Here is a 114,343-nt window from a genome sequence, read left to right as displayed (position 1 = left end):
TACATGGACAATAGATCCGGCATTGATCGAGGCTGCGATCACGCCGAGAACAAAGGCACTCCTGCCGGTTCATCTTCACGGGCTCATGGCGGACATGGATCCGATCATGTCAATCGCTCGCCGGCATGGCCTCGTTGTCATCGAGGACGCCGCGCAAGCGCATGGCGCGGAATACAAGGGACGGCGCGCAGGCTCGATCGGCGATCTGGGATGTTTCAGCTTCTATCCCGGAAAAAATCTCGGCGCGTTCGGCGAAGGCGGGGCTGTCGTGACGGCGCAGCCGGAGCTGGCGCGTCGAGTCTCGCTGCTGCGGGACTGGGGCCAGGAGACCAAGTACAATCATGTTATCCCTGGATACAACTATCGCATGGACGGGATTCAGGGAGCGGTACTGAATGTCAAGATGAACTATATCGAAGCTTGGACAGAAGCACGCCGATCAATAGCTGCGGAATACGCTCAGTTACTGTCCGCCTGTTCATTCGGTCGGCCTCAGCCACCCTGGCATAGTCGCCATGTCTACCATGTTTATGCGGTCACGCTGTCGCACCGTGGTGACGCGCAGAGCGCATTGCAAGACGTCGGCATCGGCACCGCGATTCATTACCCTATTCCGGTTCATTTGCAGAAGGCATACGCGGAACTCGGCTACGGTCCCGGCGATCTTCCCGTGACCGAGAAACTTGCAAAGGAGTTCCTCTCGCTCCCTATCTATCCGGAGTTGTTGCCTGAGCAGGTGGTCGACGTCATTTCCAAGCTCAAGCAGGTAAAGCCGCTGGCATTCGCGGAACTGACTGACGGGAACGAGGTGCACATTCGGGCAAGGCCCAGCAACAGGAGGGCGTCTTGATCGATCTCAAGGGCAAACGCATTCTGGTCACTGGCGGAGCCGGCTTTATCGGCTCCCATATCACAGACCTGCTGTGCGACGAAGGTTGTATCGAAATCGTCGCGCTCGATAACATGGTGCGAGGACGACCAGAAAATCTTCGGCGAGCATTGAAACGGGGTCCGGTGCGGCTGGTTCATGGCGACATTCGCGATTCCAAGTTGATGGGAGCGTTGGTCAAAGCTGCCGATATAGTGTTTCACCAGGCCGCGCTGCGCATTACGCACTGCGCCGCCGAGCCCCGCTCGGCCAAGGAAGTCATGGTGGATGCAGTGTTCGACCTGCTTGAGCTCTGCGTCAAACACGATGTTGAGAAGGTGATCGCCGCGTCTTCCGCATCTGTGTACGGCATGGCGGAGGAGTTTCCGACGACCGAGCGGCAAAACCCCTATGAAAACCGGACCCTTTATGGTGCCGCAAAGGCCTTCAATGAAGGCCTGCTTCGCTGTTACAACGACATGTACGGCCTTGATTACGTGGCATTACGGTACTTCAACGTCTATGGCAGCCGGATGGACATCCACGGACGCTACACCGAGGTGTTGATCCGCTGGATGGAGCGGATGGAAGCCGGTCTGCCACCGATCATCTTTGGCGATGGGCAGCAGACGATGGACTTCGTGCACGTGTCCGACGTGGCCCGTGCGAATATATTGGCGGCTCGGGCTAAAGTGACCGACGAAGTGTTCAACATCGGTAGCGGATCCGAAACCAGCCTTGAACAGCTCGCGCGAGCCCTCGCTTCTGTCATGGGCCACCACGAAATGGCGCCAGAGTTCGTGCCGGAACGCTCGATCAATCCGGTGCCGCGAAGGCTCGCCTCGACAGGGAAAGCGGAACGTCTGTTAGGTTTCCGCTCCAACATCTCGCTCGAGCGGGGACTGATGGACCTTGTGAAATGGTGGCGCGCCGAACGCGAACTCACTGCCGTCGGCCAAGGACAAGCGGCTGCGTCATGATTCCGATCGCGATGCCGCTGCTCGCCGATGAAGAGGCCGATGCGGCACGGGCAGCCGTCCTGTCCGGCTGGATCTCGCAAGGCTCTGAGGTGGCCGCCTTCGAGCAGGAATTCGCTGCCCTCGTGGATGCTCCCTTTGCATGTGCTGTATCAAGTTGCACGACAGCATTGCAGGTTGCGCTGGCGGCGCTGGGCATCGGACCCGGCGACGAGGTCATCACTGCAAGCCATTCGTTCATTGCAACGGCAAACTCCATTAAGTACCAGGGCGCGACACCTGTCTTTGTGGACATAGATCCTGACACCTACAACATCGATCCTGATCGGGTCCTGGAAGCGATTACGCCGCGAACGCGAGCGATCATCGCAGTTCATCAAATGGGTATGCCCTGCAATCTGGCGGCGCTAGTCGCGTTGGCGGATCGTCACGGAGTCGCGCTGATCGAGGACGCTGCCTGCGCCGCCGGCAGCCGGATCCAGGTCAATGGGACCTGGGAGCGGATCGGCAAACCGCACGGACGCGTGGCATGTTTTTCGTTTCATCCTCGCAAGGTGATTACGACCGGCGAAGGCGGGATGATCACCACTGCTGATCCAGAGCTGGACCGCAAGTTCCGGCTACTTCGCCAACACGGCATGAGTGTTCCCGACACGGTTCGGCATGGCTCGCCGCGGGTCATTTTCGAGGACTATCTCGTCGTCGGATACAATTACCGGATGACCGACATCCAGGCTGCGGTCGGGCGCAAGCAGCTCGAGCGCCTTCCGGAACTAGTGGCGCGGCGTCGCGCCGTTGCTGCTAGATACGCTGAGTTGCTCGGGAATCTGGAAGGACTACGCCTGCCAGCGGAGCCCGAGTGGGCCAGGTCCAATTGGCAGAGCTATTGCGTGTGCCTCCCGGATCGCGTCGACCAGCGCTCGGTCATGCAAAATCTGCTCGACATAGAGATCGCGACTCGCCGCGGCATCATGTGCTCCCATCGCGAGCCGCCGTACGTCAAGATGAGGCATCGCCACGAGCTTCGCCATTCCGAACTCGCGCAGGATCATTCAATCCTGCTGCCGATTTACGCGCAAATGTCTCAAGAGAACGTTGCGTTCGTGGCTAACGCGGTTCGCAATGAAATCAACCGATGAGAGACACTTCTTTCAGCGTTGTGGTCCCCTGCTACAACTATGCGCGCTATCTCCAAGGGTGCGTTGAAAGTATTCTTCGCCAGGGGGTCACAGTACAGGTGATCGTCATCGACGATGGCTCGACCGACGACACCCCCACGGTGGGCGGCTGGCTGGCCGAGGATCCGCGAGTGACATTTCTTCGCCACGAAAGCAATCAAGGTCACATCAAGACGTATAATGAGGGGCTAGCGCTTGCTGCCGGCGACTACACCGCTCTGGTATCCGCCGACGATCTGCTCACGCCTGGCGCCTTGAAGCGAGCCCAGGCGGTCTTCGACAGTCGTCCAGAAGTCGGCATGGTCTATGGACACGCGCTGTACTTCCAATCAAATGACAAATTGCCGAAGGCCCGGATCGGTGAACCGCGTGTCGATATTTGGGATGGCATGGATTGGATTGCGCAACGTTGCAAGACCGCGACTTCATCCATCTCCTCGCCCGAGGTAGTGGTCCGTACAGCTCTACAAAGGCAGCTCGGGGGTTATTGCGCCGATCTTCCTCATACAGGTGATCTGGAGATGTGGCTGCGCTTTGCCGCACATTCCCGCATCGCCTATTTGGCCCGGGTGGACCAAGCCTACTACCGCAGACACACTGGCAGTATGCAGGAAACCAGGTTCAAGTCCCTGCTTGCCGATCTTGTGCAGCGCAGAGCCGCGTTTGAAACGTTCTTTCATGCGCATGGACATAAGCTCGAAGACGCAGAGCGGCTTCTAGAAATGACCCGACGAGCTCTCGCCAAAGAGGCGCTGTGGGCCGCGTGCTGGTCCTATGATCGCCGCCGCATCGATCGAATTTGCGTCGATGATCTTGCGAACTTCGCCAATGAAACGTATTCAGCCGCTCGTTCTCTGCCCGAGTACCGCGGGCTACGATGGCGTCGACGTTTGGGTCCTCGCTGGCCACCGATCCTGCAGCCGATCCTACCCGGCGGCTATATTCACTGGATACGACGAAAGATATGGTGGCGACGTCAGCGCTTACGAGGCGTGTAGCACTGGAGCTTGCTTTTGTTTCCATGCTACTCGCGCGGAAGCGCTAGCGCGGGGGCTTCTCGTTCGGTGAAAGTCAAATCATCGTAAAGTTTCCTTCCGACCGGCGCTTCTGCCTGTCTCGGATCGCCACTTCCTAGCTAACCGCGGCAATTGCCATACGATCGGGGGAACAAACGGTTTCACGACATCAAGGACGCGTCGTCGACGGATTTCATTCGGACGCATCTTGAAGATTGTGGTATGTTCAGCCGATTTCTCTTCTTCGGGACGACCATTCGTATAGTAATATAAGGCTATAGAACGTCGGTATTTTCCCTTGGGACTTGTCAACGGATCAGGATGGCCGTGAAACGCCGTGTCTGTGGTTGTAAAGATGACAACGCGGTTCGCGATCGGCAGATATGCTTTCTCCTTTGTCTTGACATCCTTGTCCCAGAGTTCGAGGGCCCCGCCCCAGTCTTCCTGCCAATCGTGGTTTAAGTACAGCAGCAGGTTAAGTCGACGATCCAGTCTGAGCTTCTTGTGCGTGTTGAAATCCGCGTGGATCGCAAGACGGCCTCCTCGCGGAATCATATGCAAACCGCCTCCCGAGAGATACGGATCTGGTATCAGGCCGTCGATCCCCGTGAGATGTTCAAGAAACTCGACGAAGATGCGCGAATTCAGGGCATTTATGAATTGCTGGATGTAGGGAGGGAAATCCTCCAGGCGATCGAGACCAAGCTTTTGCTCCTCATAGGTTCCTGCATCGAGAAACCTCCGGTCCCAAGATGCGTCAAATTCGCCGGGATAGCTCGCGACTATCTTCTTAATGATATGGTCGTCGAAGAAATCGTCGATACCGATGTGTGGGAAAGGTCGATTGCTGGAGTATTGCCGGGCCCATATTGCCCGATGCTGCGCCATCTTGCTCAGGGGGAGAAACTCTCTGACGCCGAAATGCTCCGTGCCGATGGATACGCGTTGGGGCGAATCGAACATTGCCTTGCTCCTCGCACTGCTTCGTTTCGGATAATCCGCCAAACCAGCATTGAATTATCCAGAGAACAATTAAATCTGCACGGTTTCCTTATGTCCCCGCGGCGCCGAGCTTGCCGATTGTTGCAGCGAATGCCGAATGCTCCTTTCGACGGTGCGACCGGCTTCCTCCCAGGAAACTGAGGACACGCTGTCGGACGCAGAAGCCGCGAGCCCTGCCAAATCCGGCGTTGCTACGATGGCGCCCAACGCATCGGCCAGGGCGTGTGGCGTTGGGCGCGCATACGATACAAAGCGGTTGTCGAGGACGATACGGTTATGCTCGGCGTCGTTAACCACCGGGATGCACCCTGCCGAGAGCATCTCGTGAGGGACAAGCGAAACATTGGTCATCGACAGGCTCAATCCTGCCAGGCAATGATTATAAATCCTGTTGAGTTCGTTCGGTCGCAACAGCCCGTGATCCACGAAGGCGAAGGGAAGCCTTCCGATGCGCTTGCCATAGAGGTGGATCGTGATGTGCGGATGGCGCTCGGCGAAGAGTTGGAGTGCCATAACCCCGAGTTCGAATGCCCGCCGCGGTGCTTCAGGTCTAGCATAGAATACGATACCGTCTCTCTTACCCTCCCCCTTCAGAAGGTGGTAGGCACGGTCGCAGCCGAAATCAAACGCATCCGCGGTCATCCCATATTCAGCGCTTAGCTTCGCGGCAAGGAAGCGCCCTGCAGTGATCGCATGGAATCCCATCCGGTAAGTTTGCTCAGCAAGTTCGCTCCGCGCACTCAAGGGATGAAACCACGGCTCGAAATCCTGCACGAGATAAAAGCGCTTCCCGACACACGGATCGCGGTAGGCAGGATATGCAGTCGGCCAGGCCGTTGCGACCACAGCGTGAGCATCGGCCATGCCACGAATGGCGTCATTGATTTCTCCGGCGAACCCAGGAAACAGTTTCCTTGTACGCGCGCCGTAGTAGTCAGCGTCTCCCCCGTAAACATCGTAGAGATAAACACGACAAATATGTCCAGAACGTTCGAGATGCTCGATCAGGCGGAACATGGTCGTATGGCCGCCGGAGCCTGCGGAAGGCGGCACAATGATCCAGTTTATCACCATCTGACCTTTTCCGCTCAAGGGCAGCGATGACCAGCATCGGGGCACCCTTGTATCAACAGCTAGGACATCAGCCGGCCGCACATCCAGAGGCTCGACGAAAGGTGCTAGCCGACTAGCAAGAGCGCGGCGCAACCAGTTTCCAACTCCTTGACGTCCATGCTCTGCAAAGAGACGTCGAGCTTGGCGATACCGACGGGTCACCTCTACACGCGGTTGTTCGAACGCGTTAGACATTAGACTGCGAAAGTCTGTATCGGAATGTTGCATGGTCGATCCAATTGCCTGCTAGGTTTTGGCTTCCTGGCAAACGCGTCGGCTTGCCATTTCGACCGATAGTTCTCGGAGCGACGCTCGAATCCCGATGCACAGTCCCCAGAACGTCAACATGTAATTCCAAAAATGAACCGTAAGCCCGGTGAACATGAACATCAGGATTACAAGAGTAAATGCGTGGCGCATTCGATCCATGTAGATGTCATCGGCATTGTTGCCCGGCCGCCGTTTGCTTGGAAGCAACGCCGCCATATTGGTCAAAAAGAACAGAACGAGCATCGGGATACCAAATCGCAACGAGTAAAGCAGCCATATCGCATCGACGCTTCCATCTATGATGTTGTTGTTGAACGTTTCATAGGCATAACCGGTTATCGGAGACAGAACGACATAACTCCACCCTACCTCCCAAATCAGCATGCGGAAGTATCCAGTCTGGGGATCCAGCGTGAGATGGGAAATGATCCAGCCTAATGGATTCTGCGCGACTACAAAGAATGCAGAGCCCAGCGCAGCGACAATGGCCCAAAGGATGCTCCATCGCCACGAATATCGCATCATCAGCCGATCATAGCTGAAAGCAGCGAGGACAACTGCAAAGGCCATCAACGCGGCCGAAGAACCCGACAACACGCATCCCAGAGAACAGAGAGCTGCGGCTAAGGTCCGCCCGAGCAGATCCTTCTCCCAATACAGAAACACCGGGGCGGTTAGAGCGCAAAACACACCAAATGCAATTGCGTGGTCAAATGTCGATGCGGCTCTCACCATGCCGTTTCTGTATCCTGCCGCAGGCCATTCCGCTGCGTGTACCATGGCAGCAACTGTTTCATGCACGATCAAGCGGCCGGAAATGCTGTCCACCACTGCCAGGACAATTGCGATAGTCGCAAAGATCTTCAGAACCCGAATGAAGACATCCAACGCGGGACGCCCGAAGATGTAGGCGCGCGCTATCAAATAGCCTCCGATAAAGTCGAGGGCATCCCCGCCGGCCGAAGACAAAGCGTTGGTGCCTACCGAGGCCAGACTCGCGAGGATCATCCAAGCGGCGGCCGCGACGGCGAGGAAATCGCACAGCAGAATACGGCGGTCTCTCTGGAGCAATGCGAATAGGGCCGGGATAAGGAGCAAGACTGCCGCTACCCGCCCTGCAGTAAATCTCGCCCCGGGCGCGAGGGTGATCTGCACCTCGGAGGGCAGCAGGATACCTGCCAGCGCGACAACGGCAACCAGAAGCCTGGCGCGTCGTATGGGTACTGGACCGGACCGTCCATTAGGGATCGCTCGAGCTCGGTGATGTATTTGTTGCCGAGTAGTCAGCTCCACACCGAACGTGTTACTCGCATCAACCATTGCAAATTACCTGACGCGCCCCTCACATCTCCGTCGATTATACCCGCAATTCGGTTGAATTAAATAATTTTTAATATATAAAAATAAATTCCTCTCAACCAACTGAGCGGTGAATTTGTCGAAACGTCCATTTTCCGGAAGCTCGCTCTCCCGCGAGGGCAAGGGCATTAGGGCTGGGGTGGCAATTCAGGCCAGTCTTGCCGGGCGGCAAACATCGCAGACGTGCGGCTGCAATATTCGTCGCAAGTCATCGCGCTTGGGGGAACCGGTAACGGCTCGAACAGAGCCGGCCCCGTTGTGCAGGGTTCGAGGCTCGAACCTGCAGGTCTTAATGACCTGAAACTTCGTGCCCAGTTTGAGCAGATGCTCCAGAGGTGTCAAATGTCGTGCTTTGGCGTTCGATTAGCCCGCCGGCAGAGCAGCGCTGGTGGCGGCGCAAAGGCCGCAGCCGCTGCGGCGACGATTTTCACGCTCACCTCCGCCGCGATCGGAGAAGCACCCGCCCCGTCGCACACCGTGGCATTCTTTCCCACTCCATCGACGACCGGCGTACCTCCCGGTTGGACTCCAGTGGCTACCTACACCGAGACTCTGCGCGTCACGGAGCGTGGCTCCGTAGTTGAGGATGTGCGCCTCGTCAACGCCGATCTCGTCATCGACGCAGACAACGTGACGGTCCGGAGGGTCGAGATCCAGGGCGGGCACATCTTGAACGATGCCACCGGCGGTCGGTGCCGCAACGGACTTCTGCTGGAGGACGTATCGATTGTACGAGCACCGGGTCAGATTACGACTGACAAGGACCCGCCCGCGATGGGTACGGGTGGATATACAGCGCGCCGAGTTAAGATCGAGGACCTGCCGGAAGGTTTTCGCGTCGGCGGACGGAGCCATGGCTGCACAGCCGTTAGAATCGAGGACAGCTACGCCAAAATCGTTTCTCCGGAGATATGTCGGGACTGGCACGGCGATGCGGTGCAGGGCTACGATGGGCCGCCGTTGATGATCCGCAATGTAACGCTCCATCTGGCGGAAGTTGATACCTGCGGTGGCACCGCTCCATTTTTCTACCCGCACTCGCAGGGCAATGAATCCGTCGATATTGATAAACTGCTTGTTCGAGGTGGCGGGTTCCCCTTTCGCCTGGGGATGCCCGGCTCGGTGCTCGGCCTGCGCATTGTTCATGGCTCATGGGGATATGGCCCGATTGATGTGAAGTGCTCGGTCGTTCGCGGATGGGAAGCAATGATCGTGACCATCGACTCCGCTAATCAGCCGACAAGGGACGTGCGTGCGCAGCCCTGTAACACCGAAGGAGGCAAGTGAGACCGGTTGCCCCGGCGGCTTTTGCGCCGCAGCATAATTCTGATGACTCTCCTAGAGCCGCACATTTTGCCCGCATTCATCTGTCTGCTCCGCCCACATCAAACGTGCTCGGGGCTTCCTAAAGAAGGCCCACGTCGCCTCACCCAACGAATACGAAAATGCGTTGATCTAAACCATTTTAATATGTAGATTTAAATCGTCGCGATTTAATATGCATGATGACATTCAATTGAAATCAATGGATCAGCGTTGAGCGACGGGATTCCCGTTTGGGTGAGCGGCATCAGCCCGGCACCCCGCGAAGCTCGGTAGTTAGGTGAGGAGACGGCGCTAGTGAGGAGTGGAAATACACACATCAAACGGTCTGCAAAAATTGCAGTTAGCCTGCTCTACTTCATAGGGCTCCAGATAGTGCGTTTTGCATCGCGGGCGGTAGGCCGTTCACTCCCTCAGCGATTGGTCGTACTATATTACCACGGCATTCCTAATCGATCGAACTTCGTACGCCAACTGGAAGCGATCCGACGCGGGGCCCGCGTATCGCCAGCTTCTCACCGCGGGAGTCTGCCGGCCGGCATACCGAGCGTGGCGATCACGTTTGATGATGCATATGTCAGCGTTGCCGAGAATGCGCTCCCGGAGCTAGTTGCGCGCAGTTTTCATTCCACGATCTTCGTGCCCGTGGGGGCATTGGGTGCCCACCCAACTTGGCCGATCGAACATGGCAGTCCCGACGCCAACGAAAAAGTAATGTCGGCCGAACAGATCGCGAAGTTGCCTTCCTTACTCGTCACGCTTGGATCGCACTCCAAAACGCATCCCAGGCTCTCTCGTTTGTCCGCCGGTGATGCTCGGGAGGAGATCGCAGGCTCACGCGCCAAGCTGGGAGACCTGACGACCCAAGACATTCGACTATTCGCGTTTCCCTATGGTGACCACGACGCCGCCACCATCGAAATGTGCGAGACCGCGGGTTACGAATTCGCCTTCAGCACGACTCCAACCCCTGTTGACACAACAGTCTCTGAGTTCGTCAGAGGACGCGTGAAAGTTGATCCCTCTGACAGTTCCCTGGAATTCTTCCTGAAGTACCACGGGGCGTATGCGTGGCTCGCGTACGTGTCATTATTGAAAAGGAAGCTGAGGGACCACAATCGACCTCTTATGAATTGTATCGCCGTACAGGTGAAGCGTTGAGCAAATCATCGGACGTCGTGGAGATCAAACCCATCACATCCGCCCATGTGAACGAAGTCGCGGAGTTTCTCCACATCCGATTGAACGCGCGAATCGCGGCTGCGGAGTGGGCAGCCGCGATCACTCCATCATGGGCCGTCGCTCAGCCTAACCACGGATTTCTCCTGCGCGCGGATGGACGGGTGGTCGGCGCCTATCTGGCATTCTATTCCGAGCGAGAGATCGGTGGGCAGCCCGAGCGATTCTGCAACCTCGCCGCATGGTGCGTTCTTGACGAATACCGAGCACTGGGCTTGAGGCTGCTTAATGCGCTTTTGGAGCAGAAGGGTTACCATTTCACGGATCTATCACCTAGTGGAAACGTGATAGCACTCAACGCCAGGCTTAAATTCTCCCATCTCGATGTGACAACAGCCCTCGTGCCAAATCTGCCATGGCCGCTCTGGTCGCGCCAGGTTCGGGTTATTTCCGAGCCGCAGAAGATCGCCGACACGTTACGTGGTCATGATCTGGCGATCTACAGAGATCACGCGTGCGCGGCCGCAGCACGCCACGTTGTCGTAGTTGATAGTGGCCGGCCGTGTTACGTCATTTTCCGCAGGGTCAGACGAAAGAACCTACCGCTGTTCGCTTCGATCTTGTACGTCAGCGACAGAGAGTTGTTTGGTCGTGTCGCCAAGTACGTTTTCCGGCATCTGCTGCTTCGCCATCGTATTCCAATAACGCTTGCGGAACTGCGTGTGGTCGGCGCCCGCCCCACACCGTCGATCATGCTGAAATCGCCAAGACCGAAGATGTATCGGAGCGCGAGCCTGCGCCCTGATCAAATCGACTATCTGTACAGCGAACTCACCTGCGTGGCTTGGTGACGAGGAGCAGACACGTTGTAAGCAACCGGATCGTCATGAGAACAAACTTGCATCACCTGCTCGAACATGGCGTCGCCTCGCATGGGACGGCACCGGCGGTGACATACAAGCACACCTCGTTGAGCTACACCGAATTGTGGCGAGAGGTTTGCGCCGTGGCCGCCAAACTTGCCTCGCTCGGCGTTCAGCGAGAGCAACGCGTGGCAGTCTATCTCGAGAAGCGCACCGAAGCGGTCGCGGCGATCTTCGGAATCTCTGCAGCCGGCGGCGTCTTCGTGCCGATCAATCCACTTTTGCGACCGCCCCAGGTTGCACACATTCTGGCCGACTGCAAAGCGCGCCTGCTGATCACCTCGCAGGAACGACTCGAACTGCTACTCCCGGTGTTGAATGACGGTCCTGAGCTTGCACACATCCTTCTGGTTGACGCCGGAGCGGCAAGTGAAACGCCGGGGGATGCTTGCTCGGTTCATGCTTGGCCAGATTCGCTCTCCTCCGAAGAGCCAGCTCCGCTCCGGAGCGACACCATCGACCTAGATATGGCTGCAATCTTCTATACCTCCGGTAGCACGGGCAAGCCGAAGGGGGTCGTACTTAGTCACCGCAACCTTATCGTGGGCGCGGAGAGCGTGAGCCAATATTTGGAGAACACTGCTAACGATGTCATCCTGGCGGCATTGCCCCTAAGTTTCGACGCAGGATTTAGCCAGTTGACCACCGCGTTCAGCGTTGGTGCGCATGTGGTCCTGATGAACTACCTGTTACCAGGCGATGTCGTGCGCCTCTGCGTCCGCCATGGAGTCACTGGTCTGACCTGCGTACCGCCGCTGTGGATCCAGATCGCCGACCATGAATGGCCGCCAGAGGCCGCACGCCCGATGCGCTACTTCGCCAACACCGGCGGTAAATTGCCCAAAGCCGTCCTCGACAAACTGCGCGTCCGCTTCCCGCAAGCCAAGCCATTCCTCATGTACGGTCTGACTGAAGCATTTCGATCCACCTATCTCGACCCCACCGAGATTGATCGCCGACCAGGTTCTATCGGCAAAGCGATTCCGAACGCCGAGATTCTTGTGGTCCGGCCGGACGGGAGCAGGTGCGGTCCAGGCGAGGAAGGGGAATTGGTGCACCGTGGAGCACTAGTTGCGATGGGCTACTGGAATGACCCGGAGCGCACGGCCGCGCGCTTCCGGCCGGTGCCGGGCCGAGATGCCAGTTGGCGAACGCCGGAGATCGCAGTGTGGTCCGGCGACACTGTGGTCGCCGACGAGGAGGGCTTCTTGTACTTCGTCGGACGTAAAGACGATATGATCAAAACATCGGGTTACCGGGTGAGCCCGACAGAAATCGAGGAAGAAGCTTACGCGACCGGTATGGTTCGCGATGCCGTTGCGCTTGGCGTAGATGATTCGACGCTCGGTCAGCGCGTTCTGCTCGTCGCCAGTCCCGCCGGGCCGAGCGCGCTCGACCCGGCTGCACTCGTCAAGGCATTGAAACGCAGGCTGCCGCACTACATGGTGCCGTCTTCTATCGTCATCCGGAACGAGGTTCCACGATCGCCCAACGGCAAGTTCGATCGCTCGACGCTACGGAAGGAACTCGCTTCTTGGCTATCCGACCAACCATAGCCGCCTTTGGCCAGATCGATGGCCAGCTTGCCGTCGGAGGCATTCCGATCGAGAGGCTGGCCGCGCAGGTGGGCTCCACCCCGTTTTTCGCCTACGACCGCATGCTGCTCAGCGAGCGGGTAAAGCTGCTCAGGTCGATTTTGCCGCCGGGACTCCATTTGAGCTATGCAATCAAGGCCAATCCGATGCCGGCCGTCGTACAGCATCTTGCAGGGATGGTTGACTCCTTCGACGTTGCCTCGGCGTTCGAGATGCGAACGGCTTTGGACACCCCAATGCACGCGGGCAACGTCAGCTTCGCCGGTCCCGGCAAGATCGAACCGAGCATCGCACAAGCTGTCGCATCGGGAGTCATCATTGAAATCGAGTCGGCCACGGAGGCCGGCCGGATCGTGCAGGCTGGTGAGCGGCTCGGAATACGCCCGCGGGTCGCGATCCGAGTAAACCCGGATTTCGAGGTGAAAGGCTCCGGGATGCGCATGGGTGGCGGATCACAGCAGTTCGGCGTCGACGTGGAGAAGGTGCCGTCCGTTCTGGACGTGCTTGTGAGCGGGGGTGCAGAGTTTCTCGGCTTTCATGTTTTTGCGGGGTCCCAGAACTTGAGCGCAGAAATCCTCTGCGCGGCGCAGCGGCAGACCGTAGACCTCATTCTGAAGCTGGCCAAACATTCTCCGCCTGTCCGCTACGTCAATCTTGGCGGCGGCTTTGGGATTCCGTATTTCGACAAGGACCAGCCGCTGGACCTGCCTGCCATTGGAGCCAATCTCGCACACCTGCTCGCCACCGCATTGCAGCCAAACTTCCCCGACGCCCGCGTGGTGATCGAACTCGGTCGCTATATCGTCGGCGAATGTGGCGTTTACGTTACGCGTGTTGTTGACCGCAAGGAATCTCGGGATCGTCAGTATCTGGTGGTCGACGGTGGCCTACACCACCAGTTGGCCGCATCGGGCAACTTTGGGCAGGTGATCCGACGAAATTATCCAATCGCTGTTGGCAACCGAATTTGCGAACAAGTCGAAGAGGCTGTGACTGTGGTCGGTTGCCTGTGTACGCCGCTGGACTTGTTGGGCGATAATGTCAAGCTGCCGCGTGCCCAGATCGGCGATCTGATCGTCTTGTTTCACGCGGGTGCGTACGGACTCACGGCCAGCCCCACGGCATTTCTGGGACACCCGCCACCGGTCGAGGTACTCGTATGAGCTTGAGCAAATCGGGAGAAATTATGGATACCAACCTTGTCACCCTCGAAACCGTCAAGTCCATCATCGTAAGGACGCTTGGCATCGAAGATCGAGCCGAGACCCTCAGCGCGTCAACTCAGCTCTTCGGCGGCATCCCGGAACTGGACTCCTTTGCTGTTGTCGAACTGGCAGCCTCGCTCGAACAGCAGTTCGGGTTTCAGATCGACGGCAGCGAGTTCAATGCCGACATTTTTGAGACGGTGGGCAGCCTAGCGCAGTTCGTCGAGAAGAAAACCGGATCCCTGCAATGACCGGCGGCTATGGACGAACCGCGAACCGATCTACTCGGATGCGATTCAAGTTAGACACACCCTAGCGGACTTTGACATGGCTAGTCATATCTCCGCATTCGACACTTTGTGCGATTGCCTGCGCGGCACGCTTCCTGCACATGTCGACTGGGTATCTCTGATCGGACTAGCCAACAAGACGCTAACGACTCCTGCTCTGATCGACTTGGTCGACAAGTTTGAGCGACATATTCCCGAAGATGTGTGCACCTATGTTCGTCATATCTACCAGCGTAATTTAACTCGAAACAATCATCTGACAGCTCAATTGACTCAGGCTATCGTCGCGATGAATGAACAAGGCGTTACGCCGATAGTGTTCAAGGGAGCAGCAATGCTCGCGACAACACCTTACTCGCGACGCGGGACCAGGCTTATGGCCGACCTCGATCTTCTGGTAGCTCCTTGTCAAACTGAAGCAGCTCTCGCTGCCCTCGCCGGCATCGGCTACGTGGTCCATTTCCAAGCTCCGGCAGATTCCGAAAATTGGTACGCTGATCTCAAGCGCCCGCACGATGTCGGCATGATCGATTTGCACCGGGGGGCTCCGGGACCAGCGTATTTTTATCGCGCGTCGGGACCTGTGATAAGTCATTGTAAGCCTGTGTCGGTTGGTCCAGGATCGGCTTACATACCGACACCGACTTACCACGCACTGATACTCATGTTGCACGATCAATTTCAGGACTACGACTATTGGGTCGGACAGCTCGATCTGCGGCATTTGCTCGAGTTGCGCGATCTGGCGAATTCATCGGCAGGCATAGATTGGGATCGCCTCGCTTCGTTTGCTCCTGACAAATTGGCACAGAATGCAATCGAAACTCAGTTCGTCGCATTGGCTAAACTGTTTGGAGTCGAAGTTCCCCCCAACATGCGCAGCCGACTCATTCCACGCCTGCAATTCCTCAGGAAACTGATGCAAGCACGCTTTCCAATCACACGTTGGCCGCTGCTGCTGACCACAGTCCTCGATTATGGAAATTATCGTAGAGGACCTGGAGCCCAGTTTCGAGCGGCTGCCGGACTGCCAGGCGGATCATGGTCGCCGCCCAGATTGGGAACAGTACGATTTATATTGGACATAGCTGCGAAAGATCGGGCAGGTAAGGCTTAAATCCGTTGGTTGAATTCGATCAGCCCGCTTAATGCATCCCCTCGTTCCAGCCTGCAGCTCATTCAAGCACTCCACGCCGACTTAGTATTCCCGGATGCTTTCATCCAATCCGCGCAGGAGGGGATACAGGAAGTAGGAAATCACGCTTCGCCGCCCCACCTTCATTTCTGCGGTGATTGCCATGCCAGGGATTAACTGAAGGCGTTCGGGCGGCAGCCGAAGGTGCGTGTCCCGCAAATCGATCAGTACGCGGTAATAGGGAGCTGACGAGCGGCGCGCACCTTCGGCCTTCGCGTCTGGCGAAAACGAGTCCTGGCTGATGACGGCGACCTCGCCAGTAGCGGTGCCGTATTTCTGGAATGGAAATGCCTCGAACTTCACTCGTACAGCCTGCCCGACCGCCACCTGCCCGATATCCCTGCCCTCGACATTGACCTCCGCCCGCAGCGCCTCGTCCCGAGGAACCAGCACAAACAGCGTTTCGGCCTCGCGGACCACCGATCCCACCGTCCGGTTGGCAATTTCGAGCACCACCGCATCCGCGGGTGCGTTCAGCACGATCAATTGCCGGCGCAGCTCCGCCTTCTTGAGCTCCTCCGCCGTGCTGTTGCGCTTTGGCAGCGTTTCGACGAGTTCCTGATAGGCTGCGCGGCGAAACTCGGCGGCGAAAACCTTCTGGTCTGCTCGGGCCTTGTCCAAGCGATGCATGTTGTCGACAATGCTGCCACGAACCCGCGCCAGATTGCTTTCGACCTCCAGCCGCGCATCCCGGGACAGCAGGAAGTTCAACCTTGAGCCGACCTCCTTGGCCATCAACGCATTTCGCATGGCTTCGATGGACTGCATGGTGTCCAGCCGCTGGGTCAGAACCAATTCCTCGTCCTGGGCCGTCTTCAAGTTCGCCCGAGCGGACGCAATCTGGGCATCATAATTCTGGATCTGAAGATCGAAAGCTGTCTTCCTCTGGAGGAATACCTTCCGCTGCAGCGCCTGATCGGCACTCGCGGACTTCCCGATCCCGTACTCGGCACCGTCCAGCTCCGCCTGAAGCCGGTCAATGGAGGCGTCAAGAGCTGCCAAGCGGCTGCGCAGCTGATCGAGATCGGCTTGAGAAAATGTCGGGTCGAGGATCGCGAGTACGTCGCCATGATTGACGGAGTCGCCGGCCTTGACGCGAATCTCCCGAACGACCGACGTTTCCAACGGCTGTACCACGAGGTTGGGACGTGTCGTGATCAGCTTACCCTGTGCCGTCACGATCATATCGACACGCGACACAGATGCAAAAGTGATCGCGACCGCGATCAGGGCGGCGACACAATAGAGCGTGACCCGTCCCACACGCGGTGGCGTCAGCTGCTCGATCTCGGCCGCGTCTGATTGAAATTGTGCGACAACGCGAGAACCTGCTGGCGCGGGTCTCAAGAGCCGGCGTCTCGTGGGCGAAGCGGGCGAAACCCCGGCTCTGCCTGAGGCTGCCTCTGCCCGGGTCTTCTCAGCCGCGGTCATGCGACATGTCTCGTCTGTTGGTTCCAGAGATGCCTGTAGAAGGTGCACTTCGACAGCAGCGCGTCGTGACGATCGACGTCGACGATCCGCCCACGGTCGATCACCAGAATCTGGCTTGCATCCGACAGCATTGAAAGCCGGTGCGATACGATGATGACGGTCCGTCCCTCTGCGATACGTCGGAGATTGCGCCGAATGATCGCCTCACTCTCGGAATCCAGTGCGCTTGTCGCTTCATCGAGGATCAGGATCCGCGGGTTGACGATCAAGGCACGCGCGATCGCAAGCCGCTGCTTCTGCCCGCCTGACAGGTTCGATGCCTGCTCTTCGAGCATGGTATCGAATCCCCTCGGCAGCCGTTCAATGAACTCGTCCGCGCCGGCGAGCTGCGCCGCCAGGACAACCTCCGCGAAAGTGGCGTCCCGCCTCACACAGGCGATGTTTTCGCGCACTGTCCCCCTGAACAGGAAATTCTCCTGGAGCACGATCCCGAGATTCCGCCGCAGATGAGTAAGGTCGATCTCGCGCGAATCGTGGCCGTCGATCCGCAACAATCCCTGCTGCACCGGGTACATCCCCGCGATAAGCCGCGTCAGCGTCGTCTTGCCCGAGCCGCTCCGGCCAACAATGCCAAAGATCGAGCCGGGCGCGATTGAGAACGACACGTCGTCCAGGGCCGGCGCACCCTCGCCATAGCGGAACGTGACGTTTTCAAACTCGATCTGGCCGACAAAATCGGGCCGCAGGCCCTCGCGGTGACCGCCCCGTTCCAGCTCCGTATTCATGACCTCGCCGAGCATCTTAACGGAAAGCGCAACCTCCTGATATTCGTGGACCATGGTCACCATCTGCACCAGCGGCCCCGAAACCCGTCCCGCCAACATGTTGAAGGCTACAAGGGCTCCGATCGTCATCTCGCCGGCGAAGACGTCGAGCGCGCCAAGGGCGACGATCCCGACCGTCATCATCTTCTCGAGGAAGCCGGTCAGCGCTTGAGCACCCGCCGAAATCTTTTCAACCCCAAACCGCATCGATACCGACTGCGCGCAGCGATCGTCCCACGTCCTGTTCTGACTGGGCTCCATGGCCAACGACTTCACGGTGCGCATCCCGTGCACGGTTTCGACCAAGAGAGCCTGCCGACCGGCCTCGGCCTGATACAGCTGGTAGAGGCGCCGCCGGAACGGCCCCATCAAGATGGCGATTACACTTGCGCTGACGGCCGTGAAGGCCAGCACAACACATGTCAGTTTGATGCTGTAGAGCGCGAGGACCGGCAGGACGACGAACAGCGACAACGCGTCCAAGACGGTCAAGAACAATCGGCCGGTCAGAAACTCACGTATTCTTCCGGCCTGCTGCATGTGCTTCACCAGCACACCCGACGAGATGCGCTCGAAGAAGGTCACCGGAAGTCCCAACAGATGCCGAAACGTCCTCGTCGCGACCCGGATGTCGATCTTGTTCGTCGCATAGAGAAGGAGATACCGCCGCAAGAAGCTGAATATTGCGTCGAAGCAGAGCGAAATGATCACGCCAGCGGAGAGCACGTAGAACGTCGTGAGACTCTCGTGCACGAGAACCTTGTCGATCACGAGTTGAAAGAAGATCGGAAGCGCGAGACCGAGTGCATACAGGAACACGGCGGCGATTGCGACGTCGGACAACAAACGCCATTCGCGGGCCATCTCGGGCACGAACCATCGTAATCCAAAGGCCCGACGATCCGCTGCGGGGCGACTCTCGCGCTTGAACAGGATGGTATTTCCGATCCATCGGGCGCAAAACCGCTCCTTGTCAACAAGCAGCGGCTCGTCCTTCCGTTCTGCCAGCGGATCAAAGATTGATACCGCGTCGGATTGCGGATCGGTGCCGACCACGAGGACCCAGTTCTGGTTCGTGAGCTGAACAAGAGCCGGATAAGCTTCGCCGAGCCGACATATCGCTTTCCAGTCGAGTTGCACTGTGCGGGCACGAAGGCCCGCATCACGGGCCATGCGCAGCAAGAGGTCGGTCGAGATGCCGGTCTCGTCGACAGCATAGGCGTGCCGCAGTCGCTCCCACGGCAGATCGATGCCATGATGGCCAGCGATCCTTGACAGGCACTCGAGGGCGGTTTGAGTTGCCCGACGCGGCTCGTCCTCCGACGAAGGCGGTGCTGCTTCAAACCTCTCAATTTCAACGGAAGTTGGTTGAGACATTTGGAGATCGGGAGCTGTCCGAAACCGATGACGAAGACTCAACTCGTGCGGCTGCCTGTGGCGGTGTCATCGGCGGCCTTGGCCGATTGCGCTGGACGACGCCGGCGTCCACCAGACCCTGGAGCGCGTTTTGCATCACCTCGACCGAGTTCGCGAAGGATTCCGCCGAAAAGATCAGCCTCTGTCGGAACACCTTTTTGGGCGCATTGTTGGCGTCACGTTCCGTGGGCGAGAGACTGAACAAGTCCACCCGCACGATCGCCCCCCCTATTGTGACCTCATCCACCCCGTCGGTATAGATTTCGGCGTGCATTCCGGTTCTCCTATGCAGCGAGCTGCGGCCTGAAGAGGACGTCAACCGCGTAGCTGGTCGCGTTGAAGGTGTTGGTGGGGAAGAGGCTTCCGGATCCGTATGCATAGACGCCGTTCCCCCCGCTGGATGCGGATGACGGGGCGGTCAATGGTCCGTTGGTCACCGCACTGGCAAACAGGTTGGGATCTGCCGAGTAGCTTCCCGCGGTGTGGTAGGCCGCGATATAGGTCGTCCCTGCCGTGATCGTGACTGGCGTCGCGAAATTGACCTGTTGCCAGCCGCTCGCGGTCTCGTTGGTAAAGGTTGCCGTCGCCAGCAAGGTCCCCGTGCTGCTCCAGAGGTCCGCGACGTGCGTCCCGGTGTTCGATGGCCCCTTGTAGAAGCGCAGACCCGTGATGTCGCCCGAGGTGGATGCCTGGAACTTCATTCCGAGCTCCACGGAATTCGCATCATTGACCGAGACAACACTCGGCGTCGGATTCGAGCTGAAGAGGCTTACCGTCGTTGATGAGGGGGCATGAACGGTCAAGTTCACCGTTGCGCTGGCCGCCCCACCCCGACCATCCGAGATCGCGTAGACGAACGAAGCCGGTCCAGTGTAGTTGCTTGCCGCAGTGAACGTTACCGTGTTGCCCTGCGCATTGAAGCTGGCGGTGCCATTGACAGCCCCACTGACCCCCGTGATCGTCAGCGCATCGCCATCCGGATCGCTGTCATTGGCAAGTAGCGATGCTCCGGAGATACTCAGCGGAACGCCCTGGGTGGCGTTGAAGCCACTGTCATTATTGGCGATCGGCGACTGGTTCGTACCACCACTCGACGTACTGAACACCACATCCACCCAGTAATTCGTGGCGTTGAATGTGCTGGTCGGGAAAAGGTTTACGGTGCCATAGGTGTACACGCCATTATTGCCGGAGGGAGCCGTCAGCGGGCCGTTGGTAAACGCCGTGGTGAAGAAGTTAGTCGTGTCGGCATAGTGACCATTGCTGTGGAAGCTTGCGACATAGGTCGTGCCTGCAGAAATGGAAACGGGACTGCTGAATGTGACCGTTTGCCATCCACTGCTGGTCTCGTTGGTAAACGTGGCGCTTGCCAGTAGCGTGCCCGTGCTGCTCCACAACGAGCCGGTATGCGTACCGGTGTCATTGGCGCTCTTGTAATACTTGATTGCCGTGATCGTTCCGGCAGTCGAAGAGGTGAATCGCACGCCTAGATTGACCTGCGATGCATCCGAATCAGACAGGATTGCCGGCGTGCCCGAACTCGAGAAGAGACTCACCGTTGAGGGCGCTGTGGAGACGGCTATATTGAATGTCTCGCTGGCTGACAGGCCTCCGAGGTCGGTTGCCGATGTTTTGACGCTGAGAGTGCCGACATTACCGGAGGCTGGCGTTCCGCTGAAGGTCCGGGTCGAGGCGTTGAAGGTCAACCATGACGGAAGTGCCGTTCCGTCAGCGGACGTCGCCGTGTAGGCAAGCGAGTCGCCAGAATCGACGTCGGTGAACGTGCCGGCAGGCAACGTCAGCGAGAACGCCGAGCCGACCGTCGCGGTCTGATTGCCAGTTTGGATGGCGAGCACCGGCGCATCATTGGCGCCGTGGACCGTCACGGTGAGTGTAGTCGACGACGTCGCACCCGCGGTGTCGCGCATTGTATAATTGAAGACATCGGTCAGTGTATCGGTCGATAGTCTCAAGGCCTGCACGGCCGGATCCGTTTCATTGACCGTATACGTGAACGCGCCAGAGGCATTGAGGACGAGGCTGCCGTGCGCTCCATTGAGCGCCGAACCGACCGTACCCGAGGTTGAGCCGAAGCTGACGGCGGTGACGGTTTTCGTGTCTCCCGCATCGGGATCGGTATCGTTGGTCAGCACGTTGCCGGTGGCCGGCGAGCCACCCGTGCTGTTGTTCACTCCACCTTTCTCGGTGGTATCGCCCGTGTCGGCGACCGCGGTCGGCGGCGTGTTCGCAGTCGTCGTCACGTTGATGTTGAATGTCTCGCTTGCAGAGAGACTGCCCAGATCCGTCGCAGTCGTCCTCACGCTCAGCGTTCCGACGTCAGACGATGCCGGCGTGCCGCTGAAGGTCCGGGTCGACGCGTTGAAGGTTAACCACGAGGGAAGTGCCGTACCGTCGCCACGGGTCGCAGCATAGGTGAGCGAGTCGCCAGAATCGACGTCGGTGAACGTGCCGGCAGGCAACGTCAGCGAGAACGCCGAGCCGACCGTCGCGGTCTGATTGCCAGTTTGGATGGCGAGCACCGGCGCATCATTGGCGCCGTGGACCGTCACGGTGAGTGTAGTCGACGACGTCGCACCCGCGGTGTCGCGCATTGTATAATTGAAGACATCGGTCAGTGTATCGGTCGATAGTCTCAGGGCCTGCACGGCCGGATCCGTTTCATTGACCGTATACGTGAACGCGCCAGAGGCATTGAGGACGAGGCTGCCGTGCGCTCCATTGAGCGCCGAACCGACCGTACCCGAGGTCGAGCCGAAGCTGACGGCGGTGACGTTTTTCGTGTCTCCCGCATCGGGATCGGTATCGTTGGTCAGCACGTTGCCGGTGGCCGGCGAACCACCCGTGCTGTTGTTGACCCCGCCCTTCTCCGTGGCGCTGGCAGTGTCGGCGACGGCCGTTGGCGACGTGTTAGTGGTCGAGCTCACGAACACCACGTCGGCCCAGTAGTTGGAGGAAGCGAACGTGCTGCTTGGAAAAATGCCGGCGGTGCTGGTACCGCCATAGGAATAGACGCCGTTGCCGCCCGAAGAGCTGGACGAGGGCGCCGTCAAAGTGCCGCTCGTGAACGCATTGGCGAAGAAATTGCTCGTGGCAACGTAAGTACCACTGGTGTGATATGAGGCGATATAGGTTGTATTGGCGCTGATCGCGACGGGCGTCGCTAGGTTGACTGTCTGCCAACCGCTTGCCGTCGTGTTGCTAAAGCTTGCGCTGGCGAGTTTTGTACCGGTTGAGCTCCAAAGGTCGAGGAGATCGGAGCCCGTGTCGTTTGGACTTCGATAGAACTTCAGGGCGGTGATTTGACCGGCCACTGAGGAGGTGAACTTCACGCCCACCTCAATTGCCTTTCCGTCATTCAGATTGATCTGTGCCGGTACGTTGGATGCAGTGAAGAAGCTTCCTACGCCGCTAGTTCCTGTAACGTTGATGCTGACTGTGGCAGGGGTCGCCTGCAGATTGACACTGTCATCGCTTGCGCGCGCCTCGATAACATGTGTACCGGCACCGGAGGCGATCCAAGTGTAGGTCCAGTTCGTCGTTCCGCCCGCCGGATGCCACGTCGTGCCGCCGTCGGTCGACACTTCGATGCCGGCCACGCGTCCACTAACGTCCGATGCGGTGCCCGTAATCGTGACGGACTGGCCCTGACTGACGCTCGTCCCGCCCGCTGGGGAACTGATAACCGCGGACGGCGCAGTGTGATCGGTTGATGCCTGGGCGGCAACGAGGCCCGTCTGCAACGTCTGCGGCATCACTCCCATGTCGGCAAACAGGTTCACCATTGATTGCTGCACGGCGGTGCTGACTGGTGCAGTGAGGCCCTTGTACGGAGCGTATTGGTTCGACAGCCCCCAGGACCACATGACAGTGCCGGCGCCGAAAACCAACGCGCCGCTGCTCGGATCACGGTAGAGGGTTAGATTATGCGTAGCGGTTCCAGGACCAGTTGTCAGCCCATTATCTAGCAGCAGCGTGCCAACGTTTCTTGTTGTCGACGACATGTCGATCAGCCCGCTTGGCCGGACGCCGTTGTCGAGATCGCTGTCCCACTCGTAGCCGAGCAGCCGTGTCAGCGTTCCTCCGTTGCCGCTGGCGATGCTGGTGTCTCTCCAGAAGCGCAGCTGCGACATGCTGGCGGGAATCGTCACGTTGTCGAGCGTACCGAATTCGTCGACCGTGAAAATCGTACCGGAAAGGGAATTCTCCGGATTTCCAGGTCCATAGACAGGATCGCGAAAAATGCCGGCGCCGCCGTTGGCGGTGCCGTCCGGATCTAGTTGAGCCCCGCTCCAGATATCTTTGTACTCGATAACACTTCGGTTCGGTGTGTGGCTGGCATCGAAACTCGGTGCCAACTGGGTGTCCCAATAAATTTCGTTGCCGCTCAAGAAAGCGAGATTTACACCCGCATCGCGCGCCGCCTTGACATTGGCGAACTGCGATTGAGACCAGTATTCATCGTGGCCAACATCGATGTAGGCCTTGGTGTTGAGCAGCAGTCCGGCGTTGGTCGCGGCGTCGATACCGGAGATATAGTTGAGATTGTAGCCGTTCTGCTCCAGCCAGTAGATCGCAGCGTACTCTTCGCCGAAGAGGAAGTCCTGCGGGCCGGCTAGATTTGACGTGGAATTCATCGCGATTGGGCGATTGTAGCTCACCTCAAAGGCACGATCGCTGTTCGTTCCGCTCGGTCCCTGATACAGATTGTATCCGCCCCACGGATTGTATGCCTCCCAAGTCGTATCGCTGGTCTGGAACAAAATATCTGAGGCTATGCCGTCATTGCGGACAATGAACGGAATCATGTTCTGGTAATTCCCGGTATCCGACGTCAGCTTCGCGAAGTAGACGCCCGAAACCGCTGTGCTCGGGATGATCCATGAATCTGTCACAGACCAGTTGCCTGCATCGACAGTGTTGGTCGCAGAATTGAAGATCGGGCTCGGCTGATTGACCGTTCCGGTATGATGCATACTGGTGATCAGCCGCGCGCCATTGCCGCCATAGTAGCCAAGCCGGTAGATATCGAGGGTGTAGCCCTTCACTGCCGAAGCCGTGTCAATCTTGAAAGAGACAGTCTGTCCGGCATTGGTGCTGATCTGCGTTGCAAAGCCTTCAATCTGCGAGTCTCCCTGGCTCGCGATCGAGCCGTGGATTGCCCATGTGCTCTTCGGCGTACCCGGCAGTTGATTCTCCGTCACAATTCTGTTGCTCGCGTCGCTGAAGATCGCCGTGCCCGTTTGGGCGCCGGAGGTGGCGGTGAGTTGCAAGGTAGCGCCGGTCGCGCGGCCATCAGCCGGCACCTGCCATTGCGCGACGACCGTCCCATTGGCCAGCCCGTCCATGTCGCCGGTGCCGCCATCCTTGACGGTGAAGGGCGCATAGGCATCGGCAATGCCGTTAGCGCCGGGCGCGCTCTCCAGGTCGGCAATATTAAAAGTGACCGCCGCTCCCGACCGGGTTCCGGCTGCCGTAAACGTCGCCATACTGCCGGGCGCGTAGTCCGCACTGTCCGTCGTTACGGTCAGCGAACCTGTCGGGCAAGAACTGACAGCAGATGCAGCGCGTGTGCCGAAAGTCAGTGCAGCCTCGGCGGGGGACGGCAGGAACGAGGCCTGCCTGTTCAACGTCGCGGACGTTGACAACTGATCCACCAATCTCGAGTCAGGCGCCGGCTGACCTGCCATTCCCGCCATCGCACTGGGCAGGTGCTCCGACCCGCTGACTGGCTCCTCGTGCGATGTGGTCCAGAACCTCTCCAGCGCAGATGGACCGTAGCGATCGCTCGAATTGATCCAATGAGCGGCGCCGGCGCTCGATATTGACGATGACTGCACCACCTCACGATCGGGCATGGATGAGAGCGCCGGGCCCCCTGCATTGGATCGAGTGACCAGGATTGCTGAGCTCGAGAGCAGAGCGGCCAATTTCGACTGGAATGGCGAGGTACCGACGCGCAGCGTCCCACCCAAGCCGCTACGCGACAGCAATGCAGTTGCCGTCTGACCAGCCCCGATACCCGCAATTGCGCGGGACAGGAAATCCGGCCAGCCAGTCGGGCGGTCCGCATTCGGCGAGACCCAAAATCGATTCAATGCCCAGGCGCCGGTCGGGGGCCATGAGCCTCGGGCGATGACATCTGACCAGCCGCAGCCGCCTTCTTCCAGCAAGAGAGGCCAAGTTCCTCGATCAGGGATGCTCGCCATCTGATTCAGCATGACCGACCTCTCGAACCTGATTTTAAAAAAATATAATTTAAAAAGATTATGCCGGTCAATTCAATGGTACATCAATTTAATTTAATTTATATTTATTTGAGGTCAGCCCCGATGATAGTATCGGCAGTCGGGAGCCGCAGCATTTCATTGAGATACCTGCCGTATCCGCTCTTCTCCAGCGGCTGAATCAGAGCGAGAACCTGGTCTCGGTTGATGAAGCCCTGCCGGAAGGCGACCTCCTCGAGACAAGCCACCTTCATGCCCTGCCGCTTTTCAAGCGTTTGCACGAAGGTCCCCGCATCGATAAGCGATTCGACCGTGCCAGTATCCAACCAAGCGAACCCCCGCCCCATGCGCTCGACGTGGAGGGCGTTGACGGAAAGATAGCGCATTTGCAGATCGGTGATCTCGAGCTCTCCGCGGGGCGACGGCTCGACGCGACGCGCATAGCGCACAACTCGATTATCAAAGAAATAGAGACCGGTGATGGCCCAATTCGACGTCGGCTTGTTGGGCTTCTCCTCGATTCGGATCGGGCGATCCGCGTCATCAAACGAGACGACCCCGTATCGTTCCGGATCGCGCACGTGATAGGCGAAGACCGTTGCACCTTCCTCGCGGTTCGCGGCCCTGACGAGCAGTTCACGTAAGCCGCTGCCGAAAAAGATGTTGTCTCCGAGCACCATTGCCACGCGGTCGGATCCGATGAAGTCAGCACCTACGATGAATGCCTCCGCGAGCCCTCCCGGACGGGGCTGTTCCGCATACTGCAGCCGAATGCCCCATTGGCTGCCGTCACCGAGCAATCGTTCAAAGTGGCATCGATCTGCCGGGGTCGTGATGACCAGGATCTCGCGGATGCCTGCCAGCATCAGCGTCGAGAGGGGGTAGTAGATCATCGGCTTGTCATAGACGGGCAGCAACTGCTTGCTGACCGCTCGCGTGATCGGATAAAGACGCGTTCCGCTGCCGCCAGCCAGGATGATTCCCTTCAGCATCGGTATCTCCTCTTCCGACAAGTTGGTCGAGACAGGTTTCGAGAGACTGGCGCCAGGCCGGCAATCGAATTCCAAACACGCGTTCCGCCTTGGACGAGTCCAGGCGCGAGTTTACGGGCCTGCGCGCAGCGCTCGGATACTGCTCTGTCGTGATCGCTTCCAGCATCGGCGGCCGCACTCCCCGACGGGATAAACCATCGAAGATTGCCTCGGCAAAGCCGTGCCAGCTCGTTGTCCCCTGGCCAGCCACGTGAAAGATGCCGGCTGCGATGCGGCGGTCATCGGTGAGCGACCGTTCTGCAATTTGCAGGAGCGCTGCGGCCAGATCTGCCGCCGCGGTCGGGCTTCCGTGTTGGTCGGAAACAACCCTTACGATCGGGCGCGTTTCGGCCAGCCGCAGCATTGTCCGAACGAAGTTGCTGCCTGTTGAGCTGTAGATCCAGGATGACCTGACGACGGTCGCGAGGGGATGTGCCGCCAATACGGCCGCCTCGCCGGCCAGCTTCGATGCACCGTATGTGTTCAACGGCGCCGGCACGTCGGCCTCGTCGTAAGCCTCGTGCTTGGCGCCGTCAAAGACGTAATCGGTCGATACGTGTACAAATGGAATGTTTCTCTGCCATGCGACATCCGCCAACGCAGCCGCACCGTCGCGGTTGATGCTGAAGGCTTTTCTGACATCGGACTCCGCCTGATCCACAGCGGTATAGGCCGCGGCATTTATGATCATGCAGGGGGCGATCGAAGCGACCGTCCTGTCGATCCCGTCTCGGACCTCAAGATCGAGCTCCTCGCGTCCGAGGGCCACCGCGGACAGGCCGCGAAGAGCAGCGACATCACGAAGGCAGCTGCCCAATTGGCCATTTCGACCAGTAATCATAATCGGGCGTTCGATCATTGGCGGTCTCAGTGCTGGGTGGCTGGAAGGCCAAGACGCGAGCCGTCGTAGACCATGTTGCGAGCCCGCGCCCACCAAGCGCCGCTAGCCAGATACCATTCCACCGTCCCCGCGAGACCTTGTTCGAAGCTTCGGGTCGGCCGCCATCCCAACTCGCTGCGAGCTTTGGACGCATCGATCGCGTAACGTGCGTCGTGTCCCGGACGGTCCGGCACAAACGAGATCAACGATCGCCTCGTTGCCGCCCCTGGACGCATTCGATCAAGCGCGTCACAAATCTGGGTGACGACTTCCAGGTTTGAGCGTTCGCTGTCGCCGCCGAAGTTGTACTTCTCTCCGGCCCGGCCCTCGAACAGCAGCTTGATCAGGCCTGCTGCGTGGTCCTCGACATGAAGCCAATCGCGCACGTTGCTTCCATCGCCATAGACGGGCAAGGACTTGTACTCCAGCGCGTTGAGAATCGTCAGCGGAATGAGCTTTTCCGGGAATTGGAATGGCCCGTAATTGTTCGAACAGTTCGACACGATCACCGGCAAGCCATAAGTCTTGTACCAGGCCAGCGCGAGGTGGTCTGAGGCGGCTTTGCTCGCGGAATAGGGTGAACTCGGCCGATAAGGGGTATCTTCCCGGAAGCAGTCGACCGGTCCCAATGAACCGTAGACCTCGTCCGTCGAGACGTGAATGAACCTGAACTGTCTCTGCCTCTGGCTCGAAAGCCCGTCGAAATATCGCCTGGCTGCCTCCAGCAGAGTATAGGTGCCGACGATGTTCGTAGCGATGAACGTTGCCGAGCCGGTAATCGACCGATCGACATGGCTCTCCGCTGCCAAGTGGATGACCGCGCTCGGCTCCCATTTTTGGAATAGACGGGTGATCGCCTCCTGATCGCAGATGTCGTGCTGCTCAAATCGATAGCGGCTGGTGCCGTCGATGGATGCCAATGAGGCCAAATTGGCCGCGTAGGTCAACTTGTCGACATTGACGACCGAAGCCTCAGCTTCCAGGACCAATTGGCGACAGACCGCAGACCCGATAAATCCCGCCCCCCCAGTCACCAGGACACGCATGACACGTCCTCTATTCAAACACGGAAGCAAGCTGGCCGAATGCAGGAAGCGCACGATCTTTCGGGGAAAGTTGGGCCTCTGAGGTCTTCACCGGCCACTCGATCCCCAATTCGGGATCGGCCCAATGGACGCCGCCATCGTGGTCCGGCGAGTAGACCTCATCGACCTTATAAAAGACCGTGGTTTGAGGCTCGAGCGTACAGAAGCCGTGCGCGAACCCCTTTAGAACGAGCAACTGCTCGTCGCTCTCGCTATCCAGTTTGACGGAGACGTGCTTACCGAATGTCGGCGATCGGCGCCGAAGATCGAGCACCACATCAAGGATCGCCCCCCTTAACACCCGGACGAGCTTGGCCTGCGCGAAGGGAGGCCGCTGGAAGTGCAACCCGCGAACCGTCCCGACCCGCTCGGAGCACGACTGATTGTCCTGGATAAAATCGTGAGAAATTCCGTTTTCAGCAAAAGCAGAGCGGCGGAATGTCTCGCAGAAATAGCCCCGCGTATCGGAAACGCGCTTCGATCGGACCAGCTTCACATCCGCAATCGCCAAACTTCGCACTTCCAGCATGACCGCATGCTCCGATACGCAACGCCATCGCCCAGACGGTCAGTCTGATTCCCCCAATATCCCGCAGGCCGAAGCAGCCCGGCGACCAGTTCCGCTCCGCTTCTCGTTCGCGACAAATATCGGGGCCTAATCGGACGCCTGCCCTTCCCGTCGTTCGAATTTATTATCGTCAATTAATGCCCGAGCTCGATTTAATTGGCAATACAAAATTTATCTGATATATTATTTTAAATACGACCACCGGTTCAAATATCCGCCGGTGAGATGCTCCGCCGCGCTTGTCGACAACGAGAATTGTCCGATGCTTCAGACTAATACGCTCCAGAGCGATGGGGCACGTCTTCCCCCCACCCCACAGATGCAGTCGGATCGACAGAACACCGGGGGCATCGGCGAGCTCATTAAATTGGCGCTCGTGTTTTTGCGGCGGCAATACCTCGTCATCATTTTCACCACGATCCTCGCAGGTGCCGCCAGCCTCATATACCTTCGGCTGGTCTCGCCGGCCTATACAGCGCAGGCTCAGGTCCTGTTCGAAAATCCAAGGGCACAATTCCTCCAGAAACAATCCCTTCTCTCCGAGCCGATAGTCGACGTTACTCAGATCGAAACGCAGCTGCAGATCATCAAATCGCAGGCGACTGCTGCGGCTGTGATCAAGCAGTTGAAATTGGCCGATCACCCGGACTTCAGGGAGTCACGGCCGCTGCTGTCCTGGGCAATGGGCTGGCTTCGAGGATGGAGGTCAGATCCGTCGGAAGCTGCGCCACCTGCATCGCCAGAGCAGCCCTCGGAAATCACGATTGCGAACTTTCTGGATCGCCTGTCTGCAGGCCGAGTTGGCTTTAGTCACGTTATTGAAGTCGCGTTCACCTCGAGCGACCCAGCGCTGGCGGCGGACATCGCGAACGCAATTGCAAAAGCCTACATCAACGATCAGCTCGAGGCGAAATTCGAAGCCACCCGAACTGCAACCAGTTGGCTGCGGGAGCGGTTGCGCACCCTCGGAGAGGAGGCGCTGACCGCCGAACGTGCAGTCGAGGCTTACAAGTCTCAGAACAATATCGTTTCACCCGGCGGAAAACCGATCGACGAGCAGCAGATCACAGAGCTCAACACCCGGCTGGCTACCGCCCGCGCGCAGAGTTCAGAGGCCGCGGCCAAGCTGTCACGCTACGAAGCTCTCCTCGGCGCCGACCCGGCAAAACCATCCTCGATCAGCAATCTGGATGCCATCGGCTCCGACGCGATGAATAGTCCGATCATTACGCTGCTACGCCAGCAATATCTCGAACTCGCCAGGCGTGAGGCCGAATTGTCCGCCCGGGTCGGCCGCGATCACCTGGCGGTCGTCAACATCCGAAACAGGCTGCGTGAATTTCGCGCCTCCATTCTGGACGAGGTCAAGAGACTTTCTGAGATCAGCCGCAGCGAAGCCGAACTTGCAAAGCAGCGGCAGGAAGAGATCGAAAAACGGCTGTCTTTGGCCATTGCGCAGTCGCGCCTTACGAACTCGGCAGAGATGACGATAAGAGATTTGGAAAGTCGGGCGAAGAGCCTGCGGGGTCTCTACGACACCTTCCTTCAGCAGTACATGGGCTCGACGCAGCAGGAGAGCTTCCCGATCTCGCAAACCCGGGTCATCTTCCCCGCTTCTGCCGCTCAGACCAAGAGCAAACCGAAAGCGAAGGTCGTGCTGAGCTTCGGTCTTCTAGGGGGAATCGCGCTCGGATTGCTCCTCGGTTTCGTGCGCGACGTAATGGACCGCGTTTTCCGCACCTCCTCCCAACTCGAGGCGGCGTTGGAGCTGCCGTGCCTGTCACTCGTGCCGATCCTGAATTTGCCGAGACAGCAGAGGCCGGCGGCCCGGCGGCAACAGACGCAGGAAGACTCGAACCAACGAATACTTTCGACCGCCCCAGACATTCATCGCACCGTCGTGGGCATGCCCCTCTCTCGGTACACTGAGGCCATCCGAGCGATCAAGATTGCAATCGATCACAGTCCGGCGAAGACCGCCAACCAAGTGATTGGCGTGACTTCAGCCCTGCCAAATGAGGGCAAGACCACGATTGCCGCTTCCGTGGCGCAACTTATCGGACTCAGCGGGAAGAAGGTGATCATTGTCGACTGCGACCTCCGGAATCCATCGCTCTCGGCCCGTGTCGTCCCCAAAGCCGTGGATGGCATCATTGAGGTCATGAACGGAGATCGCTCACTCGATGAGGTGATATGGCGGGATCCGAAGACGAATCTTGCCGTTCTTCCGGCCGTTCCGCGCGGGCCCGTGCTTCACTCAAGCGAGCTCCTGTCCGACGGCTCGATATGCAAACTCTTCGATCGCCTGCGGCAAAGCTACGACTATGTGGTTGTCGATCTTCCGCCGCTCAGTCCGCTTGTCGACGTACGGGTCACGGCTCCCCTGATCGATTGTTACGTTCTCGTCGTCGAGTGGGGACGGACTAAGATTGACGTCGTACAGCATGCACTGCACACCGCTCCCACGATCTCGGACGCGCTGATCGGCGCAGTGCTGAACAAGACCGACATCAAGGCGATGGGGCGATACGACACCTACCGAAGCGATTATTACGATGACAGTCATTATGTCCGCTATGGCCTTTCGAGCTCTTGAGCGGGCTGTCGCCGTGCACCATCACTGTTTGTACGTGAAGAGCCCGTCGATCTGAGTCTTCGGAGAAACGCCAAGCCTGAGAGGTGACTTGTATGCTCGTCAGGTTCCTGATGCTGGCACTCTTGGTGTCCCTCGCCGCGGCTTTTGCAATGCCTGATACCCAGCAAGCGCGAGCTCTATGCTCTACCCTTCTGGCGATGGCGGTGCTGGCAATTGCAGTCTTCGCCTCCTCTTCGGCGATCGCCTGCCTGGTACGACGGTTGTCGCCATTTCTCCTCGTCATCCTTGTTGTACCGGCAATCTACATGGCTCTTCAACTCGCTCCGATTCCTATCCAGGGATCCGGCAATCCGATATGGGCAACCGCATCGGCCGCGTTGAATGTCTCCCTTGCTGAACGGCTCACGGTGGACACCGGCGCAACCGTGCGCGCATTCTTGCATTACGGTACTGCTGTCGCCCTCGCGCTGATCGCGACCGTCGTCGCGCTGGACAAGCAGCGTGCGTGGCAACTTCTCACCATGCTGGTCTCGGGTGCCGCGATCGTCAGTGCGTACGTGCTGATGCGGCGGACGATAGGAGCGGACGGTCTCTCACCCGGCGATACTCCTGTGCTGGTCGTGACCGGCGCAGCACCGGCGGTGCTGGGCCTGGTACTTTCTGTGGCGATGACGGCCCGTGCGTTCGAGGAACGCCGCCGGGTCAAGCAAGTCTCAATTCAGCTGGCGACAACCCTATCGTTCGCACTCCTGGCAACGCTTCTTTGCCTGTCGGCGGTCCTTGCCAGGGGAGACGGGACGGGAATTGCAATAGCTGCACTGCTCGGAGTGGGGATCGTTCTCGCCGCGTTCGTGATCCAGAACTGGTTCTATGGGATTTGGGGAATGGCGAGTGTGCTCGCCACGGCAGCAATTCTCCATCTGGCGGCGTTCACCGTGCTCCCGGTGAGGCAAAATGCCGATCTCGCGATCGCCCTGTCCACGCATCACGTCGCGGCGACTGAACGGATGTTGCAAGATACCGGCCAAGCGGGGTCCGGAGCGGGAACGTACGTGGCACTGCTGCCGATCCATCGCGATATCGGCGCGACGTTGTCGCAAGAGCGCCCGACGGCTGCCGCCGCCATCGCGATCGAAATGGGTCACGCCTTTCTGTATGGCCTTTTGATAGTTGCGGTACTTAGCGCGGCGGCTCTTCTCAGCTGTTCCCTGCGGCGAAGGCGTGACTACGTCTACGCGGCCATTGGGTCCGGCGCCGCGGCTGCACTAGCCATGCTAACCTTGGTCGAAGACGGTGTTCTCGAGTTCGGCGCATCGCTGTTGGCTGCCGCCGTGTTTGGACTGGCGATTGCTCAAAGCCAGCGTGATACCGCGACTGCGACCTTGCCGTCACGATCAACGCGTGAGCCGGATCGCCCAGGTCCGACATGTGCGCCAACACGCACTTTTGCGATTGGCAATGCATCGATGCGTATCGGATTGGGCTCCGTTGCCGTCGTCCTGATCGCGCAAACAATCTGGCTGTTCGCGAAACCGTCGTATCCGCGCGGTTTGCCGGTTGAAGCGCTTGCCGCCAGCCAGGCGGCCCGACAGGCCTTTCTAAGGCCGCCTTCGAGCTCACTGCGCGGTGACGGCGATTTGCGTCCAGGGAGGCTCGCTCCTGCGCAACAACCCACCGCCAACGAAGCCGCAGCGTCAAAGCCGGAGATCGGAGCCGATCCGGACGCGCCGGATGTGGCACGGGCACTGCAGCGCTCGCCACTACGAGGCGATCTTTGGCTTATGCTTGCGGCGCTCTCGAAGGAGCGGAGATCGGCGGAATACGACGTCCCGACCTTGCTGAAACTGTCGTACTACACAGCGCCAAACGATCTGGCCTTGCTGCCGCTAAGACTGACTGTCGCTCTCGGCGAGCTCTCAGTGGCAAGCGACCCCGAACTGCGTGAGCTGGTACAGCGTGACGTCAAGATTGCCCTGACTAAACAGTCCAGTCTCCGCCCTGCTCTTGTCGCCGCCTATCAATCGGCGTCGGCAGACGGGAGGGGCTTGGTGGATGATCTGATTGCGGAGTGGGATTCAGCCGCGCTTCAAAGCACGCGCAAGCGGGTTCCTCCGCCTGGAACTGACGTCCCTTCGCCGAACGGCACACGCGGGAGCGGCTTGGCGCGGTAGTTCCCGAGGTATTTCAATTCGATCCGCCAAATCCAAGAGAAAATATTTAAATCGCTATTTTCGCTTGAAACATCCAATAAATTAATAATAGATTAAATATTAATCCGAGTGCCCTGGCCATGAACTTCGTGAACCGACACTTCCTCGACCAAAAGGATGCGGCTCGTGTCAGTCTGGAGCCGTCAATATCTCGGCATAAATGGCCCCTGCGTTACGACTGGATCGAACACGTTGCACTCTGTGCCGATGTTGCGACGATTTTGTTCGCGAGCGTCGCCTCCACTTTACTGTACCGGTTCCAGAACGGGCAGCCGGAGGGAGATCATGGCAGCGCCCTTGGGTTAGCACTGGTCAGCGCAGCTTGTGTGGTCTCCGTGCTGAAGGCTCAGGGTCTCTATCGCCCGGTTGAGCTCTTCCTGCTCAAGAACCAGGTTCGGGCCGTCTGCATCACCTGGACGTCATTGTTGTTCTTGATTTGGGCCGCGTACGGCTTTGCGATTCGCCCGGACGCATCGCAGGAAGCAGGCCCGCTCTTCGCCATCCTCGGTTTGGCACTCCTTGTAGCCGAGCGATGGGGGATGCGGTTGCTGCTGATCAGAGGTCTGAGCGAAAGAAAATTCGCTAGCACCAATATCGTTCTGATCAGCGACCAGCCCCTTTCGAAAGACGCCGGCCTGCCGGAGGCCTTGGCTATGCACGGATATTGCGTCCGGGGGCGGTTCACCCTGCCGCCGATTGGCTTCGGGCCAGCCGGCCGAAAGCGATTTGCTTCTCGCGTGATTGACTATATTCGCAACGCTCCGCTAGACCAGGTGGTAGTCGAAGCCGGTCCGGAGCGATGGCCCGAGCTCCGAGCGCTTGTCGCCGATCTCCGGGTATTGCCGTTCCCAATTATGTTCGTGCCTGTCGGCACGACATCCGAATTGCTTCGACATCCGACACGGAGCCTGGGAAGTGCCGTTTGCGTCGAATTGCAGCGCGGTCCCCTTACCTCCCTCGAGTGCGCAACCAAGCGATTCATTGATGTTGTCGGCGCGGGGCTCGCGCTGGTGATATCTGCACCACTACTTGCGCTCGCCGCTATCGCAATCAAACTGGATTCTCCCGGCCCAGTGTTCTTCCGGCAGCAACGCTGTGGCTTCAATGGTCGGACATTCTTGATCCGCAAGTTTCGGACCATGCATGTTCTCGAGGACGGCCACGTGATCGCTCAGGCTACCCCTCTGGACCGACGCGTCACCCGCGTGGGAAAATTGCTGCGCCGGACGAGCTTCGATGAACTGCCGCAACTGCTAAATGTCCTCGAGGGCAGTATGTCGCTGGTAGGCCCGCGCCCTCACGCCTTGGCCCACGACGGACAGTTTGACAAGCTCGTGCGAAACTACGCCTTTCGCCGCAGGGTCAGACCGGGACTGACCGGATGGGCCCAAGTCCACGGCTGCCGCGGCGCAACGCCCACGGCGTCGCTGATCGAAGCCCGTGTCCAGTACGACCTCTGGTACATCGACAATTGGAGTATTCGGCTGGATCTCGCAATCCTGTTGCGAACTCCTATGGAAGTATTGCGAGGGCGCAACGCCTACTAGGCTTGATCTAGACACAAAGCGCCGAGCTGCGCCAGTTCGCTGGCGCAGCAAGTTCTCACGCCCGCTGCCGAAGCTTCGGAGCCGCCTCTCCGATGCGAAACTCCTCGATCCGACGGCCGGATTTCATGGCGGCAACCAACCAACGCGGCCGCTTGCCACGTCCCGACCAGGTTTCGGAAGTTTGCGGGTTACGATACTTCGGGAGTACACGCGGATATTTGCGCCTCTGTTTGCCGGTGGGAGAGACACCCAGCCCGCTTGTTTCGGCTAACGCAGCCATCCCACCGCCGAGGACCGCCAGACGCTTCTCAAGTTCCTGCTTTTCCGCCTTGATCCGATCCGACAAAATGCCGCTAATCTCCTCATGAAGCGACCATAGATCATCGAGGGACATCGCTTCTAGTTCGAGCTTCTTGGTCGACATGCTGGCATCCTGTGGTTGCGCCCATTTAATATAATCCCGACCTAGTAATCAAGGACCTAGGGTTGGGTCAGTCAAAAAAATACGTGGAACCGAACGGCAGGTTCGGTGCCCCACATAACTGCGTCGCCGGTTCCAATCAAGACAAAAAAAGGGATTATCCGCTCAATTTAATAGCGACCACAGTAACAACACGCGCCGTGCGAGCACCGAGGCACGATTCAAGCGAGAAGTGTTCTCATTAAAAACGGCGCGCGAGCGCACTCTGCTCCGCCGCGCCCTCGGCGAATACGACCGGCGCGCAAGGCCGCGTTTCTTCGTTGGCAACCCCCCTGAAATGCGGCCATCGGCCCGCCGCAATCGCGAGCTTATGACTGCGATTTCTGTCGGCGCCAGTTGCCGGAGCCGCATTTGTCACTCGAGCACCGATGTCGACCGGCGCGGCCGAAGGAGCGATAAACCGACTGATCGCCGCTTTAAGACGGACAGTCGACATCTCCAATGCTTCTCTTCGATCCTTCAGCAAGGTTTCCTCGCCCGCAATAAATAGATGAAAATAATCCTCGCTATATATATTAAATAATATATTATTTATTTATTGTTGCGGACACTTTGAAGACCAAGCCCTGCCCCGCCTATTGCTCGCCGCGATATTCGGCGTAGGTGACGGACAGGTCGGCAAGGCGCCGGTCGAACGGTGACGAGAATGCTATGCGCAGGCAGGATCTCGAAGCCATGGATTTTGAAGAACTTTGGCTCCTCCACGAGGAGCTGACAAAGATTCTTGCTGAAAAGATCACAGCCGAAAAGCGGGAATTGGAAAAGCGCCTGGCGCAACTCAATCAGCCGGAACAATTCGGCGGGGCGGAGGGCGGGGCGCCAGCGACCGGCTCAAGTCAGCCCCCTCGCCGCAAATACCCGAAGGTCGTTCCGAAATACTTCAATCCCCTCAAGCCCACGGAGACTTGGTCTGGGCGTGGCAAACAGCCACGCTGGTTGGTCGCAGCGCTCCAATCAGGACACACCTTGGAGGAGTTCAGGATTCGCGAGAACACCGAAGCGCCCAACCGGAATGCTGGTGGTCACGAGCATTGATGACCCCCCGCTCCCGCAAATACCATTAGGAGCGAATTGTTGGCTCCACTTGCTGCGCACGCAGTCGATTGAAGGTGCCCGCCGAGGGAATCTGCCGCCCGACCGAAGGCACTTGTGGTCTAGACCTTCCCTGCCCGCACCGCGACGGCCGCCTTCAACAGGAACTGCACGGTGGCCACCCTCGGCAAGGACCACAGTCCACGCGGATACGCGGCGGATTGCCGGGCGCCGCGTGCCGCTTTCCGGTAATTTCCGAGATCCGGCGCCGTCAATGCGAGGAAGGGAACGCGTGTGGCCGGAAAGCGTGCTTGCATCACCTGTCGCATGAACTGCAGGCGAGGAATTAGTCGGGAGCGCAACGCGCGCGGAACATCGACGCCGAGCAGCTCGGCAAGAGCGATCAGCTGGGTTTCGACCGCGTTCTTCATCAAGTCGCCCGAGACAAGAGAGGTAAGCTTCTCCCAATCTACGGGCTGGGCGGAATTGCTTAGGTCGCGCAATTCAACAAGGTGCCGCAGGTCGAGGTCGCCGAGCCAATAACCATAGTCTTGAAACTGATCATGGATGATCAACATGAGCGCTTGGAAGGTTGGCGTGGGGATATATACGCCTCGAGCTCGATGGCGGACGTCCACTCTACGTCGGCGGGCGGCATGCCCCGCAAGCAATTGCAGAGGCTCGTGAGCGCGCTGCTATGCCTTGCCATCGCACAAATCCATAAGCAGACGCCGAGCCTCTCCGGCCTCGCGGTACGTTAGTTGAAACGATTGCGCGCCCGCGACCATCCGCTTTAGAGCAAAAAAGCCAGTCTGCGACAGTCTACCATCGCCGGCAAATGCGTTCTCGATGAGCCGCTTCATCGAATCCAGACGATCTATTGCGGTCAGTTCGGCCGGCCCGCTCGTGACCCGGTTCAGGAACATGATCCAGCCTGCGGAGAAGCATTCGTTCTGCGCATCCGGAATGGGGACATACCGCACCCGAACGCCGTCAGAGCGGCAATGCGTCGCGTCGTACCGGTCGCCATGTAGTCGCGAGAGCAAGTCCCACGATCCTTCCTTGAGGGTGAGCGCAAACGGAACTCCGCAGATCGTTCCGTCGCCACCAACCAGCGCGACGTCATCGCCGGCGTACCGAAGTCCGGCGTCCACCAGCTGCAGCGTGAGGGTAGACTTTCCAGCTCCCGGATGGCCGCATAACAGCAGACCCATGCCGTCTTTCACGAGAGAAGCGGCATGAAGGGAGAAGACCCAACGGTTGCTTCGAATGAGCCGCTCGGTGACATGAGCTTTGATCGTGGGGGCGAGTGCATCGACTTCGCATCTGAAAATGCTGGAATCCTCTCCGCGCAAGAACGCTTGCTCATCCAGCATCATTGCCTCGATCGCGATGTCGCCATGGCCGCCGGCGCCCTGGTCCGAAACACAAAACGGCGACAGCAGCCGTCCCAAGAGGTCCCGATTTGCGGCCCGGACGGTTATTCTGTGTCCACCGAGTTTTGCTGCGAAGGCCCAATCGGTCGGCATCCGCCAATCGACTTCGAGCAATGCCCGATCGACCCAGGCATTTACGACCTCTTGCGTGAACTGGCGTGCCGTGTGCTCGTCAATGCCTTGCGCCCCAAGCCCCCGGTAAATGTCTCCCAGCGAGGCGCCTTCTCCTAACTTACACCAGATGAATGCCCCTACTCGGTCGAGTTCAAAGATCTTCTGCCCCGCTTCGCTGAAGATCATTGGTCGGCCATCCAACAGCGCGAATACTGCATCCGGAGCCGGTCTCAACACTATCTCTGCCGACGATCTTTCCAGCACGGCTTCCACCAATGTGAACCATTCTGCCTCGCCTGTACCGGCGAGGCGGCGAGAGCCTCCGGGATGCGATGTTGTCGCGGCACCCGACAAGCGGACCGCCGCCGCCTGCGACATTCAATCTAGGCCGGCCTGCGGCGCTGCGATTTCCATTAAACCGAACACACGCCACCCGGTCCGGCTCACTTCGACACGTCAATCCGGCCGGTCATGCCGCGAGCTGACCGTCCTTGCCCCCGTCTTGAGGAGAAATGTTCAAACCCTGCTCAAGGAGACTCGTTCTGGCGGCCAACCGATGAGCATCCAATAGGTACCGATAAGCTTCGCGATCGGCACTCCGTTGTCTCAGAATGCGCTCCTTCTCGCCAATGCTGACCAATTCTGCGCGCATCTGAGCCAACTGCAGCGTCTCGGAGGTGAGGTTGTACTCGTTAAGAATTAATTCCCACATCGTCTCCTCCAGCCGAAGAAACCTGGACGAGTTTAGCTTACGTGATCGGCAGCAATTAACAACGAGATTTACAGATCTTGGTTATAATCAAAATTTGTTTCACATTTGAACCTGGCGCGACCATCCAGCACCACGAGTAAAGCGCAGCATGCGCCGAACTGACTTGAGAATTAGGGCTAACCGAAGCCTGGGAGAACAGGACTGACGTTTTTCGCCAATGCATTCGCGCCGCGCAAAAAAATAAATCAGCCGAGAGTCGCAAATCGGACCGACAGCGCCAATTTTAATTTGCACATTAAATAAAAAATAGAATAGTAACGAACTGCACCTGAGGGAGTGACACCAGTGATCCGGTTGGCTGATCCGTCCGTCGAGAGGAAATGGATAGTTTCGTTGCAGGGGGAACGTTCCGCACGAAGTCGCGGGTATTTCGACGCGATTATTAGGCGCCTCCCAGAAGCTTTCGGTTGAGGTCGCACATCATTCAGTTTTGCGGCGAAAGCCCGCAATATCCCAAGAATTCGCCAAGCAGGAATCCGGCCGGTTGGAGAAGCGTCGTCACGAGCAAGCTGCCCTTTGCTCGAACAACGACCCCAGGTGCGATGCCCCCCAAGTCACCCCGCACCGACGAGAGCGCACTCCAGCCGGCCGGCCCTTTTACTCGACAAATACGTGTTTCAGGGAGGCTCGTATGGGCATGATCATGGTCAAGTGTCCGCAATCCGGCCGCGCGATTCCGACCGGCATTAAATCCGATCGTGAGACTTTCCTGCGAAGCATCGTGTTTTTCGGCAATACTCTTTGTCCGGACTGTCGGGCCAATCACAACTGGTTTGCCCGCGAGGCCTGGGTCGAGGAGCCAATCATCAAAACGGTAGCGGTCGCTCGTACGGCGCCAACGTGCTGATGCAAATGACGGGCGCGCTTCAGAGAGTGCGTCCAAAATTCCCCTTCCGATAGCGCGTTGCTGCTGCAACGCATTGCAACCCCTGAGAATATTTTCGCGCATTGTCGTAAAACGAACCGACGCCTCCGGTGGCCATCGCTTAGACGTTGTTGGCACGTCGCCACAAATCCGAGCTTCCGTCACGAATTCGGCAAGGGCCTGTTTGGGGGTGTTGTAGTGAGTAGTGGGGTTTGCAGTCTGGCTGTTCTGCGTGACACAAAGATCGAGCTCGTGAGCCTGCTCGCTCAAGTGAAGCGACTCCGCGAGAGAGTACGAAGTGCGGAAGCACGGCACTCGGGACAAAGACGACGATCAGCGTCGGTATCGCGCGCCCGAAGGCCCCGCGCGATGAAACGCTAAGAGTTATCTCCGTTCACTGGACGACACTTGAACGCCTTGATCGATCAGCGCGGCGCTCTCACCCGTGTCAATCCGCATTCGTGTTTGCGGTCGCAAGCGCGGATTTGCCGTCTCGATGAAGTGCCACCGCTGAATCCCCTCAACGCTAGTAGTAATTGGTGGCACCCACAGCCATCGCGAGCTTCCCCTGCGCTCAGGAGGCCGGCGCAGTGTCGACGAAGCTAGGGAAGCCACCATGAGACCGATATCATGTCCGACCATTGCAACCGGAGACGAGAGTTTCAGATGCTCGTACGGCAGCCGGTAAATATCCGATGCCATCGTGCGCTTGTCATAGCCGGAAGACGGTCTGGACGAGTTGCCGGCGCCGCGATAGTCGGGCGCGATGACGCGAAACCCTTCGTCGACCAGCCGCGGTATGACATGGCGCCAGGCTCGCCAGGTCTGTGGAAAGCCATGCAGAAGGACAACCGGCGGGCGCCGCTGCCGGCGTCGACATAATGAATGCTGACGCCGGGTTCGATCTCCGCGGTCGCATGCTGCAGCGATGCATCTTCAGCGGACGTAACGAACTCTTCCACCTGATTTTCCTCTCAAGTCTTTGAACGTGAATCGCGCCTAGAACATGCCGTTGGGATGAGCCGCGGCTTCCCCGAGCGGCTGACGCACGTCCCAGTGCTCGACGATCTTGCCGTCATCGAGCCGGAAGATGTCCACGATCGCCAATCCCAATTCGCCCGGCTGGCGCCTGGCGTGAACATGAAGGATGACGAAGTCTCCATCGGCAAAGACGCGCTTGATGTCGCTGCGCAGTTCAGGAAATTGCTGCTTGAGCTCATGGAGGAACGAGCGGAAACCGTCGATGCCGTCCTCGATCATCGGATTATGCTGGATGTAATGCGGCCCGAAGTGGACGGCGGCGGCGGTGAAATCCGACTGTCTTAACGCGGCATCATAGAATGCCAGCACCGTGCGTTTGTTGGCTTCCCGGATGTCCTCCCCGCTCGGAGCGGCTTGCACCGCGGTACCGCCGAAAGTTCGCTGATCCGTCATTTCATCGTTCCTTGACTGTGGTGAGAAGAGCTTGGCTGCAGGGCGTCATGCGGTTTCAACCGCCTTGCCCAGATCATTCGCAGGCGAAGCGCCGGCCGCCATTCCGACTGACGTCAACGCGCCGGCCTTGGACAACCGCAACGAGACCAGCGCAGCGACTGCCGACAGTGCTGCCGTCAACAGCAGCACCGCGGCATAGCCGGCCGCCATCGTGTTCGCGTTTGTGAGACTGCCTGCGCCGCCGAAGACCGCGACCGCCGCCGCAGCGCCCCAGGCCCATCCCAGCTGGCGCATGGTGTTGTAGACACCCGAGGCTTTCCCCATATCCGTCGGCGCGACGGAGCCGAGCACCGCACTCTGCACAGCCGGCATCGCCAACGCTATGCCGCCGCCTGCCAGCACCAGCGGCGCGATCCAGGCGCCGTAGCCATAGACGCTGCCGCAGAGGACCGACATCCACAGCAACGCCGCGCTCTGCAGCAGCAGGCCCGTCACCGCCGGGAGCTTCTCTCCGAATCGGCCGGCAGCGATCCCGCCGAGCGGCGCGACCGCGAACAGCGATAGCGTCCACGGCAGCATTCGTTCGCCTGCTCCCGACGCGCTCGCCTGCTGCACAATCGAGAAATACTGGGGCATGAAGATGAGCGTGCCTATCATGCTCATGAACATCAGCAGGCATGCGATGTTGCCTGCCCTAAACCGAGCCGAGGCCAGCAATCGGCTCGGCACGAGCGGAAACGTGCACAGACGCTGCCAGGCAAGGAAGGCGAGGGTCGCCGCCGCCCCTCCGGTCAGAGCGAGGAGCACGGCCGTGCCGGACCAGCCGGACGCATTGCCTTCCGAGAGGCCCCAAACGACGGCCGTCATTGCCGCGGTCAGCAGGGCCACGCCGGGCCAATCGATTGGAGCGGCGATGCGATCGTCGCGATCGAGGCGCAGCATCGCCAGCCCCGCCGTGCCGGCACAGAGCGGCAGATTGATCCAGAACACCCAGCGCCAACCGAGCGCATCCACCAGCAAGCCGCCGATAACCGGTCCGGACAACACGGCCAGACCCGTGAGCGCGCTGAACAGGCCCATCGCACGGGGGCGTTGAGCCGGAGTCACCGCTGCTCCGAGCAGGGTCATGGCGACCGGGACGAGCAACGCCGAGGCGGCACCTTGCAATGCGCGCGAGGCGATCAGCCATTCGATGCTGGTTGCCGCCGCGCAGCCCATCGACGACACCGCAAAAGCCGACAGGCCGAAGATGAAGATCGAGCGACGCCCGAAGCGATCGCCAAGGGCCGCGCCTGCCATCAGGAGCGCGGCGAAACTCAGGCTGTAGGCCGTCATCGTCCAGTGCAGCGCGGACAACGGTGCCGACAGGTCGCGACGGATTGCGCCCAGCGCCGTGGTCACGACCATGCCGTCCATGACGGCGATGAACGAGGCGGCGGCGGTCACGGCCAGCACCCAGCGCTGATGGCTCGTGAATCGTTCGATGGCCATTTTCCTCTCCTTGTTATGGACCTATCGGTCCACATTTTGTCAAAAAAAAATCAGCCCAAGGCATTCAGCGCCAGCGTGAGCGTTCTCTTGCGGATATCGGCTTCGAATCCGGCGCGCCCCAGCATCTGCAGTCCGTAAAGGTTCGCAACCAGAAAGGCCGAAAGTGCGTCTGGATCGGCGACGGAAGCGAATTCTCCTTCCGCCCTTCCTCGCAGGATTGCGTCACGGTAAGCCCTCTGCAGCTGCTCGAGTCCGCGACGAATGCGTGCGCGGACGGGTTGGTCGTGCCCCGCCAGTTCTGTCGCGCAAACTTGCAGGAAACAAAGCTTGGAGGATGGCGCAAGGCCCAGGATCTTCTCGAAGCTGCGAACGATCGCGGCACGTGCAGGCCCGCGCCGCAGGTCTTCGATATTCGCCTGCAGCACCGTGTCGATGTAGCGGTCGAGCGCGGCCAGCAGCATTTCATGTTTGCTGCCGAATGCCCCGTAAAGGCTGCTCTTGCTCAACCCCGTCTTTTCGAGCAGGTCGCCGAGCGACGTCGCTTCATACCCCGCGCGCCAGAACAGCTGGAGCCCGCTGTCGAGCACCTCGTCATAATCGAATTCTCTGAGCCGCGCCATTTTTTACGGACCGATTGGTCCGTAATTGATAGTCCCGAAAAACAAGACAGTCAAGCCACGCGAACGGCGGCAAGCCATGGAGCACGCGAGGCGCGAGAATGGAGCGCACCCAAGGTTAAGGTGCCTTGTGGCGCCCGCCGGCGCATTTAGCGGGCAATTTTGATGTGGCGGTCGTGCGCCACTCCCCCGAACTCTGCGCCGGAGTGGACTAACCACGGTATTGCATCGCCACGGCCCAAGCACCAGATGAACTTCGGGACGTAGGCACTCGTCACTCCGGGAGGGAGAGCGTGGCCAGCAGAAGGGCAAGCGAAGAGCTCCCCGTGATCGCGCGCTTCGACGTGCGCCGCCGCGACTATCTCGCGCCAGACGGCTCGGCAAAGCGGCCGCTCCCCGCCTTCACCACCGATTCCAAGCTGCTTGTCGCGCTGTATCGCGCCATGGTGCTGCTCCGGCACTTTGACCGAAAGGCTGTCGCATTGCAGCGCACCGGCCGGCTCGGGACCTATGCGGTCTCGCTCGGGCAGGAAGCAGTCTCGGTGGGGATTGCGAGTGCGATGCAAGATGAAGACGTGCTGGTCCCCTCGTATCGCGACAACGGTGCCCTGATTTGGCGTGGCGTCAAGTTGGAGGAAATTCTGTTGTTTTGGGGTGGGGACGAACGCGGCAATGACTTCTCGGGGCCGGTACATGATTTCCCGTTTTGCGTTCCTGTCGGATCTCAGGCGCCGCATGCCGCCGGCGTCGCGTATGCCTTCAAGCTTCGCAAAGAGCCGCGTGTCGCCGTCTGCATGTTCGGCGACGGCGCCACCTCGAAAGGCGATGTTTACGAGGCGATGAATTTCGCCGGCGTGCACAAATTGCCGATTGTATTCGTCGCCACCAACAATCAATGGGCCATATCGGTGCCGTTGCGGCTGCAGAGCGGGTCGGAAACGCTGGCGCAAAAAGCCATCGCCGCAGGCTTCACCGGCGAGCAGGTCGACGGGAACGACGTGGTGGCGCTACGCGCTGCGGCTGCAGAGGCCCTCGCCGCGGCCCGCGACGGCAGAGGCCCTCGCTTGATCGAGGCGGTCACCTATCGGCTCGGCGATCATACAACTTCCGACGATGCATCCCGCTATCGTTCGGCCGAAGACGTCCAGGTTCATTGGAAGCAGGAGCCGGTTGCGCGGCTCAGGTCTTATCTCGTTCGCCAAAAAATGTGGAGCAAGCGGGACGAGGAGCAACTGGCGGCCGAGTGCCATGAACGTATCGAGGCGGCGGTCGAGCGCTATTTGGCGACCGAGCCACGGCGTCCCGAGACTATGTTCGATCATCTTTATGCCGACCTGCCCGAGGCCTACGCCGCGCAACGTCGTGAACTCTCGGGAGAGAACGATGGCTGAGATAACGTTGGTCGAAGCCATCAACCTGGCGCTCGGACGCGCAATGGAGGATGACCCGAGCGTGGTCGTTCTCGGAGAGGATATCGGCGTCGACGGCGGCGTCTTCCGCGCCACCGTGGGCCTGCAGAAGCGCTTTGGAGCGGAGCGTGTTCTGGACACGCCGCTTGCCGAGCTTCTCATTAGCGGTCTTTGCGTCGGCATGGCGGCGCAGGGGCTCAAACCCGTCGGCGAGATCCAATTTATGGGATTTATCTATCCCTGCCTGGATCAACTGGTGAACCATGCATCGAGAATGCGCAATCGCACCCAGGGACGCCTCACCTGCCCGATGGTTCTGCGCACGCCACATGGAGCCGGCATTCGCGCGCCCGAGCATCATTCCGAAAGCACCGAGGCGATGCTCGCCCACATTCCGGGCTTACGAGTTGTCATGCCTTCGTCGCCGGAACGCGCATATGGTCTTCTCCTCGCAGCGATCCGCGATCCCGATCCGGTGGTGTTTCTGGAGCCAACACGGCTGTACCGCGCAGCGAAAGGCGAAGTGGAGGACAATGGCGAAGCCTTGCCGCTCGATCGTGCCTTTGTCCTGCGGGAAGGTCACGACGTCACGTTGATCAGTTGGGGCGCGGTTTTAAAGGAGACCATGGCCGCGGCCGATACGCTTTCCGCCGAGGGCATCGCTGCAGAGGTCATCGATCTTGCCACCCTGAAGCCATATGATGAAAGCACCGTGCTCGGTTCGGTCGCGAAGACCGGGCGCTGCGTGATTGTGCACGAGGCGGCACGCACCGGCGGATTTGGAGCAGAGATCGCCGCGACGATCGCGGAGCGTGGCCTGTCCTCGCTGCTTGCGCCGGTGACGCGTATCAGCGGTTACGACACCGTCATCCCTATGGCACGCCTCGAGCAACACTATATGCCTTCTGTCGAACGCATCACGACCGCGACACGCAAAGTGTGCCAATTCAGCTAAATCGGACGGACGTTGTCCCATGGGTCAGTTCGTGCTGCCGGACCTCGGCGAAGGGCTTGAAGAGGCGGAGATCGTCACCTGGCATGTCACGGAGGGCGATCACGTCGTCACCGATCAGCCGCTCCTCTCCGTGGAAACCGACAAGGCGGTCGTTGAGATACCATCGCCCTCGAGCGGACGCATCGCGCACCTGTTCGGCAACAAGGGCGATATCGTGAAGGTCGGCGCGCCGCTCGTCGAGTTTACCGAGGGCACCGAGCCGGATACTGGCACGATCGTCGGCGAACTCGGCAGGGAGGAACATCCGCCAGCCGCTGGAATTTCCCCCCAACCAGCGACCGGACAGCCTCGCGTGTTTCCAGCTGTGCGCGCACTCGCGCGCAAGCTCGATGTCGATCTTGAGACGGTGGAGGCAACGGGGCCCGGCGGCACGATCACGCGGGCCGATGTCGAACGGGCTGCGAAGAGCATGCCCGAATCCGGTTCCACTGAGCCCATGCGCGGCATGCGACGCGCGATGGCCCAACGCATGACGGCAGCCCACGCGCAAATCGTCCCCGCCACCGTGACGGATGAAGCCGATATCGACGACTGGCCGACAGGCGAGGACGTGACAATCCGCTTGGTGCGGGCCATCGCCATTGCATGCAAGGCAGAGCCCGCGCTCAATGCTTGGTATAATTCCACCACGGGAGAGCGTCGCCTGATTCCCCGCGTCGATCTCGGGATTGCCGTCGATACCGAAGGGGGACTAATCGTTCCCGTGTTGCGCAATGTCGCAGAGCGCAACGTCTCGGATTTGCGGGCCGGTCTCGACCGCCTGCGGACTGACGCAATCGCGCGCTCGATCCCGCCGGAAGAGCTGCGCGGCGCGACCATTACGCTGTCGAACTTTGGAATGATCGGAGGCCGGTTTGCCAATCTGATCATCGTGCCGCCGCAAGCGGCCATCATAGGAGCGGGGCGGATTTCCCCACGGGCGGTGGCGCATCGGGGCCAGCCTGCGGTGAGGCGCATGCTGCCCTTGTCGCTCACGTTTGACCATCGCATCGTGACCGGGGGCGAAGCCGCTCGCTTCCTGGTTGCACTCAAGTCGGATCTTGAGCTGATGTCGTGAAAGTCGATCACGGCATCGAGTTCCACCGTACCTGAGACGAGCGCTCCGCCAAGTGGTTTTGACGTCCCGGCGGTGGCGCGCCCCGTCAAAGGGCGTATAATTGCAATCGCCTGCGCGCAAAATGATCAACCTGCCGTGGAGGCGATCATGAAATATGTGCTGCTCGGAAATCTGAGCCCGGAGTGGGCAAGCAAGCAGTCGGAGCGAGTTGGCAAGGCCAAGGCGAAGCTCGACAAGCTTGGCATCAAAATCGAGTCGGTCCACTATACGCAGGGCTACTACGATTTCGTCGACGTCGTAGATGCCCCGAAGCCGGAGGCGGTCCTTGCGTTTTCGGTCTGGTACTCCAACCAGGGTCTGGGCCGGATCCAAAGCATGCCGGCCTTTGAGGCAAAAACCTTTGAAGCGGCGGTTAAGGACGCCGCGGGCTGATATCTGGGAAGTCGATCGTGCTCGGAGTTGAGCCACCCGTTGCACGGGTGGCGCTGAGGATCGAATTTTTGTCCGAGTGCCTCATCGCCGCGCCATGAGACGATCACGCACGGCGGCCACCCTCGCCATACCCGCTGTTCGGACCAGCTTGCGACAGGTGCTCCCAATCGAAAGGTCCGTTCTGGTGCGCAGTTTTGCAAGCTGTTGATTTGCTTGGTGCGCTCGGAGGGACTCGAACCCCCACGGTGTTACCCACTGCCACCTCAAGGCAGCGCGTCTACCAGTTCCGCCACGAGCGCTAGGAGATGCCGGCCTGAGGCTTGAAGGCTGGCCGGATCAGCGGCCGCCGATCTAACAAATCCATCAGAGGGATACAAGCCCGCAAAGGCCCCGAATTCCACAAGCTTGGCGGGAAATTCTCACCCGCCCGGATCGGCCCTATGGGTTACCCGCCGCCACTGCCGGCGCGGGCCGTTACCGTGTCCCCGGCGAGCGCGGCAGCATCTGCTTGACCTCGACCGCGATTCTGTTGCGGTCGACCAGCACGACGCCGGAGGCGACCGGCAGATTGTTGGCGAGCACCTTGACCTCGTCGGCCTCGGTTGCGTCCAGCTCGATGATGGCGCCGCGGGAAAGACGCAATACCTGATGGATCGGCATGGTGGTCGTCCCGAGGACGACCATGAGATCCACGGTGACTTTGTCGAGAGTGGGCACTGTCAGGACCGCCGCAACTTGAGACTTAGGACTTGGGACTCTTCATTTGCTCCCGAGATCATCACCACGTTATGGTTAGCCAATGGTTAATTCGCCTCCAAACCCCTGCCAAGACCAACGTCAGGACCTGCGTCAAGACCTCGATTTGACGTTGTTTTCCGCCGCAGGCGGCGAAGTCGTCGAATGGCGGATTTCGGACGCTCCGGTGCCCTATCCTGACGCTGTGGCCGCCATGGAGACGCGCGTTGCGGCGATTGCCGCCGGCGAGGCGCCGGAATTGGTCTGGCTGCTCGAGCATCCCCCGCTCTACACGTCGGGCACATCGGGCAAGGAGAGCGACCTGCTCGATGCCCGCTTCCCGACCTTCGCGACCGGGCGCGGCGGGCAGCTCACCTATCACGGGCCCGGCCAGCGCGTGGCCTACATCATGCTCGATCTCAAGCGACGCCGGCCGGACGTGCGAGCCTATGTCGCGAGCCTGGAGGAGCTGATCCTGCGCACGCTCGCCGCCTTCAATGTCCGCGGCGAGCGGCGCGAGGACCGGGTCGGCGTCTGGGTCAGGCGACCCGACAAGGGACCTGAGCACGAAGACAAGATCGCGGCGATCGGCGTCCGCCTGAAGCGCTGGGTCTCCTTTCACGGCATCGCCATCAATGTCGAGCCGGAGCTGTCGCATTTTGCCGGCATCGTGCCCTGCGGCGTCGTCGACCCCCGTTACGGCGTCACCTCGCTGGTCGATCTCGGCCAGCTCGTGACCATGGCCGACGTCGACATCGCGCTCAGGCAGGCGTTCGAAGAGCTGTTCGGACCGACCAAGGCGCTGGCGCCCGAAGCCTTGGCTTAGGCTGCCGCGCGATCGGGAGAAACCTCGAGCTTGCCAGCGATGTAGCGCCGCTCCTGGGTCAGGCCGCCAAAGCCGTAGGCGTCGCCCTTGACCTCGTCGACATGCAGATAAGTCTCGGGATGCAGCGGGCCCAGGATCTCGGCCATGCGCTTGAACATGGCGGCGAGATAGGCCGCTTTCTCGTCCTTGGTGTTGGTGCCCTCGGTGACGTGGATGTCGATCCAGTAGCTGGCGAGCTTCTGCTCGGCGAGCGACTTGCCGCCGGCGAACCAGTCGCCTGCCTCGACCGACTTCACGATGATGGCGGTGACCTTGGGGTCCTTGTGCAGGATTTTTGCAGTGAGCTCGGATACCGTGCTCGCGATATCGGCCTTCAGCGAGGGGGACTGGCGGGACGTGGTGTAGGACACGGTGATCAGGGGCATTGTCGTTCTCCTCGATATGCCGCGCAATGCGCGCGGCGTTGGTGAGAACCTAGACCTGCGGTCATCATTTTGGTATCTTATCTGTTCTGATATCAATGATAACGACTTGTAATGGCCGCCACACTCGACATCGCCACCGTCCAGGCCTTCCTGCTGGTCGCTGACCTTCAGAGCTTCACCCGCGCCGCCGAAGCGCTCGGCACGACGCAGGCCGCCGTCAGTCTCAAGCTGCAGCGGCTGGAGACCTTGCTGGACAAGCGCCTCGTCGAGCGCTCGCCGCGCGCAGTCCGCCTCACGGCCGATGGCGCCGCGTTCCTCGATCGCGCCCGCGCGCTGATGGAGGCGCATGATCGCGCGCTGTCGGGCGAGACTTCAGCCGCGCAGTCGCTTTCGCTCGGCATCTCCGATCACGCCGCTGGCCCCGAATTGGTGCCGCTACTCGAGCGCCTGAACGCCATGTCGTCCAACCTCACCCTCGCCGTCACCATCGGCTTCTCGCGCGAGATGCAGGATGCTTATGATGCAGGCGAGCTCGATGCGGTGATCGTGCGCCAGGAAGGCAGCCGCCGCGGCGGCGAGAAGCTGGCGGAGGACGGGTTCGGCTGGTTCGCGTCACGTCGCTTCACCGTGCCGAAGGGAGAGCCATTGCCGCTTGCAACCCTTGCCCCGCCCTGCGGCGTCCGCGCCGTCGCCGTGCGCGCGCTCGACAAGTCCGGCATTGCCTGGCGCGAACGCTTCGTCGGCGGCGGCGTCACCGCGGTGGTCGCGGCCGCGCTTGCCGGCCTTGCGATCGCGCCGCTGGCACGGCGGATCGCGCCGCCCGGCCTGGTCGACATCGGACCCGCGCAGAGGCTGCCGAAGCTCGGCAGCTCGAAAGTCATGCTGCATTCGAAGATCAGCGATCCCGCCAAGCTGGCGGCCTTGCGTGCCGTGGCGGCAACATTCCGGAGCGCACCTGCTTGACGATCACGCGTGGGCTTCAGCGGCCTTGGCCTGCATACGGGGCGGGAACATCTGTCCAAAAATGTCGCAACATCCGGGAACCAATCTCGCGCATGCCGCGTTTGCTCCCGTCGAGGCGGGGTCCCGGGAATGACCGAAAAGTTCAGTCAACAGAGAGACCTGTTCGAGAGCGAGCGCAGTTTTCGGCTGTTGGTTGAGGGGGTTGCCGACTACGCCCTCTACATGCTTGACCCCAACGGGATCATCACCAGCTGGAACATCGGCGGCGAACGCATCAAGGGTTACTCCCCCGAGGAAATCCTCGGCCAGCATTTTTCCCGTTTCTACACCGAGACCGACCGCGCCAATGGCAAGCCGGCGCGGGCGCTCGACATCGCGCGGGAAAAGGGCCGATACGAGGAGGAAGGCTGGCGCGTCCGCAAGGACGGCACGTTCTTCTGGGCGAGCGTCGTCATTGACCCGATCTACGAGGACGGCAGGCTGATCGGCTTCGCCAAGATCACACGCGACATCACAGAGCGCCGCAATGCCCAGCTCAAGCTCGAGGCGATGCAGAAGCAGCTGGCCGAGTCGCAGAAATTCGATGCGCTCGGACAGCTCACCGGCGGGGTCGCCCACGACTTCAACAATCTCTTGATGATCATCAGCGGCAGCCTTCACATCCTGAAGAAGGGCGCCGCCGACGACCCCAAGCTCGAGCGCGCCATTTCGGCGATCGAGACCGCGACCAAGCGCGGCGCAGCGCTGACCAACCAGCTTCTCACCTTCGCGCGGCGGCAAAGCGTCAACCCGCAGGCAATCGATTTTGCCGAACGCGTCGCGGACATCCGCGAGGTGCTCGACGCGGGCGTCGGCAGCTCCGTGCGTCTCGCTTTCGACATCCCCTCCGACATCTGGCCGATCAAGGCCGACGTCTCCGAGCTCGAGACCGCGCTGCTCAACCTCGTCATCAATGCCCGCGACGCGATGCCGGACGGCGGAACAGTGACGATCGGCGCGCGCAACGTCGTCCTGAACGAGGCGCCGCTCGTCGGCGATTTCGTCGCAATCGACGTCCGCGATACCGGGTTCGGAATTCCTTCCGACGTTCTCGACAAGATCTTCGAGCCGTTCTTCACGACCAAGCCGATCGGAAAGGGCACGGGCCTCGGCCTGTCGCAGGTCCACGGCTTCGCCCACCAGGCCGGCGGCACGGTGAAGGTCGCCAGCGAGCTCGGCAAGGGCACGACGTTCACCATTGTCCTGCCGCGCGGCACAGATGTGCCGTCGCGGGAGACGCCGGGAACGGCATTTCGCGGCAGCGGCACGGTGCTGCTGGTCGAGGACAATCCCGATGTCGCGCTGGTCAGCATCGGTCTTCTGGAGCAGCTCGGCTACCAGGTGCGCCGTGTCGCCGATGCCGAAGCGGCATTGCGCGAGATTGAGAGCGACGGCGTCGACTTCGTGTTCTCGGACATCGTCATGCCCGGCAAGATGGACGGCCTCAGCCTCGCCCATCACCTCCGCCAGATCCGTCCCGGCCTGCCGATCCTGCTCGCCACCGGCTACAGCGAGGTCGCCGCCGGCGTGCGCGGCGATTTCCCGATCCTGCGCAAGCCCTACGAGATCCACGAGCTGAGCGAGGCGATCGCCAAGCTGCCGCGGTGAGCACACCGACAGCACCTACACCGTCGGCAACACCGAAAACTTCTCCCCTGCCCTGCGCAAATTCAGCTCATCCACGCTTGCGGTCTCACTGGTGACATTGTCGACGCGTGAGGACGGCGGGCCGTGGCGGCACAGCGCGACCATGTCGGCAACGTGCGTCGGCGCGCCGGCGAACAGCGCTTCCACGCTGCCGTCACGGCGGTTGCGGACCCAGCCTTCGAGGCCACACGCGGTGGCCTGGGACTCCACCCAGGCCCGGTAACCGACGCCCTGCACACGGCCGCGGATCATGACCTGGAGAATTACCCGGCTCATGGCTTCGATCCGAGCAAATCGGCGCTGCGCGCCTTGACCGCGGCCTCGCGCGTAACGCGGGCCATCAGCTCCGACGACGCCAGGCCCTTGAGGCTTCTTGGCGCCATGCCCTCGCGCAACGCCTTCTGCGTCTCGTAGACGGCTTGCGTCGCGGCGGCGATCGGCGCATGGCCCTGCAGCGCGATGCGCACGCGCTGACCCTGGAGATAATCGAGCCCGCTCAAATCCTCCGACGCGCCGCCGAGCACGATCGGCAGGCGCGTGGCGAAGACGATGGCCTCGAGCTCGGCGCGCGACTTGATGCCGGTGAAAAACAGCGCATCGACGCCGGCCGCCTCATAGGCCTGGGCGCGGCGAACCGCATCATCGATCGAGGTGATCGCAGCTGCGCCCGTGCGGCCCATGATGACCAGCGAGGGATCGCTGCGGCCGCCAAGCGCCGCCTTCATCTTGCCGACGCCTTCCTCCAACGAGATCAGTTGCGCCTTCGTCTCACCGAATGCGGCGGGCAACAGCGTGTCCTCGATGGTGAGGCCGGCCGCGCCAGCCGTCTCCAGCTCCTGCACCGTGCGGCGCACGTTCAGTGCATTGCCATAGCCGTGATCGGCATCGACGAGCACCGGCAGCGCCGAGGCCCGCGACATCCGCCGCATCTGCTCGGCGAGCTCGGTGAGGGTGATCAGCGTGACATCGGGATCGCCGAGCACGGCGAGCGAAGCCACCGATCCGCCGAACATGCCGAGCGGAAAGCCGAGATCCTCGGCAATGCGGATCGAGATCGCGTCATAGACCGAGCCGGGATGGACGCAAATTGTGCCCGACAGGATGGAGCGCAGTTTTTCGCGGCGGGAACGAAAGGCCATGGTTGCCTCACTCTCAATTCCTCATCCTGAGGAGCGCGCTCTTGCGCGCGTCTCGAAGGATGAAGGCCCGGCGGTTGGCCTCGCCCTTCGAGACGCCGCGCAGGCGCGGCTCCTCAGGGTGAGGGTCTAATATTGCGCTTTGCCACGCTCACGCAAACTCCAGGATCAGCGCGTCCACCGCGAGTGTCGCGCCCGCGCTGGCGTGGATCTTCTTCACGGTGCCGTCCTGCTCGGCGCGCAGCACGTTCTGCATCTTCATGGCTTCGACCACAGCCAGCGTCTCGCCGGCCTTGACCTCCTGCCCCTCGTTCACCGCGATCGAGACCACGAGGCCCGGCATCGGGCAGAGCAGCTTCTTGCCGCTGTCGGAGGCCGTCGTCACCGGCATCAGCCGCGCCGAGGTCGCTTCCGCTTCAGTCCAGACATAGACCGGGACCTCGACGCCCTGATGCGCGAGGCGGATGCCGTTGGCGATCGGCCGCGCCTGCACGGCGACGAACTGCCCGTCGATCGTGCCCTGCCAGACCGGATCGCCCGGCTTCCACGCCGACTGCAGCAGATGCGTATTGCCGGCCTTGCCGTCGGCGTCGATGAAGCGGATCGCAATCGCCTCGCCTTCGCGCGCGACCTCGAGCAGGATCTCCTGGCGGTCGAGCCAGACCGCGCGACGCCGTTCGCGCTGCACGACGCGGCCGCCCATCTGGCCGGAGATCTGCCGCTTGCGCTGGCCCAGCACGTGATCGATCGCGGCGCCGACCGCGGCGATGCGACGCGCGACCTCGCCTTCGGGCACGTGCACCGCAAAGCCCTTGGGGAATTCCTCGGCGATGAAGCCGGTCGAGAGCCTTCCCTCGCGCCAGCGCGGATGATGCATCAATGCCGACAGAAACGGGATGTTGTGGCGGATGCCGTCGACATAGAACGAGTCGAGTGCAGTCGCCTGCGCCTCGATCGCAGCCGCGCGCGAGGGCGCATGCGTGACGAGCTTGGCGATCATCGGATCGTAATGGATCGAGATCTCGCCGCCCTCCTGCACGCCGGTATCGTTGCGGATGGTGATGCCGTCCTTGCTGGCCTCTGCGGGCGGACGATATTTCACGAGCCGTCCGATCGAGGGCAGGAAGTTGCGGAACGGATCTTCCGCGTAGAGGCGCGATTCCACCGCCCAGCCGGTCAGCGTGACGTCCTTCTGCGCGATGGCGAGCTTCTCGCCGCTCGCGACGCGGATCATCTGCTCGACGAGGTCGACGCCGGTGACGAGCTCGGTGACGGGATGCTCGACCTGAAGGCGCGTGTTCATCTCCAGGAAGTAGAAGCTCTTGTCCTGGCCTGCGACGAATTCGACCGTGCCGGCGGAATCGTAGTTCACGGCCTTGGCCAGCGCGACCGCCTGCTCGCCCATCTTGCGGCGGGTCGCCTCGTCCAATAGCGGCGACGGCGCTTCCTCGATGATCTTCTGGTTGCGGCGCTGGATCGAGCATTCGCGCTCGCCGAGATGGATCACGTTGCCGTGCTTGTCGCCCAGCACCTGGATCTCGATGTGGCGGGGATCGACGATGAACTTCTCGACGAAGACGCGGTCGTCGCCGAACGAGGCCTTGGCCTCTGCCTTGGCGAGGTTGAAGCCCTCGGCGACCTCGGCCTTGGAATGGGCGATGCGCATGCCCTTGCCGCCGCCGCCGGCGGAGGCCTTGATCATGACGGGGTAACCGATCTCGTCGGCGATGCGGACCGCGTGCTTGTCGTCCTCGATGACACCGAGATAGCCCGGCACAGTCGAAACTTTTGCTTTTGCGGCGGCCTTCTTGGACTCGATCTTGTCGCCCATCGCCGCAATGGCGGCCGGATTGGGGCCGATGAAGACAATGCCGGCGGCTTCCAGCGCGCGTGGAAACGCTTCGCGCTCGGACAAGAAGCCGTAGCCGGGATGCACGGCCTCGGCGCCCGTCTTGCGGCAGGCCTCAACGATCTTCTCGATCACCAGGTAACTCTCGGCCGCGGCCGGCGGGCCGATCAGCACCGCCTCATCGGCCATCTCGACATGGAGGGCATCGCGGTCGGCCTCGGAATAGACCGCGACCGTCTGAATTCCCATCTTGCGGGCAGTCTTCATGACCCGGCAGGCGATTTCGCCGCGATTGGCGATCAGAATGCGTTTGAACATGCTTTTCTTGAGTCTCGACCTTGGGCGGGACCCTTCCCTGGCCGTTCGGGCCTATGGGAGGGGCCGTGTGGCTCCCGTGGTACATCAAAATGGGCCGGAGGCAACGGTCTAAATCGGGCCGCCTTCGGCGTACCAGCGCAAGACCGAAATGGGCCCGGCGCGCCCGCCGTGCGGTATCCCTAGGGCTTTCCAGCCTTGGCCGCGTCCCGGACCAGGTCATGAATGAAGCCCAGTTTGCCGACCACCGCGGGCGACAGGATGAAGGGATAGAGATCGCGCAGGCCCATGGCGCGGTTGACGCTGTTCATGGCGAAGGTGAAGGGCAGCCATGCGTTCACCAGCGCCTCGACATCCCTGGCCTCGTACGGATTGAAGCGGATGCGCGCGGTCAACTCCCCGTCGCGGTCGACCTTGGGGCGCACCTCCATGCCGAACTCGGCGGCCATTTCCAGGGTATCGACGATGTGGAGGTAGTGCGCCCAGGTCTCGGCAAAATCCTCCCAAGGGTGGGTCGTGGCATAGGCAGAGACGTAGTTCTGCTGCCAGTCCGGCGGCGGTCCTTCCGCATAATGGCGCTGCAGGGCCTCGCCATAATCGGCGCTATCGTCGCCGAAGACGGCGCGGCACTGGTCAAGCTTGCCGCCATCGCGCACCAGCACGTCCCAGAAATAGTGGCCGACCTCATGGCGAAAGTGCCCGAGCAGCGTCCGATAGGGCTCACCCATCTCGAGCCGGCGCCGCTCGCGTTCGATGTCGTCGGCCTCGGTCAGCGCGATCGTGATCAGGCCGTTGTCGTGGCCGGTCATGACCTTCTCGCCGCTGTGCGGATCGTCGGCGAGGAAGTTGAAGATCAGGCCATGCTCGGGATTGTCCTGGCGGGTCTGGAGTGGCAGCTTCCAACGGATCAGGGAATAGAATAGACGGTGCTTGGCCACCTCCAGCTCGCGCCAGCCGGCGAGCTGCGCCGGATCCGAGAGGTTCGGCACCGTCCCGTTGTGGCAGCAGGCGCGGCAATAGCCGGTGCTATCGCCTGCGTCGGTCAGCCAGTTGCAGGCGTCGTGCTCGGCATTCCGGCACAGCATCCGGCTTTCGTCCTTGTCGGCGATGATCCTCCATGCCCCTCCGTCGGCCTCGATCGCTGACATCGTCTCCTTCTCGGGCAGGAAGGCGACCCGGCGGCCGCAGTGTTCGCAGGCGCGGTTCTCGAAATAGAGGACGTTGCCGCAGGCCTGGCAGACAAACAGCTTCAAGATTTAGCCTCATGGGAAGGGAAAGTTATGAGAGAGCTGGCGCCTGGCGACGACGCCTCAATCAGCGGATCGTTCCAGTATCCGGAACAAATTGCCAGACCGGACGTTGCCACCGCGCATTTCCCCGCGTTCAGACACGCGCCCCTGTTTCCCGGCACCACCTGCGCTCTAAACAATGGCCATCACGCTCCGTCTGTGTGAATATCGGTCCGGCACGTGCGCACCTGCATGACAACGGCCGATGCCTTGAACGATCCCTTGCCCGAGACCATCGCCGCCGAAAGGCTGCGCCAGCACCTCGAAGACGTCGCGCGCGAGCGCGATAACGCCTATCGCGCGCTGCAGGAGCGCGAGGCCGAGCTGGTGCGCATCCAGCGCATCGGCAAGGTCGGCGGCGTCGAGGTCGATTTCCGCGAAGGCTTCAAAAACCGTCGCTCGCCCGAATATCTGATGATCCACGGCCTTCCGCCGGAAGCCGCCGAGGAGTCGCACGAGGATTGGGTCAACCGCATCCATCCCGACGACCGCGACGCCACCGTCAAGCATTTCTTCGAAGCTCTCGCCGGAGCGAGCGAAGACTATAGCGCCGAATACCGCATCATCCGCCCCAGCGACGGCGAGACCCGCTGGATCCGGGTGGTCGCCAAGATCGAGCGCGACAAGAACGGCCGCGCCATCCGGCTCGTCGGCGCCCATATCGACATCACCGATCAGGCCTTGGCACGCGAGACGCTGCGCGAAAGCGAGGAGCGCTTCCGGCTGATCGCCGACAGCGCGCCGGTGCCGATCTGGGTCACCAAGCTCGACCGCAAGCGGTCCTTCGCCAACCAGGCCTATGTCGACTTCGTCGGCCTGCCCTACGAGCAGGCCATCGACTTCGACTGGCGCAAGGTGCTGCACCCCGACGACCTGCCGCACGTGCTGCAGCAATCCGTCGCGGGTGAAGCGTCCCTCAAGCCCTTCGTGCTGGAAGCGCGTTACAAGAACGCCAGCGGCGAATGGCGCTGGCTGCGCTCGGAATCGCAGCCGCGCTGGGATGCGACCGGCAAGCATATCGGCTTCATCGGCGTCGCCCACGATGTGACCGTGGCCAAGCAGGCCGAGATCGAGCTCCGGCGGCTGAACGAGACGCTGGAAGAGCGCATCGCCGAGCGCACCGCCGAGCTCGAAGCCAACGAGGCGCGGCTGCGCGCGATCCTGGAGACCAGCAATCAGTATCAGGGTCTGGTCAATCTCGAGGGCGAGCTGGTCTACGCCAACAAGACCGCGCTCGCCGGCATCAAGGCGAATTCCGCCGATGTAATCGGAAAGCCGTTCTGGGAAACGCCCTGGTTCACCGCCACGGACGGCATGAGTGCCGCCGTGCGCGAAGCCTTCGAGACGGTGCTCAAAGGCGAAGCCGTGCGGCTGGAGATGCGCCTGCATCTTCCCATCGGCGACCGCGATTTCGACTTCGGCATGCGGCCCGTGCTCGACCGCCACGGCAACATCACCGGCGCTGTGCCCGAAGCCGTCGACATCACCGAGCGCCGTCTCGGCGAAGAGGCGCTGCGCCAATCGCAGAAGATGGAGGCGATCGGCCAGCTCACCGGCGGCGTCGCCCACGACTTCAACAATCTCCTCACCATCATCCGCTCGGCAACCGATTTCCTGCGCCGGCGCGAGCTGCCGGAGGAGCGCCGCCGCCGCTATGTCGATGCCATCTCCGAGACGGTTGAGCGCGCCTCCAAGCTGACCGCGCAGCTTCTCGCCTTCGCGCGCCGGCAACCGCTGAAGCCGCAGATCTTCAACGTCGGCAGCCAGGTCGAGGGCGTGGCGCAGCTGGTCCGGCCGCTGGTCGGCGCCCGCATCGAGATCGCCGTGGAGGTTCAGGACGCCGATTGCTTCACGGTGGCCGACGTCGCCCAGTTCGAGACCGCGCTGATCAACCTCGCCATCAACGCCCGCGATGCCATGGACGGCGAAGGCCGCCTCACCATTGCCGTGCGCAAGGTCTCCGGAATTCCGAGCCTGCGCGCACAATCGGCGCGCGGCGGCGACTATGTCGCGATCTCAGTCGCGGACACCGGCAGCGGCATCGCGCCGGAACATCTCGACTCGATTTTCGAGCCGTTCTTCACCACCAAGGAGGTCGGCAAGGGCACCGGCCTCGGCCTGAGCCAGGCCTTCGGCTTCGCAAAGCAGTCCGAGGGCGACATTGCGGTGACGAGCACGCAAGGTGAAGGTGCCACCTTCACCATCTACCTGCCGCAGGCGCGGAGCCCCGCCACGGAGAAGGAAGCCGCGGCGCTGAGCCACGAGGCGGCCACGACCGGGCGTGGCTGTCGCGTGCTCGTGGTCGAGGACGACGACGAGGTCGGCCGCTTCTCCACCGAACTCCTGGAGGATCTCGGCTATGTCGTCCGCCGCGTCGCCGACGCGAACGCGGCACTGGCGATCCTCGGCGACAACGAATTTGCCGTCGATCTCGTCTTCTCCGACGTCATCATGCCCGGCATGAACGGGGTCGAGCTCGCCGGCATCATCCGCGAGCGCTATCCGGGCCTGCCCGTGGTGCTCACTTCCGGCTACAGCAACGTGCTCGCGGAAAACGCGCACCGCGGCTTCGAGCTGATCCAGAAGCCGTATTCCGTGGAATCGCTGTCGCGCATCCTGCGCAAGGCGATCTCGGAGAAGCTGTCGGTGGCAAGATAAGGTGCGAGCGACACTCACAATGTCGTCCCGGCGAAAGCCGGGACCCATAATCACGAATGGGTGTGTGGCGAAAGATTGCCAATGACCATCTCGTGTCACACTTCTCCCTGGGGGTATGGGTCCCGGCCTTCGCCGGGACGACGCCGAGTGTTAGGCTCCGGTTACCGGCATAACGACGATTCAGCCGCGCGCATCAGGAAGTTCATGAAACCCGCCCTCCTCTCCGCCTGGCAGACCTGGGCGCTGCTGTCCGCCTGCTTTGCGGCGCTGACCGCGATCTTCGCGAAGGTCGGCGTCGAGAACATCAATCCGGATCTCGCCACCTTCATCCGCACCGTCGTGGTGCTGCTCGCCTTTTCGGTGCTGCTATTCTTCACCGGACAATTCGTCGTACCCTCGGCGGTCTCGCCGCGAACCTGGCTGTTCCTGGTGCTGTCGGGACTAGCGACCGGTGCCTCGTGGCTCTGCTATTTCCGTGCGCTGAAGCTTGGCCCCGCAACGCTGGTCGCGCCGATCGACAAGCTCAGCGTCGTGCTGGTCGCCCTGTTCGCCTTCGCCTTTCTCGGCGAGCGGCCGACGGCGCAGGGCTGGCTCGGCATCGCCATGATCGGCGCCGGCGCGGTGCTGCTGGCGATCAAGTTTTGAGGCTGGCGGTTCTACCCGGCGCGCGGTAGTCAGGAGCGGATTCTGGAGATTGACTTGCCGACCGTGCCGTCTGATGCCATCTGGGCCTGGAGCATCATCGTCGCCGCCACCGGAGGCGTCATCATCCGCCCCTTTCGCATGCCGGAGGCGATCTGGGCCGCGATCGGCGCCGCCGCTCTCGTGCTGCCCGGCTTCCTATCGTGGCAGGATGCACTCACCGGCATCGAGAAAGGCGTCGACGTTTATCTCTTCCTGATCGGCATGATGCTGATCGCCGAGCTGGCGCGGCTCGAAGGCCTGTTCGACTATCTGGCCGCGTTTGCGGTCGAGCATGCACGCGGCTCCCCGCAGCGGCTGTTCCTGCTGATCTATCTCGTCGGCACGCTTGTGACGGTGCTGCTCTCGAACGATGCCACCGCGATCGTGCTGACGCCGGCCGTCTATGCCGCGACGCGCGCGGCCGGCGCAAAACCGCTGCCCTATCTCTTCGTCTGCGCTTTCATCGCCAATGCCGCGAGCTTCGTGCTGCCGATCTCCAATCCGGCCAACCTCGTCGTGTTCGGCAAGAACATGCCGCATCTGGGGACTTGGCTGCGCCAGTTCGCTCTGCCGTCGCTTGCCTCGATTGTTCTCACCTATATCGCACTACGCCTTGCCTTGCACCGCGAGTTGAAGGACGAAACCATCGAAACGCAAGTGCCTCATCCCAAACTCAGCCGCGGCGGCCTGTTGACGGCCTATGGCATCGGTGCCATCGGCATCGTGCTGATCTGGGCCTCGGCCCTCGATTTGCAATTGGGTCTGCCGACCTTCATCTGCGGCGTGACGACCGCGGCGATCGTGTTGCTGATCAACCGTCAATCGCCTTTGCCCGTGCTGCACGGTGTCTCCTGGAGCGTGCTGCCGCTCGTCGGCGGGCTCTTTGTCATGGTCGAAGCGCTGGTGAAGACCGGCGTGATCGCGCAGCTGAGCGCGCTGTTGCACCAGGCGGTGGCGCAGTCCGTGACGAACGCCGCCTGGAGTGTCGGCATCGCCACCGCGCTCGCCGACAACATCGCCAACAACCTCCCTGTCGGTCTCGTCGCCGGTTCGGTCGCCGCCAGCGATCATCTGCCCGCGCCGGTCGTCAGTGCCATCCTGATCGGCGTCGATCTCGGCCCCAATCTGTCGGTCACTGGCTCGCTCGCCACCATTCTCTGGCTGGTCGCGCTCCGGCGGGAGAAGATCGAGGTCGGCGCCTGGCCGTTCCTCAAGCTCGGCCTCCTGGTGACGCCGCCAGCTCTGATTGCGGCGTTAGCCGCCGCGATCAGATAGTGTGCGGGTTCAGTCGTTCTCGTAGCCATAGACTTCCGGCAGGATGAAGATTGCCGCGAGCAATCCGATCAGCGGGAAGATCGCGACGAACAGCGTGGCGTTGGCCTGCCCGATCGCGGCGAACAGCGAGGGAAACAGGAAAATCGCCAGGAACGACGGCAGCTTCACGAACATGTAGGCGAAGCCGCTGGCGGTGCCGCGATATTGCGGCTTGGCGACCATGGTCGGGATCGTCATGCAGTTCGAGGCGTCCCAGTAATGGCCCCACAGCATGCCGGCGGCCGCAAACGGCAGCAGCATCTTGTTGTCGGTGTAGAGCGCGAAGGCCGCAAACAGCAGCGATACCAGCACGATCGAGAAGCCGGCGATCGAGATGCCACGGTGGCCGATCTTCGGTGTCAGCAAGGGTCCGACCCAGCCCGACAGCCCCGCGAAGGCAAACAGCGCCATTGTCACCAGATTGTTGCCGAGAATCGACGACACGCCGACCATCGCGAACAGCACCGGCAGGTAGAACGCGAAGGTCGAGAACTCGCTTGCTTGCATGAAGCAGGCGATCCACCCGTAGACCGTTGCGCGCCAGCGGATCGGATCCTTCTTGAGGTCGGCGAGGAACGCGCGGGTCGAGACCTTCGGCACCTTGACGTCCTGGTCCGGCAGCATGTCGAGGTTGTCGTTGAACATCTCGCGCGCGACCTGCTTGGCCTCGCGGTAGCGGCCCTTCTGCACCAGCCACACCGCCGTCTCCGGCACGTCGTGACGCATGATCAGGATGATCAGCGCCGGCACCGCACCGAGACCGAGCGTCACGCGCCACAGCATCTCGTGATTCATGTCGATCAGCAGGAAGATCACGATAACGCCGATGGTGAGCACTTCACCGACGGCGAACATGAACTGCCAGCGGTTGCCCATGACCTCACGCTCGCCCTTGGCCATGGATTCCATGATGTAGGTGTAGCCGGTCGAGATGTCGGAACCGAGGGGAATGCCGAGCAGGAAGCGGATGACGACGAGCCAGGCAACGTTCGGCACGAAGGCCTGCGCCAGCGCCAGCACGATGAACAGCACCATCGTGACCAGGAACATCACGCGGCGGCCGATCTTGTCGGACAGCCAGCCGCCGAGCAGCGCGCCGATCAGGGCGCCGCCTTGCGTGCCCGCAGCGGCAAGGCCGAGCATCAGCGGATCGGGATTGTACTGCTCCTTGATGAAGATCAGCACGAAGGCGATCGAATAGAGGTCCCAGGCCTCGACCAGGATGGAGGCCATCATCAGCCAGCCGACCTTGTTGCCCTTGGGGCTGTAGTTCGTGATGAGGTAGCGGACCGCGGCTTCGCTCGCGGTCGCTTGTGGCATCGCCATCGTTGACATTCTTCTTCCTTTCTTCAGAACTCTCTAAAAGCGCGATGAGATCAGGATCTCATCGCGCTTTAGCTTGTTGTCTTGAGCATCACCTCTTCGGAAAACCGCTGCACACTTTCGGATCGTGCTCTACGCGCCGAGCAGCGGCTCGATGCTGCAATCGAGCAGGCGCGGATCGATCCCCGCCTCCATCCCTGAGAACATCTCGCCCATGTAGTCGATCAGTGCGTCGCTCGCCTTCACCGCGTCCTCGACGCGGCGGTTGGCGACGGCTGCAAGGATGGCGAGATGGTGATCGATCGTGCCTGACAGATCCGCCTGCCCGGGCATGAAGCGATGATGGATGTAGCCGATGCGGCGATACAGCGTGTGCAACGGCCGCAGCGTGTGCACCAGGAATGGCTCGCCGGCGGCCTCCAGCACCAGCGCGTCGATACGGCGGTCGAGATGATTGAATTCGTCGAGGGTCAGGCTGGCGCGGCGCTCGCGCAGCAGACGCTCGATGTGCAGCGCCTGATTGCGGTGGGAAAGACTGGCGCGATCCGCCGCGAGGCGAATGACGAAACGCTCCATATCGCGGCGCAGGCCGAGCAGCATGCGTTCGCGCGCCAGATCGATCGGCGCGATGGTGAGGCCATGACGCGGGCGGATAATGATGAGGGTGTCGGCGGAGAGACGATTGACGGCATGATGCACCGGCGTGCGGCCAAAACCGGTGATGTGCTGCAATTCCAGCATGGTCATGAACTGGCCTGGCTTGAGCTCGCAATGAACCAGGAGCTCTTCGATCCTTTGATAGGCCAACTCGAAGAAGTTGAGACGATTGCTACGGGAGCGCCGGCCTCCGCCGTCATCCTCGTCTTTCACCACCTCGAGCGCGCGCTTGCGTCGTGCCATGTCGTCCTCCCGTCAGCCCGCGCTCTCGTTGCAGGATGGCGCGCCTCGTTGTGGCACCCTTAAAACATGTTGTGATATATTACAAGCAGGCGTAAGACGTCGGCACGACCTGCGCAGCGCAAAATGAGACGTCGGGGTGCGAAGCGCCTTTTCGATGGGAGGATACTTGCCGTGAAGATCACGTCGATCGAGACACTGCGCACCGAGGAATTTTCCAACGTCATCTGGGTCCGCATCCATACCGACACTGGTCTGATCGGTCTCGGCGAAACCTTCTATGGCGCTGGCGCCGTCGAAGCGCAGATCCACGACACCTTTGCCGGTCGCCTGCTCGGCCGCAATCCCCTGCACATCGAGGCGATTCATCGCGACATGCTGAACCTGCCGATGGCGCAGTCCTCCACCGGCGTCGAATACCGCGCCGCGTCCGCGATCGACATCGCGCTGTGGGACCTGTTCGGCAAGGTCTGCGGCCAGCCGGTGCACCAGATGCTCGGCGGCCTTTGCCGCGACAAGCAGCGCATCTACAACACCTGCGCCGGCACGCAATATGTCCGCTCAACCAATATCAGCCCGGTGGCCAACTGGAATCTCGGCGCCTCCAAGGGACCTTACGAGGATCTCGACGCATTCATGACGCGCGCCGATGCGCTGGCCGAGAGCCTTTTGGAAAGCGGCATCGCCGCGATGAAGATTTGGCCGTTCGATCCCGCCGCGCAGGAGAACAAGGGACTCTACATCACCGCCGCGCAGATGAAGCAGGCGATCGAGCCGTTCGAGAAGATCCGCAAAGCGGTTGGCGACAAGATGGAGATCATGGTCGAGCTGCACTCGCTGTGGAATCTGCCGACCGCCAAGCAGATCGCCCGTGCGCTCGAGCCCTACAAGCCGACCTGGTACGAGGACCCGATCCGGATGAACTCGCCGCAGGCGCTGGCCGAATATGCCCGCTCGACCGACGTCTGGGTCTGCGCCAGCGAGACACTGGGCTCGCGCTTCCCCTACAAGGACATGCTCGACCGCGACGCCATGCATGTGGTGATGGCCGATCTGTGCTGGACCGGCGGTCTCACCGAAGGCCGCAAGATCGCGGCGATGGCCGAGACCTATCACCGTCCCTTCGCCCCGCACGATTGCATCGGCCCGATCGGCTTCATCGCCGCCATCCACATGTCCTTCAGCCAGCCCAACACCTTGATCCAGGAATCGGTGCGCGCCTTCTACAAAGGCTGGTACAATGAGCTCGTCACCACGATGCCCGTGATCAAGGACGGCTATGTCTTTCCGATGGAAGGACCGGGCCTCGGCGTCGACCTCCTGCCTGCCGTCTTCGAGCGCACCGATCTCACCGTGCGCCGCTCCAACGTCTGAGGAATTCTTGAGATGAGCACTTCCCTCTTCGATCTCTCCGGCCGCACCGCGCTCGTGACCGGCTCCTCCCGCGGCCTCGGTCGCGCCATTGCCGAGGGCATGGCCAAGGCCGGCGCGAAGATCATCGTCAACGGCGTCGATCCCAAGCGTGTCGAACAGGCCGTCGCCGAGTTTCGCAGCGCCGGCCACCAGGCCGAAGGCGCCGCCTTTGACGTCACCGACGAGCCCGCAATCGTGGCGGCGTTCGAGCGCTTCGATCGCGAAGGGCTCGCGGTCGACATCCTCGTCAACAATGCCGGCATCCAGCATCGCAAGCCGCTGGTGGAATTCACCACCGACGAATGGCGCAAGGTGATCGAGACCAACCTCACCAGCGCCTTCGTGATCGGCCGCGAGGCGGCGAGGCGCATGATCCCGCGCAAGCGCGGCAAGATCATCAATATCGGCTCGCTCGGCAGCGAGCTCGCCCGCCCCACCATTGCGCCCTACACGGCGGCCAAGGGCGGCATCAAGAACCTGACCCGTTCGATGGCGGTGGAATGGGCCCAGCACGGCATCCAGGCCAATGCGATCGGCCCCGGCTACATGCTCACCGACATGAACGAGGCGCTGGTCAACAACGCCGATTTCAACACCTGGCTGATGGGCCGCATCCCCTCCAAGCGCTGGGGCAAGCCGGACGAGCTGGTGGGTGCCGCGATCTTCCTCGCCTCGGATGCGTCCACCTACGTCAACGGCCAGATCATCTATGTCGATGGCGGCATGATCGCCGCGATGTAACCCGCGAAATCCAGGGAGCAAGTCATGCGCGCCGTCGTCATCCACGCCCCGAAGGACCTGCGGATCGACAATTATGCCGATCCGGCCCCCGGCCCTGGCGAGGTCCGCGTCAAGATCGCCAATGGCGGGATCTGCGGCTCCGATCTGCACTACTACCATCACGGCGGTTTCGGCGTCGTGCGGATCCAGCAACCGATGGCGCTGGGGCACGAGATCGCCGGCGTCGTTGCTGACGTCGGTGACGGCGTCACCAGCGTCAGGCCGGGCACCCGCGTCGCGGTCAACCCGAGCAGACCGTGCGGGGCGTGCCTGCATTGCCAGGAGGGCATGCGCAACCAGTGCCTCGACATGCGCTTCCTCGGCAGCGCCATGCGCTTTCCCCATGTGCAGGGCGGCTTTCGCGAGTTCATCACGGTCGACGCCACGCAGGCCGTCCCGGTCTCGGACAAGCTGTCGCTGGCGGAAGCCGCCGTCGCCGAGCCGCTTGCAGTGTGCCTGCATGCCGGCAAGCAGGCCGGCCCCCTGCTCGGCAAGCGCGTGCTGATCACCGGCTGCGGCCCGATCGGCGCGCTGATGATTTTGGTCTCGCGCTTCGGCGGTGCATCCGAGATCGTGGTGACGGATGTGGCCGAGGCGCCGCTCGCGGTCGCCAAGAAGCTCGGCGCTACGCATGCCATCAACGTCGCGACCAATGCCACCGCGCTCGATCCCTGGCGCGCCGGCAAGGGCGTATTCGACACGCTGTTCGAAGCCTCCGGCAATCAGGCGGCGCTCTGCACCGCGCTCGACGTACTCAGGCCCGGCGCGACGCTGGTGCAGCTCGGCCTCGGCGGCGAGATGACGCTGCCGATCAACTCGATCGTCGCCAAGGAATTGCAGCTGCGCGGCACGTTCCGCTTCGATCCCGAGTTCGAGCTCGCGGTGCGCCTCATGGGCGAAGGACTGATCGACGTCAAGCCGCTGATCACGGCGACCATGCCGTTCGAGAACGCCGTCGCCGCCTTCGAGCTCGCCAGCGATCGTTCGCAGTCGATGAAGGTGCAGCTGACGTTCTGAGCGCGGCACGTCCGGGAAAATTTCACGACGTTGCACTGCGGCAAGCCGGGAACGCTTCCCGCCGCTGGCGTTCTGCCCTTTAATGAGGCACGACCAGCCCGGTCGCACCAGGTGCAAGCCGATGTGGAAACGCCCGAGATTCGATCTCAAGGTCCGTCTGACGCTGCGCGTGGCTGCGATATCGGCCGCCTGCTTCGCCGCGATCTCCACCTATTTCCTCGTCAGCGCCGATAGCGCCGCGCATGCGCGCATCGATGGCATCGCCGCCATCGTGGCCAAGACGCTGGAGCTGCAGCAAGGCAAGGTGCAGTGGGCGGCGAGCCCCCGCTCGGACTTTCCGGACCTCGACCCGGTGTCGGCCCATGTGATGACGCCCGGCCTCTGCCTCGGATTCCGTGGGCCGAGCGGCGAGATACTGCAGCGTTTCTGCAGCGGCGCGCCTGCCCCGGCCAGCCCGCCGCCGCAGGCCTTCGCCGCCTTCTATCGCAGCGTGTTCGACCCCGGCCGCGAGGCGGCTCGCCCCGTGATCGTGCGCGGAACCAAGCTCGGCGAGACCGTGGTTTCGATCGACCCGGCGGTGCAGACGGCGGAGGCCTGGCATGAGGCCGGCCGCCTGATGATCGCGCTTGCGATCGCGCTGCCGCTGCTCTGCGCGCTGGTCTATGCCGCGCTGGCCCGGGCCCTACGGCCCACCCGCATGATCGGCAGCGGCCTCGAACGCATCGCTGCCGGCGACCTCACCACCCGGCTGCCGCCGTTCGACCTCGCCGAGCTCTCCGCCATCCGCGACGTCTTCAACCATCTCGCCGAGAGCCTCGACACCGCGCTTGCCGAGCGCAACGAGCTGACGCGGAAGCTGATCGCGCTCCAGGACGAGGAGCGCCGCCACCTCGCCCGCGAGCTGCATGACGAATTCGGCCAGTCGCTCGCCGCGATCCGCGCGCTGGCTGCGTCCGCCCGCCAGACAGCGGCGCAGGACTGTCCCGGCCTATTGGGCGAATGCGACAGCATCGCCCGCACCGCGACCGGGATGATGGAGACGCTGCGCGGTGCGCTGTTCCGGCTGCGGCCGCCCGATGTCGACGAGCTCGGCCTCATCGCCAGCCTCGAAGGCCTGGTCTCGGGGTGGAACGGCCGCAGTCGCGGCCAGACCCGCTTCGAGATCCGGTTCGACGGCGCTTTCGACAGCGTGCCCGCCTCCGTCAGTGCCAATCTCTATCGGATCGTGCAGGAGGCGCTCACCAATGCGGCCAAGCACGCCGGCGCAACGAAGGTCAACCTGCATCTGACGATGGCCGACGGCGAGATCGCGCTCGCCGTCGAGGACGATGGCCGGCCGAACGAGGCTGCCGTCAAATCCGGTATGGGTCTGCTCGGCATGCGCGAGCGCGTTGCAGCGCTTCGTGGCCGTCTGAGCTTTGAGACCGGCCCTCACGGCTCCGCGCTGCGCGTCTTCATTCCGCTCGCGGCTGCCACGTCCGAGGCCCTGGAGCATGCGGCATGAGCGCAGGCGAAGCGACCATCCTGCTGGTCGACGACCATTCCGTCGTCCGCGAGGGCTATCGCTCGGTGCTCCAGAAGCAGCCGGGCCTACGCGTCGTCGCCGAGGCGGCCGATGGAGCGGAAGCCTATCGCCTCTACAAATCCGAGATGCCCGACCTCGTCATCATGGACCTCAGCATGCCCGGCATCGGCGGCATCGAAGCCGTCAGGCGGATCAGGCAGTGGGACAAGGCGGCGCGAATCCTCGTTTTCACCATGCACGAGAGTGCCGGCTTTGCCGTGCAGGCGATCCGCGCCGGTGCAAGGGGCTATGTCACCAAGACCAGCCCGCCGGAGACCCTGGTGCGCGCGGTCAAGGACGTGCTCGCCGGCAAGATCGCCATCAGCCCCGACATCGACCACGAGCTTGCGCTCGGCCGCATCGGCGGCGAGACCTCGGCCGCCGACGTCTTGACCCCGCGCGAGTTCGAGGTGCTGCGATTGCTGCTCGCCGAGAACACAACGGAGGAGATCGCCGCGACGCTGCATGTCAGCCCGAAGACGGTGGCGAACCTGCATTCACTGATCAAGGACAAGCTCGGCGTCGGCTCCGATATCGAGCTGGTCCGGCTGGCGCTGCGCCAGGGCATCCTGAGCGAGGTCGATCTCGGCGGGGCCTGAGCTGCGCCGCGGCCATCATTCGCGCGCGATCACCTGGTCCAGCCACGCGCAGTTGAGCGGCGGAACGCGCGGATCGGCGACGCGCACGCCGCGGGCAGCCGCATCGAGCCGCATCTCGCGCAACCGCGTGCGCTGCTCTTCGGGCATATGCAGCCGTTCGTGACCCCACAGGGAGGGCCCATCAAAGGTCTCGTGCGGCTGCCAGGTCTCGGGATCGATGACGCGTCCGCCCCAGCCGTATTCGATGAAGAAGCCGGACGGCGTATTCACGTAGAACGAGGTCATGTGGTCATTGGTGTGCCGGCCCAGCGTGTAGGCGATGCGTCCCTCGTCCATCTGCGCGAGATCGTAGCCCTGCCCGACATCATCGAGGCAGCCGAGCTCGACCATGAAATGATGCATCGCCTTCCGCCCCGATCCGACCATCGCAAAGGAATGGTGGCGGCCGTTGACGTGGAAGAAATAAAGCCCGTAGGGCTTCAGCCCGAAATCGGAGACGTGAAAGCCGAGCACGTCGCGATAGAACGGCAACAGCACCTCGACATCCTCCACATTGAGCACGACATGCCCCATGCCGAGCGCCCCGGTGCGGAAGCCCGAGATCGGGCGGCCCGGCCTGAACGGCTCGCTCGCAAGCTCCGGCTTGCAAAAAGCCTCCAGCCGGTTGCCGGCGGGATCGGCAAACGCGATCAGCTCGCCGACATGCCGCTCGTCAGCGAGTGCGCGCGAGCCCCTCGCCACCTTGATGCCATGGCTTTCGAGCCGTCCTGCCAACTTGTCCAGTTCCGCGGTCGAAGCAACTTCCCATCCCATCACCGCAAGGCCGGCATCGCTTCCGCCGTCGACGATCAGCCGCTGCTTGCGGTCGTCCATGCGGAAGGCCCGCATCTTGCCGCCGCGATCGACCTGCTGCATGCCGAGCAGCCCGGTCGCCATCCGGCTCCACTGGTCGAGCTGGGATGAGCTGATTCCGATATAGCCGAGCGCTGCGATTTCCATCGAATTCCTCCCGAAGGCATCGCGGTCGCCGTCGTGCGGCGAGCTTGATACCAGCCGCGCGCGATCCTACGGTGGCGGTTCCGCAATCGCCTCGCGTTCTCAGGCGACAATAAGCGCGCCGCGACGTGCCACAAGGGAGGAAATACGGAGTGTCCAAGGAGCGGACGCGGAACGGCCAGCCGCGGCAGTCTGAGGGCGTCCGCGCCTTCAAGCGCGGGCTCGACGTGCTGCACGAGGTCAACCGCTCCGGCGGCATCCGCGCCGGCGACGTCGCCCGCGCGCTCGACCTGCCCCGACCCACCGTGTATCGCCTGCTCGAAACCCTGGAGGAACTCGGCTATATCGCCCGCAGCGCCAGCGACGACCGATTCCGGGTCACCCGGCGCGCGCTGAGCCTCGGCGACGGCTATGATCCAGGCGTGGTGATCTGCCATGCGGCGGCGCCTTATCTCGCCGATCTCAGCAAGAAACTGGTCTGGCCGGTCGATCTCTCGACGTACGAGAACGCAGCGATGGTGGTGCAGGAGACCACACATTCTCGCAGCCCGCTCTCGATCGACCGCGGCATGATCGGCAAGCGCCTGCCGATGCTGCGTACGTCTGCGGGCCGCGCCTATCTCGCCGCCTGCCCTGCGCGCGAACGCGATCTCATCGTCAATCATCTTCGCCGCATCGATGAGGTCGACGACCGCCCCTTCCTCGACCAGGGCCGGCTCGACCGCATGATCGCAGAGACCGCCGCGCGAGGCTACGCCATCCGCAGCGAGGGCGAATACAATCCCAAGACGGCTTCGATTGCCGTCCCGATCGTGCGGGGCGGCGCCGTGTTCGGCTGCATCTCGATCATCTGGATCCGCTCGGCGCTGGGGATCGAGGAAGCCATCGCCACGTTTGTCGATCCGATGCGCAGCGCCGCGGCTGCCATCGACGTCGGAGCATGAAGCAGAGCTCCGATGACAGGGATCGACAAGGCGCGGGCTATGCGCGTTTCACCCGAACCGGCAAGGAAGCCAGGCCACGCAACACGTTGTTGAGCGCGAGCACGGGCTCCCCGATCTCGAAGCAGGCCACGCGCTTCATCAGGGCTTCAAGCAGCGCAGTCATCTCCAGCCGGGCCAGATGAAGGCCTGCGCACATGTGCGTCCCATTGCCGAATCCGAGATGGTCGTTGGCGCGGCGTGTCACGTCGAAGCATTCCGGATCCTGCCATTTTCGCTCGTCGCGATTGGCCGACGCGTATAGCAGCAGCAGCCGGCTCCCGCGCGGAAGGGTCAGGTCTGCAATCGTCGCATCGGCCGTGAGATAGCGTGTGAATCCCCGGACCGGGGATTCCAGCCGCAGCGCCTCGTTGATCGCATTCGGGATCAGGGCCGGATCGTTGCGGACCAGATCCCACTGCTCGGGGTGTCGGCCGAACAGCAAGACCAGGTTGGCCGTCGCGAAGATGGTCGTATCGAGGCTCGGGCCGAGATAATCCCGCATCAGCACCGGGCAGCGCTCGGGCTCGACCTCGCCGCGGTCCGCAGCCGCGAAGATGCGGTCGCCCCAGCTGCCGGGCCGCAGACGGCTCCTGATCTCTTCGCCGCCGAGATAGGCGCGCATCTCCTGAACGTCCTTCATAGCCGCACAGGCCCGTGCATTCATGCTGCCGAGCACGTTGAAGGTCGCAGCAGCCCAGCGCAGCATGCTGCTGCGACCATGATCCTCCAGGCCCACGAGCTTGGAGACGATCGTCAGTGGCAGGTGCTGGGCCAGGTCCGATACCGCATCGAACTGGCCGCGGGCGACCAGGTCGTCGACAAGCCGGTGGGCCTCCGCCCTGATCTGCGGCGCAATCTCTTCCAGAGCTCGCGGCAGCAACGGAGCTGCTATGATCGCACGAAGCCGATCATGCAAGGGCGCATCGCTCGCCAGCGTCGTGCCTTGCGAGATGCTGTTGACGTGGTCGTTGGCGGCAACTCCCTGTGCCGACGAGAACACGGTCGGGTTTCGCAGGGCGGCACGGACGTCGTCGAAGCGAGCCACCGCGTGAAGCCCGTTTTGCGGCAACCAGACAACCGCGCCCAGATCGCGAAGGGCCCTGTAGTGCGGGTATGGATCGAGGAGGACCTCGTCGCTGTAGAGATCGACGTCATAGACCGGTTGTCCGGGAATGGCCGGCATCCTCTGTTCTCCCTGACCGTCCCGAGGTCCGCCTCAGGGCACCGCCACCCATTCGCCCTTCTGCAGCTGACCAAGCGTCAGCGCACTCTGGTCGAGGCCGGTGTGGTCGTTGGGGCCGTAATTGTAGACGCCGCGGGAGCCAGCCAGGCCTCTGAGCCCTTCGATCGCGCTGCGGAGGCCCTCGCGAAATTCGGCGGTCCCGGGCGCTCCCACCTTGAGCGCAGCGGGTGCAGCGCGCTCGACCAGGAGCAGCGCATCGTAGGCGGATCCCGCAAAGATGTTGCGGCTTCCCGGACCGAACTTGGCTTCGTAGCGCTGAATGAACTCCAGCGCGGCCTGCTTGGCGGGATGGCCATCCGGCAACGAGGCCGCGCCGACGGCCGGGCTCAGCGGCACGAAGATGCCGTCACCTTGCGCGCCCGTCAGCTTCCGGAAATCTCCAAAGGTGGCGCCGAGCGTGCCGTACACCTTGCCTGCAAATCCCTTCTCGCGAAGCTGAAGCAGCGGCAGCGCCGCGGGCGCACCGGAGGCCGCAATCAGGACGGCGTCGGGATCGGCGGCGACGATCTTGAGGACCTGCCCGACGACACTGTTATCGGTCCGTGCATATTTCTCGTCGGCGACGAGCGCGATCCCCGCGGCCGCACACATCTCCGCACTGACCTTGCTCCAGGCGTCACCATAGGAATCGCCGAAACCGATGAGGGCGAGTTTCTTGACGCCGCTCTTCTTCATGTGTGCGAACAATGGCGCGGCTTCGTGATCGTCGTTCGTGGTCGTCTTGAATATCCAGCGCCTCCGCGCATCGACCGGTGTCACCAGGGCGTTGACCGGGGCAAGCGTGATGACCGGAACCCGGTATTCGACCGCAGGATCGATGATCGCGAAGGATCCGGGCGTCGTGGTCGGCCCGACCAGAATATCGATGCTGCTGCCCTGAACGAGCTTCCGCATCGCTGCGACCGCCGCGGTGCTGTCCGAAGCCTCGTCGAGAAACAGATAGTTGACCTTGTGGCCCGCAACTTCGGTTGCGCCAAAGCTGGTGCCGTTGCGCTCCGCATTCCCGATCGCGGCGGCCGGACCGGTCGTGGACAGCAGGATTCCCACGTTGATGTCCGCGGCCAAAGCGGGCGCCACGAACAGTTGGATTGCAAGGCACGCCACTCCCGCGCATTTCAGCATCGTCGTTCCTCCGCGGCTGCCTCAATCGACAACCTGCACCTTTTTTCCTGGTCCTAGGTAACCAAGGCAGGCCGGCTCGAGGTAGCGCGATTGCCGAAATGTCCGGCTGGCGGACAAGACGGGTTTTGGACGAGGCCGTCCGCTGGGCGGACACTTGCCACGCCGGCGTTGAAGCGCCGAGCCTGCTTGGGGAAGAGATACCCCATGCAAGATAAATCCACCCCTGAAGAGTATGACGTCGTAATCGTCGGCCGCGGGCCGGTGGGCGCCACGCTCGCGAACCTGCTCGGCCTGTGCGGCGTGCGGACGCTGGTGCTGGAGCGCGAGGCACGGACCTATCACTTGCCGCGCGCGGTGCATTTCGACGATGAATGCATGCGCGTGTTCCAGACCATCGGGCTTGCCGATGCGATCCTGCCGCATGTCATTCTCAGTCCCGGCATGCTCTTTCTCGATGCAGCCGGGCGCATGCTGCTGGATTGGTCCCGTCCGCAGACGCTGACGCCGATGGGCTGGCATCTCAGCTACCGCTTCCATCAGCCGGATCTGGAGGACGTGTTGATCGGCGGCCTCGCCCGCTGGCCGCACGTCACCTTGCGCAACCGTTGCGAAGTGTTCGCGCTCGATCAGGACGAGCACGGCGTGCGAGTCCGCTGCGAAAACCTCTCCAACGGGAGGCTCAGCGAGGTCCGTGCCGGCTACGTGATCGGCTGCGACGGCGCCCGCTCCCTGGTGCGCCGCTTCATCGGCTCGGGCATGGACGACCTCGGCTTCCACGAGCGCTGGCTTGTGACCGACGTGCTGCTCAAGCGCGCGCGCGACGACCTCGGCGACTACAGCCTCCAGCATTGCGATCCCAGGCGGCCCGCAACTTACGTGCGCGGCACCGGCACGCGGCGGCGCTGGGAGATCACGGTTCTCCCGGACGAGGACTCGCAGGACGTCGCGCAACCTGCGAAGGTCTGGGAGCTGCTGTCGCGCTGGATCACGCCCGACGAAGCCGAGATCGAGCGCGCTGCGGTCTACACTTTTCATTCGGTCATCGCGCAGCAATGGCGGAACGGACGATTGCTGCTCGCGGGCGATTCCGCGCACCAGACCCCGCCCTTCCTCGGCCAGGGCATGTGCGCCGGCATTCGCGATGCCGCCAACCTCGCCTGGAAGCTGGCGAGCGTGATCCGCAACAGCGCCGCGCCCGATCTGCTCGACACCTATCAGAGCGAACGCCTGCCGCATGTGCGCGAGTTCATCGAGCTCGCCATTCGCCTCGGCGGTGTCATCAACACCAAGGCGATCGAGGCCGGCCTTGCCGCCGGCGAAGCGCGCGAGAATGCGCCGGTCAAGCTGGAGGTGAAGAAGCCTCTGCTCGGCCCCGGCCTCGCGTTCGGCGACCTGCCGCTCGCCGGCCACCTGGCGCCGCAGTTCACCTTGACCGACGACAGCCGAAGCGACGACCGGACCGGCTACAGCCACGTGCTGCTCATCGAGGCGGCCGCGGCACTCTCATCACGCCTCGCGCTGTCACAGGCAGGGATCAAGGTCCTGACCAGCGACGATGCCAACGGCCTCGGCCCCTGGCTGCGCGAGCACGGCGTCATCGCCGCACTCGTTCGCCCGGACCGCTATGTGCGCGGCTCCGCCCGCAACGAGGCCGAGCTCGACCGCCTCCTCGCCGCCATCGCGCCTCCAACCCAAATTCCTTCAGCCCATGTGCCCTCCGCGGCCTGAGCGAACACTTCTTAAGGATATCTCATGAAGCTGCTTTCTTTCATCGTCGATGGCCGCCCCTCCTTCGGCGTCATCAAGGATAACGGCGTCGTCGATCTCGGCGCGCGGATGGCGGGGTGCGCCACGCTGCGGCAGCTGCTCGAAGCCGGTCGCCTTGCCGAGGCGGCAAGGCTGGCCGCCTCCGCGGCGCCCGATCACGCGCTCGACAGGATCAGCTTCGCGCCCGTGATCCCCGATCCCGGCAAGATCATCTGTGTGGGCCTCAACTATCGCGATCACGTCGCCGAAACCGGCCGCACCGTCACCGAAAAGCCGGCGCTGTTTGCGCGCTTCGCCTGCAGCCAGGTCGGCCATCTCCAGCCCATCGTGAAGCCGAAGGTGAGCGAGGACTTCGACTATGAAGGCGAGCTCGCGCTCGTCATCGGCAAGGCGGGCCGTCACATCCCCCCTGGCCGCGCGCTCGACCACGTCGCCGGCTATTCCTGCTACAACGAAGGCAGCATCCGCGACTGGCAGCGCCACACCAGTCAATTCCTTGCCGGCAAGACCTTTGCCGAAAGCGGCAGTTTCGGTCCGTGGCTGGTGACGACCGACGAGATTCCGGATCCGTCAAAGCTCACCTTGCAGACCCGGCTGAACGGCAACGTCGTGCAGGACACCACGACGGATCTCATGATCACCGCCATCCCCGAGCTGATCGCCTACATCTCCACGATCTGCCCGCTCGTGCCCGGCGACGTCATTGTCACGGGCACGCCGGGCGGTGTCGGCGCCAAGCGCACACCGCCGCTGTGGATGCGCCCCGGCGACACCGTCGAGGTCGAGATTTCCGGCATCGGCACCTTGCGCAACACGGTGATCGCCGAACCGCCTGACCTTCAGGCGAGATAGCGCGCCAGATAGCCTTCCATCGCGTAGAGCGCGCAGAGCGCGAGGCTCGACCACACCGCCGCGGTGAAATACAGGAACATCCAGGTCAGCTCGCCCTTCCAATGCGCGATGTCGTGGGTCACCACCCAGCGCGTCGCGACGTCGTGCAGGCCTTCGAGCAGGCCGAGGAACTTGTTGCCCTCCACGTGCCCTGCCCGCCAGCGGCTGAGATACATCGGCACGTCGACGGTGACTAGGAAGGCGAGGAAGCAGGCGATGCCGACGATCCCTGACATCAGCGCCCAGCGCACCACGCCCTGGAATTCCGGCATCAGGCGGCACAGCGCGATGCCGGCGAGGAAGAAGGTCACCGCCCACAACGAATTCTCGATCGCGTTGTAGAGATAATTGGTGGTGACCACCGCGTACCAGGAGAAGCACTCGGCGATGATGATCACCGGGACAATCACCCACGCGATGTTCACCGCCGTCTCGGCGCCGGTCATGGTGCCGAGCTGATGCAGGATGATCGCCCATTGCGCGGCGAAGCAGACCTCGGCCACGGTCGCGACCGAGCGTCCGACGAAGACGCTGGAGAGCCAGGTGTCGAACAGGCAGATGCGCTGCACGTCGGCGCGCGGCAGCACCGAACGGAAGGCGCAGCCGAACACATAGCCGGCGCACAGCAGGAACATCAGTCCGATGTCCGAGCCGCCGCCGACGCTGCCCGCGACCGTCGGGTAGAACTCACGGTACAGCATGAACCAGACGAGAATGTTGGCGCTGCTCACAAGCGTGAGAGATCCCCACCACCACGCCAGGGGATTTGACCGCGCCTGCCACTGCAACATGAACAGCCCCGCTGTAGTCATTTTGACATCCAACGGTAGCAATTCTGTCATAAATCCTTCGTTCCAGGCGACAAAAATCTGCGTGTTGGCGCTGTCATAATTCGCCTGCGGGCGCTGTCACAATTGCGGAGGCCCCTGCGTATCCAGGGGTTATTCCGGGGGCGTCATTTGGAGACGCCTCCGAATCACGCGAGGTCCTTTCTCTCAATTCCCGCCACATAGGCCGCCAGCTTGTCCAGCGTCTGGTAGCCGTACTCGACGGCGCCGAAGCCGATCATGCCATCGCGCTGCTCGGTGCTGGAAGCCAGCTGCCGCATCATCAGCACGGTCTTGCCGTTGCTCTGCTCGGCAAAGGTGACGGTGAAGCGGAACATGCCGGGATCGTCATCCTGGTCGAGGCCGTGATCCATCTCCATCAGCGACGGCCGCTCGATGCGGCGGAAGCGCATCCGGTTCGGATAGACCGTGCCGTCAGGCCCGATCATGTTGAAGCGCCAGACGCCGCCGACACGGACGTCGATCTCGAAGGTCTCGACCTTGAATCCCTTCGGACCGAACCATTGCGGCAGATGCTCCGGGTCGGACCATGCCTCGAACACCAGATCGCGCGGCGCGTCGATCACACGCGACATCACGATCTCGCGGTCGAGCGACCATTGCGACAAAGCGGGGTTGGCAGAACTCGTCATTGTCAGGAACCTTTCCGTTTGGTTGTTCGGGACGGCCGCTTGGCGGCCGTCCTTTCCTTTTCTTTCTTGAGCTTCATCACATAGGCCTCGAACCTGTCGAGCCGCGCCTCCCAGACCGCGCGCTGCTGCTGGAACCAATCCTCCGCGCCGACCAGCGCGTCCGCGCTGAGGCGGCAGGTGCGCACGCGTCCGGATTTCTCGGACTGAACGAGCCCGCTCGTCTCCAGCACATGGATGTGCTTCATGAAGCTCGGCAGTGCCATGTCGAAGGGATCGGCGAGCTCGCCGACCGACGCCTCGCCTGCGCACAGCCGCATCACGATCGCCCGCCGCGTCGGGTCGGCGAGCGCGGCGAAGATCTGGTCGAGGCTGGATAATTGGTTAGCCATGAAGCTAACTATACACGGCGGATCACGGGCGTCAATAATTGTTAGCCTGATGGCTCAGTTTCGTCGCTCGACGGGAACCCACACGCGCAATTGTGAATTGGGACATCGCGCCCTCCTCGCTAAACCATGTCCGGGGCATCAGCATGATTGATCAGAGCACGTGCCGCCCCTTGTCATCTCATCCCGGATCACCCGGCGAAGCTTCGCCCGGGCTGCGCTCGTTCCGCTCGCGATCGCTCTCACCCGCCCGCGGCGAGCGTCCGCGGATTCCGACATGATCGCGCAGATTCGCGACATCGTCGCCGGCGAGCTGGCACCGACCGCGACGCCGGACCACGCGGGCGGCCTCGCCGCCGCGCTCTATGCCGGCCGCCATGTCGAGTTCTTCAGCGATGGGTTCGCCGACGATGTGACCGGACGGAAGGTGACGGCCGACACGCTGTTCAACCTCGCCTCGTTGCGAAAGCCGTTCGAGGCCACGCTCGTGGCGCTCGGCGTGCTGCGCGGCGAGATGCGGCTCGACGATCGTCTGCCGAAATACCTGCCCGAGCTGAGCGGCAACTACATCCGCGACGTCACCGTTGGAGAGTTGGTGACGCACACGTCGGGGCTGCTGCTCCCGACCGATCATCCGCCCTGGCCGAACGACGAATATACGCGCGAGCAATTCATCGCGATGCTGAACGCCTTCACGCCGGCGCCCGGCGTCGCACCCGGCCGGCAACGCGTTTACACCCATGCCGGTTATGTGCTGCTTCAGCTCGTGCTCGAGCGCCGCTACGGCATGCCGATCGCAGCCCTGCTCGAACAGCGCATCCTCTCTCCGCTCGGCATGACCGCGACTTGCGTTCCCGAGCGCGGCCCGGACAATCGCGCCATATTGGACGGGGCGGCGATGCAACGCGTGGTCCAGGGCTATTCCGATCAGGGCACGGCGATCGGCCCGGTCGGCAACCAGCAGAGCTATTTCGACGTGCCCGGCACCGGGCAGATGTTCTCCTCTGCGCGCGACCTCGCAACGTTCATCGCCGCCTGCGTCGACGGCCGCGCGATCGATCCCCATTTGCGCGAAGCCCTGCGGCTGACGCAGCATGAGGCCTTCCGCGTCGACGAAAAATTCGGACAGGGCATGGCCTGGGAGACCGTGCGCCTCCCAGGCCTCACCATCGTCGACAAGCCCGGCGGGCTCAACAACGCCTCCGGCTATATCGGCCTGGTGCCGGCGCGGCGGATTGGCATCGTCCTGCTCGCCAATCGCGGCGAGTATCCGCACGAGATCGCCCGCTACAAGATCCTGCCGGAACTGGCCCGGCTCATAGTCTCACATTGAGACGGCCGCCTCAGACCGAGCGCGTCAGCCCGCCGTCGACTCGGATGTTCTGGCCGGTGATGTAGGCCGCGCCGTCGGAGACCAGGAACGAGATCGTCGCCGCGATCTCCTCGACCTTGCCGTAGCGCCTCATCGGCACGCCGTCGCGTCGCGCGTCCTGCTGCGGCAGGCTGTCGATCCAGCCCGGCAACACGTTGTTCATGCGGACATTGTCGGCCGCGTAAGTGTCGGTGAAGATCTTGGTGAAGGCGGCGAGCCCTGCGCGGAACACCGCCGAGGTCGGGAACATCGCGCTGGGCTCGAACGCCCAGGCGGTCGAGATGTTGATGATGGCGCCGCCCTTCTGCGCCTGCATCAGCGGCGTCACCAGCCGGGTCGGACGGATCACGTTCAGGAGATAAGTGTCGAGGCCGGTGTGCCACTGCTCGTCTGTGATCTCGATGATGGGGGCACGCGGCCCGTGCCCCGCGCTGTTGACGAGCACGTCGATCCGCCCCCACTTCGCCATCGCAAGCTCGACGAGGCGCTTCAGGTCGTCGTTCGACTGGTTCGAGCCGGTGACGCCGATCCCGCCGAGCTCGGCCGCCAGCGCCTCGCCCTTGCCCGAGGACGACAGGATCGCGACGCGAAACCCGTCCGCCGCCAGCCGCCGCGCAGCCCCCGCCCCCATGCCGCTGCCGCCTGCGGTAACGAGCGCAACCTTCTCTGCTGCCATGACCGATAATCCCTTCAGTTGAGGCGAGCCGCAGGCTCGGCCTATCATGAGGCCTTCTACAGCCGGACCCGTCGGCAGGTCCATGGCCGAACGCATCCATCATGAGCGGCTTGAAATGAGTGATTTGCAGATCCGCAATTTGCGCCCCGACGAAATCGCCCTCGCCGTCGACTGGGCCGCGGCGGAGGGCTGGAATCCGGGGCTGGCGGATGCCGCGTGCTTTGCGATCCCCGATCGCCAGGGCTTCTTCGTCGGCGAGATCGAAGGCGAGCCGGTCGCGACCGTCTCCTGCGTCAATTATGACGACCGCTTCGCCTTCCTCGGCTTCTACATCGTGCGCGAGCGCTTTCGCGGCGCGGGCCATGGCCTGCGCATCTGGAACGCCGCGATCGCGCATGCGGGCGCGCGCGTGATCGGCCTCGACGGCGTGGTGGCGCAGCAGGAGAATTACAAGAAGTCGGGATTCCAGCTCGCTTACGCCAATATCCGCTATGGCGGCACTGTTGCGGGATTCGTGAAGCCGCCGGCCGATGTCGTTGCGCTCGACAACGTCCCGTTCGCGCTCGTGGAAGCCGATGACGCCAGCGTCTTCCCCGCCGCGCGCAGCGCCTTCCTCCGCGCCTGGATCAACACACGAGGTCACATCAGTCGCGCGTTGCTGCGCGACGGCAGGCTCGCTGCATGGGGCGTCATCCGTCCGTGCCGGACCGGCTACAAGATCGGCCCGCTCGTCGCCGACGACCGCGCCGCCGCGGATGACGTCGTGCAGGCCCTGCTGGGAAGCGCGGGCGCCGGCGAGGTCTTCCTCGATGTCCCCGCCGTCAATCCGGTCGCAATCGCGCTCGCCGAGGCGCTCGGCCTCACGCCGGTGTTCGAGACGGCGCGGATGTACACCGGGCCGATCCTGCCGCTGCGGCTCGACCGCGTCTTCGGCGTCACCAGCTTCGAGCTGGGCTAGAGCATGATCCGGACCCGAAGGGCCGCGTTAGCGCAAAGTGTGAAGCGGTCTTCCGAAAAGATCATGCTCAAGATGTTCAGTAGCAGCGCATGACGTTGACGGTGTGCTCGCTGCCGCCGCGGCCGGGCACCGTCACCCGCTCGGTCGGGCAGCTCGGCACATAGGGCCGATCGGACGGCACGACGTTCGGCGGATAGCGATGCGTCCAGTCCCAGGGCACATCATAGGTGTAGGTGTAGCGCACATCGGCGGAGAGCGACTGGTTCACATCGGCGAAGGGCTGGCTGTAGCCGGCGCCGTCGTAGAAGTAGCCGCCGCCAGGCCAATAGACCCAGGGAGCGCTGCGGCGGTGGAACCTCGCGCCCGGCCCAATCGGCGGACGTGCCGCAGCCGGCGGGGCAGCAACTGCTGCAACGCCTGGCGCGGCGGCGCCAGCAGGTCCGGCTGGACTGTCACTGGAGCTAAGCAGCAGCGCAGCTGCGCTGAGCGAGGCGAACAACGCCCCATATGATCTGGCAATCATGATACGCACCACACTCGTTTGCCTTCGCGATAGCAGCTCCCCGGAAGGAGGCTAGGCCGGGCCGTCGCCCACCCGCAAACGTATAATTAATTATTGGTTAAGGCACGCGATTAACCGGGACAGGGTGCGGCAGAACGCCCGGAATTCCGCGCTCATTTCAATAACTTCGTGCGTCAGCGCCCCCTGCTGCTTGATTGAATGGTTGCGGCCACAATCCCTTGCGTTGCCCGACGGGCAAAACACCCAAGATGCCGGTCAACCTAGCCCGCGCAAAATATTCCGCTTTACCGAAATTCGGAAATCACGTATGTCTCGCCGCAACCCGGCCCAAGGAAGAGGGGCGTATCGCGATCGTCACGAACGCGGGCCGGGCGGCGGTGGACGCGGGCCACATCGGCGCGAAAAGCTTCGCAGGGCGGAGAGCCGTGAGCGAAGACCTCGTGCCAACGACGGGTGCGGTTCGCGTACGGCAAAATCGTGTGGTCCTGGCGCCCGGGGTCTGTGCGCCAAGTCTTGTGGTGATGTGTGTTGCCCGACCGGGCGATACGCATCAGCCATCCGCAAGGCGACGGGGGCAATAGTGCATCGCTCCCCGGGGAGAGCACGACATAAGCCGTTCCAACCACTGCGCAGGGAAGGCCGGGATGTCTCCGGTTGCCCTGTTTCCCCGCTATGCACCAGGCACACGCAGTCTGCTCTTGGCATGGCGGTCAATGGGAGCCAGCCGGCTCCCGGTCTTCCCTGCGCCCTCTTTCGATGAGGGTGAGGCGACAAGCAAAGCTCGGGCGAGATGCGCCGCGAGGATGCGAAACCGTGTCTGCAGGATTGTAGGATGGGTAGAGCGCAAGCGAAACCCATCACCTTTCGTCTGCGGGGAAGCATGATGGGTTTCGCAAGTGCTCTACCCATCCTACGAACCAGCACCCACGCGCTCCGTCATTCCAAACTCCGGCTCGTGCCCCGGACGCAGCGCAGCGTCTCCTCGGCGATGCGAAGCATCGTCCGGTTCGACGATGCGCTGCAGAGCCGGGGTCCACGCGGCAGTAATCACTCCCCTTCCCAGCCCTGCTGCATCGGCCGGGCCCTTGTAACGAAACCGTCATGCAGCGAAACTAAACGAAGCTGTGAGCCGCTACCGCGGCCATTTGCCTCAGTGCAGGAGAGACTTTGATGCGCCGTTCACTGGTGTTGCTGTCCGCCGGTCTGACCGTGCTGTCCACCGGGCTTTTCACCGGACTTGCCTCTGCCCAGAACAACACGCCCCGCAACCTGATCCTGTTCATTCCGGACGGTCTGCGCGCGCTGAAGGTCACCCCGGAGACGACGCCTGCGATGGCCGAGGTTCGCGACAAGGGCGTCAACTTCAAGAATCCGCACTCGCTCTTCCCCACCTTCACCATGGCCAACGGCTCGGCGATGTCGACCGGCCATTATCTCGGCGACACCGGCGTGTTCTCCAACACGATCTGGACCAACTACACCTCGGTGCCGGCCGGCGACACCGTGGTCCCCTTCATCGAGAACGATGCCGTGCTCGGCGACATCGACGAGCATTTTGGGGGCAACTACCTCAACGAGGACACGATTCTGAAGCTGGCTCGCGACAAGGGGCTGAGCACCGCGGCGATCGGCAAGGTCGGTCCGACCTACCAGTTCGACCACACCGACAAGCTTGAAAAGCCCGGCCTGCACTCGATCGTGTTCGACGATTCCACCGGCGGCAAGAACGGCGTGGCGCTGTCGGACGAGGTGAAGGACGCGCTGACCAAGGCCGGCCTGCCCCTCGCCACGCCGCCGCGCGGCGACAATTCCAAGGCGGGCGATGCCAAGACGCCGGGCACCACGGTCGCCAATGTCGCGCAGCAGGCCTATTTCGCCGACGTCGCCACCAAGGTGGTGCTGCCGATGTTCAAGGCACGCAACAAGCCGTTCGTGCTGGTGTTCTGGTCGCGCGACCCCGACGGCAGCCAGCACAACACCGGCGACAGCCTCAACCAGATCATGCCCGGCATCAACGGCCCGACCTCGATGGCCGGCATCAAGAACGCCGACACCAACCTCGCCCAGCTCCGCAAGGCGCTCGACGAGCTCGGGCTCGCCGCCTCGACCAACATCATCGTCTCGGCCGACCACGGCTTCTCGACCATCTCCAAGGAGAGCAAGACCAGCCCGTCGGCCAAGGTCAGCTATGACGACACGCCCAAGGACTTCCTGCCGATGGGCTTCCTGGCGCTCGACCTTGCGAAAGCGCTCGACCTGCCGCTGTTCGACCCCAACGACAAGAATGCGAAGATCGAAGGCAACAAGCATCCCAAGGCCGGCAATGGCGTGCTCGGCAAGGATCCGGAAAAGCCCGACCTCGTCGTCGCCACCAATGGCGGCTCCGACCTGGTCTATCTGCCGAACAAGGACAAGAAGCTCGCCGCGAAGACCATCAAGGCGCTGCTCGAACAGGACTACGTCTCCGGCCTGTTCGTCGAGGACTCGCTCGGCCGCTTCCCGGGCACGCTGCCATTGTCGAGCATCAATTTGCGCGGCAAGTCGGCGACCCCGACGCCGTCCATCGTCGTCAACTTCCGCTCCTATGCCAGCGATTGCGGCGAGGCGCCGACCAATTGCTCGGTGCAGGTCGCCGACACCGTGCTGCGCCAGGGCCAGGGCATGCATGGCAGCTTCAGCCGCGGCGACACCATGAACTTCATGGCCGCCATCGGCCCGGACTTCAAAGCCGGCTATGTCGACGAGATTCCGGTCAGCAATGCCGACGTCGGCATGACGGCCGCGCAGCTCATGGGCCTGCGCGCGACGCAGAAAGGAGACTTGGTGGGCCGCGTGATGTCGGAAGCGATGCCCAACGGCACCGTGCCGAAGGCCTATGCCGGCACCGTGAAGTCGAAGCCCGCCGAGGGCGGCCTGGTCACGGTGCTGAAGTTCCAGCGCGTCGGCAGCCAGCGTTATTTCGATGCCGCCGGTTTTCCAGGCCGCACGCTGGGGCTCGAGCTGGACACCGGCAAACAAAAAACGGCGGGGAAATAATCCCGCCGTTCCCTGGCGTCATCGCGTGACGCGCAAAATCTTACATCCCGATGTCGAACACGTTCGGCAACTGGCCCGCCAGAGGCAGTGCGGTGGTGCCCAGGAAAGTCGCGACCATCGCCATCAGGCGACGGTTGTTCTGGCGCTTGCCGCGCATCTGGCCGGCGATCCACTCCAGCATCTCGCTGTTGACCTTGGAGGCATAGGACGGCGCCCAGCTCTCGATCTCGGTGTCGGCCGACAGCGCGACGCTGCGCGGCGGCACCTTCAGGCCCGAGGCGCTGGCGGCATAGTGGGCGACCGCCTTGGCAAGCAGGTCGTCGAACCGGCCACCATCGGTGCGCTCGGTCGCGGCCTCGTTGATCTCGAACAGAACTTCGGCCTCGCCGCGGCTGACCGGCTGGTCGTTGACGGCGGTGGCGGTGAGGATGCGCATGCACCAGGCGGTGTCATCGGCGTCGAGCGAGCGGGAGAAATGCACCCTTCCCTTGGTGGTCGGGCCTTCGCCCGTGATCACGCCGTCGCGCACGACGGAAAGGGCATGAGCTGCGGTATCGCGGCAGGACGGCACGAGGGACGACGACTCGGTAGGCTTAGGCGCAGCGGAAGACATAGTTCACTTCCAGACTTCTTCTGATCGGCCAGCATTTTCATGCCGGCGTAAAGGGGTGGTTAACGATTCGATACGGGGATCGCGACTTTTCTAGATGGTTGCCAATTGGTCGCTATCAGGACCAATCTGGTTCTAGGACGCGCCGGACGGGCGTGATGGAAGTCATAAAAGGCATTATCGGGGCAATCGAGCCCGTGCAGCTCCGGTGGAGATGTTTCGCCGCAGGCGCCGCTGTAACAGAAAGGTGCTAAGAAGTCGGCTCTTCAAGCAAGGAATTCACATTTTACTTGAAGCGGTTCACTTGGCCTTTCCAAAGCCCTATACTGGCGGCGACGGCCGAGATGAATTTATAAGTAAATTCAAAGCGATGAGGTAGAACCATGACACTTCCGATCGGCGCCACCGCCCCCGACTTCGAAGCCGAAACCACCGAAGGGAAGATCAAGTTCCACGATTGGATCGGCAACAGCTGGGCCCTCTTGTTCTCGCACCCGAAGGACTTCACGCCGGTTTGCACCACTGAGCTCGGCGCTCTCGCCAAGCTGAAGCCGGAGTTCGACAAGCGCGGCGTCAAGCTGATGGGCCTTTCGGTCGATCCGGTCGACCGTCACGCCAAATGGTCCGAGGACATCAAGGAGACCCAGGGCGCCGCGCCGAACTACCCGATGATCGGCGACACCGACTTCAACGTCTCCAAGCTCTACGAGATGCTGCCGGCCTCGACCTCGGGCGATCCCCTTACCCGCACCCCGGCCGACAACCAGACCGTCCGCAACGTCTTCGTCATCGGACCGGACAAGAAGATCAAGCTGGTGCTGGTCTACCCGATGACCACGGGCCGGAACTTCCAGGAGATCCTGCGCGCCATCGACTCGCTCCAGCTCACCGCCAAGCATCGCGTGGCGACGCCGGCCGACTGGTCGCAGGGCGAGGACGTCATCATCGCGGGCTCGGTCTCCAACGACGAGGCCAAGACGATCTACCCGCAGGGCTGGAAGGAGCCGAAGCCCTACATCCGCATCGTCCCGCAGCCGAAATGACTTTTGGCGGTCGCGGATAGCGACCGCAAAAAGTCATCCCGGGATGGTCCGAAGGACCAGACCCGGGATCTCGAGATTCCGGGCTCGGTCCTGTGGACCGCCCCGGAATGACTGCCTTGAACTACAAACTCACGCCGCGTGCACGCGGTCGAGGAAGCTCTCGACCTCGGCCTTCAGATGCAGGCTCTCGCCCGACAGCGCCTGGGCGGAAGCAAACATCCGGCTCGACGTCTCGCCGGTCTCGCTGGCGCCTTTGGCGGCGTGACGGACATTGACCGCGACATCGGCGGTGCCTGACACTGCGGCGCGAACGCTCGCCACGATGTTGTGCGTCGCGCTTTTCTGTTGCTCGACCGCGGCCGAGATCGAGCCTGCGATGCCGCTGATGCGCTCGATGGTCTGGCTGATCGCCTTGATGGCGGCGACCGATTCCTCGGTCGCAAGCTGCATGCTCTCGATCTGGTTCGAGATCTCGTCGGTCGCCTTGGCGGTCTGGCCGGCGAGCGTCTTGACCTCCTGAGCCACCACCGCGAAGCCGCGGCCGGCATCGCCGGCGCGTGCAGCCTCGATGGTCGCATTCAGCGCCAGCAGATTGGTCTGCTCGGCGATCGAGGTGATCAGCTTGACGACGTCGCCGATGCGCGAGCCGGCCTCCGAGAGCTGCGCAATGCGCTGGTCGGTGGCTTCGGCCTGCCGCACCGCCTCGGCGGAGATCGCGTTCGATTCCTGCACCCGGCGGGTGATCTCGGAGATGGATTGAGACAGCTCGTCGGAAGCGGACGCTGCCGAACGCACATGCTCGGAGGCGCTTTCGGAAGCTCCCGCCGACTGCGCCGACAGATCGGCCGTAGAGCGCGCGGCGTCGGTGAGTTGTCGCGCGGCGCGCTCGAAGTCCCCGGACGATGCGAGCACCTTGTCGAGAATGCCGCCGACGCTGCCGCGGAACTCCTCGACGAAGCTGCGCAGCTCGGCCTTGCGCTGCTCGGCTGCGGCAGCATTTGCCGCCGCCTGTTCAGTGCGCAGGCGTGCCCGCTCCTGCGAGTTGCTCTTGAACACCGCGACCGTGCGGGCGATCTCGCCGATCTCGTCGGCACGGTCCTCGCATTCGATCGCGACGTCGTTCTGGCCATTGGCAAGCGCGGTGAGCGAGTGCGTCACCGAAGTCAGCGGCCGGGTGATGCGCCGGACGACCAGCAGGGTCAGGAGCAGGACCAGAAGCGCGGCAAGCCCGGCGGCGGCAGCCATGCTCTCCATGGCCTGGGACAGCATGCCCTCGAACTGCGCCATGGGGATGCCGACATAGAGAATGCCGGCGACCTTGCCGGTCCCATCGCCGATCGGGAAATAGGCGGTCATGAACGTCTTGCCGAACAGCGTCGCCGGCCCCTTATAGGCCTCGCCACGGCGCAGCGGGGCCTGCCCGGGATGATCGGCGGCAAGCTGGGTCCCGACGGCGCGGTCGCCGTTTTCCTTTTTCACGTTGGTCGAGCGGCGGACGAATTGTCCGCTCGCCGCGTCGAACACGAACAGGGTCGCGTTGCCGCCGGCGTAGGACACCGCCCGATCGACGATGGCGTGATCCTTGAAGTCGGGCATTTTCGGGATCTCGGCGCGGACCACCGCGCCGTCCCGAATCGTGATCTTGGCCTCGGGAACGGTCTCCGCAAAGGCCAGCGCCAGCGTGCGCAGATTGATCTCGATGTCGCGCAAGGCGCGGTCATTGAAGGCGGATGTCAGCGACCAATAGCCGGCGCCGACCACCAGCGCCGTGTTCATTGCGATCAACAGCACCGCGCACAGGACGGCCTTGGTGCCGAGCTTGAACCGCGGCAGGAACTTCGCCGTTAGAAGATTGGACATGGATGGAATGACCCCCGTAATCCCTGCATAATCGTGCAATTGACTTACGGTCGCATTAACGACGGTTCCCACCGCCGCGCGCGGCATGCTTTCCAATTGGTAAACGAGGTCGTCCCGCCCGCCGGAGCGCCGGTGCGATCGGCAAGACCTGTTCGCAGCCGATCGTCGATCATGCCAGGGCACGCGAACGCGCACTCGCCGCCTACGCAAAGATCCGCAAAGGTTGAGCGTCGCTTTGACACAATTTCGAAACCCGCTATCGTCATCGCTCCATGCAAACCGTGGGGGACGATATGGACGACGAGAAGCCGATCACCGAACAGGCGATGGAGACGATCACCACTGCCGTGGAAACGACCAAGGACGCGGCAGTCACCGCAGTCAAGCAGGTGAAGAAAGCCGCCAAGAAGGTCGCGAAGAAAGTAGCGCCGAAGAAGGCCGCCAAGACGAAAACCAAGAAGGCTGCGAAGAAGACGACAAAGAAGGCCGCAAAGAAATCGTCCAAGAAGGCCGCGAAAAAGTCTGCGAAAAAGGCGGCCAAGAAAGCCGGCAAGTCGAAGAAGAAGGCCAAGAAGGCCAAGCGCTGATCGCACCGGCAGACGTCTCCGGGTGCGGGCGCGCCCGGAGACGCGCGCGCCTACCGTCAGGCCCGTGCACGCCGTCAGGACCGCCGATTGACGACGAAAACCGCTGTGGCGCAGAGCGCCATGCCCGCAATGGCAATCGCGTCCAGCTTTTCTCCGAACAGCAGATAGGCCATCAGGGCCGTGACGGCCGGAACCAGATAGAACAGGCTCGCGACCGAGGTCGCCGCGGCGTGGCGGATCAGCCAATACAACAGCCCGATCGATCCGATCGAGAGCGCAACCGCGAGCCAGGCGAGCGCGAGGACGAATTCCCGCGTCCAGTGCACCACGCGATCCTCGAACAGGAAGGCGCCGACCGTGAAGAAGATGGTGACTGCCACGTACTGCACGAGATTGCCGGCACGCCAGTCGATGTGATTGCAGTAGCGGCGCTGATAGAGCGTGCCGAGCGTGATGCTGACCAGCGACACCACCGAGGCGAGCCAGCCGAGCCCGGCTTCGCCGGTCATCGGGCGGTTGTGCAGGATCAGAACCACCCCGCCGAGGCCGAGCCCGAGCCCGGCCCATTGCAGCGGCGTGACCCGTTCGCCAAGCCAGCGATTGGCGATGGTCGAGGTCAGGATCGGCTGCAGGCCCGGGATCAGCGCGGAAAGGCCGGCCGGAATCGAATGCGCGATCGCAATCGCGGTGCCGCCGAGATAGAAGCCGTGGACGAGGATGCCGGCGACCGCGCTGTGCACGATGCCGGCGCGGTCCGGCCATTTCGGCCGCGCGATGCCTGCGATGATTGCCATCAGCCCTACCACGATCGCCATGCGGATGGCGAGATAGGTCAAGGGATCGGCATTGCTGACGACGTATTTGGTGCCGATGAATCCGGTGCTCCAAAGCAGCACGAACAGGATCGGCGCGGCGCGGGCGGCCAGGGTTTCTTGATTATGGTTCATTGCCGCCCTCATTGCCCCACCGTTGGCCATGCGGCAATGCGAATTTCGTCGTGACGATGCGCGACGGACGATGTCCGGCTCAGCCGCTCACCATTCTTCCGGACAGGGATTGACGATCTTCCAGAGCTCGACCCCGTTCTTGATCTTCTTCATGTCGGTGGTGAGCCCACCATTGCGGCGAATCCAATCCTTCACCGTGTCGGGGTAGTAGGACATGAGATCTGAGGTGCCCTCGGCGCTGGTGACCTTGATGCCGAAGGTGAACGCCTTGTCGTAATAGGCCTGGTGGAAGCCGAGGCTTGCGCGCGGCGTCACGCAGATCTTGTTCATCGGCACGATGCCGAGCACGAGCGTGCAGGCCGAATTGCAGATGCCGTCGATGATGACCCGCTCGCCCTTTTCGCGCACCCGCTTGTACTTGGCCTTGTACTCCTCGACATACCCGCCGTGGTCGCGGGTGATATGCAGCTCGGCGCGTGCTGGCGTGGCAGCGGCGAGGCAGAGCAACAGCAGACCTGGAAGCGTGATGCGCATGGCGAGATGACGACGAAGGCCTTCAGGAATGCACCGGACTCGAGGGACTGGCAAAACATCCCCCGGGGCCGGCGGCAGAATTCTTAACCGAATAGTTTTTGGTCATACTTGTGTGGGGAATTCGTTAAGCATCCCGAAAAGGCCAAAAATGGGCAGCTTTTGGCCGCGTGTCCGGCAATTCTGTCACACCCACCCGGAAATCTGCGGGACTGGCCTTGATTTCACGCCGCCGGAGCGATGCTGGCCCCCGAAAATTGCTATAACTGGCTGACTATTCGAGCGGGGGTCCGGAGAATCGAGATGAGCAAGTTGACGCGTGTCGCCGCGGTTGCGGTCCTGATGGCTGCGGTCCTCGCGCCTGCCCTCGCGGAGGCGCACGGTCGCCACCGGTACCACCGCTCCTACCCGAACCCGCTGCCCTACCCGATCAGCTACCTACACAATTACGGCCCAGGTATCACCCCCGGCACCTTCGCCTACTATGACGGCCCGGCGACCAACCACTGCTACCGCAGCGCAGCCGCTTATATTGGCCAGGACCGCCGGCGGCACCCCTGCTACTGAGGCGCCGCGGCTCTACGGGTCCTCTCTATTTGGCGGCGCCCGACCGCAGCAATTGCTTCTCGATCTCGTAGACCGGCAGCTTGACCAGATCCTTGCCGACTTCCCCCTGCAGCGCCTTGCGCAGCCCGTCCGAATAGTCGGCGCGGATCATGCCGAGCGCACGCGGCGAGGCCACCATGGTCAGGGCCGTGGTCTCACCGGAGCTGACGGCAGCATCGAGCCGGCCAGCCAGGCTCCGCAGAAAGGCGCGCTCGGCCTCGTCGTGCCAATCGGTCTGCTCGACCGAGCTGCGTGCGCCGCCGGATGCGCCATGCAACCGGCCCGGCGCGTCGGACCCTTGAGCGGCGGTCGCGGGATTGGGCTGCTCGTGCACCTCCTTGGTGTGGAGGTTGGGAAACATGTCGTCGCCGAGGTTTTCCAGAATCAGCGCCTTGCGCCCGTCGCACACGACCAGCCAGTCACCCTTGTCCATTCTCATCTTGTCCATCGCAACTTCTCCTTGACACTTGCAGACGCCGCATCCGGCATCAGAGCTGTTCTTCGAATTCCTCGAAGGATTTGCCGAATTGCGTCATCGCCTCTTCCAGATAGTCCGCGAGCATTGGCGTGCCGATCAGGTAGGACGCGGTGCGCTGGTTATGCGCCTGCGCGGCCTGAGCGCGTAGTTGACGCCAATCGGCGAGATCACCGTCGCCGCGGCCAAGCCAGGTCAGCGCCACGAGATCGATCTGCTCGTCAACATTGAGAGCGCGGATGAAGCCCGCGAGCTCCGCACGGTCGGTGGTTTCGCCGCGCCCACCGCGGCCGTAGCTCATGTCGTCGTCGCCGAAGTCCAGGACGACGCCACCCCCGCCCGCTTCGCTGTCGGACCGGCGCGATTTCGAGATGACGAAGAACACCTTCTCCGGCGAGATCGACAGATCTGGAATGACTCGCATTCAGGTCACCTTGCCCGGCAGCAGGCACCACGCCACTGCCATGACGGTGACAGTAAGAGCCAAGGCAAGCTTGCGAATTGCGCAGGATCAAGGTCAAGTCACGGCGTGGCCTGTCGGCCTACACCGCGCTGCCGAGCCGTGACGTTAGGGTCGCCGAAGGTTTGTTCATCTGTATTACATTTCGGTTCGGCCACAATTTGATCAGAACAACCTCGATATCCTGCATCGCGTGAGCGGAGGAAGACATCATGAACCTCAATACTGGCCGATTGGCCGCGTCCCTGTTCGGCGCCCTCGTTGCATCGTCGACGGCATCCGCCATGCCCGTCGCGCCTGCACCTGCGACACCGCAGGTCTCCGGCGTCGAGCAGGTCCGCATGGTCTGCGACGCCTGGGGACAGTGCTGGTGGCGGCCGAACTATTATGGCTACTACAGGCCGCGGCCATATTATTACGGCCCGCGGTATTATGGGCCGCCCTATTATGGTCCGCGCTATTATGGGTACTACGGCTATCGCCGTTGGTGACGTTTGAAGGGGCCCTCGGGCCCCTTCGCTTTTGCGAGATCGTGTATTGCGCAGCGATTGCTGCCCGAAGCCATTCATGTGTGATCTAGATCAAAGATTGAGATCAGCCGAAAGGTCGCTCTTGACGACTTAACCGATCGTGTTTCGGTACCGTCAACATGAACGTGCAGAACGTCGAGAAACGGCGATTATCCGACGGACCGCAAGGCATGATGTCCGCAATACTACGGCCTGAAATTCGGTTTACTGAAACGCGATGTTTCGCCATTGATGACGATGCAGCGACGTTCATTTGATTGTCTCTTTTCAGCGGCCGGCCAGAATCATGTTGTTCGACGACCTCGCTCCCTCCTCTGCGCTTCAACTGATCGGCTTCTCCGATGTCGATGCGTTTTGGCCGATCGAGACGATGGAGGATGCGAGGAGCATTCCGCTCGACATCCCGAACTTTGCGGCGGCCCGAGCCATCGTCTCCCTGCCGGCATGCCGCATCATCGTGATGAGATCGTTCGCGCGGATCCTCGACACCGCCTATCGCATGCCTGGCGGGATGGTGATCCTGTCGATGACCGACGATCTTCAGGTCAACTTCAAAGGTGTGGATCTCGACGCCCGCTTCTTCGCTGCCCTCCACGGCAACGACGAGTGCCATTTCGTCGAGCCGCAGACCAATCATCACGCCATGATCATCTTCTCCCCCGAGCTGAGAGACCGGGGCTGGTTCGACCGCGCCGACCATTTGCGCGCCCATGTCGCGAACCGGCCCGCCCTGCTCCACGCCCGACAGCTCCTGCTCGATATCCTGCGCACTGCGTCAGTGCAGCCGGGCCTGTTCGAGACGACCGAGGCTGCGGCCCATCTGCAGGAAGGCCTGCTGCTCGCGCTCGACGATCTGTTTCTAATCGATCCGATGTCGGATCGGAGCACCTCGGTCCACAGCGAGCGGGCGATCAAGCTCGTGCGGCGCATCGACGACTACGTCGCCACCTATCCGACCGCTCCGATCTATACAGCCGATCTCGCCCGCGAGTTCGACGTCTCGATCCGTACGCTCGGCGGCGCCGTCAGCAAGGTGCGAGGCATGAGCCTGCACCAATACATTCGCCTGAAGAGGCTATGGGCGACCCGCGCCCGCCTGCTCAAGGGCGGGGGCGTCACCGTGGCCACCTGCGCACGTGCCCAGGGCTTCCATCATCTCGGCGAATTTGCCGCAGCCTACCGCGCGATCTTCCACGAGGCGCCCTCCGACACGCTGGCACGCGGCCGGCAAAGTGGTATCCGAGCAAGCTGAGCACGCTATGCCCTCGCGACGGTGACCCCGGCCGCGTCGGCCTGGAACATATATGGAACAAACTGGCGCGCTCGGAAGGATTCGAACCTCCGACCCTCGGAATCGAAATCCGATGCTCTATCCAGCTGAGCTACGAGCGCCCTGGCCCGGAGAGTGGGCCACCGAAATTCGGCCCCCGGCGCTGGCGATGAGCCAGCACTCCCGACGGCGTTCAGATCGGGTTCGAATTAGCAGAGAGGCCGGCCAATAAAAAGCCCTTCCTACCTCGATCGAAGCGGGGCCGAAGGCGCCGTCACCAGGTCGTGTTGAACAGGCCGAAATGCGGCTGCTGTGCGACCAGCATCATGGGACGGCCCGGCTGCTGCGCCGGATGCGTCCTGGCGATCTTCCGCTTGGGCTGAGCCTGGACAGGAGAAGCTTGAGCCTGGGGCGTCTGGGGCTGGGCCGCGTCGGACTTCCTGGCTGCGGCGCTCCCGGCCCTCGGCGCTGGCGTGAATTGGGCGAAGGTCTCGCGCACCCGCGTCTTTGCCGACATCTCGGCCAAAGCCGGCGACAAGCTCTCCTGTACCGGGGGCCGGGGAGCCGCAACTGCGGCGGTCTGAACCGCGGGTGCGGCAATCGTCGGCTGGCTGGTGTCGAGGACCACGCGCTCAGGCAGATGGCGATCGGACCGGATTCGGATCAACGGCTGGTCGTTGCCTGTGGTCGCGACCGCCTGTGCTACGGGCGGCGCCGGGACAACGAAATCCGCCGCGAACAGCAGTGCGAGCAAAGCTCCACCGACAAAAATGAAATACCTAAAGATGGGCATTGGCCGCGCTCCGCCCCCCGCATCCCCGCGTGGGCTCTGCTCGCCTCAACAGGCGATCTTCCAATTGGTTCCTGGCCCAGCCGTTCGGTTCAAATGGTGATGCATGGTTTTCGGCCAAGGATCGCAGAGGGTAACTTTTCAGCTACCGGGACGGGCCCGCCTTCAAGCGCGGCGTGCTGCAACCGGGGAACATTTTGCCTGATCGGCATTCACGTTGACGAAGCCAATTGGGATACGGACAAAGGTCTTGCGGCTCTTCATGCTGACCGAATCCGCCAGCACCCGGCTGCGGTCGGTCAGATGACTTCCGTCGCGCCGCGTGAAGGCGCAGACGATCTCGACATCTCTTACGGCATAGTCATTGTCGTTTCGCAGCGTGAACGTCACTAGGGCTTTGGAGCCAAGACCGCCGCGACGCCAAGTCTGCGACGATATCCTGAGACGACCAAGTTCTGCCGTCGCCGGCAACTGGGCTTCGGACGCCGGCGAGGTTATTGCCGACGCATCGCCGGAGGGAGGCGCTTCAACAGCCGCCAGCTCCGCCCTCACCGGCTCGGCACTGTTGCCCTTGGAAAAAGGCAGCAGCATCCAGATGCCGCTGCCGACGATAATGGCCGCCAGCAACCACAGAAGGCTTCGGCCAAATGAGACGCTCGCAATCGTCACCGCCCGCGCAAGTCGTTCGCCGGTGCCGGCGAAGCGCCCCAATCCGAGTCGGTCGAGCCTCGCATTCATGGTTGCACACCGATTGCGGCTGCAGCACCATCGAAGATGGATCCTGTCACAGCTTACCTTAATTCGGGCGAGGAACTAAGGTTCCCCAATGTCATGCGAGTCGGCAACGGCGGTGGTGGGCCACCGACCGATGTCGTTAACATGCGCCGTCGCATCGAAAAGACCCGTTGGGAGACTATGAATGCCGTTCGCCGTCGCTTGGGATCACGTCCATCTGCGTAGCCCCGATCCGGAAGCCACCGCGGCCTGGCTGCGGGACGTCCTTGGTGGCGAGATCGTGCGCGCGCCAGGGCGGATCGACGTGAACCTCGGCGGGGCCAGGATCTTCATCGCGCCGCTCGAGGGCGACAGCGCCGTCAGCCCGCCACCTCCGCACCCGCATCAGGGCCTCGACCATTTCGGCCTGACGGTGAAGGACATCGACGCGGTCGCCGCCGAGATCAAGGCCAAAGGTGTCACCTTCACGCGCGAGCCGACGACCATTCGTCCCGGCGTACGCATCTGCTTCATCCGCGGGCCCGAAGGCATCTCAATCGAGCTGCTCGAGCGCGACAAGAAATACGCCTGACGTAACGGGGCGCCGGCGGTCTCAGGGCCGGCGACGACGTCACGCCCGACGGCTAAGTCATGCTGCCGGGCATAAAGCAACGGATGGTGACGCCCATGTAGCCGTAGATCGGCCAGACCATGGTGCGTCCCACCCGATTCGGCTCCGAGATCACGGCCTCCGCGGGCACGTCGACCCAGACGAGCTCCTGCTGCTGGCCATCGAGCGCGTAGCCATAGCGCGGGACACGAACGCGATAATGCCCGTCCTTACTGTCCCAGTCGGAGTCCGAGAGCGCCGAACCGTCGGCATCGGAGCAGCAAGGTCCCTTGCCGCTGCGCAAACTGTCGAACCAGGCCTTCAATTCGGGACTGGTGTTGGCGAACTGCCCGCGGTCGCGCGCGTGCCCCGAGGAGGCTGCGAGCGCGATCAACGCCAAGGCGGGCGCCAGCCTCGTCAGGTTTCCCCGGCTTATCGCACCGCCAATCCGTCGTTGTTCGCTTTTGCAATTCGTAGGACGCGCACCGTACAGACGCGGCTCATTGCCGCCGGAATCGATCCAGTTGGTCACGTTCGTCTTGCTCCAGCACCCCGCGGCCAGTGCAACAAAGGTTATGCATTTCGCGGGCCAACTCTGATTCGCAACGTTAGGCCTCGCCTCACCATCTGAGCGTCATGACAGTGTCACGGACAAGCCGGGACAACTACGGCTCGCGGGTCGGCGCGCTGACCGGCAAACTGCCGCGTTGCGCGAGAGGATGGGCTTTGGCATAAAAGCCGGACCGGTTACGCCATTGGGCGATGGCGGCCGGCCTGCGGGACGTTATGAAGAACGGCCTCTATTCAATTCACGTGACCCTGCTCGATGGTCGAGTCGGCAAGGGCAGCGGCGTGATTCTTTTCCGCGACGGCAAGATTCTCGGCGGCGATGCCTACCTCTATTACACCGGCAGCTACACGGTGAAGGACAACAACACCTTCAAGGGCGAGGTGCTGGTGCAACGGCACACGACACCTCGGGGCGATGACAACCCGCTGTTCGGCGGCCCTGCCCCCGTCGGCATCGGCGTCACCGGCAGCTTCACCGAAACGCGCGGGGAGATGACCGGGACTGCGCTGGTCGGCAAGGCCAGCCAGATCTTCGGCGCGACGCTGCACAAGCTTGCGGACGTCGATTAGCTATTCCGCGGCCTGTTCGAGCGGCGCCACACGCGGCAGAATTATCTGGATGCGCGTACCGCCACCCGGTTCGGAATCGAGATCGAGCCGGCCACCGAGCCGGTTGGTGACGATGCTGTAGACGATGTGCAGACCGAGGCCGGTGCCGCCCTGGTCGCGCCGCGTCGTGAAAAACGGATCGAAGGCGCGGCGGCGGACGTCGAGCGACATGCCGCAGCCATTGTCGGAGAAGATGATCTCGACGTTGTCCTTGCCGGACTCGCGCACCTGGATCTCGATCGTCCCGGGCCGGCCGTCCGGGAATGCGTGCGCCACCGAATTCAAAAACAGATTGGTCAGCACCTGGCCGTACGGGCCTGGATAGCTGTTCATGGTCAGGTCCGGCTGACACTCGACGTTGAGCGTCAGATTGTGCTTGCGCAGCCCCGGCCGCAGGCTCATCACCACCTGCTCGGTGAGGTCGCCGAGATCGAAAGTCCGCTGATCCGAATAGTTGCGGTCGGCGGCGACCTGCTTGAACGACTGGATCAGCTCGGCGGCGCGGTTGAGATTGGAGACGAGCTGCGAGGACGCGTCGCGGCTGGTGCTGAGGAAGTCGTTGAGCGTGGAGCGGCGCAGCTCGCCGCGCTCGACTTCGGCGGTGAACATTGCGGTCTTGCGCTCCAGGGCCGAAGCGACCGTGAGGCTGATGCCGACGGGATTGTTCACCTCGTGGGCGACGCCGGCGACCAGGCGCCCGAGCGCGGCCAGCTTCTCCGCCTCGATCAGCGAGGCCTGTGTCTCGCGCAGATTACGCAGCGCGGTTTCGGCGGCTTCCTTGGCCTTGCGCATCTCCTGCTCGCCGCGCTTGCGCTCGCCGATATCGAGCGCGACGGTCACGATCCGCTCGATCTCGCCCTCGGCGTCGAGCAGCGGCAACTTGTTGACCAGCCATTGCCGCATGTTGCCGGAGGCGTCCTGATACTCCTCCTCGTAGAAACCGAGACCTTTTCGAAGCTTGAGCACCCGCTTGTCGCTCTCGTCGGATTTGGATGCGCCGTAGCGCGACATCAGGTCGGCCGTGGTGCGGCCGAGCGCCTCGCCGGGCTCGATGCCGAAGATGCCGGCCATGTAGCGGTTCATCAGCACGTAGCGCAGGTTTCGGTCCTTGACGTTGATCACCGCGGGCACGGTGTCGATGACCTGCTGCAGCAGGCGCCGGCCTTCGGCGATGGCCTCCTCCGCCCGCTTCTGGTCGGTGATGTCGCGCAGCGTTCCCTCGTAGCGGACGATGTTGCCATGCTCGTCGCGCACGCCTGTGGCGCTGTCCGAGAGCCAGAGGATGTCGCCGCTGCGCTGGCGCACCTGATACTCGAACTCGCGCACCATGCCGTCGCGCGCCATCAGCCGTTGGTATTCGGCGCGCGCCTCGGGGTGGACGTAGATCGTGTGGGCGATGTCGCTGATGCTGTCGATCAGCTGCTGCGGGCTGTCATAGCCCATCATGCGCGCGAGCGCCGGATTGGCGTTGAGGAGGTCACCCGCTGGCGTCGTCACGTAGATGCCGTCGATGGAGCCTTCGAACAATTTTCGATAGCTCTCCTCGGCGAGGCGCTGCTCGGTGAGCGCGCGCACCGCCGCCTCGCGTGCAGTGTCGGCCTCCTCCAGCGCGCGGCGGAACACTTCGGCCGCCCGCGCAATGTCGCCGATCTCGTTGTCGAGGTCGGCGGATGGAATTGAGGTATCTTTCCGGCCCGCGGCAAGCGCGCGAATGGATCGGGCGATCTGAGCGAGCGGACGCACTGTCCTGCGCACCACGAACCAAGCAGCGGCGATGCCGATGAGCACGCCGACCGTGCCGAGCACGATGCTCTGCCATCGCGCCTCCGTCAGCGTCCGGGCGAAGTCGCGCGACAGCACGTGGCCACGCCGGGAGCTGACCTCGCGCAGCAATTCGGTGACGCGGCCGATCAGCCGGCCTTCAGTTCCCAGCACCTCGCGGTCGATGTCGGCGATCTGCCGCTCGCGGACGGCGACGGCCATGATGGCTTCGGCATAGTCGTTCACCGCCGACTTCAGCTTGGGATCGCCGATATCGAGCGCCCGCATTCCCTGCGCGGCCTGCTCAGCCGCGGACGGGTTGCGCGCGAGCAACCCGAGCGCGATCCGGCTCTGCGCCTCGGACAAGCGGGACGCCAGCTCGCGGTCCGCCGCACCTGCGACGGCTGCGTCGAATTGGTCGCGCAGCGGCGGCAGTCCGGCGAGCAGCTGGGCGCGGCGGTCGATCAGGGTGGAGATCCGCTCGAGGCCGGAGCGATAGGTCGCAAGCCGCTCGGTCACCCCGTCGATCATGTCCTGCTGCTCGGGCGCGAGCTCGATGCGGGTCTTCTTCAGGATGTCGCTGAGGGTCGAGGCCGCCTCGCCGACCTGCTGGAACTGGATGCCGGCACCGGGATCCGTGACGAAGTCGCGCGCGGCAAGGCGCAATTCGTTCATGCGGCGATCGATGTCCTCGGCGAGGTCGCCGACGCTCTGCAACCGCTGCAGCTCGGCGAAGGTCGTATCGATGTGCCGGATCGCAATCACGCTCGCCGTCGAGGTGACGATGATCACCGCCAACACCAACAGGAAGCTGCCGAAGGTGAGCTGGCCGATGGAGAGCGAGAAGGTTCGCCTTTTCTCAGGGGGCGGCGTCAATTCGGCGGACATTGGTGGTTTGAGGGACCGGACTGCTGGAGGTCCAATATACGACGTATTGCTGCCCGGGGGGAACATGCCTCGGGACGCGGAATATCGTTAATATCGGGATCTGCCGCCCGCTTCGGCTTTACGACAGTTTGACGCTGGCTGCCTGCGGGCCGGGATCGTCATGGCGGCGACGCCGAGGACGACGCAGGCCAGGCCGATCCAGGCGGTCCGGCTCAAGGTCTCGCCGAGGAAGGCGACGCTGATGGCGACCCCGATCGGCACCCGCAGATAGGCCTGCGCGGTGGTGCCGACCGAGCCCAGGGTCTGGATCAGGCGGAAATAGATCACGAATGCTGCCGCGGTCGAGAACACCGCGAGCGCCGACAGTGCCAGCACCGAGCTCAGCGAAGGCGACAGCGTCCAGGGCTGCTCGACGACGAAGGAGGCCGGGATCAGGACCGCTGCCCCCGCCAACAGCGAGCCGGCCGCGGGCGCCATGGGGTCGAGGCCTTTGAAGCTCCGGCCGAAGATCGCGGCGCAGGCGTAGCAGATGGTGGCGGCAACGATGGCCGCCTCGGCGATGAGGCCGCTGCCGATGTCATGGAAGGCATCGACGCCGACGATCAGCAGGATGCCGGCCATGCCGGCGACCACGCCGAACAATTTTCGCGGGGTCGTCGCCTCGTGACGGGTCACGATTGCGGTGAGCAGGAAGGTGAAGATCGGCCCGGCCGAGTTGAGGATGGTGGCGAGCGCGGCATCGACATGGCGCTCGCCCCAGGCGATCAAGGTCCAGGGGATGACGCTGTTGAGCACGGCCTGGAACGCGAACCGCTTCCAGCTCGCGACATCGGTCGGCATTGCGATGCCACGCATCCACATGATCGCGAGCAGCAGCAGGCCGGCAATGGCCGTGCGCGCCGCGATCAACGTGATCGGCGGGATGGTGGCGACGCCGAGCTTGATGAAGGTGTAGGAACCGCCCCACAGCGTTGCGAGCGCGACCAGCAGCGCCAGCTCGACCGCGATGTTGGCGTCCTGCCTGACGTCCATGGCGCGCATTCCGTCCTTCTCGATGGACGGACTCTAGCGCCAACGCGGCCTCGATACTTCGTCCAGTATCGAAGTGTGTCAGCCGATGGCCGCGACCTCGAACACCTCGCCGTCATAGCCGGCCTCGCGAGGGATGCGGAGCTGACGGCCGGTTTCGGTCTTGGTCATCACCGGCATCACCGTGACGATCGACAGGCCGCGGGCGTGATCCAGCGCCGCACTCACGCTCGGCTGTTTGGCGAGCCGGATCAGGTTGCGCGTGGTCGGGAACGGCAGCTTGAAGCGGCCGCTCTCTCCGCCCTCTACCGCCTCGCGCGGCGACACCCAGATCGAATCGGTGGATTCGCGTCCGTCGTGAGCACCGAGCTGGTCGGGCGGTGCGGCGGCCAGGAAGAACCAGGTGTCGAACCGCTTCGGCATGCCCTCCGGCGTGATCCAGTGCGCGTAGGGCACGAGCGTGTCGAGTGCGAGCTGGAGATCGTTGTCGGCGAGAATGTCGAGGAAGCCGATCTTGTGCTCATTGAGCGCAACGCGATGCGCGTCGGCGATCTCGCCGGCGCGTTTGGCGTCGATTGGCGCGCCGGTGCCCTTGGACCGTGCCAGCAGGATGCCGCTTTCCTCAAAGGTCTCGCGAATCGCGGCGATCCGAAAGCCGCGATCGGCTTCGCTCAAGCCCTCGCCGCCCGAATAGAGATCGGAGCGGGCAACGATCTCCTTGTCGCCGGCATCGACACTGCCGCCGGGAAACACCAGCGCGCCCGAGTTGAACTCGATCTGATGATGGCGAACCATCATGAAGACTTCGATCTCGCCGCGGCTCTTGCCGTCGGCCGGCGCGCCGTCGCGCAGCAGGAGGATCGTCGAGGCCGGGCGTGATGCTGATGTCGCGGCCATGCAACTAACCCGCGGCGCTGGATTGCGGGCCGAGATTGGCGCGCTTGTCGACGCGGGCAACCCGCGACAGCAGGTAATCGGCCTCAGCCTTGGCCGTCGCCGTGATGGTCGCGCCGGGCTTGCGCTGGGCGCTGGAAGCGATGACGCCGCGCTTCTGCAGCACGTATTTGCGCACGGCAAGTCCGGCGCCGGGCTGCTGCTCGTAGCGGATCAGCGGCAGATGCGCGTCGAACAGATCATGCGCGGCGTCGCGCTTGCCTTGCTTCGACAGGCGCACGACGTCGATCAGGAGCTCGGGGAAGGCATAGCCGGTCATGGCTCCGTCGGCGCCGCGCTCCATCTCGAAATCCAGGAACAAGCCGCCATTGCCGCAGAGGATCGAGAGCGGCCGCAGCGTGCCGTCCTTCTGGAAGTTGCGCAGCGCCGAGATCTTCTCCAGCCCCGGCCAGTCCTCGTGCTTGAGCATCACGCAGTTCGGATTGTCCATGACGATCTTGCGGATCACGGCAGGCGTGAACACGACCGACAGCGTCAGCGGATAATCCTGGAGCACCCAGGGCACGTCAGGCCCGATCGCCTCCGCCGCCTGCTTGAAATAGCCGATGATCTGGTCATCGGTGCGCAAGCTTGGCGGCGGCGCGATCATGACGCCGGCCGCGCCCGCATCCATCGAGGCCTTCGCCAGCGAACGCATCGTGGCAAAGCCCGGCGCGGAGACCCCGACGATCACCTGCATCTTCTTGGCGCGCTTGACGAAGCGCACCGCCACCTGCTCGGCCTCGGCCGCATCGAGCTTGGGGGCTTCGCCCATGATGCCGAGCACCGTGACGCCGTCGCAGCCGACCTCCTCGTAGAAATCGGTGAGGCGGTCGATCGAGCGCTCGTCGATCCCGCCGTCGTCGTGGAATGGCGTCGGCGCGATTGCGAAGGTGCCCTTGGCGTCGGCGGTGAGTTTCATAAGTCCTTGTATCCCCTTGTTCGTCATTCCGGGGCGATGCGTCAGCATCGAACCCGGAATCTCGAGGTTCCGGGTTCACGCTTCGCGTGCCCCGGAACGACCATGGCCTAAAACCGCCGCGCCGACCAACGCTTCACATCCTCCTCGGAGAAGAAGATCTCCTTGGCGTGATCGACGATGTCCTGGGCCTTCCAGCCCGAATGCGGCGGCTTCCAGCCTTCCATTTCCATCATCCGCATCTCGCGCACGCCGCGGGGCCCGGACACGCCCAGCACCTTGCCGGTCTGGTCGCCCGACAAATCGCTGACCATGTATAGCACGGCCGGCGCGATGCCGTCCGGCCCCAGCGCAGCGCCGGGGTTCTCCTTATAGCGGGGCAGGTCTGCGGTCATGCGGGTCAGGGCGCCCGGGGCCAGCGTCCAGATCCGGATGTTGTACTTCCGGCCCTCGATCGCGAGCACGTTGGACAGGCCCCAGATGCCGCCCTTGGCCGCGCCGTAATTGGTCTGGCCGAAATTGCCGATCAACCCTGATGTCGAGGAGGTGTTGACGATGACGCCGCCGCCGTTTTCCCGCATCCAGCGAAACACCGGCAAGGTGCAACAAAAGGTGCCCTTCAGATGGACCTTGATGACCTTGTCCCAGTCGGCTTCCGAGGCTTTTGCGAAGGTCTGGTCGCGCAAAATGCCGGCATTGTTGACGAGGATGTCGGCGCGGCCGAAATGCTTGATGGCGTCGTCGAACACCGATTGGCCGCCTTCCATGGTGGAGATGTCGGCACCGTTGGCGACCGCCTTGCCGCCCTCGGCCTTGATCGCGTCCACGACCTGTTGCGCCATGGACTTGTCGGCGCCGGAGCCGTCGCGGGGACCGCCGAGATCGTTGACGACGACCGAGGCCCCTTCCCGCGCGAACAGCTTTGCGTAGGCCTCGCCGAGCCCACCGCCCGCGCCGGTGATCAGCGCAACCTTGCCGTCGAGTAGTCCCATGGTGGCGTCTCCCTGTTTTTTCTTTCGTGTCCCGGACGTGATGCAGCGTGAAGCGCTGCGTCGCAGAGCCGGGACCCAGTTCTTGTCGGCCACTCTGGGCCCCGGCCCAGCAGCGCACCGCTGAAGGAGCGCTGCGCTGCGTCCGGGGCACGAGACCGACCTAACCCAGCACCGTCTTGCCGTTCTTGATCACGGTGACGCCGCGCGACTTCACCTTGGCTTCGAACGAAATGACGTTGCCGTCCTTCCAGAGGTCCATGGTCACGGTCTCGCCGGGGTAGACCGGCGAGGAGAACCGCGCGACATGCTGGCGGAAGGCGCTTGCGTCATAGTCGGCATAGGTCTGCAGCACGCCGCGGCAGGTGATGCCGTAGGTGCACATGCCGTGCAGAATCGGACGTGGGAAGCCGGCCTTCCTGGCGAACTCGGGATCGGAGTGCAGCGGGTTGCGGTCGCCGCAGAGGCGATAGACCAGTGCCTGGTCGGGGCGCGTGGTGATGTCGATGGTCTTGTCGGGCGCGCGCGACGGGATCTTGTGCGGATCCGGCTGGGTCAGGTTCGGCCCGCCGAAGCCGCCATCGCCGCGGGCAAAGCGTGAGGCGACCAGCGTCGCCAGCTTCTCGCCCTTCTCGTTCTTCAGCACGGTCTGATGAACAATGACGACGCCCTTGTCCTTGCCCTTGTCGTAGACTTCGAGGACGGAAGAGTCGGCGGTGATGTTCGCGGCGACCGGCAACGGCTGGTGGAAGGTGATGTCGCGCTCGCCGTCGACCACCATGACGCGGTTGAGATTCATCTCGCCGGGTCCCGAGCCCCAGGCCGCGACGGAGGCGAAGGTCGGCACCACCTTCAGCGGCCGCGGTGTGTACGTGCCCTCGTTGACGAAGGCGAGCTCGTTCTCGTCCATGGGGTCAGCGCCGAGCCCGATGCCGTAGGCGTAGAGCATGACTTCGCGGTCAGTGTAGGCATATTTCTGGCCGAGGTTTTTGAGGGCTTTGAGCTCTTCGTATCTGGCGGACATGTTGCTTTGTCTTCCTCCCAGTCTCCCAGCGAGCAGCGGCGCCCGTTGATGTGCCCTCTCCCCTTGTGGGAGAGGGCCGCGAGGGCCGTGCGGCAAACTCATTTGGGTGAGGGGTTGCTTCCGCACGGAAAGTCTTTCCGCGGAGAGAACCCCTCATCCGGCGCTTCGCGCCACCTTCTCCCACAAGGGGAGAAGGGAGAAAGCAATCAAGCCACCGTGAAGAACGGCAGCGGGGCGCCGTCGGTCGGCTTGAACACCACCTTCACCTTCTGGCCGATCTTGAGCTTTTCCAGATCGCAGTCGACGAAATTGGTCTGCACCGACGGCCCCTCCTTCAGCGTGACGTAGCCGATGGCGTAAGGACCGGTCGGCGATTTCCGCATCAGGCTGTAGGTGTAGATCGTGCCCTCGCCGGAGGCCTGCTCCCACACCGTCTTGTCGGAGTAGCAGAACGGGCAGATCGAGCGCGGGAAGTAATGCGCTTCGCCGCAGGCGGTACAGCGCTTGATCATGAACTTGCCCTCCTTCGCCGCGTCCCAGAATGCGGCGGTCTCGGGATTCGTGACCGGGGCCGGATATTTCTTTGCTTCACTCATCACACGCGCTCCAGAATGGCGGTCGAGGCGGCGTGGCGGACGCCGAGGAGGCCGCCGGTACCGTGGGCGATGGCGAGATCGCAATTCTTGACCTGCACCTTCGGATGCGCCTCGCCGCGCAGCTGGCGCACGGCCTCGAGGATCTTGGTCATGCCGCCGCGGTTGACCGGATGGTTGCTGCACAGGCCGCCGCCGTCGGTGTTGAACGGCAGCTTGCCGACTCCGGAGATGAGATTGCCGTCGGCGACGAACTTGCCGCCCTCGCCCTTCTTGCAGAAGCCGAGGTCCTCGAGCTGCATCAGCACCGTGATGGTGAAGCTGTCGTAGATCGAGGCGTATTTGATGTCCTTCGGCGTGATGCCGGCTTCCTCGAAAGCGCGCGGGCCGGACCAGACGCCGGCAGAGTAAGTGAGGTCGAGATCCTTGCCGCCGCGCGGGCCCTTCATGGCCTCGCCATGGCCGATCAGGCGCACCAGCGGCTTCTTCAGGCTCCTGGCAATCTCCGGCGTGGTGACGATCAGCGCACCACCGCCGTCGGAGACGACGCAGCAATCCATGCGATGCAGGGGATCGGAGATCATCGGCGAGTTCAGGACGTCCTCGACGGTGACGACGTCCTTGAGCATCGCATGCGGATTATATTGCGCGTGATGCGAGGCCGCGACCTTGATCCAGGCCAGCTGCTCGGAGGTGGTGCCATAGTCGTGCATGTGGCGCATGGCACACATGCCATAGGCATTGTGCGTGGTCGCCCCGTAAGCGGATTCGAAATCGACCTCGGCGCCGGCCGCGCGCGGCGGCATCGCCCCGGTGCGCGGCTTGCCGGCGAGCGTCACGAGCGCGATCGAGCATTTGCCGGCGGCAATCGCCTCGGCGGCATGGCCGAGATGGATGATGTAGGAACAGCCGCCGGTCTCGGTGGAATCGACGTGACGAAGCTTCTTGGTGTTGAGGCCGAGATAATCGACCATCGGCCAGGCGCCGCCGGGCGCATCGCCCGCGCAAAAATAGCCGTCGATATCGTCCTTGCTGATCCCGGCATCCTCGATCGCACCCTTGGCGACCTCGGCATGGAGCTGGGCGGTGGATTTGTCCGGCGCATGCCGGGTCGGGTGTTCGTAGATCCCGGCAATGTAGGCCTTGCCCTTGATGGTCAAACTTCAGTCTCCGCTCGCGTCTTGTCCTGGCGCTTTTTTCTGAACCGCACCGGGCTGATTGGCAAGCGCGGAAATATTCCGCCCCGCGAGAGGCGGCGGGTGAGCGCAAGTGGAGCACATCCGAAATCCGGGCCCCGGATAGGAAGCGAACCTGCCTGCCGCGTCGTCATTGCGAGGAGCCCTTGCGACGAAGCAATCCAGAGTCCCTCCACGGAAAGATTCTGGATTGCTTCGCTGCGCTCGCAATGACGGAGTTCGCGGATATCGCCGTCGCTCTTCCACTCACAACTGAATCGCAGACACGCCCGCATGCTCGCGGCGGGTTCGCCCGAGTTTTGCTTCCGTCTCGCTCCCTCCAAATACAGAGGGCGCAGGGAAGACCGGGTGCCGGCCGGGCACCCACGGTCCGCTGTGCGCGAAATTGCGCGAAGAACAGATGCACAGCGGCATACAGGTGAAGCCAAACATCCGGCCTTCCCTGCGCAGTGGCTTTACGGCTTATGTCGCGCTCTCCCCGGGGAGCGATGCACTATTGCCCCCGTCGCCTTGCGAGAGACCCGCAAGACTTGACGCACAGACCCCGGGCGTCAGGACCACACGATTTTGCCGTACGCGAGACCGCGCCCGTCGTGCGCGCGAGAGACTCGCGCGACGCAGCCCGCGTCCACCGCCGCTCACCCCGCGTTTCGTGACGATCGCGATACGCCCCTTTGAGTGGGATGAGGTGGCGGACAGATACGACAATTCCGAATTTCGGTAAAGCGGAATGTTTTTGCGCGTGCGGATTGACCAACGGCGTGGGTGTTTTGCCCGACGGGCAGCACAAGCGATAGTGTCGTAGGGTAGGCAAAGGCGCAACGCGCCATGCCTACCTCGCCGAGATCAATCTCGAAGACGTGGGCACGCTTCGCTTTGCCCACCCTACGAGAGCTTGCGTAGTCCCTGCCAATTGCCTTCCGTCAGGTCGGGCTGCGCCACGCGGGCTTCGGCCGATGCGGCGGCGGCCCACGGAAAACGGCCTTCGCGATCGGGATACACGAGTTGCAGACACTCGAACCCGTCATTGCCATAGAACCACCTGCTCCAGCCAAGATAGTTCGGATATTGCCGCAACGACACCGGCAGAAAGACCGCGCTAACGTTCTCAAAGATCGCATCGGTCGGCTGGCCGACCGGCGGACGCCGCCCAGCCTCGAGCTCGCGATAGAGCGTCCAGAACGTGTCGTGAGCGGTCTGTTGCCGCAGCGAGAACAGGATCACCTCCGGAAATCTGAACTTCAGCCAGAAGCCGGTCGTGTAGCTAAAGCCCGGCCCCTCGCTGTCCGGCATGACATGCGTGCCGAACCAGCCGTGCGCGCGAACTTTCTCGACGAAATTCTGCTCGTGCTTGTCGAGCCGACCAGGGGGCGCATCAAGGGCTGTGAACATGGCTTGCTCGCCTAGTCCTACGGAGAGCGGATGAGACCTCGCTCCTGTTAGTGCCGTGCGGCGGGCAAAGCAAGCGTGCCCACATCTCCTTTCGAACGTCTGGTCGGATGGTGGGCATGGCGCGTCGCGCCTTTGCCCACCCTACGATCTGGTCAATTCAGCTGCAGAGCCAGGAGCTTTGAAATCTTTGCTTCCGCCGCTCCCGCGCCGTACAGGCCGTCACTCTCCAAGAGCTGCAAGTCGTCATAATCTGAAAGTGGCTCGGACACGCTACGAAGCGGTTCGTGGTATCGCACAAGCCAGGCCTTTCTCGATATCGGATCTCGCCTGACAAAGTCGGGGATTGGCCAATCTGCCCGATGCCAATTGGGCATCTTGCCGATGACTAACCATCGGCCTTGAATCAGCCCGAGGTCTCCAAAGCGGATCCTGGCCACAGCAAGATTGGGGTGAAGGTCATCAAGCGTTGCCGACGCTGGCGTTTCGAGACGTGGACCGAAAAAGTATCCCAACACGACCCTTCCCCGACGGGGCATTCGGGCAACGACTCCGCGGGCAAATCCACCGTGTCGAAGCGGCATTGCGAACACGGAGCTTTCTTCGTATGGCAATTTCATCTGCCGTAGGCGGTCCCGATGACTGGTTGAGTAGCGTAGCCCGGATGGAGCGCAGCGCAATCCGGGGCCGTCACCTCCGGACGCACTCGTCCCGGATTACGCTGCGCTCCATCCGGGCTACGGCGGCTACTCCGCCGCGATCTGCCTGGGCGCGGGCGGCGGGTTGGCGAGGTCCGCGGCGAGCTGGGCGTAGCGGGCCTTGGCGTCGTTCACGGCCTTCTCCTTCACCGGGCCGTAGCCGCGGATGCGGTCGGGCAGCGAGAGCAGCTCGACCGCGGTGTCGATCGTGAGCGGCGACAACAGGCCGAGCACGGTGGCGACGTCCTTCTCGTAGCCGGCGATCAGGTCGCGCTCGAGCTTGCGGTCGGCGCTGCGGCCGAAGATGTCGAACGGTGTGCCGCGCAGGAATTTGAACTTGGCCAGGACGCGGAAGACCTTCAGCATCCACGGGCCGAAGACGCGCTTCTTGGGACGGCCCAAGGCATCGACACCGCTTGCCAGGATGGGTGGCGCGAGGTTGAAATTGAACTTGAAGTCGCCCTCGAACTGGTCGCGGAGCTGCTGCTCGAAGGCGCCGTCGGTATAGAGCCGCGCGACTTCGTATTCGTCCTTATAGGCCAGGAGCTTGGCGTAGTTCACCGCGACCGCGCGCGGCAGCGCATCGCCATAGCCGCCCTTCGCGGCGGCATCGCGCACCTGGTCGACCAGCTTGCGATAGCGCTTGGCGAGACGGGCGTTCTGGTAGGCGGTGAGATGCTTGGCGCGATGCTCGATGACCTCGTCCAGCGTCATGGCCTCCAGCGGCTTCGGCGCGACCACCCCGTCCGTGCCCTTCAGCATGTCGGCAAGGCGCTTGGGGTCGGCGACTGCGAGACGGCCGAGGCGGAAGGCTTCCTTGTTCATCTTGATCGAGACACCATTGACCTCGATCGCCTGCTCGATCGCTTCCGCGGAGAGCGGCAACAGACGCTTCTGATAGGCATAGCCCATCATCATCATGTTGGTGGCGATGGCATCGCCGAGCAGCTGCTCGGCAGGCCTCGTGAAGTCGAAGAAGACCGAATCCTTGTGCAGCGCGGTTTCCAACAGTCCGTTCAGCTTGCGGGTCTGGAAATTGAAATCGCGGTTGAGGATGAAGTCGGCGGTGGGAATGACGTGGCTGTTGATGATGCCGCGGGTGCGGCTGGTATCGCAAAGGGTGATGGTGTCCTTGGCGACCGCGACGACTTCATCGGCGGCGAGCACGAGATCGGCCGTGCCGGTGACGATGCGCGAGCAGGTCACCTCGGCGGGATGATCGGACAGGCGGACATGGCTGAGCACCGCCCCGCCCTTTTGCGCAAGGCCCGACATGTCCAGGATCATCGAGGCCTTGCCCTCGATATGGGCGGCCATGCCGAGCAGCGCGCCGATGGTGAGGACGCCGGTGCCGCCGACGCCGCCGACGGCGATGTTATAGGGCCGGTCGAGCGTCGGGCGCGAGGCCGGCTCGGGCAACTCGCCGATCTCGGCGAGCTCGGCTGGCGCACGGTGGCGCGGCGCGCCGCCGTCGATGGTGACGAAGGACGGACAGAATCCCTTCAGGCAGGAATAGTCCTTGTTGCAGGACGACTGGTTGATGGCGCGCTTGCGGCCGAACTCGGTCTCCAGCGGCTCGACCGAGATGCAGTTCGACTGCACCGAGCAATCGCCGCAGCCTTCGCAGACGGCCGGATTGATCATGACGCGGCGCGGCGGATCCTCCATTAGGCCACGCTTGCGGCGGCGGCGCTTCTCGGCGGCGCAGGTCTGCACGAACACGATCGCGGAGGTGCCCTTGTATTCGCGGCACATCTTCATGACGTTGTCGAGCTCGTCGCGGTGATACTTCTTCACCCCTGGTGCGATGGTATCGGCCGGGTAAGCGTCTGGATTTTCCGAGACAAGATAAATTTCGCTGATGCCCTCGGCATGAAGCTGGGCCATGATCTTCTGCGGCGAGAGATCGCCGTCGTGACGCTGGCCACCGGTCATCGCCACAGCGTCGTTGTACAGGATCTTGTAGGTGATGTTGGCCTTGGAGGCGATTGCCTGGCGGATGGCGAGAATGCCCGAATGGAAATAGGTGCCGTCGCCGAGATTGGCGAAGATGTGGTTCTCGTTTGTGAAGGGCGCGATGCCGACCCAGGGCACGCCCTCGCCGCCCATATGCGTAAAGGTCTCGGTCGAGCGGTCCATCCACAGCGCCATGAAGTGGCAGCCGATGCCGGCAAGCGCGCGGCTGCCTTCGGGAACTTTCGTCGACGTGTTGTGGGGGCAGCCGGAGCAGAAATACGGGGTTCGGGACACAGGGGCGACCGCCTGCATCTGGGTCGCCTGGCGGCCGTTGAACCAGTCGGCCTTGGCGCGGAGCATCGAAGCGATTTCAGGGTTGAGATCAAGTCGAAGCAGCCGCTCGGTCAGCGAAGTCGCAAGCGAGGCGACGCTGAGCTCGGCGGCGAAGGTCAGGAAGCGCTTGTCGTGCTCGTCCATCTTACCGACGATGCGCGGGCGCACGTCGTCGCGCCAGTTGAACAACACCTGCTTGACCTGGTTCTCGACGATCTCGCGCCGCTCCTCGACGATGAAGATCTCTTCGAGACCGACGGCGAATTCATGCACGCCTTCCGGCTCGAGCGGCCAAGGCATGCCGATCTTGTAGAGGCGAAGGCCGATTCTGGCGGCGACCTCCTCGGTGATGCCGAGCTCGCGCAGCGCCTGGCGCACGTCCTCGTAGCTCTTGCCCGAGGCCATGATGCCGAAGCGTGCGTTCGGCGAATCCATGGTGACGCGGTTGACCTTGTTGGCGCGCGCAAAGGCGATGGCGGCAAAGCCCTTGTAATCCTGCAGGCGCCGGTCCTGCTCGAAGCGGTCGTCCGGCCAGCGCAGGTTGAGGCCGCCGGGCGGCAGCTCGAAATCGGTGGGGATGATGAAGGGCTTCATCTCGTCGGTGAGGTCGATCTCGGCGGTGGTCTCCACCGTCTCCGTGATCACCTTCATGCCGACCCAGCAGCCGGAATAGCGCGACATCGCGATGCCGAGCAGGCCCATCTCGATCATCTCGTGGATGCTCGAGGGATAGAGATACGGCATCAGCGCCGACATGAAAGCATGGTCGGACTGATGCGGGACGGTGGAGGATTTTGCGCCGTGGTCATCGCCGGCAAGGCAAAGCACGCCGCCGTTCTTGGCGGAGCCCGCGGCATTGCCGTGACGGAAGACGTCGCCGCAGCGATCGACGCCCGGGCCCTTGCCGTACCAGATCCCGACTACGCCGTCGTATTTGGCGCCGGGCGAAAGGTTGAGCTGCTGCGAGCCCCACACCGCGGTCGCCGCCAGGTCCTCGTTCACGCCCGGCTGGAACTTGATGTTGTACTGCTCGAGATGCTTGCGGGCGGCGAAGAGCTGCTGGTCGTAGCCGCCGAGCGGCGAGCCGCGATAGCCGGAGATGAAGCCCGCGGTGTTGAGGCCGTTGGCGCGGTCGCGCCGGATCTGGGCCATCGGCAAGCGGACCAGGGCCTGGATGCCCGTGGTGAAGACGTGTCCGGTCTGCTGGGTGTACTTTTGATCGAGACTGATCGGACCTTGGTTGATGCCCATGCTGTCCTCGCTTGCGCCTTGTTCAGGTCTTGCACACTTAAGTCGTTGCCTGCCCGTTGTTTTTAGCTAGGGCGCGCCGACCACCTCCGCCACTCTATGTCGGATATTTCATGATCCGCATCAGAAATCTGGACCAAAGAGAGGCCTGAGCAAAAATCGCAATTTCGTGGCCTGAAACACGCATGGCGTTTTCAGTTTGTGTCACCATACCCCCGCCGTCGCGAAATGAATTGACGCGTGCCCATGCGGGTGACGGCGATTAGTCGCAGGAGAGCCTTCCGATGCGGACGATTCTGACTGGCCTGGCGCTTGTCGGCTTGGCGTTGTGCAGCGCAGTTGGAAGCGCGGCCGGCGCCGCCGGACCATCGCCCGAGCTGGTCGCCTATGGCAAGGCGCTGGTCGAGGCCGGCGATTGCGCGGGCTGCCACACCGCCGATCCGGCAAAACCGTTCGCGGGCGGCAAGCGCATCGACACGCCCTTTGGCGCGATCTATGCGCCGAACCTGACGCCGGACCGTGACACTGGCATCGGCGGCTGGACGGATGCCGATTTCACCCGCGCCTTGCGCACCGGCATCGCGCCCGACGGCTCGAACTATTACCCGGCGTTTCCCTATCCCTACTTCACGCGGATGACGAAAGACGACACGCTGGCGATCCGCGCCTATCTCGCCACGCTGGCGCCCGTCACCAGCCGCAACAAGCCGCCGGAGCTGCGTTGGCCGTTCGGCTATCGCGGCCTGATGCGGCTTTGGAACGCGATGTACTTCAAGCCCGGCCTGTTCGAGCCGGACCAGACCAAGAGCGCGGCCTGGAACAGAGGCGGCTATCTCGTCACCGGGCTCGGCCATTGCGGCGCATGCCATACCCCGAAGAATTATTTCGGCGCCGACCGGGATGCGCAGGCGCTGTCCGGCAACGAGGTCGGCGGCTGGTTCGCACCGCGGCTCGATGGCGCCGCGCGCACCGGGCTGAAATCGTGGAGCGAGGCCGATATCACGGAGTACCTGCAAACCGGGCGCAATGCCAAAAGCCACGCCGGCGGGCCGATGGCGGAGGTCGTCGTCAACTCGACCTCGAAGATGAGCGATGCCGATGTGCGCGCGATCGCGACCTATCTGAAGAGCCTGCCGCCGACGCGGCGCGAGACCATCGTGACGCCGCCGGACGCAGCCGAGATGAAGGCCGGCCAGGCGGTGTACGCAAAGCTCTGCATCGCCTGCCACGAGGCCGACGGCACGGGCAGCCCGCGCATCTACCCGCCGCTGCCGGGCAATGCGCTGCTGCAATCGATCAATCCGTCCTCGACCTTGCGCATCATGCTCGACGGTGCTCACACCGTGACGACGCCGCGCGCGCCGAACACCGGCGAGATGCCGGCTTACGCCAAGCAGCTGTCCGACGCCGAGATCGCCGCGGTGACGAACTACATCCGCAATTCCTGGGGCAATGCAGGCCCGCTGGTGACGCCGGCACAGGTGGCGAAAGCAAGGAAGCGAGAGGCGAATGGGGAATAGCGAATGGCGAATGGCCGAGAACCAGTCGCTATTCGCCATTCGCGCGCGACAGCGCTCACCGCTCTTCATCCCCCGTGAACACGAACTTCGGCATCTCCCATTTGTAGCGCACCGCAAGCAGGCGGAAGCTGATGCCGAGGACGAAGGTCAGGATGGTCCAGAGCTCGGCGTTGAGCTTGAGACCGAACGCGGTCGCATAGAACAACCCCGTCACCACCGAGACGCTGTCATAGAGCTCGGAGCGAAACAGCAGCGGCACGTCGTTGCAGAGCACATCGCGCAGCACGCCGCCGGCACAGCCCGTCACCATGCCCGAGACGATAACGATCGGCAGCGAAGCATCCATCTGCCAGGCCACGTCGCAGCCGGCCATGGTGAAGACGACGAGACCGATCGCATCGAGGATGGAACTGAAGGCCCGAGGCATACGACAGAACAGGTTCCCGATTCCCGCGATGGCGGCAATATGCGACGAAAGCATCAGGTGGCGCGGAACAGAATCTCGCAGCTGAGGGTTGTCCGGGGGTCATAACCCGAGGAGATCCAATCGATGGCTGACGACCGTTTTCCCAACGATCCGTACCGCCCGAACCTCGCCGACGATGAGTATTCTCGCGCGGCGCGCCGGGATGCCGACCTGCAGGCCGATCCCGAGCTCGGGGAAGGTCCCGCCTCCAGCGGCAAGATAGCGCTGTTCGCGGTGGCCGTCGCCCTGGTGCTGGGCGCGGTGTTCTACGGCTTGAACAACACGACCACTGGCAACCAGGCGAGCAATGAACCGGCATCGCGAACCGCTCAGCAGACGGCGCCGGCCAATCCGGCCGCGCCTCCCGGCATACGTGACGTGACGCCGCGCAACAACACTGAGCCGGGCACGACCACCGGTGCCGCGCCGAGCAAGCCGGCAGCGCCGGCGCCCTCTGACGGCGCGAAGTAAGAGCCACACGATAACTGTCGTTGCCCGGCTTGATGTGCGGACCGGGGACATGGGTAACACCGTTCGGAGACATGGGTAACGGGTTCATTTTGCATCACCTCGTAGATCGATGGATGCGATTTGATGGGCTCCGAAGTAGACGCCGAATTGCCCATCGGTGGCGAGTGGCCTGATGGCCAAAAGCTCGCCGCGGAAGGCCTCCGGGACGCGCCAGCGCCGCTTGCCGAAGCGTAAGTTGGCCTTGAGCTGACTGGCCCTGCGCACGATTGCTCCTTCCTCGTACTCAGGCTCGGGCAGCTTGCTTGGCAATGAACGTGAGCTTGGCCTATAC

103 protein-coding genes, 2 tRNA genes and 2 pseudogenes (1 of these 107 cut by a window edge) are annotated in these 114,343 nt (G+C 62.5%); 47 read left to right on the top strand and 60 right to left on the bottom strand.

The genetic code is table 11. From position 1 onward, the window contains the following. The 4 genes in view from HZZ13_RS10780 to HZZ13_RS10765 are tightly spaced (each overlapping or abutting the next) and all read left to right on the top strand, a layout consistent with a single transcriptional unit that may run on beyond the window. On the top strand, positions 1-850 hold the 3' portion of the coding sequence (locus HZZ13_RS10780; RefSeq protein ID WP_197959588.1) for a DegT/DnrJ/EryC1/StrS family aminotransferase. The gene continues 320 nt to the left of window position 1, outside the view; 850 of the gene's 1,170 nt are visible here — the last part of the coding sequence; the start codon falls outside the window, past its left edge; the stop codon is at positions 848-850. Further along, entirely contained in the window at positions 847-1,848 is a 1,002-nt protein-coding gene (locus tag HZZ13_RS10775; RefSeq protein WP_197959587.1) for an NAD-dependent epimerase/dehydratase family protein, read from the top strand. Before HZZ13_RS10780 ends, HZZ13_RS10775 begins: the two co-directional genes overlap by 4 nt. Then, positions 1,845-2,984, top strand: a complete 1,140-nt coding sequence (locus tag HZZ13_RS10770; RefSeq protein WP_197959586.1) for a DegT/DnrJ/EryC1/StrS family aminotransferase — start codon at positions 1,845-1,847, stop codon at positions 2,982-2,984. Before HZZ13_RS10775 ends, HZZ13_RS10770 begins: the two co-directional genes overlap by 4 nt. Beyond that, positions 2,981-4,021: a glycosyltransferase gene (locus tag HZZ13_RS10765; protein ID WP_197959585.1), complete on the top strand. Its 1,041-nt coding sequence runs from the start codon at positions 2,981-2,983 to the stop codon at positions 4,019-4,021. Before HZZ13_RS10770 ends, HZZ13_RS10765 begins: the two co-directional genes overlap by 4 nt. A gap of 78 nt (positions 4,022-4,099) precedes the next feature. Here the strand turns inward: HZZ13_RS10765 and HZZ13_RS10760 are convergent, their stop codons facing one another. The 3 genes from HZZ13_RS10760 to HZZ13_RS10750 all read right to left on the bottom strand — a co-directional run bounded on the left by HZZ13_RS10760 (position 4,100) and on the right by HZZ13_RS10750 (position 7,744). Next, the gene (locus tag HZZ13_RS10760) at positions 4,100-5,002 is read right to left on the bottom strand and encodes a 2OG-Fe(II) oxygenase (RefSeq protein WP_197959584.1); all 903 of its coding nucleotides are present in this window, start codon (positions 5,000-5,002) and stop codon (positions 4,100-4,102) included. A gap of 69 nt (positions 5,003-5,071) precedes the next feature. Further along, positions 5,072-6,115 (bottom strand): rhamnosyltransferase WsaF family glycosyltransferase, encoded by a 1,044-nt coding sequence (locus HZZ13_RS10755; RefSeq protein WP_246504374.1) that lies wholly within the window; start codon positions 6,113-6,115, stop codon positions 5,072-5,074. Between the two features lie 285 nt (positions 6,116-6,400). Next, positions 6,401-7,744 carry an O-antigen ligase family protein gene (locus tag HZZ13_RS10750; protein WP_197959583.1) on the bottom strand — a complete coding sequence of 448 codons (1,344 nt, stop codon included), beginning with the start codon at positions 7,742-7,744 and terminating at the stop codon, positions 6,401-6,403. Between the two features lie 570 nt (positions 7,745-8,314). Between HZZ13_RS10750 and HZZ13_RS10745 the strand changes: the two genes are divergently transcribed. From HZZ13_RS10745 to HZZ13_RS10715, 7 genes are all read left to right on the top strand, one after another. After that, positions 8,315-9,070, top strand: a complete 756-nt coding sequence (locus HZZ13_RS10745; protein WP_197959582.1) for a hypothetical protein — start codon at positions 8,315-8,317, stop codon at positions 9,068-9,070. 585 nt (positions 9,071-9,655) lie between these two features. Then, positions 9,656-10,267, top strand: coding sequence for a polysaccharide deacetylase family protein (locus tag HZZ13_RS10740; RefSeq protein ID WP_197959581.1), 612 nt, complete (start codon positions 9,656-9,658; stop codon positions 10,265-10,267). Further along, on the top strand, positions 10,177-11,136 hold the full coding sequence (locus tag HZZ13_RS10735) for a hypothetical protein (protein ID WP_311972623.1): 960 nt from the start codon (positions 10,177-10,179) through the stop codon (positions 11,134-11,136). Before HZZ13_RS10740 ends, HZZ13_RS10735 begins: the two co-directional genes overlap by 91 nt. Positions 11,137-11,171: 35 nt before the next feature. Continuing rightward, on the top strand, positions 11,172-12,764 hold the full coding sequence (locus tag HZZ13_RS10730) for an acyl-CoA ligase (AMP-forming), exosortase A system-associated (RefSeq protein ID WP_197959580.1): 1,593 nt from the start codon (positions 11,172-11,174) through the stop codon (positions 12,762-12,764). Then, a complete protein-coding gene (locus HZZ13_RS10725; protein ID WP_197959579.1) occupies positions 12,743-13,966 on the top strand; it encodes a pyridoxal-dependent decarboxylase, exosortase A system-associated in 1,224 nt (407 codons plus the stop codon). The genes HZZ13_RS10730 and HZZ13_RS10725 overlap by 22 nt, the downstream gene beginning before the upstream one ends. A gap of 23 nt (positions 13,967-13,989) precedes the next feature. Then, entirely contained in the window at positions 13,990-14,259 is a 270-nt protein-coding gene (locus tag HZZ13_RS10720; RefSeq protein WP_197959578.1) for an acyl carrier protein, read from the top strand. Positions 14,260-14,335: 76 nt separating this feature from the next. After that, entirely contained in the window at positions 14,336-15,415 is a 1,080-nt protein-coding gene (locus HZZ13_RS10715) for a nucleotidyltransferase family protein (RefSeq protein WP_197959577.1), read from the top strand. 81 nt (positions 15,416-15,496) lie between these two features. Here HZZ13_RS10715 and HZZ13_RS10710 read toward each other — a convergent pair whose 3' ends face one another. The 8 genes from HZZ13_RS10710 to rfbC all read right to left on the bottom strand — a co-directional run bounded on the left by HZZ13_RS10710 (position 15,497) and on the right by rfbC (position 28,934). Then, a complete protein-coding gene (locus HZZ13_RS10710; protein WP_246504373.1) occupies positions 15,497-16,840 on the bottom strand; it encodes an HlyD family type I secretion periplasmic adaptor subunit in 1,344 nt (447 codons plus the stop codon). Between the two features lie 80 nt (positions 16,841-16,920). Further along, positions 16,921-19,125, bottom strand: a complete 2,205-nt coding sequence (locus HZZ13_RS10705; protein WP_197959575.1) for a peptidase domain-containing ABC transporter — start codon at positions 19,123-19,125, stop codon at positions 16,921-16,923. Continuing rightward, positions 19,103-19,438: a hypothetical protein gene (locus HZZ13_RS10700; RefSeq protein ID WP_197959574.1), complete on the bottom strand. Its 336-nt coding sequence runs from the start codon at positions 19,436-19,438 to the stop codon at positions 19,103-19,105. The genes HZZ13_RS10705 and HZZ13_RS10700 overlap by 23 nt, the downstream gene beginning before the upstream one ends. Before the next feature lie 10 nt (positions 19,439-19,448). Further along, the gene (locus HZZ13_RS10695) at positions 19,449-25,403 is read right to left on the bottom strand and encodes a DUF4082 domain-containing protein (protein WP_197959573.1); all 5,955 of its coding nucleotides are present in this window, start codon (positions 25,401-25,403) and stop codon (positions 19,449-19,451) included. 92 nt (positions 25,404-25,495) lie between these two features. Then, positions 25,496-26,401 carry a glucose-1-phosphate thymidylyltransferase RfbA gene (gene rfbA, locus HZZ13_RS10690; RefSeq protein WP_376707027.1) on the bottom strand — a complete coding sequence of 302 codons (906 nt, stop codon included), beginning with the start codon at positions 26,399-26,401 and terminating at the stop codon, positions 25,496-25,498. Further along, positions 26,310-27,299: a dTDP-4-dehydrorhamnose reductase gene (gene rfbD, locus HZZ13_RS10685; RefSeq protein WP_197959572.1), complete on the bottom strand. Its 990-nt coding sequence runs from the start codon at positions 27,297-27,299 to the stop codon at positions 26,310-26,312. The genes rfbA and rfbD overlap by 92 nt, the downstream gene beginning before the upstream one ends. Positions 27,300-27,307: 8 nt before the next feature. Next, complete coding sequence (gene rfbB, locus HZZ13_RS10680) at positions 27,308-28,366, bottom strand: dTDP-glucose 4,6-dehydratase (protein WP_197959571.1); 1,059 nt, start codon at positions 28,364-28,366, stop codon at positions 27,308-27,310. Between the two features lie 10 nt (positions 28,367-28,376). Beyond that, entirely contained in the window at positions 28,377-28,934 is a 558-nt protein-coding gene (gene rfbC / locus HZZ13_RS10675; RefSeq protein ID WP_197959570.1) for a dTDP-4-dehydrorhamnose 3,5-epimerase, read from the bottom strand. Positions 28,935-29,235: 301 nt separating this feature from the next. Here rfbC and HZZ13_RS10670 point away from each other — a divergent pair, with 301 nt between their 5' ends. The 3 genes from HZZ13_RS10670 to HZZ13_RS10660 all read left to right on the top strand — a co-directional run bounded on the left by HZZ13_RS10670 (position 29,236) and on the right by HZZ13_RS10660 (position 35,326). Beyond that, complete coding sequence (locus HZZ13_RS10670) at positions 29,236-31,569, top strand: Wzz/FepE/Etk N-terminal domain-containing protein (protein WP_197959569.1); 2,334 nt, start codon at positions 29,236-29,238, stop codon at positions 31,567-31,569. Positions 31,570-31,661: 92 nt separating this feature from the next. Next, positions 31,662-33,740 carry a hypothetical protein gene (locus HZZ13_RS10665; protein ID WP_197959568.1) on the top strand — a complete coding sequence of 693 codons (2,079 nt, stop codon included), beginning with the start codon at positions 31,662-31,664 and terminating at the stop codon, positions 33,738-33,740. Positions 33,741-33,859: 119 nt separating this feature from the next. Continuing rightward, positions 33,860-35,326, top strand: coding sequence for an exopolysaccharide biosynthesis polyprenyl glycosylphosphotransferase (locus HZZ13_RS10660; protein WP_197959567.1), 1,467 nt, complete (start codon positions 33,860-33,862; stop codon positions 35,324-35,326). A gap of 55 nt (positions 35,327-35,381) precedes the next feature. Here HZZ13_RS10660 and HZZ13_RS10655 read toward each other — a convergent pair whose 3' ends face one another. After that, positions 35,382-35,750, bottom strand: coding sequence for an H-NS histone family protein (locus tag HZZ13_RS10655; protein WP_197959566.1), 369 nt, complete (start codon positions 35,748-35,750; stop codon positions 35,382-35,384). Positions 35,751-35,988: 238 nt separating this feature from the next. After that, positions 35,989-36,273 (bottom strand): hypothetical protein, encoded by a 285-nt coding sequence (locus HZZ13_RS10650; protein ID WP_197959565.1) that lies wholly within the window; start codon positions 36,271-36,273, stop codon positions 35,989-35,991. 185 nt (positions 36,274-36,458) lie between these two features. On the opposite strand from HZZ13_RS10650, the gene HZZ13_RS10645 reads away from it, so the two are divergent. Further along, positions 36,459-36,842 carry an H-NS histone family protein gene (locus HZZ13_RS10645; protein WP_197959564.1) on the top strand — a complete coding sequence of 128 codons (384 nt, stop codon included), beginning with the start codon at positions 36,459-36,461 and terminating at the stop codon, positions 36,840-36,842. A gap of 119 nt (positions 36,843-36,961) precedes the next feature. Here the strand turns inward: HZZ13_RS10645 and HZZ13_RS10640 are convergent, their stop codons facing one another. From HZZ13_RS10640 to HZZ13_RS10630, 3 genes are all read right to left on the bottom strand, one after another. Continuing rightward, positions 36,962-37,417 (bottom strand): hypothetical protein, encoded by a 456-nt coding sequence (locus tag HZZ13_RS10640; RefSeq protein ID WP_246504372.1) that lies wholly within the window; start codon positions 37,415-37,417, stop codon positions 36,962-36,964. A gap of 117 nt (positions 37,418-37,534) precedes the next feature. Next, positions 37,535-38,575: a serine/threonine protein kinase gene (locus HZZ13_RS10635; protein ID WP_246504371.1), complete on the bottom strand. Its 1,041-nt coding sequence runs from the start codon at positions 38,573-38,575 to the stop codon at positions 37,535-37,537. Between the two features lie 283 nt (positions 38,576-38,858). After that, positions 38,859-39,101 carry a hypothetical protein gene (locus HZZ13_RS10630; protein WP_197959563.1) on the bottom strand — a complete coding sequence of 81 codons (243 nt, stop codon included), beginning with the start codon at positions 39,099-39,101 and terminating at the stop codon, positions 38,859-38,861. A 691-nt stretch (positions 39,102-39,792) separates the two neighbouring features. Here HZZ13_RS10630 and HZZ13_RS36740 point away from each other — a divergent pair. Then, positions 39,793-40,008 carry a hypothetical protein gene (locus HZZ13_RS36740; protein WP_246504370.1) on the top strand — a complete coding sequence of 72 codons (216 nt, stop codon included), beginning with the start codon at positions 39,793-39,795 and terminating at the stop codon, positions 40,006-40,008. Between the two features lie 402 nt (positions 40,009-40,410). Here HZZ13_RS36740 and HZZ13_RS10620 read toward each other — a convergent pair whose 3' ends face one another. The 4 genes from HZZ13_RS10620 to HZZ13_RS10605 all read right to left on the bottom strand — a co-directional run bounded on the left by HZZ13_RS10620 (position 40,411) and on the right by HZZ13_RS10605 (position 43,571). Then, positions 40,411-40,827: an alpha/beta fold hydrolase gene (locus HZZ13_RS10620; RefSeq protein WP_311972626.1), complete on the bottom strand. Its 417-nt coding sequence runs from the start codon at positions 40,825-40,827 to the stop codon at positions 40,411-40,413. A gap of 198 nt (positions 40,828-41,025) precedes the next feature. Then, on the bottom strand, positions 41,026-41,460 hold the full coding sequence (locus tag HZZ13_RS10615; protein ID WP_197959561.1) for a nuclear transport factor 2 family protein: 435 nt from the start codon (positions 41,458-41,460) through the stop codon (positions 41,026-41,028). Between the two features lie 45 nt (positions 41,461-41,505). After that, positions 41,506-42,951, bottom strand: coding sequence for an MFS transporter (locus HZZ13_RS10610; RefSeq protein ID WP_197959560.1), 1,446 nt, complete (start codon positions 42,949-42,951; stop codon positions 41,506-41,508). Positions 42,952-43,001: 50 nt separating this feature from the next. After that, on the bottom strand, positions 43,002-43,571 hold the full coding sequence (locus tag HZZ13_RS10605; RefSeq protein ID WP_197959559.1) for a TetR/AcrR family transcriptional regulator: 570 nt from the start codon (positions 43,569-43,571) through the stop codon (positions 43,002-43,004). Between the two features lie 323 nt (positions 43,572-43,894). Between HZZ13_RS10605 and pdhA the strand changes: the two genes are divergently transcribed. The 4 genes from pdhA (at position 43,895) to HZZ13_RS10585 (ending at position 47,481) form a co-directional block, all read left to right on the top strand. Continuing rightward, positions 43,895-44,959 (top strand): pyruvate dehydrogenase (acetyl-transferring) E1 component subunit alpha, encoded by a 1,065-nt coding sequence (gene pdhA / locus HZZ13_RS10600; RefSeq protein ID WP_311972621.1) that lies wholly within the window; start codon positions 43,895-43,897, stop codon positions 44,957-44,959. Continuing rightward, positions 44,952-45,932 (top strand): alpha-ketoacid dehydrogenase subunit beta, encoded by a 981-nt coding sequence (locus HZZ13_RS10595; protein ID WP_197959557.1) that lies wholly within the window; start codon positions 44,952-44,954, stop codon positions 45,930-45,932. The genes pdhA and HZZ13_RS10595 overlap by 8 nt, the downstream gene beginning before the upstream one ends. Positions 45,933-45,951: 19 nt before the next feature. Then, positions 45,952-47,049: a dihydrolipoamide acetyltransferase family protein gene (locus tag HZZ13_RS10590; RefSeq protein WP_197959556.1), complete on the top strand. Its 1,098-nt coding sequence runs from the start codon at positions 45,952-45,954 to the stop codon at positions 47,047-47,049. A 147-nt stretch (positions 47,050-47,196) separates the two neighbouring features. Further along, entirely contained in the window at positions 47,197-47,481 is a 285-nt protein-coding gene (locus HZZ13_RS10585; protein ID WP_197959555.1) for a GYD domain-containing protein, read from the top strand. Between the two features lie 214 nt (positions 47,482-47,695). Here the strand turns inward: HZZ13_RS10585 and HZZ13_RS10580 are convergent. Together HZZ13_RS10580 and HZZ13_RS10575 are read right to left on the bottom strand one after the other, a co-directional pair. Beyond that, positions 47,696-47,780, bottom strand: a tRNA-Leu gene (locus tag HZZ13_RS10580). Between the two features lie 175 nt (positions 47,781-47,955). Next, positions 47,956-48,198 carry a FliM/FliN family flagellar motor switch protein gene (locus HZZ13_RS10575; RefSeq protein WP_018647371.1) on the bottom strand — a complete coding sequence of 81 codons (243 nt, stop codon included), beginning with the start codon at positions 48,196-48,198 and terminating at the stop codon, positions 47,956-47,958. 82 nt (positions 48,199-48,280) lie between these two features. Between HZZ13_RS10575 and lipB the strand changes: the two genes are divergently transcribed. Next, positions 48,281-49,042, top strand: a complete 762-nt coding sequence (gene lipB, locus HZZ13_RS10570; protein ID WP_197959554.1) for a lipoyl(octanoyl) transferase LipB — start codon at positions 48,281-48,283, stop codon at positions 49,040-49,042. On the opposite strand, the gene HZZ13_RS10565 is transcribed toward lipB, so the two are convergent. Then, positions 49,039-49,467 carry a tautomerase family protein gene (locus tag HZZ13_RS10565; RefSeq protein WP_197959553.1) on the bottom strand — a complete coding sequence of 143 codons (429 nt, stop codon included), beginning with the start codon at positions 49,465-49,467 and terminating at the stop codon, positions 49,039-49,041. The genes lipB and HZZ13_RS10565 overlap by 4 nt on opposite strands. Before the next feature lie 111 nt (positions 49,468-49,578). Between HZZ13_RS10565 and HZZ13_RS10560 the strand changes: the two genes are divergently transcribed. Further along, on the top strand, positions 49,579-50,430 hold the full coding sequence (locus tag HZZ13_RS10560; protein WP_197959552.1) for a LysR family transcriptional regulator: 852 nt from the start codon (positions 49,579-49,581) through the stop codon (positions 50,428-50,430). A gap of 129 nt (positions 50,431-50,559) precedes the next feature. Beyond that, positions 50,560-52,077 carry a PAS domain-containing hybrid sensor histidine kinase/response regulator family protein gene (locus HZZ13_RS10555; protein WP_197959551.1) on the top strand — a complete coding sequence of 506 codons (1,518 nt, stop codon included), beginning with the start codon at positions 50,560-50,562 and terminating at the stop codon, positions 52,075-52,077. 15 nt (positions 52,078-52,092) lie between these two features. Here the strand turns inward: HZZ13_RS10555 and HZZ13_RS10550 are convergent, their stop codons facing one another. From HZZ13_RS10550 to HZZ13_RS10535, 4 genes are all read right to left on the bottom strand, one after another. After that, positions 52,093-52,392 (bottom strand): acylphosphatase, encoded by a 300-nt coding sequence (locus tag HZZ13_RS10550; protein WP_197959550.1) that lies wholly within the window; start codon positions 52,390-52,392, stop codon positions 52,093-52,095. After that, positions 52,389-53,255, bottom strand: a complete 867-nt coding sequence (locus tag HZZ13_RS10545) for an isocitrate lyase/PEP mutase family protein (protein ID WP_197959549.1) — start codon at positions 53,253-53,255, stop codon at positions 52,389-52,391. Before HZZ13_RS10545 ends, HZZ13_RS10550 begins: the two co-directional genes overlap by 4 nt. 148 nt (positions 53,256-53,403) lie before the next feature. Then, positions 53,404-55,419, bottom strand: coding sequence for an acetyl-CoA carboxylase biotin carboxylase subunit (locus tag HZZ13_RS10540; RefSeq protein ID WP_197959548.1), 2,016 nt, complete (start codon positions 55,417-55,419; stop codon positions 53,404-53,406). Between the two features lie 179 nt (positions 55,420-55,598). Further along, a complete protein-coding gene (locus tag HZZ13_RS10535; protein WP_197959547.1) occupies positions 55,599-56,669 on the bottom strand; it encodes a zinc-binding metallopeptidase family protein in 1,071 nt (356 codons plus the stop codon). Positions 56,670-56,885: 216 nt separating this feature from the next. On the opposite strand from HZZ13_RS10535, the gene HZZ13_RS10530 reads away from it, so the two are divergent. The 3 genes from HZZ13_RS10530 (at position 56,886) to HZZ13_RS10520 (ending at position 61,322) form a co-directional block, all read left to right on the top strand. After that, a complete protein-coding gene (locus HZZ13_RS10530; protein ID WP_197959546.1) occupies positions 56,886-59,363 on the top strand; it encodes a PAS domain-containing hybrid sensor histidine kinase/response regulator in 2,478 nt (825 codons plus the stop codon). A gap of 204 nt (positions 59,364-59,567) precedes the next feature. After that, on the top strand, positions 59,568-60,008 hold the full coding sequence (locus HZZ13_RS10525; protein ID WP_197959545.1) for an EamA family transporter: 441 nt from the start codon (positions 59,568-59,570) through the stop codon (positions 60,006-60,008). A gap of 63 nt (positions 60,009-60,071) precedes the next feature. Continuing rightward, positions 60,072-61,322 carry an arsenic transporter gene (locus HZZ13_RS10520; protein ID WP_197959718.1) on the top strand — a complete coding sequence of 417 codons (1,251 nt, stop codon included), beginning with the start codon at positions 60,072-60,074 and terminating at the stop codon, positions 61,320-61,322. A 9-nt stretch (positions 61,323-61,331) separates the two neighbouring features. On the opposite strand, the gene HZZ13_RS10515 is transcribed toward HZZ13_RS10520, so the two are convergent. Both HZZ13_RS10515 and HZZ13_RS10510 read right to left on the bottom strand, forming a co-directional pair. Continuing rightward, on the bottom strand, positions 61,332-62,696 hold the full coding sequence (locus HZZ13_RS10515; RefSeq protein WP_197959544.1) for an MFS transporter: 1,365 nt from the start codon (positions 62,694-62,696) through the stop codon (positions 61,332-61,334). A 120-nt stretch (positions 62,697-62,816) separates the two neighbouring features. Next, positions 62,817-63,584 (bottom strand): GntR family transcriptional regulator, encoded by a 768-nt coding sequence (locus HZZ13_RS10510; protein ID WP_197959543.1) that lies wholly within the window; start codon positions 63,582-63,584, stop codon positions 62,817-62,819. Between the two features lie 171 nt (positions 63,585-63,755). Between HZZ13_RS10510 and HZZ13_RS10505 the strand changes: the two genes are divergently transcribed. The 5 genes from HZZ13_RS10505 to HZZ13_RS10485 all read left to right on the top strand — a co-directional run bounded on the left by HZZ13_RS10505 (position 63,756) and on the right by HZZ13_RS10485 (position 68,954). Continuing rightward, the gene (locus HZZ13_RS10505; protein ID WP_197959542.1) at positions 63,756-64,955 is read left to right on the top strand and encodes a mandelate racemase/muconate lactonizing enzyme family protein; all 1,200 of its coding nucleotides are present in this window, start codon (positions 63,756-63,758) and stop codon (positions 64,953-64,955) included. A 12-nt stretch (positions 64,956-64,967) separates the two neighbouring features. After that, a complete protein-coding gene (locus HZZ13_RS10500) occupies positions 64,968-65,735 on the top strand; it encodes a glucose 1-dehydrogenase (RefSeq protein ID WP_197959541.1) in 768 nt (255 codons plus the stop codon). Positions 65,736-65,759: 24 nt separating this feature from the next. After that, positions 65,760-66,791, top strand: coding sequence for an L-idonate 5-dehydrogenase (locus HZZ13_RS10495; protein WP_197959540.1), 1,032 nt, complete (start codon positions 65,760-65,762; stop codon positions 66,789-66,791). A gap of 121 nt (positions 66,792-66,912) precedes the next feature. Next, positions 66,913-68,295 carry a sensor histidine kinase gene (locus HZZ13_RS10490; protein ID WP_197959539.1) on the top strand — a complete coding sequence of 461 codons (1,383 nt, stop codon included), beginning with the start codon at positions 66,913-66,915 and terminating at the stop codon, positions 68,293-68,295. Further along, positions 68,292-68,954 (top strand): response regulator, encoded by a 663-nt coding sequence (locus HZZ13_RS10485; RefSeq protein ID WP_197959538.1) that lies wholly within the window; start codon positions 68,292-68,294, stop codon positions 68,952-68,954. The genes HZZ13_RS10490 and HZZ13_RS10485 overlap by 4 nt, the downstream gene beginning before the upstream one ends. Positions 68,955-68,969: 15 nt before the next feature. On the opposite strand, the gene HZZ13_RS10480 is transcribed toward HZZ13_RS10485, so the two are convergent. Continuing rightward, a complete protein-coding gene (locus tag HZZ13_RS10480) occupies positions 68,970-69,953 on the bottom strand; it encodes a VOC family protein (protein ID WP_197959537.1) in 984 nt (327 codons plus the stop codon). A 149-nt stretch (positions 69,954-70,102) separates the two neighbouring features. On the opposite strand from HZZ13_RS10480, the gene HZZ13_RS10475 reads away from it, so the two are divergent. Beyond that, positions 70,103-70,894, top strand: coding sequence for a DNA-binding transcriptional regulator (locus HZZ13_RS10475; RefSeq protein WP_197959536.1), 792 nt, complete (start codon positions 70,103-70,105; stop codon positions 70,892-70,894). Between the two features lie 37 nt (positions 70,895-70,931). Here the strand turns inward: HZZ13_RS10475 and HZZ13_RS10470 are convergent, their stop codons facing one another. Next, the gene (locus HZZ13_RS10470; protein WP_197959535.1) at positions 70,932-72,116 is read right to left on the bottom strand and encodes a cytochrome P450; all 1,185 of its coding nucleotides are present in this window, start codon (positions 72,114-72,116) and stop codon (positions 70,932-70,934) included. A gap of 33 nt (positions 72,117-72,149) precedes the next feature. Continuing rightward, positions 72,150-73,298 carry an ABC transporter substrate-binding protein gene (locus HZZ13_RS10465; protein ID WP_197959534.1) on the bottom strand — a complete coding sequence of 383 codons (1,149 nt, stop codon included), beginning with the start codon at positions 73,296-73,298 and terminating at the stop codon, positions 72,150-72,152. Between the two features lie 204 nt (positions 73,299-73,502). On the opposite strand from HZZ13_RS10465, the gene mhpA reads away from it, so the two are divergent. Continuing rightward, the gene (gene mhpA, locus HZZ13_RS10460; protein WP_197959533.1) at positions 73,503-75,026 is read left to right on the top strand and encodes a bifunctional 3-(3-hydroxy-phenyl)propionate/3-hydroxycinnamic acid hydroxylase MhpA; all 1,524 of its coding nucleotides are present in this window, start codon (positions 73,503-73,505) and stop codon (positions 75,024-75,026) included. 24 nt (positions 75,027-75,050) lie between these two features. Further along, a complete protein-coding gene (locus tag HZZ13_RS10455; RefSeq protein ID WP_197959532.1) occupies positions 75,051-75,917 on the top strand; it encodes a fumarylacetoacetate hydrolase family protein in 867 nt (288 codons plus the stop codon). Here HZZ13_RS10455 and HZZ13_RS10450 read toward each other — a convergent pair. The 3 genes from HZZ13_RS10450 to HZZ13_RS10440 form a co-directional block, all read right to left on the bottom strand. After that, positions 75,905-76,747 carry a hypothetical protein gene (locus HZZ13_RS10450; protein WP_197959717.1) on the bottom strand — a complete coding sequence of 281 codons (843 nt, stop codon included), beginning with the start codon at positions 76,745-76,747 and terminating at the stop codon, positions 75,905-75,907. The genes HZZ13_RS10455 and HZZ13_RS10450 overlap by 13 nt on opposite strands. Before the next feature lie 185 nt (positions 76,748-76,932). Then, on the bottom strand, positions 76,933-77,436 hold the full coding sequence (locus HZZ13_RS10445) for an SRPBCC family protein (protein ID WP_197959531.1): 504 nt from the start codon (positions 77,434-77,436) through the stop codon (positions 76,933-76,935). Positions 77,437-77,438: 2 nt separating this feature from the next. Next, entirely contained in the window at positions 77,439-77,825 is a 387-nt protein-coding gene (locus HZZ13_RS10440; RefSeq protein ID WP_197959530.1) for an ArsR/SmtB family transcription factor, read from the bottom strand. Between the two features lie 274 nt (positions 77,826-78,099). On the opposite strand from HZZ13_RS10440, the gene HZZ13_RS10435 reads away from it, so the two are divergent. After that, positions 78,100-79,155 (top strand): serine hydrolase, encoded by a 1,056-nt coding sequence (locus HZZ13_RS10435; protein ID WP_197959529.1) that lies wholly within the window; start codon positions 78,100-78,102, stop codon positions 79,153-79,155. Between the two features lie 10 nt (positions 79,156-79,165). Here the strand turns inward: HZZ13_RS10435 and HZZ13_RS10430 are convergent, their stop codons facing one another. Continuing rightward, positions 79,166-79,870: an SDR family oxidoreductase gene (locus HZZ13_RS10430; protein ID WP_197959528.1), complete on the bottom strand. Its 705-nt coding sequence runs from the start codon at positions 79,868-79,870 to the stop codon at positions 79,166-79,168. Between the two features lie 115 nt (positions 79,871-79,985). Here HZZ13_RS10430 and HZZ13_RS10425 point away from each other — a divergent pair, with 115 nt between their 5' ends. Then, complete coding sequence (locus HZZ13_RS10425; protein WP_197959527.1) at positions 79,986-80,828, top strand: GNAT family N-acetyltransferase; 843 nt, start codon at positions 79,986-79,988, stop codon at positions 80,826-80,828. A gap of 76 nt (positions 80,829-80,904) precedes the next feature. Here the strand turns inward: HZZ13_RS10425 and HZZ13_RS10420 are convergent, their stop codons facing one another. Next, positions 80,905-81,351, bottom strand: coding sequence for a hypothetical protein (locus tag HZZ13_RS10420; RefSeq protein WP_197959526.1), 447 nt, complete (start codon positions 81,349-81,351; stop codon positions 80,905-80,907). Positions 81,352-82,521: 1,170 nt separating this feature from the next. Here HZZ13_RS10420 and HZZ13_RS10415 point away from each other — a divergent pair. Next, positions 82,522-84,387, top strand: coding sequence for an alkaline phosphatase family protein (locus HZZ13_RS10415; RefSeq protein WP_197959525.1), 1,866 nt, complete (start codon positions 82,522-82,524; stop codon positions 84,385-84,387). A 40-nt stretch (positions 84,388-84,427) separates the two neighbouring features. Here the strand turns inward: HZZ13_RS10415 and HZZ13_RS10410 are convergent, their stop codons facing one another. After that, complete coding sequence (locus HZZ13_RS10410; RefSeq protein WP_197959524.1) at positions 84,428-85,000, bottom strand: hypothetical protein; 573 nt, start codon at positions 84,998-85,000, stop codon at positions 84,428-84,430. Between the two features lie 380 nt (positions 85,001-85,380). Here HZZ13_RS10410 and HZZ13_RS10405 point away from each other — a divergent pair, with 380 nt between their 5' ends. Continuing rightward, on the top strand, positions 85,381-86,040 hold the full coding sequence (locus tag HZZ13_RS10405) for a peroxiredoxin (RefSeq protein WP_197959523.1): 660 nt from the start codon (positions 85,381-85,383) through the stop codon (positions 86,038-86,040). Positions 86,041-86,169: 129 nt separating this feature from the next. Here the strand turns inward: HZZ13_RS10405 and HZZ13_RS10400 are convergent, their stop codons facing one another. Next, positions 86,170-87,900 (bottom strand): methyl-accepting chemotaxis protein, encoded by a 1,731-nt coding sequence (locus tag HZZ13_RS10400; protein WP_197959522.1) that lies wholly within the window; start codon positions 87,898-87,900, stop codon positions 86,170-86,172. Between the two features lie 293 nt (positions 87,901-88,193). On the opposite strand from HZZ13_RS10400, the gene HZZ13_RS10395 reads away from it, so the two are divergent. Continuing rightward, a complete protein-coding gene (locus HZZ13_RS10395; protein ID WP_197959521.1) occupies positions 88,194-88,487 on the top strand; it encodes a histone in 294 nt (97 codons plus the stop codon). A gap of 74 nt (positions 88,488-88,561) precedes the next feature. Here the strand turns inward: HZZ13_RS10395 and HZZ13_RS10390 are convergent, their stop codons facing one another. Both HZZ13_RS10390 and HZZ13_RS10385 read right to left on the bottom strand, forming a co-directional pair. Continuing rightward, positions 88,562-89,434, bottom strand: coding sequence for a DMT family transporter (locus HZZ13_RS10390; RefSeq protein ID WP_197959520.1), 873 nt, complete (start codon positions 89,432-89,434; stop codon positions 88,562-88,564). 87 nt (positions 89,435-89,521) lie between these two features. Next, entirely contained in the window at positions 89,522-89,968 is a 447-nt protein-coding gene (locus tag HZZ13_RS10385; protein WP_197959519.1) for a hypothetical protein, read from the bottom strand. A 300-nt stretch (positions 89,969-90,268) separates the two neighbouring features. On the opposite strand from HZZ13_RS10385, the gene HZZ13_RS10380 reads away from it, so the two are divergent. Next, positions 90,269-90,532: a hypothetical protein gene (locus HZZ13_RS10380; protein WP_197959518.1), complete on the top strand. Its 264-nt coding sequence runs from the start codon at positions 90,269-90,271 to the stop codon at positions 90,530-90,532. A gap of 25 nt (positions 90,533-90,557) precedes the next feature. Here the strand turns inward: HZZ13_RS10380 and HZZ13_RS10375 are convergent, their stop codons facing one another. Both HZZ13_RS10375 and HZZ13_RS10370 read right to left on the bottom strand, forming a co-directional pair. Further along, entirely contained in the window at positions 90,558-91,019 is a 462-nt protein-coding gene (locus tag HZZ13_RS10375) for a host attachment protein (protein ID WP_197959517.1), read from the bottom strand. 40 nt (positions 91,020-91,059) lie between these two features. Further along, positions 91,060-91,470 (bottom strand): DUF3775 domain-containing protein, encoded by a 411-nt coding sequence (locus HZZ13_RS10370; protein ID WP_197959516.1) that lies wholly within the window; start codon positions 91,468-91,470, stop codon positions 91,060-91,062. Here HZZ13_RS10370 and HZZ13_RS36395 point away from each other — a divergent pair. From HZZ13_RS36395 to HZZ13_RS10360, 3 genes are all read left to right on the top strand, one after another. Beyond that, positions 91,418-91,612, top strand: coding sequence for a hypothetical protein (locus HZZ13_RS36395; protein ID WP_210349303.1), 195 nt, complete (start codon positions 91,418-91,420; stop codon positions 91,610-91,612). The genes HZZ13_RS10370 and HZZ13_RS36395 overlap by 53 nt on opposite strands. A gap of 106 nt (positions 91,613-91,718) precedes the next feature. Then, positions 91,719-91,997: a hypothetical protein gene (locus tag HZZ13_RS10365; RefSeq protein ID WP_197959515.1), complete on the top strand. Its 279-nt coding sequence runs from the start codon at positions 91,719-91,721 to the stop codon at positions 91,995-91,997. Between the two features lie 325 nt (positions 91,998-92,322). After that, entirely contained in the window at positions 92,323-93,288 is a 966-nt protein-coding gene (locus HZZ13_RS10360) for an AraC family transcriptional regulator (RefSeq protein WP_197959514.1), read from the top strand. A 63-nt stretch (positions 93,289-93,351) separates the two neighbouring features. Here HZZ13_RS10360 and HZZ13_RS10355 read toward each other — a convergent pair. The 3 genes from HZZ13_RS10355 to HZZ13_RS10345 all read right to left on the bottom strand — a co-directional run bounded on the left by HZZ13_RS10355 (position 93,352) and on the right by HZZ13_RS10345 (position 94,834). Next, positions 93,352-93,428, bottom strand: a tRNA-Arg gene (locus tag HZZ13_RS10355). A 152-nt stretch (positions 93,429-93,580) separates the two neighbouring features. Beyond that, positions 93,581-94,099, bottom strand: a complete 519-nt coding sequence (locus HZZ13_RS10350) for a hypothetical protein (RefSeq protein ID WP_197959513.1) — start codon at positions 94,097-94,099, stop codon at positions 93,581-93,583. Positions 94,100-94,261: 162 nt separating this feature from the next. Next, entirely contained in the window at positions 94,262-94,834 is a 573-nt protein-coding gene (locus tag HZZ13_RS10345; protein WP_197959512.1) for a hypothetical protein, read from the bottom strand. A 181-nt stretch (positions 94,835-95,015) separates the two neighbouring features. On the opposite strand from HZZ13_RS10345, the gene HZZ13_RS10340 reads away from it, so the two are divergent. Continuing rightward, positions 95,016-95,402, top strand: coding sequence for a VOC family protein (locus tag HZZ13_RS10340; protein ID WP_197959511.1), 387 nt, complete (start codon positions 95,016-95,018; stop codon positions 95,400-95,402). A gap of 52 nt (positions 95,403-95,454) precedes the next feature. On the opposite strand, the gene HZZ13_RS10335 is transcribed toward HZZ13_RS10340, so the two are convergent. Continuing rightward, a complete protein-coding gene (locus tag HZZ13_RS10335; protein ID WP_197959510.1) occupies positions 95,455-95,952 on the bottom strand; it encodes a hypothetical protein in 498 nt (165 codons plus the stop codon). 254 nt (positions 95,953-96,206) lie between these two features. Between HZZ13_RS10335 and HZZ13_RS10330 the strand changes: the two genes are divergently transcribed. Further along, positions 96,207-96,560 (top strand): GrlR family regulatory protein, encoded by a 354-nt coding sequence (locus HZZ13_RS10330; RefSeq protein ID WP_197959716.1) that lies wholly within the window; start codon positions 96,207-96,209, stop codon positions 96,558-96,560. Here the strand turns inward: HZZ13_RS10330 and HZZ13_RS10325 are convergent, their stop codons facing one another. The 11 genes from HZZ13_RS10325 to HZZ13_RS10275 all read right to left on the bottom strand — a co-directional run bounded on the left by HZZ13_RS10325 (position 96,561) and on the right by HZZ13_RS10275 (position 111,558). Beyond that, positions 96,561-99,248, bottom strand: a complete 2,688-nt coding sequence (locus HZZ13_RS10325; RefSeq protein WP_197959509.1) for a PAS domain S-box protein — start codon at positions 99,246-99,248, stop codon at positions 96,561-96,563. It lies immediately after the preceding gene. Between the two features lie 87 nt (positions 99,249-99,335). Further along, positions 99,336-100,280, bottom strand: a complete 945-nt coding sequence (locus tag HZZ13_RS10320; RefSeq protein WP_197959715.1) for a DMT family transporter — start codon at positions 100,278-100,280, stop codon at positions 99,336-99,338. A 78-nt stretch (positions 100,281-100,358) separates the two neighbouring features. After that, positions 100,359-101,174 (bottom strand): NUDIX hydrolase, encoded by an 816-nt coding sequence (locus HZZ13_RS10315; RefSeq protein ID WP_197959508.1) that lies wholly within the window; start codon positions 101,172-101,174, stop codon positions 100,359-100,361. Positions 101,175-101,178: 4 nt separating this feature from the next. Next, complete coding sequence (locus tag HZZ13_RS10310; RefSeq protein ID WP_197959507.1) at positions 101,179-102,132, bottom strand: dihydrodipicolinate synthase family protein; 954 nt, start codon at positions 102,130-102,132, stop codon at positions 101,179-101,181. 107 nt (positions 102,133-102,239) lie between these two features. Beyond that, entirely contained in the window at positions 102,240-103,121 is an 882-nt protein-coding gene (locus HZZ13_RS10305) for an SDR family oxidoreductase (protein WP_197959506.1), read from the bottom strand. Positions 103,122-103,281: 160 nt separating this feature from the next. Then, on the bottom strand, positions 103,282-104,142 hold the full coding sequence (locus HZZ13_RS10300) for a MaoC family dehydratase (RefSeq protein WP_197959505.1): 861 nt from the start codon (positions 104,140-104,142) through the stop codon (positions 103,282-103,284). 206 nt (positions 104,143-104,348) lie between these two features. Continuing rightward, complete coding sequence (locus HZZ13_RS10295) at positions 104,349-104,738, bottom strand: Zn-ribbon domain-containing OB-fold protein (RefSeq protein ID WP_197959504.1); 390 nt, start codon at positions 104,736-104,738, stop codon at positions 104,349-104,351. Further along, the gene (locus HZZ13_RS10290; protein WP_197959503.1) at positions 104,738-105,895 is read right to left on the bottom strand and encodes a thiolase family protein; all 1,158 of its coding nucleotides are present in this window, start codon (positions 105,893-105,895) and stop codon (positions 104,738-104,740) included. The genes HZZ13_RS10295 and HZZ13_RS10290 overlap by 1 nt, the downstream gene beginning before the upstream one ends. A 921-nt stretch (positions 105,896-106,816) precedes the next feature. Beyond that, positions 106,817-107,323 carry a DUF4262 domain-containing protein gene (locus HZZ13_RS10285; RefSeq protein WP_197959502.1) on the bottom strand — a complete coding sequence of 169 codons (507 nt, stop codon included), beginning with the start codon at positions 107,321-107,323 and terminating at the stop codon, positions 106,817-106,819. A 152-nt stretch (positions 107,324-107,475) separates the two neighbouring features. Then, positions 107,476-107,904, bottom strand: coding sequence for an Imm26 family immunity protein (locus tag HZZ13_RS37615; RefSeq protein ID WP_376707029.1), 429 nt, complete (start codon positions 107,902-107,904; stop codon positions 107,476-107,478). A gap of 162 nt (positions 107,905-108,066) precedes the next feature. Continuing rightward, positions 108,067-111,558: an indolepyruvate ferredoxin oxidoreductase family protein gene (locus tag HZZ13_RS10275; protein WP_197959500.1), complete on the bottom strand. Its 3,492-nt coding sequence runs from the start codon at positions 111,556-111,558 to the stop codon at positions 108,067-108,069. Positions 111,559-111,839: 281 nt separating this feature from the next. On the opposite strand from HZZ13_RS10275, the gene HZZ13_RS10270 reads away from it, so the two are divergent. Then, positions 111,840-113,075, top strand: coding sequence for a c-type cytochrome (locus HZZ13_RS10270; protein ID WP_197959499.1), 1,236 nt, complete (start codon positions 111,840-111,842; stop codon positions 113,073-113,075). A 55-nt stretch (positions 113,076-113,130) separates the two neighbouring features. On the opposite strand, the pseudogene HZZ13_RS10265 reads toward HZZ13_RS10270, so the two are convergent. Continuing rightward, positions 113,131-113,484, bottom strand: a pseudogene (locus tag HZZ13_RS10265) (trimeric intracellular cation channel family protein); the annotation flags it as partial. Positions 113,485-113,625: 141 nt separating this feature from the next. Here HZZ13_RS10265 and HZZ13_RS10260 point away from each other — a divergent pair. Next, a complete protein-coding gene (locus tag HZZ13_RS10260) occupies positions 113,626-114,012 on the top strand; it encodes a hypothetical protein (protein ID WP_197959498.1) in 387 nt (128 codons plus the stop codon). An 84-nt stretch (positions 114,013-114,096) separates the two neighbouring features. On the opposite strand, the pseudogene HZZ13_RS36390 reads toward HZZ13_RS10260, so the two are convergent. Further along, a pseudogene (locus HZZ13_RS36390) lies at positions 114,097-114,343 on the bottom strand (IS481 family transposase); the annotation flags it as partial.

It is taken from the genome of Bradyrhizobium agreste (assembly GCF_016031625.1).
Taxonomy (GTDB): domain Bacteria; phylum Pseudomonadota; class Alphaproteobacteria; order Rhizobiales; family Xanthobacteraceae; genus Bradyrhizobium; species Bradyrhizobium agreste.
This window is presented reverse-complemented; position numbering and strand designations above follow the sequence as displayed.

Bases quoted from the DNA above. Each gene is read 5' to 3' on its own strand.
- HZZ13_RS10770 (WP_197959586.1), top strand. From the start codon at position 1,845: ATGATTCCGATCGCGATGCCGCTGCTCGCCGATGAAGAGGCCGATGCG.
- HZZ13_RS10765 (WP_197959585.1), top strand. From the start codon at position 2,981: ATGAGAGACACTTCTTTCAGCGTTGTGGTCCCCTGCTACAACTATGCG.
- HZZ13_RS10760 (WP_197959584.1), bottom strand. From the start codon at position 5,002: ATGTTCGATTCGCCCCAACGCGTATCCATCGGCACGGAGCATTTCGGC.
- HZZ13_RS10755 (WP_246504374.1), bottom strand. From the start codon at position 6,115: ATGGTGATAAACTGGATCATTGTGCCGCCTTCCGCAGGCTCCGGCGGC.
- HZZ13_RS10750 (WP_197959583.1), bottom strand. From the start codon at position 7,744: ATGGTTGATGCGAGTAACACGTTCGGTGTGGAGCTGACTACTCGGCAA.
- HZZ13_RS10730 (WP_197959580.1), top strand. From the start codon at position 11,172: ATGAGAACAAACTTGCATCACCTGCTCGAACATGGCGTCGCCTCGCAT.
- HZZ13_RS10720 (WP_197959578.1), top strand. From the start codon at position 13,990: ATGGATACCAACCTTGTCACCCTCGAAACCGTCAAGTCCATCATCGTA.
- HZZ13_RS10715 (WP_197959577.1), top strand. From the start codon at position 14,336: ATGGCTAGTCATATCTCCGCATTCGACACTTTGTGCGATTGCCTGCGC.
- HZZ13_RS10705 (WP_197959575.1), bottom strand. From the start codon at position 19,125: ATGTCTCAACCAACTTCCGTTGAAATTGAGAGGTTTGAAGCAGCACCG.
- HZZ13_RS10700 (WP_197959574.1), bottom strand. From the start codon at position 19,438: ATGCACGCCGAAATCTATACCGACGGGGTGGATGAGGTCACAATAGGG.
- HZZ13_RS10695 (WP_197959573.1), bottom strand. From the start codon at position 25,403: ATGCTGAATCAGATGGCGAGCATCCCTGATCGAGGAACTTGGCCTCTC.
- rfbA (WP_376707027.1), bottom strand. From the start codon at position 26,401: ATGCTGAAGGGAATCATCCTGGCTGGCGGCAGCGGAACGCGTCTTTAT.
- rfbD (WP_197959572.1), bottom strand. From the start codon at position 27,299: ATGATCGAACGCCCGATTATGATTACTGGTCGAAATGGCCAATTGGGC.
- rfbB (WP_197959571.1), bottom strand. From the start codon at position 28,366: ATGCGTGTCCTGGTGACTGGGGGGGCGGGATTTATCGGGTCTGCGGTC.
- rfbC (WP_197959570.1), bottom strand. From the start codon at position 28,934: ATGCTGGAAGTGCGAAGTTTGGCGATTGCGGATGTGAAGCTGGTCCGA.
- HZZ13_RS10670 (WP_197959569.1), top strand. From the start codon at position 29,236: ATGCTTCAGACTAATACGCTCCAGAGCGATGGGGCACGTCTTCCCCCC.
- HZZ13_RS10665 (WP_197959568.1), top strand. From the start codon at position 31,662: ATGCTCGTCAGGTTCCTGATGCTGGCACTCTTGGTGTCCCTCGCCGCG.
- HZZ13_RS10660 (WP_197959567.1), top strand. From the start codon at position 33,860: ATGAACTTCGTGAACCGACACTTCCTCGACCAAAAGGATGCGGCTCGT.
- HZZ13_RS10655 (WP_197959566.1), bottom strand. From the start codon at position 35,750: ATGTCGACCAAGAAGCTCGAACTAGAAGCGATGTCCCTCGATGATCTA.
- HZZ13_RS10645 (WP_197959564.1), top strand. From the start codon at position 36,459: ATGCGCAGGCAGGATCTCGAAGCCATGGATTTTGAAGAACTTTGGCTC.
- HZZ13_RS10640 (WP_246504372.1), bottom strand. From the start codon at position 37,417: ATGTTGATCATCCATGATCAGTTTCAAGACTATGGTTATTGGCTCGGC.
- HZZ13_RS10635 (WP_246504371.1), bottom strand. From the start codon at position 38,575: ATGATCTTCAGCGAAGCGGGGCAGAAGATCTTTGAACTCGACCGAGTA.
- HZZ13_RS10630 (WP_197959563.1), bottom strand. From the start codon at position 39,101: ATGTGGGAATTAATTCTTAACGAGTACAACCTCACCTCCGAGACGCTG.
- HZZ13_RS36740 (WP_246504370.1), top strand. From the start codon at position 39,793: ATGGGCATGATCATGGTCAAGTGTCCGCAATCCGGCCGCGCGATTCCG.
- HZZ13_RS10615 (WP_197959561.1), bottom strand. From the start codon at position 41,460: ATGACGGATCAGCGAACTTTCGGCGGTACCGCGGTGCAAGCCGCTCCG.
- HZZ13_RS10610 (WP_197959560.1), bottom strand. From the start codon at position 42,951: ATGGCCATCGAACGATTCACGAGCCATCAGCGCTGGGTGCTGGCCGTG.
- HZZ13_RS10605 (WP_197959559.1), bottom strand. From the start codon at position 43,571: ATGGCGCGGCTCAGAGAATTCGATTATGACGAGGTGCTCGACAGCGGG.
- HZZ13_RS10595 (WP_197959557.1), top strand. From the start codon at position 44,952: ATGGCTGAGATAACGTTGGTCGAAGCCATCAACCTGGCGCTCGGACGC.
- HZZ13_RS10590 (WP_197959556.1), top strand. From the start codon at position 45,952: ATGGGTCAGTTCGTGCTGCCGGACCTCGGCGAAGGGCTTGAAGAGGCG.
- HZZ13_RS10585 (WP_197959555.1), top strand. From the start codon at position 47,197: ATGAAATATGTGCTGCTCGGAAATCTGAGCCCGGAGTGGGCAAGCAAG.
- lipB (WP_197959554.1), top strand. From the start codon at position 48,281: ATGGTTAATTCGCCTCCAAACCCCTGCCAAGACCAACGTCAGGACCTG.
- HZZ13_RS10565 (WP_197959553.1), bottom strand. From the start codon at position 49,467: ATGCCCCTGATCACCGTGTCCTACACCACGTCCCGCCAGTCCCCCTCG.
- HZZ13_RS10560 (WP_197959552.1), top strand. From the start codon at position 49,579: ATGGCCGCCACACTCGACATCGCCACCGTCCAGGCCTTCCTGCTGGTC.
- HZZ13_RS10555 (WP_197959551.1), top strand. From the start codon at position 50,560: ATGACCGAAAAGTTCAGTCAACAGAGAGACCTGTTCGAGAGCGAGCGC.
- HZZ13_RS10550 (WP_197959550.1), bottom strand. From the start codon at position 52,392: ATGAGCCGGGTAATTCTCCAGGTCATGATCCGCGGCCGTGTGCAGGGC.
- HZZ13_RS10545 (WP_197959549.1), bottom strand. From the start codon at position 53,255: ATGGCCTTTCGTTCCCGCCGCGAAAAACTGCGCTCCATCCTGTCGGGC.
- HZZ13_RS10540 (WP_197959548.1), bottom strand. From the start codon at position 55,419: ATGTTCAAACGCATTCTGATCGCCAATCGCGGCGAAATCGCCTGCCGG.
- HZZ13_RS10525 (WP_197959545.1), top strand. From the start codon at position 59,568: ATGAAACCCGCCCTCCTCTCCGCCTGGCAGACCTGGGCGCTGCTGTCC.
- HZZ13_RS10515 (WP_197959544.1), bottom strand. From the start codon at position 62,696: ATGTCAACGATGGCGATGCCACAAGCGACCGCGAGCGAAGCCGCGGTC.
- HZZ13_RS10510 (WP_197959543.1), bottom strand. From the start codon at position 63,584: ATGGCACGACGCAAGCGCGCGCTCGAGGTGGTGAAAGACGAGGATGAC.
- HZZ13_RS10500 (WP_197959541.1), top strand. From the start codon at position 64,968: ATGAGCACTTCCCTCTTCGATCTCTCCGGCCGCACCGCGCTCGTGACC.
- HZZ13_RS10495 (WP_197959540.1), top strand. From the start codon at position 65,760: ATGCGCGCCGTCGTCATCCACGCCCCGAAGGACCTGCGGATCGACAAT.
- HZZ13_RS10490 (WP_197959539.1), top strand. From the start codon at position 66,913: ATGTGGAAACGCCCGAGATTCGATCTCAAGGTCCGTCTGACGCTGCGC.
- HZZ13_RS10485 (WP_197959538.1), top strand. From the start codon at position 68,292: ATGAGCGCAGGCGAAGCGACCATCCTGCTGGTCGACGACCATTCCGTC.
- HZZ13_RS10480 (WP_197959537.1), bottom strand. From the start codon at position 69,953: ATGGAAATCGCAGCGCTCGGCTATATCGGAATCAGCTCATCCCAGCTC.
- HZZ13_RS10470 (WP_197959535.1), bottom strand. From the start codon at position 72,116: ATGCCGGCCATTCCCGGACAACCGGTCTATGACGTCGATCTCTACAGC.
- HZZ13_RS10465 (WP_197959534.1), bottom strand. From the start codon at position 73,298: ATGCTGAAATGCGCGGGAGTGGCGTGCCTTGCAATCCAACTGTTCGTG.
- mhpA (WP_197959533.1), top strand. From the start codon at position 73,503: ATGCAAGATAAATCCACCCCTGAAGAGTATGACGTCGTAATCGTCGGC.
- HZZ13_RS10455 (WP_197959532.1), top strand. From the start codon at position 75,051: ATGAAGCTGCTTTCTTTCATCGTCGATGGCCGCCCCTCCTTCGGCGTC.
- HZZ13_RS10450 (WP_197959717.1), bottom strand. From the start codon at position 76,747: ATGTTGCAGTGGCAGGCGCGGTCAAATCCCCTGGCGTGGTGGTGGGGA.
- HZZ13_RS10445 (WP_197959531.1), bottom strand. From the start codon at position 77,436: ATGACGAGTTCTGCCAACCCCGCTTTGTCGCAATGGTCGCTCGACCGC.
- HZZ13_RS10440 (WP_197959530.1), bottom strand. From the start codon at position 77,825: ATGGCTAACCAATTATCCAGCCTCGACCAGATCTTCGCCGCGCTCGCC.
- HZZ13_RS10435 (WP_197959529.1), top strand. From the start codon at position 78,100: ATGATCGCGCAGATTCGCGACATCGTCGCCGGCGAGCTGGCACCGACC.
- HZZ13_RS10430 (WP_197959528.1), bottom strand. From the start codon at position 79,870: ATGGCAGCAGAGAAGGTTGCGCTCGTTACCGCAGGCGGCAGCGGCATG.
- HZZ13_RS10425 (WP_197959527.1), top strand. From the start codon at position 79,986: ATGAGTGATTTGCAGATCCGCAATTTGCGCCCCGACGAAATCGCCCTC.
- HZZ13_RS10420 (WP_197959526.1), bottom strand. From the start codon at position 81,351: ATGATTGCCAGATCATATGGGGCGTTGTTCGCCTCGCTCAGCGCAGCT.
- HZZ13_RS10415 (WP_197959525.1), top strand. From the start codon at position 82,522: ATGCGCCGTTCACTGGTGTTGCTGTCCGCCGGTCTGACCGTGCTGTCC.
- HZZ13_RS10410 (WP_197959524.1), bottom strand. From the start codon at position 85,000: ATGTCTTCCGCTGCGCCTAAGCCTACCGAGTCGTCGTCCCTCGTGCCG.
- HZZ13_RS10405 (WP_197959523.1), top strand. From the start codon at position 85,381: ATGACACTTCCGATCGGCGCCACCGCCCCCGACTTCGAAGCCGAAACC.
- HZZ13_RS10400 (WP_197959522.1), bottom strand. From the start codon at position 87,900: ATGTCCAATCTTCTAACGGCGAAGTTCCTGCCGCGGTTCAAGCTCGGC.
- HZZ13_RS10395 (WP_197959521.1), top strand. From the start codon at position 88,194: ATGGACGACGAGAAGCCGATCACCGAACAGGCGATGGAGACGATCACC.
- HZZ13_RS10390 (WP_197959520.1), bottom strand. From the start codon at position 89,434: ATGAACCATAATCAAGAAACCCTGGCCGCCCGCGCCGCGCCGATCCTG.
- HZZ13_RS10385 (WP_197959519.1), bottom strand. From the start codon at position 89,968: ATGCGCATCACGCTTCCAGGTCTGCTGTTGCTCTGCCTCGCCGCTGCC.
- HZZ13_RS10380 (WP_197959518.1), top strand. From the start codon at position 90,269: ATGAGCAAGTTGACGCGTGTCGCCGCGGTTGCGGTCCTGATGGCTGCG.
- HZZ13_RS10375 (WP_197959517.1), bottom strand. From the start codon at position 91,019: ATGGACAAGATGAGAATGGACAAGGGTGACTGGCTGGTCGTGTGCGAC.
- HZZ13_RS36395 (WP_210349303.1), top strand. From the start codon at position 91,418: ATGACGAAGAACACCTTCTCCGGCGAGATCGACAGATCTGGAATGACT.
- HZZ13_RS10370 (WP_197959516.1), bottom strand. From the start codon at position 91,470: ATGCGAGTCATTCCAGATCTGTCGATCTCGCCGGAGAAGGTGTTCTTC.
- HZZ13_RS10365 (WP_197959515.1), top strand. From the start codon at position 91,719: ATGAACCTCAATACTGGCCGATTGGCCGCGTCCCTGTTCGGCGCCCTC.
- HZZ13_RS10360 (WP_197959514.1), top strand. From the start codon at position 92,323: ATGTTGTTCGACGACCTCGCTCCCTCCTCTGCGCTTCAACTGATCGGC.
- HZZ13_RS10350 (WP_197959513.1), bottom strand. From the start codon at position 94,099: ATGCCCATCTTTAGGTATTTCATTTTTGTCGGTGGAGCTTTGCTCGCA.
- HZZ13_RS10345 (WP_197959512.1), bottom strand. From the start codon at position 94,834: ATGAATGCGAGGCTCGACCGACTCGGATTGGGGCGCTTCGCCGGCACC.
- HZZ13_RS10340 (WP_197959511.1), top strand. From the start codon at position 95,016: ATGCCGTTCGCCGTCGCTTGGGATCACGTCCATCTGCGTAGCCCCGAT.
- HZZ13_RS10330 (WP_197959716.1), top strand. From the start codon at position 96,207: ATGAAGAACGGCCTCTATTCAATTCACGTGACCCTGCTCGATGGTCGA.
- HZZ13_RS10325 (WP_197959509.1), bottom strand. From the start codon at position 99,248: ATGTCCGCCGAATTGACGCCGCCCCCTGAGAAAAGGCGAACCTTCTCG.
- HZZ13_RS10320 (WP_197959715.1), bottom strand. From the start codon at position 100,280: ATGGACGTCAGGCAGGACGCCAACATCGCGGTCGAGCTGGCGCTGCTG.
- HZZ13_RS10315 (WP_197959508.1), bottom strand. From the start codon at position 101,174: ATGGCCGCGACATCAGCATCACGCCCGGCCTCGACGATCCTCCTGCTG.
- HZZ13_RS10310 (WP_197959507.1), bottom strand. From the start codon at position 102,132: ATGAAACTCACCGCCGACGCCAAGGGCACCTTCGCAATCGCGCCGACG.
- HZZ13_RS10305 (WP_197959506.1), bottom strand. From the start codon at position 103,121: ATGGGACTACTCGACGGCAAGGTTGCGCTGATCACCGGCGCGGGCGGT.
- HZZ13_RS10300 (WP_197959505.1), bottom strand. From the start codon at position 104,142: ATGTCCGCCAGATACGAAGAGCTCAAAGCCCTCAAAAACCTCGGCCAG.
- HZZ13_RS10295 (WP_197959504.1), bottom strand. From the start codon at position 104,738: ATGAGTGAAGCAAAGAAATATCCGGCCCCGGTCACGAATCCCGAGACC.
- HZZ13_RS10285 (WP_197959502.1), bottom strand. From the start codon at position 107,323: ATGTTCACAGCCCTTGATGCGCCCCCTGGTCGGCTCGACAAGCACGAG.
- HZZ13_RS37615 (WP_376707029.1), bottom strand. From the start codon at position 107,904: ATGCCGCTTCGACACGGTGGATTTGCCCGCGGAGTCGTTGCCCGAATG.
- HZZ13_RS10275 (WP_197959500.1), bottom strand. From the start codon at position 111,558: ATGGGCATCAACCAAGGTCCGATCAGTCTCGATCAAAAGTACACCCAG.
- HZZ13_RS10270 (WP_197959499.1), top strand. From the start codon at position 111,840: ATGCGGACGATTCTGACTGGCCTGGCGCTTGTCGGCTTGGCGTTGTGC.
- HZZ13_RS10260 (WP_197959498.1), top strand. From the start codon at position 113,626: ATGGCTGACGACCGTTTTCCCAACGATCCGTACCGCCCGAACCTCGCC.